Raw genomic sequence first — 115,343 nt, 5'->3', positions numbered from 1 at the left:
GAATGGCATGAGCCAATACTCTCGTTCAGAGCGTAACGCAAACAGCGCTATCGTTGTCGGCATCGACCCAGAGCGTGATTACCCAGGTGACCCACTAGCAGGTATCCGTTTCCAGCGTGAGCTTGAGTCAGGTGCTTATGTTCTTGGTGGTGAAAACTACGATGCGCCAGCGCAGAAGATTGGTGACTTCCTGAAAGGTCGCGATCCTAGTGAGATTGGTGATGTTCAGCCGTCATTCACTCCGGGTATCCACCTAACAGATATCTCTAAAGCGCTACCGGATTTCGCAATCGAAGCGATTCGTGAAGCGATTCCAGCGTTCGACAAGAAGATCAAAGGCTTTGCATCGGACGATGGTCTACTGACAGGCGTAGAGACTCGTACATCTTCACCAGTGTGTATCAAGCGTGGTAAAGACTTCCAGAGTGTTAACCTAAAAGGCTTCTTCCCAGCAGGTGAGGGCGCAGGTTACGCAGGCGGTATCTTGTCGGCAGGTATTGACGGCATCAAGGTTGCGGAAGCGCTATCTAAAGCGATGGTTGAAGACGCAGAAAATGCTTAATTGCTAACACCATGATTTGAAAGGCTCCGCTGCTTGGCATCGGAGCCTTTTTTATTTTCTACCCTTCAAAGAGGATCCGAGCGGCTACACTGAATATTGTTGAGTGTCTTGTTATTAAATAAGGAAGCGTTTTCCTGAGGGGGCAAAATGGCATCTCAGAATATTCAACATTTCTTCCATCCCAGCTCTGGGACAATTAGCTACGTTGTCGCTGATGGCGATACCAATGAAGCGATTATTATAGATCCTGTGGCCGACTATGATCTTGATTTAGATAAAATAAGTTACGAATCGGCACATGAGATTATTTCGCACATTAAGGCGGAGCAACTCCATATCGTCGCTATTTTAGAAACCCACATTCATGCCGACCACCTGTCTGGCTCGTTCTATCTTAGTCAGCACCTAGACGCGCCAATTTACGTCTCTGAAGGGGTGAAAGAAGTCTACGCACAATGGAAAGGCGATCTTTGCCTTAGCGAGCTATACCACTTCGAGCATTTCTTATTGGAGAATGAAGAAATGGACTTCGGCAATTCCCATTTAGAGGTGATGAGTACGCCGGGTCATACACCGTCAGATTTAACGTTTAAAATTGGTGATGCGTTGTTTGTCGGCGATTCATTGTTTTATCACGGTACTGGTCGTGCAGACTTCCCTGGAGGCAGTGCCGAGAAGATGTTTGAGTCAATTCGAAAGCTTTATGAGCTAAAAGACAGTACCGACGTCTATCTGTGCCACAACTACCCAGATAAGGTCGAAAACCTCCATTTTAAAACCACGATTGGTGAAGAAAAACACGACAATGTCATGTTGGATGAGCTCACCACTCGCGCGCAATTTGTCGAAATAAGAGAAGGTCGTGATGGACAGCTCCCGCCGCCAAAATTGCTTAAGCCTGCGCTAGAGTTCAATCTTACCGCGTGTCATTCGCCGCACTAGTTTGAACATAAATTTGCCCCAGTTTGATCAGCTCATTCTGGGGCATTTTTTTGTGTCGCGAGATTGGCCACTGGTGTGAATAATTGCCCTCACTATTGTTCAGGTCTTGCTGACGGTTTAGCGGCTAAGAGCTGTTTAACTAGAAAAATGTTTCGCGTTCTAAATATTTATTTGCAGATGATTTTAGGGTGAGTTGTTTGGGGTTGTTTATTGGTGTGGTTGAGGTTGATTGTTCTTCGTGGGGTTGTGTTTAAGTATTTGATATTAATTAGTTATTTGTGTTCTTGTTATGGCTTATGTATTGGGTTTTTATTTGGATTTTTTGTTGTTTTTCAGAGTTTGTAATTATTAGTGTTAGTGGTTGTTTTGGGGTGTTTTGATCGAATTTATAGATAAATGATTTGAGATCGAAAGGGTTTTGAGGCATTTTATATTTAATTGAACGTTCAATAAAAAAAGAAAAGGAAGTCAAAATGCCCAAGGTTGGCATGCCAGAAATCAGGAAACCTCAGTTGGTTAAAGCGACGATGGCGGTCATCGATCGCGTAGGTTTGCATGCAGCAAGCATCGCTTTGATCAGCAAAGAAGCGGGTGTTTCTACCGGGATCATTAATCACTATTTTGGTGGTAAACATGGTCTGCTTGAAGAAACCATGCGTGAGATTTTGCGTCAGCACTCTGCAACCATTATACAAAGCCTCGCGCGACTGCCGAAAGAGGCCTATCAGCAGCGTATTATTGCCATTGTTGATGGTAACTTTGTTGGATTCCAAGCAGAAAATCAGGTAGCAAAAACTTGGTTAGCGTTCTGGTCATACTCAATGCATGAGCCTCAGCTCAAGCGTTTACAGCGAGTGAATGAAAAGCGCTTGCTCTCCCATCTTAAAATTGAACTCAAAGCCCTTTTTGGTGCCGACCAAGCCGAGGTCATTGCACATGGTATCGCCGCGTTAATTGATGGCATCTGGCTGCGTGGGACGCTCAACCCACAAGGTATTGATGCGGATAAAGCGCGCTTTATCATCAACGATTATCTCGACAAACAACTCACTTTCTACTCAAAAAAATAACGAAAAGTCAGACTTTTAAATGGAAATGAAAACACTTTATATCGATGGCAAAGCGCAACCGGCAACGTCTGGTGAAAGCTTTGTGACATACAACCCTGCAACAGGTGAGCCGCTTGCGGAAGTTGCTCAAGCAAGCCAAAACGACCTAGAACTGGCAGTGGAGTCAGCGAAACAAGGTTTTGCCGTATGGTCAGCAATGAGTCCAACAGAGCGCAGCCGTATTCTACTGAAAGCGGTAGCGCTTCTTCGTCAGCGAAACGACGAACTGGCGGCACTCGAAGTTGCGGATACCGGTAAACCGCTGCAAGAAGCGATTGAAGTTGATATTGCTACGGGCGCTGATGTTATCGAGTATTTCGCCGGCCTAGCTCCTGCGCTACAAGGTGAACAGCAGCCATTGAGTGATAGCCAGTTTTTCTACACTCGTCGTGAGCCGCTAGGGATTTGTGCGGGTATTGGCGCATGGAATTACCCGATTCAGATTGCGATGTGGAAATCAGCGCCAGCACTGGCAGCAGGCAACGTCATGATCTTCAAGCCTTCAGAAGAAACCCCGCTTAGCGCATTAAAACTGGCCGAGATTTTTACTGAAGCTGGCTTACCTGACGGTGTGTTCAATGTCGTTCAAGGCGATCACCGTGTTGGGCAAATGCTAACGGCCCACCCTGATATCGCTAAGGTTTCGTTTACTGGTGAATCTGGTACCGGCAAGTTGGTGATGGCTGACAGTGCGAAAACATTAAAGCAAGTGACGATGGAGCTGGGTGGTAAGTCGCCAATGATTGTGTTTGAAGACGCCAAGCTTGATGACGCTGTCTCTGCCGCTATGGTTGCCAACTTCTACACCCAAGGCGAAGTCTGCACCAATGGCACACGTGTCTTTGTCCATGAATCCCTTTACCCGCAGTTTATTGAACAGCTAAAAGCACGTACTGAAAAGCTGATTGTTGGCGACCCGATGGATATGCAAACTCAAATCGGCGCGCTGATCTCTAAAGAGCATTTAGGCAAGGTTTTAGCGGCTATCGAAAGCGCTAAACAGAGCGGTGCGACGCTGCTTACTGGCGGATATCAAGTGACTGACAACGATCTTGTTACAGGTAACTTTGTTGCTCCAACTGTGTTTGTTGATTGTGATGACAACATGGAACACGTCCAACAAGAGATCTTTGGCCCTGTCATGTCAGTGCTGACTTTTAGCGATGAGCAAGAGGTGATCAAACGTGCCAACAATACCGATTACGGCCTAGCAGCGGGTATCTTTACTCAAAACTTAGCGCGTGCTCACCGCGTGATACATCAGATGCAAGCTGGGATTTGTTGGGTCAACACCTGGGGTGACTCACCAGCAGAGATGCCTGTCGGTGGCTACAAGCATTCGGGTATCGGCCGCGAAAATGGCCCAGAAACCCTACGCCATTACACCCAGACTAAAAGCGTGTTGATCGAGCTTGGCGACTACGCCAGCCCATACGCCTAATATAGATTCTACGGAGAGATAACATGCAACAACGCTACGATTATATTATCGTCGGCGCGGGCTCGGCCGGCTGTGTACTGGCGGATCGTCTGACAGACAGTGGTGAGCACCAAGTGCTGCTGCTAGAAGCTGGTGGTACAGACAAAAGCATTTTTATCCAAATGCCAACGGCTCTTTCCTACCCAATGAATACCGAAAAGTATGCGTGGCAATTTGAAACCGTTGCAGAGCAGGGGCTTGATGGTCGTCAGCTTCATTGCCCACGTGGAAAAGTATTAGGCGGAAGCTCGTCTATTAACGGCATGGTTTATGTTCGTGGCCACGCTTGTGACTTTGACCAATGGGAAGAGCAGGGCGCCAAAGGTTGGAACTACCAATCTTGTCTGCCTTATTTCCGCCGTGCTGAAAGTTGGATTGGTGGAGAAGATAATTACCGTGGTGGCAATGGTCCGGTAGGAACGTGCGGTGGTAACGACATGCAGCGTAACCCGCTTTACCAAGCCTTTATTGATGCTGGTAAAGAAGCAGGCTATCCAGAAACCAAAGATTACAACGGCTATCAGCAAGAAGGCTTTGGCCCGATGCATATGACGGTTGATGGCGGTGTTAGAGCTTCGACTTCTAATGCTTACCTAAGACGAGCTCTAAAACGAGACAACTTAACCTTGGTGAAAGGTGTGGTCGCACGCAAAGTGATCATGGAAGGCAAGACCGCAGTCGGTGTTGAGTTTGAAAAGTCGGGGCGCGTTATCAAGGCGTTTGCCAAGAAAGAAGTGGTGTCGAGCGCGGGGTCAGTCGGCTCGGTGCAATTGCTGCAGCTATCTGGCATTGGTCCAAAGCAGGTGCTTGCCGAAGCGGGCGTTGAACTGGTTCATGATTTGCCGGGCGTTGGCCAAAACCTCCAAGACCATTTAGAGGTTTATTTCCAGTACCACTGTACTCAACCGATTACGCTCAATAGCAAGTTAGGTTTGGTGAGTAAGGGGCTAATTGGCACTGAATGGATCTTAACTCGTAAGGGGTTAGGTGCGACTAATCATTTTGAGTCTTGCGCCTTTATTCGTTCACGCAAAGGACTGAAGTGGCCAAATATCCAATATCACTTCCTACCTGCAGCAATGCGTTATGACGGCCAAGCTGCGTTTGATGGCCATGGCTTCCAAGTTCATGTTGGCCCGAATAAGCCCGAAAGTCGCGGCTCAATAGAGATCACTTCTTCGAATCCAAGCGATAAGCCGCGCATTGAATTTAACTACATTTCAACTGAGCAAGATCGTCAAGATTGGCGCGATTGTATCCGTCTTACTCGTGAAATTTTGATGCAGCCAGCGATGGACAATTTCCGCGGTGAAGAGATTCAGCCGGGGGTTGATGTAACAAGCGATGAAGCGATTGACCAATGGGTTACGGAAAACGTGGAAAGTGCCTACCACCCATCATGTAGCTGCAAAATGGGCGCAGATGATGACCCAATGGCGGTGCTTGATGAAGCGTGTCGCGTACGTGGCGTTGCAGGACTTCGCGTGGTGGACTCTTCGATTTTCCCAACCATTCCAAACGGAAACCTTAACGCACCAACCATTATGGTGGCTGAACGCGCCGCAGACATGATTCTTGGTAAGCCAAGTTTAGAAACCAACGAACAAGCGGTTTGGATTGCTCCAGACTGGCAACAAAAACAGAGAAATACCGCTCCACTCAGAGAGCTGGATTAACTTCCAAAAAGTCAGTAACTATTACAAGGAAAACACCATGTCTATGATGACAAAAACACTTTCGACCATCGCCCTAAGCAGTTTAGCGATGAACGCTTATGCCAACCAATGTGAAACCGTACGTTTTGCTGACGTAGGTTGGACAGACATTACCGCGACGACGGCTGTGACTTCAGAACTACTGAACGGCCTTGGCTATAAAACCAAAACAGATTTGCTGTCTGTACCTGTGACTTACTCATCAATGGCGAACGGTGATATCGATATCTTCCTTGGCAACTGGATGCCAACCATGGAGGGAGATATCGCTAAATACCGTGAAGCTGGCACTGTTGAAACCGTTCGTGCCAACTTAGAAGGCGCGAAGTACACATTGGCAGTACCTAAGTATGTTTACGATGCAGGTGTGAAGAGCTTTGCTGACTTAGCTAAGAATGCCGATAAATTCAAAGACCGCATCTACGGCATTGAGCCGGGCAATGATGGTAACCGCCTGATTCAGTCGATGATCGACAGCGATGCATTTGGTCTGAAAGACTTCAGCCTAGTTGAATCAAGTGAAGCGGGCATGGTGTCGCAAGTATCACGCGCAGTGCGTCGTAACCAATGGATTGTTTATTTAGGTTGGGCACCACACCCAATGAACAGCAACATTGAGATGGCTTACCTAGACGGCGGTGATGACTTCTTTGGTCCGAACTACGGCGGTGCAAATGTTTATACCAACGTACGTAAAGACTATCTAAATGAGTGTCAAAACGTAGGCAACTTGCTTAAAAACCTAGAGTTTAGTCTAGAGATGGAAAACGAGCTGATGGAAGCGATTCTTAACCAGAACGTGAAACCTGCGAAAGCGGCTCAGCAATGGCTAAAAGCGAACCCACAGCAAGTTGAAGCGTGGCTAGATGGAGTGAAAACTCTGAAAGGCGAAGATGCTCAAGGCGCTGTAAGCAACTACATCAACTCTAAAGCTTAACGCGCAATATTTAGGGTGGGCATGATGCCTACCCTTTCTCACACGCTAAAATAATCATTACCACAAAGGCTGTATTGTGAATTTTATTACTGACAACAAAATCCCACTGGGTCAATGGATGGAAGCAGGAGTTGATTGGCTAACCTTCAATGCTGCAGGTCTGTTTGATGCGATCGCGATCTTCTTAGAGACGATCATTCTTTTTGTTGTAGATATTTTTAAGTGGATGCCTCCTGCAATGCCAATCGTTATGACGGCGGCGATTGCTTGGTACTTACACCGTAGTATCCCGCTTGTTCTGTTTGTTATTGGTGCACTGCTTACCATCTTAAACCTTGGCTACTGGCAAGAAATGCTAGAAACCTTTGTTCTGGTTTTCTCAGCGACAACGATTTCTGTATTAATTGGCGTACCTATCGGCATCATGGCGGCTCACCGTCCTTGGTTATACACCTTACTAAGACCCATTTTGGACCTAATGCAGACGGTACCTACGTTTGTTTACCTGATTCCAACGCTAGTCTTGTTTGGTTTAGGCATCGTACCTGGACTGATTTCAACCATCATTTTCGCGATTGCTGCGCCGATTCGTTTGACTTACCTAGGTATCACTAAAGTGCCTGAAGAACTGGTCGAAGCGGGTAAAGCGTTTGGTGCAACGCGTATGAAGCTGCTATTTAAAGTTGAGCTGCCAGCAGCCATGCCAAGCATTATGGCGGGCGTGACTCAGTGCATTATGTTATCGCTTTCTATGGTGGTGATTGCCGCTCTAGTAGGCGCAGATGGCTTAGGTAAACCTGTGGTTCGTGCGTTGAACACAGTAAATATTTCGCAAGGTTTTGAAGCCGGATTGGCTATCGTTCTTGTGGCGATCATTCTCGATCGTCTGTGTAAATCACCAAACCAGAAGGAAGCTTAATCATGGATGCGATTACCATTAAAAACCTCGATGTGGTGTTTGGTGATAAACCACAGCTGGCGCTCGAGCTGCTAGATAACGGCAAAACTCGCCAAGAAATTATTGATGAAACCGCGCAAGTCGTTGGTGTTGATAATGTATCCCTGACTGTCAAAGAAGGTGAAATTTGCGTACTGATGGGCCTATCTGGCTCGGGCAAATCAAGCCTGCTACGCGCGGTAAATGGTCTTAATGAGATTTCACGTGGCGCGTTAGAGCTAAAAGATGGTGACGAGAAAGTCGACCTAGCTAACTGTGACGACGAAACCTTGCGCCGCTTACGTACCCATCGTGTGTCCATGGTGTTCCAAAAGTTTGCCTTAATGCCGTGGTTAACGGTATTGGACAATGTTGCATTCGGCTTAGAGCTGCAAGGTATGGGTAAATCTGAGCGCCAGAGCAAAGCCCGTGAGCAGCTTGAGATGGTTGGTCTGTCAGAGTGGGAATCTAAGTATCCTCATGAGTTATCTGGTGGTATGCAGCAGCGTGTCGGTCTAGCGAGAGCCTTCGCGATGGATACCGATATCTTATTAATGGATGAACCGTTTTCTGCCCTTGATCCGCTCATTCGTACTCAGCTGCAAGATGAATTGATCATGCTGCAAGAGAAGCTCAATAAGACCATTTTGTTTGTTAGCCACGATCTAGATGAAGCGCTAAAAATTGGTAACAATATTGCGATTATGGAATCTGGTCGACTGATTCAACATGGCAAGCCAGAAGAGATCATTCTTACACCAGAAAATGATTATGTGCGTGATTTTGTTGCTCACACTAACCCGCTTAATGTCCTAAAAGGTCGCTCATTGATGCAGCCAGTCAGCGAGTTAACTAAAGAGCAAAGCCAACTGCAGGTATGTACTGCGCAGCCTGTGTGGGTAGAGCAAACCAGTGATCAGCTTCGTTTGGTAGAAAGTGATGAGCTGACATTGATTGAGTGGGACTGTGAAACCAGCCGAATTGAAGATGTTACGAGTTCAACGGTTGTCGTTGCCAGTCCAGATATTGGCATGCGAGAGGCGATTGAATTAAAGCAGCGCAGCGGACAGCCGATCTTATTGGTTGAAGATGGCAATCTGGTGGGAGTGCTTAATGACAGCGAGTTTTATGACGCGCTGCTAGGTAACTATAACGCCCCGCAAGCGGCTTAGAACTGAGCTGGTTGATTGAAAAGGCACCAATTGCTGGTGCCTTTTGTCGTTATAGCTGCGCAGTTATTTCCTCTATCTGCTGCTGCCACTCTTGCTGCATGGCTGGTTTTTGGTGTTTAGGTTTACGTTGCTTATCCGCTTCAAGCAAACTCTCCAGTTCCAACAATCTTTCAAGAAGTTGCTCCTCTGAGTCAGCTTCCACAGTTGGAGAAACTGGGTTCGAAGGCGAACTCGTTGCAGAGGTTGAATCTGCTGATTTTGGTGCTGAATCGGCAATACGCGCGTATACCTCTTCAGCAGAGAGATATTCGGTCAGTGAGCCGTTTTCAACAAACCAGAAGCGGTTACAGCTTTGCTCAATCAGACTACGATCATGACTGACCAGTAAAGCAGCGCCTTCAAACTCTTGTAGAGTTTGAATGAGCTCCTCTTTTCCTTCCATATCGAGGTGGTTGGTCGGTTCGTCAAGAAATAGCATGTGGTAGCGAGCTAAGGTCAAACCGATAAATAGTAGCCTTGCCCGTTCACCACCACTTAAGCTAGCCACTAACTGATCGTGTCGAGCATACTCAAAACCTGCGCTAATGAGTGAGCGTTTGGCAGTCTCACTGCTGATTTCAGCAAAGGATTGCAGCGTGTCACTGATCGTTTGGTTATCGTCGAGCTGCTCTAGTGATTGATCGTAATAACCAAGTCGACAGCGGTCATGGAAAGTCACTGATTTTGAGGTGCAAATATCCGGCATCTCTTTGCTCTGGTAGTGTCGATAGAGCAAGTTAAGCAGTGTAGACTTGCCGCAACCATTACTGCCAAGAACCGCGATTCTGTCGCCACTTTTGACGCGCATTTCTGTCATATCAAACAAATGCAACGCACTATCTGGCGGCGTGACAGAAAAAGGCATGGTTTCCAGCAATCTGTTGGCGGGTAATCGCTCGCCTTGCAGTCGCAGTGCCCAAGGTGTGCCATCGGTCAGCTCGGTTTGCTGTTCTTCTAAGCGTTCTTTACGGGCAAACATAGTCTTGGCTTTACGAGCTAAATCCTCGTTGTCATAGACCTTACCCCAGGTCGCCAGTCGCTTAGCACTCTTTTCTATACGGTCGATCTCTTTTTGCTCGCTCGCATGGCGTAATCGATCGGTTTCATCTTTCTCATCTAATGCCTGCCTTGCTTGTGAGCAAGGTAGGGAGAAGTGATGAAGCGTTTGATCACGCATGACCCAAGTGGTGTTAGTGACTCGATCTAACAAGGTTTGATCGTGAGAAACCAATATAAATGAGCCTTTCCAAGCGGATAAGAACTGCTCTAACCAAAGTAGTGAGGGCAAGTCCAAGTGGTTGCTTGGTTCATCAAGCAAAAGCAGATCTGGCTGGTGGATAATCGCGCGCGCTAGCAAAAGGCGCATTTGCTGACCGCCACTGCAGTTCTCTACGGGCATCTCGCGCTCGCGTATCGAAAAGCCAAGCTCATCCAACAAGAGTTCTGCTCGCCAAATCTCATCATCTGATATGAACTCAGATAACGCAGATAAAACCGAATGGGAGTTGAGAGCCTCAGGTAAATGCTGCTCTACATAGCGCATCAAACAGGTATTGGCTTTGGCTACTGCGCCACTGCTTGGTTCAAACTGACCGGAAAGCAATTTCAGTAACGAACTTTTACCACAGCCGTTATGGCCAATTAATCCAACTTTGTCGCCACGCTGAATGGTGAAAGTAATCGCGTTGAAAAGAGGTTGAGTTGTGAAGTTTAGGGTGACTGCCTGTGCAGTTAAATAAGTACTCATAATGTTCTCAAGAATTTTGGGCGCAAAAGGCCTTTGTCAGAGCTGACAATAATTCTTCGAGCTTGAGGGAAGGTACTCGGGTGACGTATTTCGTCGAAAGGTAATTATTCGCTCAAGTCGAGATTATCGCAGCGCGAAATCTGAAACTCTTGAGCGGTCCTTCATGCCATAAAAGCGTGGGTTGATAGAACACCACAAAGACATAAATTCCTCCTTAAGTTAGTTATAAAGTGTTGCCACTTCGGGTTTATGTGTGATGAAGATTCTAACTTGTAATCGCATAAAGGGTAGGCTGATGACTAAAAAGTGTCTTAGTGATCTCGTTGCCGAGACGCAGAGCCAGTGACAAAACAAAAGGCATCGTCGAAACGATGCCTTAACTAGATGTTAATGAGTGCTAGTGATGAAAGAGGGTTATCCTTCTCCTTCAGAGAGCAAGGCATCAAAGCGCGGGTTGCCATGCATGCCTTCCAAATCCGGTTCGGTATCAATTAAGTCGCGAATCGAAGGGCTGGCATCTATCGCGCGAGTCAGGTCTTCGATCGCTTGTTCTTCGATGCCGAGTCGAGAATAAGCACAAGCTCGTTGGTATAGGGCTGGGCCGTTGGTATCGTCGAGTTCTAACACACGATTACATAAGCTCAGTGCCCAGTGGTACTCTTTGATTTCCATTGCTGCATCCGCCTTGTAGGTCAGCGCTTCGAGATCGCCCGGACGCAGGGTTAAGATTTCATCATACACATCAATACGCTGCTCAGCCGTTGGCATGCTTTGCGCGCGAAGCCAGAGGTTATGGATCTCGTTAATCTTCTCAATTTCTTTGTTGTTTTCACTAATGATGCGCGTTTTACGTTTTAAGTCTCGCTCCAAAGCGCCGAACTTTTTCTGATATTCATCAGCAATCGCATCAAGGCGTTTATCCGCCATCTCTTTGGTATTGGCTTTAAACTCACGCAGAGACTGCCAGCCGACAAAAGCGATCATTGAAGCAACACCTGCGATAATGTAGAAGAAGTAAGTCACTGTCACATTGGCGTAGTTTAATGATTTGTCCGCAACGCTAAGCTCGCGGTCAGTGATTTGAACGATCAACTTACGTTCTAGATCTTGCTGATCTTGGCGAAGCGATTTTAGCTCGTCAAGGATGTAGCGCTCCATCAAAGGACGATCAAGTAAGTCAGACTCTGAGTGTTTGGTCTGTTCAGCATAGACAGGTTGTAGACAAGTGAGAAAGCTGATCAATAGGGCAAGAACTACAGGCATGAGCACATCCATTTAACGCATTGTTTTGTCAATGATTAACATTAGCAAACAGGTGGCGAATTTGGCCAATATTAATATGAATTTTTATGACAACACGTGAGCAGTAGGGTGTAAGTTAATCGTATTCCACCCAAGTACTCACCCTTGCTTCGAGTCAGTGAAGGGGGAGGTGATGTGCTTCACTGTTGATAAAGTAGACAGAACCTAAATTGTCAGCAGGAAGCATGTCGTGAATCAACGTCAAAAACAGCAGCAAGAGTTTGATCAAAGCGAACAAAACTTAATTGTCGGCTCAGAGCAGCAATGCCCCTTGTCACCAGAACAATTAGCGATGACAACAGCGGATTGTGACTATGTGGTCGAAACGTTCGAAAGCGGATTAACCGCGCAGGTTTTTCATATTCGTATCGATGGGCAAGACTACACATTGAAGAAAAAACGACCGCAGGCCAAAGTGCAAAACCTTGATGGTCAGTATTCTTTCCTCAATGAAGTTCAGCGACGCTTCGATTTTCAAACTCAAAAGAATAACCCGAATTCAGCGCCGGATTTTCAGCACATTGTCGAAACGATTTATGCCAATTACCGATTAGGGATTATCGTTTCTGAATGGATTGAAGGTACGCCAATTGTAGAGATTACGGATGATTTGATGGTGGAACTCTTCTCTACATTGCTTGCCTGTGAGCGCATTGGATTATTCGAATGGGATCTGTGTAGTGGCAACCTGTTAGTGAATGAACAAGGCCAACTTAAGCTGTTTGACTTCGGTTACATGTATCGCTTTGAACCGCTGCAACACTTCAATAGTAATGGCTTGAGTGCCCCCCTGTTTGATGCCAGTGAGCGATTTGAAACTCGTTTCCTTTCTGGTTGGCTATTAGAAAAAGAATACTCACAGAAAGAGTCGTTACAGCTCTTCAAAGCGGTGAAGCGACAAGCGTTGAGGATGCTGGAAGACAAACGCGGGTGGCTAGACGCGAATCAAGCTAAACCAGAAGTGATAGAGCGTGTGCAAGCGTCGATAGAAAAGGTAGAAACCGCACTAAGCTCAGATGCCAAGCTAGAACATTTATTTACCCTTGAGATGTTCCGTTCACATGTACTGGATATTGAAGATGACCTTGAGGGTAAGAGCTGTACTTCGACGACAATCAAACGTGTGCAGTTTGTTTTGGCTATGTTAGAGCAACACTATAACTTGCTGCGAGAAGGAGGTGCGTTGTTCTATCAAAACCAAGACAAATCTCAGGCTCAGTTACGAGAAGACTATTTGCGTAAAAAGGCATTGGTGGTTGAGTATCAACTTTGATGTAAAAAAGCACCGCGAATGCGGTGCTTTAAGTTATTGACTTTATCTACGGTTAAATCTTTTCTACGTCCATATTGAACAGAGTAAAACTGTACATGTCGGCATAAAGGTTGATCATCTTGCTAGTTGGTGTTCCTGCGCCATGTCCGGCATCGGTTTCGATACGAATTAGCGTTGGTTTACTCCCCGCCTGCTTAGATTGGAGTTCAGCGGCAAACTTATACGAGTGTGCTGGGACCACACGGTCATCGTGATCACCTGTGGTGATCATTGTCGCCGGGTACTCGACCCCTTTTTTGACATTATGAACAGGGGAGTAGTTCTTCAGGTAGTCAAACATCTCTTTACTTTGTTCGGCAGTACCATAGTCATACGCCCAGCCAGCGCCTGCGGTGAAGGTATGGTAGCGAAGCATATCCAGTACACCAACTGCTGGCAGTGCGACTTTGAACAGCTCAGGACGTTGGGTCATCGCGGCACCGACGAGCAGCCCACCATTAGAGCCACCATTAATTGCCAGTTTGTCTGACGAGGTATAGCCTTTATCAACTAGGAATTCTGCTGCGGCAATGAAATCATCAAACACGTTTTGCTTTTGCATTTGGGTGCCAGCGTTGTGCCACTCTTTGCCATATTCACCGCCACCGCGTAGGTTAGCAACCGCATAGATACCACCTAACTCTAACCATGCTGCGCGGCTTGGGCTAAATGCAGGGGTTAGGCTGATGTTAAATCCACCGTAACCATAGAGAATAGTTGGCGCGCTACCGTTCAGTTTGATGCCTTTTTTATAGGTCAAAATCATTGGTACTTTGGTGCCGTCTTTCGATGTGTAGAACACTTGCTTTGATTCAAACAGATCGGAGTCGAACGGTGCCGCTGATTCGTGATAAACACTGCTATCACCACTTTTAATATTCAGCTTGTAGGTTGTACCTGGCATTTTATAGTTGGTGAAGGTGTAGTAAACGTCTGTTTCGTCATCTTTTCCACTAAAGCCATGTGCACTGCCGATATCTGGAAGCTCGATTTTGCGGATAAACTTGCCGTCCATATCGTATTGTTTCACTTGCGAAGTGGCATCCACCATATATTGAGCGAACATGTTACCGCCAGCTGTCGAGACGCTAAGTACATTGTTGGTTTCAGGAATCACATCTTGCCAGTTTTTTTGCTCAGGGCTGGCGGCATCGACCACAACAACGCGCTTATTTGGAGCGTTTAAGTTGGTTGAAAGATAAAGCTTACTACCGATACTATCGATTACCCATGTATCTGAGTCAGTGTTGTCCAATACAGTCACTAATGGGCTATCTTGTTTGCTCAGATCTTTTACGTAAAGCTTATTACCAGAGGTAGACTCCATTGCGCCAATGATTAGGTACTGGCCGTCTTCCGTTGTGTAACCCGCGACATAGCGATGCTTTTCTTGCTCGTTTCCACCGAATATAAGCTGGTCTTCACTCTGTTTAGTGCCGAGTTTATGGAAGTAGAGTTTGTGTTGATCGGTTTTGGCTGATAGTTCGCTGCCTTCAGGCTTGTCGTAACTTGAGTAGTAGAAGCCTTCGTTATGTAGCCAGCTAATGTCACTGAATTTGACATCAACCAGTGTCTCGCCGATTTGCTGTTTGGTTGCGGCATCAAGCACGATGACTTTACGCCAATCACTACCACCTTCAGAGATACTGTACGCGAAGAGCGAGCCATCTTGCGAGAAACTCGTACCGCCAAGAGAGGTTGTGCCTTCTTCGCTAAAGGTATTTGGGTCTAGGAAAACCTCTGGTTCACCGTCGCCAAGCTGGCGATATAGAACGTCTTGATTTTGTAGACCGTCATTCTTGTAGAAGTAGGTGTATTTCCCCTCTTTAAATGGACTGCCGACTTTCTCGTAGTCCATAAGCTGAGTGAGACGCTGCTCAATTTGGTCCCTATAAGGTATCTGTTCTAGGTAATCAAATGTGACTTTGTTTTGTGCTTCAACCCAGCCAGCGGTGTCGTTGCTGCGATCATCTTCTAGCCAGCGATATGGGTCTTTTACTTGGGTGCCAAAGTATTCGTCCACCACATCGACGGTTTTGGTATTTGGATATTGTATTGTCATCTGCTGTACCTGCTGCTGCGTAGCTTCATCTGCACGCGCGGTTGGAAATCCGCCTAACAGAGAAATGGAGATTGCCAAAGCCAAGGTTTGTAAATACATGGTGTCTCCTTGTGCTTATGTGACTTTATAAATGAGAGTGAGACCCTACTAGACTTGCCTGCTAGAGGCTAATTCAGAGGGGTGGGTATCTAGACCTTGTGAAAAGTGTCTAGATACCTATTTTCTCAAACCTGTTGTCGTTACTTGGCTTGTTGCATTTCTACTAATCCACCTGCGTTGTGCAGATTAGTAAACCCCTGAGCGGTTAAATACTGAAAAGCTTTACCAGAACGATTACCACTGCGACAGTACAATACGATCTGCGAGTCCTTATCTATGTTGGCAAAATGCTTGTCTAACTCAGAGAGCGGGTAGTTTTTCGCATTGTCCAAATGACCATCGGCAAATTCTTGTGGTGTGCGTACATCAACAATCATTGCTCCTTGCTCAATCCATTCCCAGCCAATATCTGCTCGCTCTGTTGCAAAAACAGGCGAGGCCATAAGTGCTGCTGAGGTGAAGAATGCTACGAGCCATTTATTCATGGTTAATTTCCTTATTGGTATGCTGAATAAAGCATAACGATTTAGCGAGCCGTTACCGAGATAAAATTCACATTGCTTTGTCGTAATTGAGATACTCGATGCATAAATCATGAAAGGCTTGGGCTTGGGGCGATATGGTGCGATCGCTCAAGGTGAAAATGCCAATCTGTCTTTCTAACGGTGGGTCGATCAGCGGTATCCAAACCAAGCGAGTTTCATTGGTAGGAAAGGCAAGTTTAGGCAAAGTGGTTACGCCGATCCCGAGCTCCAATACCGAAAACAGTGAAGTAATGTTCTCGACTGAATAAAGCGCTTGTTCACTGAGCGCTCTAGCGGGAGTTGGGTCTAGTAGGGTACAAGTGCCATTGCGAATAAATGGTTGTTCAAGCAATGTTTGCCACTCTATTCCCTCGGGATGTTGAGCAATGGGATTATCTTTCAGGCAAACCACACCAATGGGATCTGAGAGAAGTGAGGTGAAGTTTATCCCGCCTTCATCTAGGTGAGAGGGGTTACCGAGCGCTAAATCCACTTCACCAGAAAGCAGCCTCTCTTCAACCCCTGCGGCGTTATCATCAATTAGGCTCACTTCTACATTGGGGAATTGTTCACTGAATGCGCCCAGTACACTAGGGATAAGTTTGGCCGCCACCGAAGGCACGCTAGCAATTCTTACACGCCCTTGTTGCCCCGCAGCGGCTGCTCTTAAGTCGTTGTCGAGTGCGTTATAGATATTCAGAAACTGGATTATTTTCGGTAAACATATCTCACCAAATGGGGTCAGCTTTGCTTTGTTACCGGCTTCAAATAGCGGCTGTCCGAGGATCTTTTCCAGCTCTTTGATTGATGTCGATAAGGCTGCCTGAGAGCGATTCGCTCGGTGTGACGCTGCTCGAAAACCGCCTTCTTCTACCACCATCACAAAATGCATTAATTGTTGAAGCTTGATACTCATCTGACCACCATTCCAATCCCTTTGTTTCTCTGATGTTATTTAGGGTGATAAAAAAAACTTATCAAATGTAAAAAATTTACCGTTAGATTTATCAAGTGTCAATGTGCATGATTTAACCATCTTGAAACAAAGTCGTTACAAAGGTTGAAAGGCACGTGAATACTCCAACAAAAAAACACCCAGTAAAAACCGCTCTATTTGCTTCTAAAGCACCGCTTGAATGGGCAGTTGTCGGCAATGGCACTTTGTACACGGCGCAAATCCCAATTGATGATACGGGCGCAGTGGTCGAAGGCGGTATTGAAGCGCAAACACGCCAAACTTTTAGCAATCTAGTACACACCTTGGAGTGTGCGGGTGAGTCTCTCGATTCAGTGCTGCAAGTGCTGATTTATGTCACCGACCGCGAATATCTAAAAACGGTTAATGAAGTGTATGCCGAGTACTTTGAAGCGCCATACCCAAACCGCGCCGCTATGGTCGTTGCGGGTCTAGCGCGTGAGGAAATGTTGGTCGAGTTTGTGGTTTATGCCTCAGCAAGCCAGCCAGAGTAATAACAACTAACGATAAGAATCGAAGCTGATTGATGTTGTCAGTCAGAACTGAACAAGGAAAGAGCAATGACTTTTATAAATAACGTTCAAGCAGAAAAGGCCCTATACATTGGTGGTGAGTGGCAAGCGGGTGTCGATACCATCGCCAACATCAACCCATCGGATATCAGTGAAAACCTGGGTAATTTTGCTCAAGCAAGCCAGTCACAGGTAGAGCAAGCGATTCAAGCGGCTAAGCAAGCACAGCCAGAGTGGGAAAAGACCCCTATCGAGCGCAAGCAAGCGGTACTGCAAGCAATTGGTGATGAGCTGATTGCCCGCTGTGATGAGCTTGGCACGCTGCTTTCTCGTGAAGAAGGTAAGCCTTTTGCTGAAGGTCGCGGTGAGATTTATCGCGCAGGTCAGTTCTTTCAATACTTTGCAGCAGAAGTGCTACGTCAAATTGGTGATAACGCAGCGTCTGTCCGTCCAGGAGTCTCCGTTGAAGTGACTCGCGAAGCTGTTGGCGTTATCGCCATTATCTCTCCTTGGAACTTCCCGACAGCGACTGCTGCGTGGAAGATTGCACCAGCGCTGGCCTTTGGTAATAGCGTGGTGTGGAAACCAGCCAATTTAACCCCAGCAAGTGCGGTCGCGCTAACTGAAATCATTCACCGCCAAGGCTTGCCTGCAGGTACGTTCAACCTTGTGTTGGGTAGCGGCTCTCAAGTTGGTAATACTCTAATCAATTCAAAACAGGTCAATGGCGTGAGCTTTACCGGTTCTGTGGATACCGGTCGTAAAGTGGCTGCTGCTACAGCGCCAAACTTTGTCCGTTGCCAACTAGAAATGGGCAGTAAGAACGCGCTAGTGGTTGCCGATGATGCGGATATCCAAATTGCGGTTGAAGCAACAATTGCCGGTTCGTTTTCTGGTGCAGGTCAAAAATGTACCGCGTCTTCTCGTTTAGTGGTTATGGATGGTATTCATGATGCCTACGTTGAAGCGCTGATCAAACGTATGAGCGAGCTAAAAGTGGGTCATGCACTTGAAGAGGGTATCTTCATGGGACCTGTAGTTGACGGTAATCAGCTAGATGCCAACTTTGCGTGGATTGAGAAAGCTCGTCAAAGCGGCGCCGAACTGGCCTTTGGTGGCGAGCGTTTGAACCTTGAGCATGAAGGTTACTACATGTCGCCAACCCTGTTCCTGAATACGCAAAATAGCTGGGAAGTGAACCAAGAAGAAGTATTTGCGCCAATGGCGAGCGTGATTCGAGTCGCTGATCTCGATGAAGCGATTAGCGTGGTTAATGATACTCGCTTTGGCCTGACTGGCGGGATCATCACCCAAAGCCTGCGCAACAGCGCCATCTTCAAACAACAAGCTCAGACAGGGTGTGTGATGGTCAACCTACCAACAGCAGGGACTGACTACCACGTTCCATTTGGTGGGCGTAAAGAATCTAGCTTTGGTCCACGTGAGCAAGGTCAGTATGCGAAAGAGTTCTATACCGTGGTGAAAACTGCTTACCAACGTCCTTACTAACAGGATGAGGGAGCAGAGCCGTTCTGCTCCCGACTCAATAAGAAGCAATGTAAAGGACAGGGAAAGATTAAGGAGTGGTTATGTACCAAGAACGGATTGTGATCGATGGACTGCAGTACTGCAATTGGGATCGTGAGTATTTTCAAACTTTGAAAGCGAGTGGCATCACCGCGGTTCACGCAACGATTGTCTATCACGAAAACGCGCGTGAAACACTGACTCGATTTGCCGAGTGGAACTTACGCTTTGAACAAAACGCCGACCTGATCATGCCAATCTATTCGATGGCTGATGTCGAGACGGCAAAAGCACAGGGCAAAGTAGGGGTCTTCTTTGGCGCGCAAAACTGCTCTCCGATTGATGATGAAATTGGCCTAATTGAAGTCATGCGTCGCCAAGGTCTGCTGATCATGCAGCTGACTTACAACAACCAGAGCTTACTTGCGACGGGCTGCTACGAGCAAAATGACTCAGGTGTGACTCGTTTTGGTAAGCAAGCGATCGAAGAGATGAATCGCGTCGGCATGATTATCGATATGTCCCACAGCGCGGAGCGATCAACACTTGAAGCGATTGATCTCTCTTCTCGTCCTATTTGTATCAGTCATGCCAACCCAACTTTTGCCCATGATGCGCTGCGCAATAAATCCAATACTGTCATTCAGGCGCTTACCCAGCGTGGTGGTTTGATTGGCTTTAGCTTATACCCCTTCCATCTGCCCAATGGCAGCCAATGTAGCCTTGATGATTTTTGCCAAATGGTGGCGAAAACCGCAGACCTATTTGGGGTAGAACATCTTGGTATCGGTAGTGACTTATGCCTTAACCAACCGCAACAAGTGCTGGAATGGATGCGTAATGGCCGTTGGTCAAAAGCGATGGATTACGGTGAAGGCTCAGCAAGCAATTTTGGCTGGCCTGACGCTTTGCCATGGTTCAGTGGCAGCAAGGGGATGGAAAATATCTACAACGGGTTAATTCGCCATGGGTTCAGTGAACCTGAGGCGGGACAAATACTGGGTGGAAATTGGTTTAACTTCCTACAAGAAGGTCTGGAGCCCATTTCATAACCGTGCATTAAGTCATAACAATGCATTACATAACGCCCTAAACATGGAAAAGCCTGCTCATAAAAAAACTACAAAGTAGGTGTTAATTCAACTTTGCTGCGAGTTGTCGGCTGCTGCAAAACAGTTCTGGAGTCAGAGTATGTCTGATCTAACCAATAGCATGAAAGAGACCACGATGAATGTGTCGTCGGGTCAATCGAAAGCAACACAACAATCATCCAACACCAGTGTTGAAAATTCACCGGATAAATTGGGATTAAGTAATCCTGCATTTTGGTATAGCGGTGGTTTTATCGCGCTATTTGTTGCCTTAGCGCTCTACGATGGCGAGTTACTCTCTTCTATCGTTAATGCCGGCTTTGGTTGGTCGGTGGAGGTCTTTGGGCCTTACTGGCAAATCCTACTTCTTCTCACTTTTCTTATTGGTCTTGGATTAGCGGCAGGGCGAACAGGCAAAGTGATTTTAGGTGGCACAACTCAGCCTGAAATGGATGCGTTCCGTTGGATGGCAATTATCTTCTGTACGCTACTGGCTGGTGGCGGGGTGTTCTGGGCGGCGGCAGAGCCGATTGCTCACTATGTCAGCCCACCACCTCTGTATGGCGCGCAAGACAACCCGCAACAAGGGGCGGTCAACGCACTGTCGCAATCCTTTATGCACTGGGGTTTCCTTGCTTGGGCGATTGTCGGCAGTTTAACTTCGATTGTTGTGATGCATCTTCATTATGACAAGGGCTTACCACTGAAACCGCGCATTCTTCTTTATCCTGTATTGGGAGAAAGAGCACTCAAAGGCCATACCGGCGCACTGATTGATGCGTGTTGTATTATCGCGGTTGCGGCGGGCACCATTGGTCCGATTGGCTTCTTAGGCTTGCAGGTTAGCTACGCGTTAAACGCTTTGTTTGATATTCCCGATGGCTTTACTACTCAGCTGATTATCATCCTATTTGCGATTGCTCTTTACACACTTTCTGCGCTGAGTGGCTTAAACCGCGGCATGCAGATGCTGAGTCGCTACAACGTGATCTTAGCTATCGCTCTGATGATTTACATCCTGCTGTTTGGTCCAACTGACTTTATCTTCAATGGCTACATTCAAGGTGTCGGTAGCATGTTAGATAACTTCATTCCAATGGCTACTTACCGCGGTGATGAAGGTTGGTTGAGCTGGTGGACCGTATTCTTCTGGGGTTGGTTCTTAGGTTACGGCCCAATGATGGCTATCTTTATTGCTCGTATCTCACGTGGCCGCAGCATTCGCCAAATCATCTCTACTATCAGTATTGTTGCGCCGTTAACTACCTGCTTCTGGTTCACCATTGTTGGTGGTTCTGGTCTTGCATTTGAAATCGCTGAACCGGGCAGTGTGAGTAAAGCCTTCGAAGGTTTTAACTTACCAGGCGCGCTATTGGCGGTCACTCAACAGTTGCCACTGCCGATGCTGGTTTCGATTTTATTCCTGATTTTAACCACGATTTTCATTGTGACGACAGGTGACTCAATGACCTACACCATCAGTGTGGTGATCAGTGGTGAAACAGAGCCGAATGCAGTTGTCCGTACCTTCTGGGGTGTGGCAATGGGTATCACAGCGTTGATCCTTATCTCATTGGGATCCGGTGGGGTCTCGGCATTACAGTCCTTCATTGTGATTACTGCCGTTCCGGTGTCGCTTATTTTGCTGCCGTCACTTTGGAATGCGCCGCAAATCGCAATCAAGATGGCTAAAGAGCAAGGTCTATAAACAAATCCAATAACGATGAGCTTGTGTAGGACATTCCCCTACACCTGCACAAGCTCCAATTATTCTTACAATAAAAAATAGGTGGTGAGCAAAATGGATGCACATCGTTCTACTTACACTGAAAACCCGCTGCGTGATGCAGCCATCGTCATGGCTCCTGACAGGCTAGGTGCAATGCACCAAAACCGAATCAGCTTTGTGCGCAGTTTGATTCGTAAAATGGCTCAGCAAGAGTGGCAAGTCACTAAGCATGACTGGCAACTATGTCCACGCGGTTTTGGCCATGTTATCTACAAACTGGCGACGCCAAATCACGTCTATCATTTAGTGGTATTTTGTGACGAGATCGCTGACGAAGAGCGCAATGATCGCGTTATTGCTGAAAAATGGGATGTGACGTTTGCCTTAGTAAAGGGCGATGTTGACGTTACGCTACTCGAACAGTTAAGAGCGAATGTGCCGCTACAAGAAGCCGGTCGTAACCCAAATAATGTGTTGGTTTTAGCTCGTGCCAATAAGAGTGTTCGCGTGTTTGAGCATATTGTCAGTGCGTTGGCGAGTGGTGAACAACCAGAGCCTAAAGAGCTGGCTGAAGTGGGCTATATCCTCCGTACCACTGCTGTTTACGGAAACGGCAAATTTGGCATTGCTGATTTTAAGTTGCTGGAAGATAACCCAGACTTCAACCAGTCATTTAGCGCTCAAATGTGCGCGGTTTATATATTGCGTGAATTCAGCCTAGACTGGGTGCACTACTTAGCCGAGCAACAAGGTGGTGACAAAGCGCTTATGTTGCACAAAGGCTTGCAGCGTTACCTTGGAGTGGGCAACGCGACAGGCTTAGGTATGGCACCTTATCTTATTAATCACCCATGTATCGTCGATCAGTGGATGACATCAAGAGAGCGCGCTGTGGCTGAAGTGTTAGCCATGCCTTGTGATATGCAGTTTGAGCAACCTTTGAACGCGTTGTTGGTTAAAGCCATGCGTCACTTAGAGCAGATTATTACCATCAATGAACATCAAGACCATTTGAATCAACAAGCGCTTAGCGATATTGAGCAGTTGATTGAGCGTTTGCCGCAAGTGATGACTTGTGTGCCAAATTGGAGCGCAGTTCTCAAGCAAGCAGAGACCATGAGTTTGGAAGCCCAAGAAATCCTGACTTTATGCTTGCTTGAGCTTTATCCGACGCTAGTGGATAAGTACGAAAATCAAATGAACACCAGTGAAACGCTTGCGATCCCTAGTGGCAAGAAGGTTGAAGAGCTAGTTAGCTTGATGGAGCAAAAATATCAGTGGGCAGTAGAAGCCGATTATTCGCTAAGCGAGAACAACTACTGGTTTTGGTATCGCTCACAAGATAAAGAAGAGCCAAGACTAGGTGTACGCGGTGAGGAAATCGGTGAAGAGAGAGAACTACCATTAGATATTGGCCGACAAGCGAATCGCCTGTACTTGGCATTGACTCAATGCCCGCAAGAGATGAGTGTGGCGGAGTTCTTACTCCAGCATCCACACTATCGTGCGATTACTCGCCGTGTTTGGACGCTAGGTTGCAGAGAAATGGGTGACATCCAAATGAACGTATTGCGCCAAGATGCACTGCCAATGCACCTATTACGCTGCAAACTGGCGGTGTTTGGTGCAACCAAGTTTGATCCTCGCTCTGATCGCTGGGTGCGAGTGACTTTCTTCCAAGGCGCGCCGCTACTCGAAGAGATTAGCGACCCTAACTACTGCGATACGTGGATTTTCCCAATTATGCCAAGTGCGCAAGACGTGGCTCAAAGTGATAATCAGACAATCAATGGAGGGATTGCATCATGATCGTGTCTCACAATGAACTGGTTGCAGCGGTCAACAAAGCCTTCTTGGGTATGCGTCGCCACTGTGGTGAAGCGGATGTGATAGCCAATATGGTCGCTGATCTTCAGATGGTAGGGCTCAATGGAGTTAGGCATTTTAACAATGCCAGCCAGTTTCTTAGCCTAGATTCTGATTGCGCGGTTTCGATTCAGAATCACAAGCCGGGTCGCTTTGATGTTGATTTTCATGGCGGTAGTGTTGCTTGTCATCTTCCAGCTGTGTTGGACTTTGCTTTAGAGAATATGGTTGAATCCAAAGCGGTCACTATCACGCTAAAGCAGTGTCATAACCGCTGGTTAGCATACAGTGAACTGGTGCGATTGGCTGCGAAAGGCATAGCCTGCCGCGCGCAGTGGGTGAATGGAACTAGCCCGAAGCGCGCCTTGTACGTACTTAACCGTGGCTGCGTGGCACCAGAGGTTTTCTTCTCGGATCAGTTAGCAAGCGATCACAGCGATTTCCATTCCATGACCATCGAGCTAGCGACGCAAGACTTTGATGTTACTCAGAGCTCTGAAGGTTACGCGATTCATATTGACAGTGCAGAGCTAAGCCGCGCGCAAAAGAGCTCTTGGGAAGAGGGGATCTTCGTTGAGGACAGTGAGTGGGAAATGCTGAAGCAAACAGCGACCGTGTTCTTAGTTGAAAACAGTGCTCGCTCAATCCAAGGGGCGGGTGAGTTGGTTTAATTGCACTTATTTGTTTGAAGAGGCTACTTTGTGCAGCCTCTTTTTTTATGGCTAGCTTTTAAACCCAACATGGCTCCAAACAGCAGTAGCCCTGCGCCACACAATTGATTGCCCCATTTGGGTTTGTTCCATCAGGTCATCGATACATGGTGCTCACAGAGCCAAGCAGTGTAAGCAGTTTGGAGTCCAACTTCATTGAATGGCTTGCTGAACAAATGAAAAATTGTATTCCAAAGCAATAACATACCGGCATTTTCAGACTATAGTCACTAGAGAACTCTGACTATAGGTGGTGTTATGCAGCAACAGATAGCGATTCAAGATCAGCTCCCTAATAACCATTGTTATGGCTGCGGGAGCGAAAATGAACTGGGCTTACAAATCAGAAGCTATTGGCAATCAGAATCACAGGCGAGCTGTATGTTTACGCCTGCCCATCATCACTGCGCAGGCCCGACCCATTTTCTTAATGGCGGCATCATCTCAACCATCATTGATTGTCATTGCGTGTGTATGGCCATTGCTAAAGGTTATCAGATGCAAGGACAAGAGGTAGGTGAAGGTGAGCCAGTATGGTTTGCTACTGGCAGCCTTAATGTTTCATTCCTAAAGCCTGTCCCTCTCCAACAGAGTGTGCATCTAACCGCCAACATCGTTGAAGCATCAGCGAAGAAGATGGTTGTTGAGTGTGAGCTACATTCGCAGGGTGAGCTTTGCTGCAAAGCCGAAGTGGTGGCGGTAAAAGTGCCGAGTGAGTGGTTTGGAGCAGATTAACCAAGTATGTGGACTTCGGATCAAATCTAGGAAGGGCATCTAACCCGAAGCTCATACAACTGCGGCTTTACTTCAAAGAATGTTCAGACCGAACACACCTTTTACATCAAATAAGACTTGAGCTGTCTTCTCGCGAGAAAGTTGGCTTCCTTTCGATAGGATCTCGATCAGCTGAGCTTTATCATCTAAATACATGGCGCGCTTTTCTCGGATTGGACGCAGCATATCTTGCAAGCACTCTTCGAGGATTTTTTTGGTCGTGCCATCACCCAGACCACCTGCTTGGTAGTGCTCTTTTAACTGAGCGATGTAAGCAGGATCTGAGTGGAACGCATCAAGATATGTGAATACGACATTGCCTTCGATACGACCAGGGTCTTCAACTCGCAAATGGTTAGGGTCGGTATACATGGATTTTACTGCTGCGCTAATCTCCTTTTCTGATGAGCCAAGGTTAATCGCGTTACCCATGCTTTTTGACATCTTGTTTTTACCGTCAGTGCTTGGCAGTCTTGAGGCGTTGCTTAGCAGCGGCTTGCACTCTTTGAGCACTGTTTTACCCGCTAGCGAATTGAGCTTTCTGACGATTTCATTGGTTTGTTCCAGCATAGGCAGTTGGTCATCACCGACAGGAACTAAAGTGGCGTTGAATGCGGTGATATCCGCTGCTTGAGAAATCGGGTAGGTGAGAAATCCTGCGGGTAATGAACGTTGAAAGCCTTTGCTTTGAATTTCACTTCTTACGGTTGGGTTACGTTCCAGTCTAGCGATGGTAACTAAGTTGCTGTAAAACATGGTCAGTTCAGCCAAGGCTGGCAACTGTGATTGCAGACAAATGGTGGTTTGTGAAGGGTCGATCCCCACAGCTAGGTAGTCTGCGACCACATTGAGAATGTTGGATGAGACCTTACTCGTGTTATGTGCGTTATCGGTCAGACCTTGCATGTCTGCAACTAGAATGTTTTGCTCACAAGTGGATTGCAATGCGACTCGCTGCTTTAAAGATCCAACGTAATGACCGAGATGCAAAGGACCAGTTGCACGATCGCCAGTAAGGATAATTTCTTTAGGTTCAGTGTGTTGTTGAGTTTTCATATGTATATCTCCAAGGAAAATAGATCGCTACTGGAGATACAAAAGAGATGACAATCTTAGCTACCTTCCAGCAGCATAAGAATGTAAGAATTCCGCGCCGCTCTAGTTAGAGCGCCACCAGAAGAAGAATAGTGAAGGTGCGGATATATATTTCATTTTTTCAATCTAACAAGAAGCATTTTGGAACACAACACCCGCGATAGAGATTTATTGCCCTGAACTAACCGCAACATGAAAACAATTTTTGCCTGAGTTTTTGGCTTGATAAAGTGCTTCATCAGCACGACGGAAAGCGTCAGCTTTTATGGCACCTTGGTGATGAGCAACCCCACAACTTACGGTAACTGGCCGTTCAAGCCCAAAGTCTTGGTTTGAGATGAGGGTTTGAATCGCTCTCATCCGCTCTTCAATGATCGAATAGTCCGCAACCTCAAACGCAATTAGAAATTCTTCGCCGCCCCATCGCCCAACTTGGCCGACATGCTTGGTTTCCACTTCTAACGTACGTGCGGTTTGAATCAATACTTGATCACCGACATCATGACCATAGTCATCGTTGATCTTCTTGAAGTCATCAATATCGACTATTGCCAGCCATTTCACTTTTTGCGGTTGTTGTAGCAGTGCTTCCATATGACGACGGTTAAAGAGTTGAGTCAACATATCGGTATGAGATAAGGCTTGCAGCTGTCGGTTGGACTCTTTGAGTAGCGCCAATGTTTTTCGGCGTCCTGAGTCATAGAAATAGGCAATCGAAAATAAAAACAGATAGACGATAGACAGGTGAATGAAGCTGATTTTATCAAAGGGAATCGGCGGCCAATTATGCATATCGATCAAACAGATATAGGCGATAATCGCAAAGTTTAACAAGCTAAAGACAGCGCCAACTTTGTAGCCAAGAACAAATATCGCCACCACAGGCGTTAGAAAAGAGAATGCCAATGCAAATTCGCTGTGATCAGACCCAACGATAAATAGCAGGCTTACTGCGGTCATCACTGAAACCATGATGGTCGCCGCGATTTTTACATTACGGCTCTGCCACAACCAAAAATAAGCAAATAAACAAAAGCCGAGGCCAACAGCTTCTATTGATGCGAGCAAAAAGTTAGGAATGAATAGAGTGTTGTAGTAAATAAACAGGCTTAGTACGGAAGACAACACCGTTAAAGAGGCAAAGACAAATACGCTTTCCCTAAACTCTTCTTGAGTACGGTTTACTCCAAGCCATTTCTCTAATCCATTAGTCAGCACAACAGTTCACATCTTCCTTATTTGAGAAGTGGTCAATATACATGACGAGTTATGCAGCGTCACTCATAATGCGAAAATGAACTAAATACCCTGCTAGATATATAAAATTGTTAGAGATCTAAATGATTCCAAATTGGTACACTTATTAAACTAAGCAGGGAGGCGGTGACGATGAAAGTAATGGTTCTAGGAGCGACAGGGGCAACTGGCCGCTTGGTTGTGACTCAATTGCTGGCAACTGAGTGCGAGGTTATTGCACTGGTGAGAAGAACAGATGTATTGGCGGAACACCCACGTTTGAGTCAGATAACCAGCACAGCTTTGTCGGTCGATAGCTCGGAGTTAAAGCAACGACTAGAAGAGTGTGACGCCGCGATTTGCTGCCTTGGCCATAACTTAACGCTAAAAGGGGTTTATGGTGCGCCAAGAATGTTGGTTCGAGATAGCCTTGAACGAATAATTTCTTCACTTTCAAAACAGAGAACAAGGCCATTTAAGATAGCGCTAATGAGTTCAACAGGTGTGCGAAATTCTGCAGTGGATGCGCCACTGGCAACAAAAGAAAAGTCGGTCGTTATGTTGTTGCGCTGGTTACTGCCACCACAGCGTGACAACGAGCGAGCAGCCAAGCTTTTAAGCCGGATTGGTTTGAAGCGTAAGCACTTTGAGTGGACCATGATTCGACCTGATACTTTGATTGATCAATTAGAAACGAGTGATTATCAATGGCACCCAAGCCCAATACGCAGCGCTTTGTTTGATGCCGGGGAAACCAGCCGTATCAATGTTGCTAATGCCCTGTGTCGATTGGTGGTGGAAGATGACCTATGGCAAGAGTGGAAAGGCAAAACGCCAGTGATTTATAACCAATAGTTGATTGTTGTTAGCTATACTCAATTCAGGCTAGGCCATAACAATAATTCTAATCAAATCGTCGTATATTATATTTCACCCAATATAGGCATGATATGAAAATTGCAGTGGTAGGAATCGGGTATGTCGGGCTAGCCAACGCCATTTTATTAGCTCAGCATAATGAGGTGATTCTGCTTGATGTTGATGCAAGCAAAGTCTTGATGGTTAACCAACAGTTATCTCCAATTGAAGACAGTGATATTGAGGTGTTTCTTCGAGAACACTCGTTGCAGCTGACTGCAACGACGGATGAGCAACTGGCATACTGTGATGCCGATTTCATCATTATTGCAGCTCCTACCGACTATGACACAGAGTCTCGTACATTTGACACTCAGATCGTTGATCAAGTCATGGGTAGAGCAATTGATCTTAACCCATCTGCGACTATCGTGATTAAAAGTACCGTCCCAGTTAATTATACCTATCAAGCAAGGGAGCGTTATCTGCATCGCGACATTCTTTTCTCACCGGAATTTCTTCGAGAAGGTAAGGCACTATATGATTGTTTATACCCATCTCGGATCATTGTTGGAGGCCAGTCGCACACTGCCAAAGTATTTGGACAATTGTTATCGCAAGGAGCCAAAGTGGCAGATCCTGTCATTATCTATACCGACTCTTGCGAAGCGGAATCAATAAAGCTGTTTGCCAATACGTTCCTCGCCATGCGCGTGGCTTTTTTCAACGAGTTGGATACCTACGCAGAGATTAATCATCTCAATAGCAGAGATATCATTGAAGGTGTTTGCTACGACCCTAGAATTGGCCAGTACTACAATAATCCGTCGTTTGGATATGGTGGATATTGTCTACCGAAAGACACTAAGCAGTTATACAGCAATTTTGAAGGCATCCCGAATCGAATGATCAGCGGTATTGTTGAATCTAACTCTGTGCGCAAAGATCATATTGTCAATGTTATCTTGTCCCGTCAGCCGAGCGTAGTAGGGGTCTATCGACTCATCACAAAAGTTGGCTCTGATAACTTCCGTTCATCGGCCATACTTGGCGTGATTGATCGACTTAAAGCGAAAGGCATGCGAGTGGTTATCTACGAGCCGAAGTTATCAAAGTCAGTCTTTCATCAGTGTGAGGTTATCCATCAACTTAGTGAATTTAAGCAAGCGGCGAGTATTATTTTAGCCAATCGAATCAGCCAAGACTTAATGGATGTTGTAGATAAAATTTACTCTCGAGATATCTACGGTACTGATTGAAGTCTCTGTAATCATTTAATGTTTTGGCGAATCTTATCTTTACACACTTGTATGATTTGTTCTGTCCACTGGTTTCGTTCACTGATTCTCTGGCTAATGAAGATATGCCTTGCCCAACTTAATAGCGTGTAGGTTTCAATGCATTGTCTTAGATCGTCGCCTGCTAACTGTTGGTAGTGCTCGATAAAGCGATCGATCTGCTTCTGGGCATAATCCCTTTTATTAAAACAACGTAAGCACTGCTCCTCAATATGAGCAATGAAATTGCCAATATCCAGTGCGGGATCGCCGTTACAGCACAGGTCGAGATCGAGAAGATAGAGACGGTTATTATCGATAAGGAGTTGATCATGGTAAAAGTCTCGATGAATGACCATTAATGAAGCCGGTGTCGGCAGGTTGCTAGCAGTGAGTTGGCAATATTCTAGGATGTTGCCAATATCAGTTCTCCTACTTGGCAGTGAACTACCAGCTTGAGTCAAGTAGCGTTCGAGTAAATCTATCTCATGATTGATAGTGTGAGTTCGTTCGATTTTGATGCCACTCGAATGCAGTTTGTAGAGTGCTTGAGCGGCCCGCTCAGCTACGTCAATACCGTCGCTATGACAAAATTTCTCAAGGGATACTTGTCCAGCAACTTTATTTTGGAACCAGATGTGATGCTCACGAGACTTCCCAAGTGGTGTCGGAACCATTATTTCGTCACAGCTGTCTTGGTTAAAGTTTGCTTGGTGTAGAGCGCAATTAATTTGCCATGCATGTTTATCGAAGTGTTTTATTTTTACCTTCCCCAAAATCGATTGTTGCTCTCCGTCGTCACGAGAAAAGGTATATTCAATCAAGGCACGCTTTGTTGGTTTATGTCGAACAACATCAATACTCATGAGATGATCTTCATGCGTTAAGTGGGCAACGCTGTCTCTTAAAATCTGTTCTGCGCTAGGTATCGCAAGTAGCTCACTGGCTGCCGGAAGTGTTTGGAAGAGTTCATCGCAGTGAGTGAGCAATTGATAGTTGGATAAATGTTGCTTGCAGCGTTTTATTAACTGGCAAATAGAAGCTTTCCACTTGGGGAGAGCGTTACGAAATGGGTGGTGGGAGAGCTGTAGTAATCCAATTGCAATAAACAGTTCAATCTCGCTTTGGTCGACATCCTGTTGCTCTCGATAGCCATTTAATAAGGCTTCTTGATATTCTTGCGTTTGATTAGTAGAAAGTGTTCCGAGTATTCGGTCTCTCTCTAGATGAGCGATAAATAGTCCTAGATCATAGCCTGAAAACCAGTAGCAGACATCATCGAAGTCGATCAAACGAATGCCTGAAGATGTGACTAAGACTTGCTTAGCATAAAAATCCCCATGGATAACGCTTTTGACCGATTTATGTAACTTTAATTCAGTGAGTAACTGAGTCACAAGGGGAGCTAACGAGCTCTCCAATTCAGGAACCAAATGAACAATTCCAGAAGCGCAGCGTTTCAGGTCATGAACAAATTCATCAGTATCTTTAGTCACTATCTGTTTGGTCTTAGAGTGTAGATGAAACATACCAAGGTAACGACCGCAGTCATAAAATGGCTGAGAGTTGTTATCTTGGAGATGGTAGTAGTGGGTTAGGTTTTCGCCCTCAATCCAACGGTGCAGTAGCAGATGGTGTTTATTACTGCGCCCGACAGTATCGAGCAATTTCTGAGAGTTGAGTTTATGTCGTCGAGAGAGGTTAGCTAAATGATAACGTTGTTTAGTGTATGCCTTGAGCACTAACGTTTCACCACTGCTCATTCTGAGCTTTGCGACTAAACGCCTTTCGGGCTTGTACTGTAAGAGCTCAATACTGCTGACTTGTGAGGAAGCGAACGTTGGCGAATAAAACACTCGCTTGAGTAACGCTTGCAAAGCGAATGGTTCGAATAATCGCGGGAGGAGTTTGAGTTTGTCATCGAGAGGAAAAGGATAAAGGATTAACAGATGCTCTCTGATGACGAATGGAGTGTTAGATTTCGTTTTGTCGGTGCTTTCTATACGGTTAAGTTTGTCTTGATCTTTATCGGTGTAGGCTTTTACATACCATTGGTTTGAGCCATACTGGCTTTCGACGTGGTACCTAACAATGCAATTGGTTCTTGGTTTGAAGCGCAGATACGTTTTCTTCACCGAGCATATGCCAGCATTTGGTAACTGCTTTTGCAGTAGGCGTAGCATCTCGGTCTCGTTCAATACAATGCGTAACCCCACTATTTCTGGTTCTTGGGCGATCAAACTCAAATCTTCTTGCTGCATTTATCCTCCGAGAGCTTGCTGTTCTGGGGAGTTAAATTGAGCGGCATAAGGTCCACCTAACTTAAGCAGTTCATTGTGAGTGCCTTGTTCAACGATTTTTCCTTGTTGCATATAGATAACATGGTCGCAATGAGCTGCGAAACACATTCGGTGAGTGACAAATAATACCGTTGATTGCTCAGCCAGCTTCATCAATGCGCGACTAACATGCAGTTCAGTTAGCGGGTCCAAGCCAGTTGTCGGTTCATCTAAAATTAAAATTGGGGCTTGCCTTAACGCGGCTCTTGCAATCGAAATCCTCTGTCGTTGTCCTGCGGACAAAGTCACCCCTCTCTCCCCAACGGGAGTATCGTAGCCATTAGGTAAGGAAATAATAAAATCGTGAATTTCAGCTTGCTTAGCCGCATCAATCACTTGTTCCATGCTTACTTCTTGTTGGCCGATGGCAATGTTATTTAGAATGGAGGTTGCGAATAATGCTGTTTCTTGCATCACAACAGAAATTTGCTGACGGACACTCTCAAAGGTGTAATCTCGGATATCTACACCATCTATTGTTACTTCGCCACGCTGTGGGTCATGCAGTCGTAGCAGCAACGCTAGCAAAGTAGACTTTCCGCTTCCAGAAGGGCCGACAATAGCCACCTTTTGACCCTTGGCTATTTTTAAGGAGAGGTTATCGAGATTAGCCACTTGATCATCTAAGTAAGAAAATTGAATCTCGTTAAATTGGATATGTCCTGAAAATGGCGGAGCTTCTTTGGCTTCAGTGTGGTTCTGGACATCTTTTTGTTGTTCAAGGATATCTAACACGCGCTCACCTGCTGCAGAGGCTTTAGCAAGCCTTGCCGTGTATTTGGTGAAATCACGGATTGGACGAAATACGCGTCTTAAGTAATAGATAAAAACCAGCAGTTCACCAAGGCTTAAAGCTCCCTTAATGACAAGGTTAGCTCCATACCACAGTACAAGTGCGGTAGATATTGCCATGAGTATTTCGACACTGCGTTGTAAAGATGCAGCTAGTCTCTTCCCCTGCACTCCTTCTTTCAGGCTTTTATTATTTGCTTGACCAAAGATGGTTGAAAATCGGTCTTCCAAAGTAAGCGCCTGTACAGATTTGATAGCATGAATGGATTCGGAGGCTGTTGCTGCCATTACCCCTTCTCTTTGGCGATTTTTACGTGCCACTTTATGGATTTTTTTGCTTTTGCTGAGCGTGACTAACCATAAAAGGGGCAAGGTGCACAGCGAGACCAAAGCAAGTTGCCAGTTGAGCCACAACATGACTCCGACGATACAAACAAAAATCAGGCTATTTCCGAGTAATGGAACGGCGGCGGTAATTGCGATTTCCTTCATTAGGCCCATGTCGCTGATAATACGAACCACCAGATCACCACTGCGTTGCTGCTGATGGTAAATGGTGGATAGCCCTTGAATATGATTAAACACCTTGCTACGTAGACTTATGATGATGTGATTACCTGCTAATGCCATAAGTACGGTTGTTGTATAGGTCATCAAAGCGCGACACAGAATAATGATGACCAGTGCCCCTGCGAGCACAGCGAAATATGTGGACAGTGGTAGTGAGGAAAGCGATTGTAGGTCGTGATCAGGATTGAACTCTGGCGATGCCAATCTATCGATAATGTACTTTAGAGGCCAAGGCTCAAGTAGGCGAAGTAAGGTCTGGCCGAATAGACAGACAAACGCACCAACAATGAGCCATTTCCTTTGTTTAATGTAAGGCAGTACGTAGTTATAAAAGCGTAGTAAGCTAGGTAAGCTTTGCTTTAGTCCTTTGGGCCTAGCCATGACTTTGCTCCAACGTCAGACCTGACCAGCTTAGAATGCAATCGAGACGCTGTTTCCAGCTATGGTGTGCTCGGGCTTCTTTTTGCGCTGCTTGGCCCCATGCGATAGCGGTAGCGGGATTCATTGCGAGGTATTTCATGGCTTTGATAAGGCCTGTGATGTTTGATGCAGAGCAAGTCATTCCTGTTGTGTGGTCCGTGATGATGTCACTAATTTGCCCAATGTCGCTGCCGATGACAGGTAGACCAGCAGCCATGTATTCATACACCTTAAGCGGTGAAAAATAGAAGTTGATATCATCAGGGTAAGGAGCCACACCCACGTCCATTCGTTGGTACATCGTAGCCATATTAGTCGGTGTGACTAGGCCAGTAATTTCTATACAGTCGATAAGGTTTAGAGATTGTGCTTGGCTTATGAGGGCTTCTTTCATTGGGCCATCACCAACAATTATCAATCGGGTATGAGGTAGTTGTTGGTGTACTGAAGCAAATGCAGTGATTAACCTATCTACACCATGCCAAGGCTTAAGGGTACCGACAAAGCCATATGTGAATATTCTCTTTTGGCTTGAATCTGGAACCGGATTGGATGAGAACCTATCAGTGTTGACGCCATTAGGGAGAACCTTCACTTTACCGCGAGCTTGAGGGTAAGAGTCCACATAGTTGGCTACTTGATCCGATACAGTGAGAATTAAGCTGGCGGCCTCAAAGCACTGCTTAGTGACTTCAATGGCAGCGAGTTCGTCAATCAGACCTCGATATTTTCTCTGCTCTTCTACCAACGGGGCGTTCACTTCTAAGATTGCAGGAATGTGGCGACTGGCCGCATACGACATGCCAGCATGACTCCAAAGTGAGTATCGTTCATAGACAAAGTCATAGGGCTCTGAACATTCTAGCTCCGAAATGGTTGCTAGGTTATCGTGAATATCTAGTTGCTCCCTTAGGGCTCGATCTGGCTGTTTGGCATGTCTTATTCGGTGAATATCAAGATTAGTTAAATCGTTTGGACACTCTCCGCCAATGGATGCCGCATGAAGATCGACATTGATATTCGATTGGAGCAATGCTCGTGTGACCTCCTGGACATGTAATGAGCAGCCTTTACTGCCAAAAATGGGAACTCCTCGGTCAGAACATACGTATGCAGCTTTCATTTCTTCCTCCCAATAGTTAACTCCATCAGCGTTGAAACAGAGCCCGAATCTTTTGCGCATTGTTGTGAATATTGAACTGGCTTTCGATGAGCGAGCGCGCTTTCTGAGACAAAGTGACTCTCAACTGGGACTGGCTCAGTAAGCTGAGCAGTGCTTTAGCCAATGAGTTTGGATTGCGCTGCTCGACCATTAAACCTGTTTGACCATCTAAGATGACTTCAGGGATTCCCGTTACATCCGTCGAAACACAAGGTGTACCGAGTGCCATAGATTCAAGCAGGACGGTTGGCAATCCATCGCGGTTACCATCTTCGCCTACGATGCACGGCGCGGCGAACACGGCAGCTTGGCGTAAGTATTGTTTTACGTTTTCTTGTGGTAATGAACCTTTTAGTGTGACGACATCTTCAACGGCTAAATCGATAATTTGTTGCTGAAGCTCGGCTTTGAGTTCGCCATCTCCAATAATTTCGCATTGAAAGGTGATTCCCTGCTGCTTAAGTTGCTGGCAAGCACTGATTAAGTCGCAGAACCCCTTCTTTTCAACCAGACGACCGACGGCACAAATCTTAGGTTCTCGGGATTCAGGTGAGGAATAGGGAAATTCAGCGAGATCCAGGCCATTGTATATCGTGACCACTTTGTCATTTTGAACCGCCAAATCTTTGGTTAGATAGGCGTAGTTAAAATCACTGACCGTTATAGCGCACTTGGCTTGTTGGAACTTAGTTACTAGGGCGACGAAATCATTATCTTGATGAAATATATCTTTTGCATGAGCGGTAAAAGAGAAGGGAACGCCGGTTATGGCAGAGGTTATTTGCGCCACTGTGGTTGATGTCGTTGCAAAATGCGCATGTAAATGTGTGAGTTGCATACGACTGATGTGCAGCGCAAGTTCGAGAGATTGAAGTACTTCTCTAGCGCTTGCACTGGGGAATTGACCGAGCACATGCCACACCTCAGGGTAACGGCGTGAGACCTTTTTTTGCCTTTCCCAAAATGTACTCGCGCGATCAGCTTTGGCTGGTAGGTAGGTTACGGGCGCTTTGACTCGCGAGATAATATCTTGAAAATGCGCGTCTTGTGGGGGCAACAAGGCGAAGATATGGACACTCAAGCCTGCTTTTTCATGGGCTAAGATTTCATTAACGATAAACGTTTCAGAATAGCGCGGATATCGTTTTACGATATAGGCGACACTCATAGGTTACTCCTCATACTTACTCTGTATTTTCATATCTGTAACCAACGTTGTGCGTAAAATTTCTAGCTCATTTGAAGCAAACGACCATTGAAACTTAAGCGAGCAGATGACGTTCTAATTTTTCCATTCCATGTAGACTAATTTCTTGTGGGAATGGTAATTGTGCTTCCTCAGAGAACAGCTTGTTTTCAATCTTTTTATTGAGTTCTTTGGGAGTAATGTGCTCTGGGTGGAGATATTCGAAAATCTCTAGCTTAGCCAGTTGCTGAGCGCGAATAAGTTGTTCTGCTACGGGAGTGACTCTAGGGACAAGAATCGCTGGTGTTTTTACCGATAGGATTTCGCAAACAGTGTTATAGCCAGCCATGGTCACTACTAAATCTGCAGCAGAGAGGTAGGTCATAAAGTAAGGTGAAAACTCACTTAGCGTTGTATTTGGTAGTGATTGCGCGAGAGATTGTAGATTTTTAATGTCTGCGACATTCATCTCTGGCCCATAGAAAACGATCGAATCAACCTGATCTTTCCACGAGCTTTGATGGCAGGCTAGTAGATAAGTTTCTAATACTAATTTTCCATCATCTCCTCCGCCTGCAGCGGCAACCACGAGCTTGCGGTCGGACTTAGCTAAATGGGCGAGTAACTTACTACTTTGGTGTGACTTTTCTGTACGCTGTAAGTACCCACAAAACTCGGTCATTTTCTCAACGCTTGGTGGGAAGTCATACTGTTGGACCATATCGAATATGCGTTGTTCACCAACGACTAAGACTTGTTCATAATACTTTTCGACTAATTGGTAATATGAGTTCTTACGCCATAATTGTTGGGTGACTTCTGGAGTATCCAATATGTCTCGAAGCAGCAGGACAAGTTTTGGAGGTTTGATTAGTGAGCTAAGAAACGAAAGGGATGGTTTTAGCTCTCCGTTTAAACCTCCGGGCTTTTTATCGACGAGCACTAAATCTGGTTCATAATCAGTGATGACTTGTTGAATGATCTTTGCTCTTGAATCGAGGAGAGCCGAAGCGCTTAAGCAGTCTAATTTTGCTGAGTAAGTACCTGATTTAGAACGCTGCAAGCAAGGCAATTTAATATAGTCAATATTGGATTGAGTGCGAAAAGCGTGCAGCATTGGTGAGCCGGTAATCAATAAAATGTATAGCTCACGGTGGCGACTGACCAGAAAGTTTGCGATAGCAACCATACGACGAATGTTGCCTAAGCCATAGCTATCATGAGAGTAAAACAGCAACTTTTTCATTTCGGATATGGTCCTCAAACTATGGTGTTCAAACAGGTACAGAGGTGGCTGTGATGCGAAATTTAATGACGCTTTCGATATAGTTCTTTAGTTTAGAACTCTCTGAAGTATAGTCGTGAGGTGAGTGAATAGGCGTTAAATGGGCAACTTTTCTTAGCGTATCAGAGAGACCAATAGAGTAAGTGATTGATTGCTATTTGAGTTTTATCATGGCTAGATTTTGAAATGAGTCTGCTGATTTTGAACTGAAAACAATGCCTCAGCATCTGTGAGGCATTGTATAGTGTTATTCGCCCAATGCTTTTTTGGCTAAGCGTTTTGCTGCGTGTTTATGGCGTTCCATCAATTGGTGAATGTCGACGCCAATCACTTCGCCATTCATGACTCGCCAATGTCCGGCAACCATAACTCGGTCGGCTTGTTGAGCCCCACATAACAGTAGCGCCGCCAGCGGGTCATGACTGCCCGAGAAACGAATGTCATCGAGCTTAAACATCGCGATATCGGCTTGTTTACCTGCGGTGAGTTCACCGATGTCATTCCGTCCCATTGCTTGCGCGGAGCCTTTGGTTGCCCAGCGCAGCGCGTCAAAATGAGTCACATTGGCAGAGCCGTATTGCAGACGTTGTAAATACATCGCCATGCGCACTTCGGCTATCATGTTCGAGCCATCGTTTGAAGCACTACCATCGACACCTAAACCTACTTTAACGCCAGCCGCTTCAAGGTCATTGTTCTTACAAATACCAGAGGCCAACATCATGTTTGAGGTTGGGCAGTGACTGATTCCTACTCCGGCTTGGCCTAAGCGTCGGATCTCTTCAGTGTTGAAATGAATGCCGTGTGCCAGCCACGTTCGCTGATTGAGCCAGCCGACATCTTCAAGGTAGTCCACTGGACGTAAGCCAAACTTCTCAACGCAGAAATCTTCTTCATCCAATGTTTCACACAAATGAGTGTGCATCATGACGTTTTCTTGCTTGGCGATAATTGCTGTCTCTTTCATTAAGTCGGTGGTGACAGAGAAAGGCGAGCAGGGCGCAAGGGCGATTTGGGTCATCGCGCCATCGTGGTGCTGGTGGTATTGGCGAATCAGCCTATAGCTATCATCGACAATGGCTTGCTCGGTTTGGATGGTGTGCCTTGGCGGTAGGCCGCCATCATCTTCACCTAAGCTCATTGAACCGCGAGTGAAAATCGCGCGAACGCCAAGCTTTTGCGCTGCTTCAACTTGAAGATCAATCGCATGCTCTAGTCCGTTAGGGAGTAGGTAGTGATGATCAGAGGCGGTGGTACAGCCAGAAAGCATCAACTCAACTAAGGCAAGCTCGGTGGCGACGCTCATCATCTCTTCATCGAGATTGGCCCAAACGGGGTAAAGACTTTTAAGCCAGTGGAAGAGTTCTTTGTTGAGCGCGTCGGGATAGGCGCGGGTTAAGGTCTGATAAAAGTGGTGGTGGGCGTTAATCAGCCCCGGCGTCACGACATGGCGTGATGCATCAACCACGTAATCAATGTGATGGGAGGGTGTCCCATGCTTTGGAATGAGTTCGACAACTTGATTGCCTTTCACCACGACACCGCCTTGGGCGTCTTGCTGGTTTCCAGTGTAAATTGCCAGTGGATTCTTAATCCAGATGGTTTCCATTCATAATAGTCCTTAGCCATCTCAGCCATTTCAGGGGAGAGGGTCTTAAACGTTTTAGTTGAAAGTAAGGCTAGTCATCGCTAGCGGGGTTATTGTGTCAAAGCTCTGTTCTTGGTGACAGGTGGTAACAGAGCTTATGTCTCCTTTTGCGTTATTACTAATCGCTGGTTTTCGCTTCAAGTTTGCTTTGAACGGCTTCAGTTTGCTCTTCGTTATCCGATTTACGGATGATTTTCTCTTCAAATTGGTCTTTGCTTTCCGTTAAGGCTTCGCGCACTTCTTGGTTGCTCGATTTAGGTAACAGTTGGTGCAGAATCACCGTCACAATTGTACCTGTCGTAATGCCTGAGTGGAGGAAGTTAGCGATATCATGAGGTAAGTGTTGCAATAAACGAGGCTCGAATGTCACTGCCAGACCTGATGCTAAACCAACACAGATAACCAAAGCGTTGCGTTTAGTATCTGCTGCCATGATCAGCATGCGAATACCAGCGTAAGCAATCATGCCGAACATGACGAAACCGACACCGCCAAGCACTGGCTTTGGAATGGTTACCGCTATAGCAGCTAATTTAGGGAACAAGCCGCCTAAGATCAGTAGGCCACCTGTTGCTGCCACAACGTATCGGCTTGCAACGCCTGTGATACCGACAATACCGACGTTTTGACTAAAGGAAGCCAGCGGCATTGCGGTAAGAATCGATGACAAGGTGCTGCCAAGACCATCTCCTAACAGACCGCGCTGTAGGTCTTTACCCGAGATTTTCTTATCACAGTTATTCGCTAGAGCCATAAAGTCACCAGTGGCTTCTGCGATTACCACGATGTAAACCAGACTCATACTCACAATGGCACTGGCTTCAAAAGTTAGGCCATATTTGAGTGGTTCTGGCCCACCAACCCATGCGGCTGAGGTAATGTCATCCAGGTTAACCATACCCAGTGACAGCGCGACGATGTAGCCACCGGCAAGACCAATGACAATCGCAGAAGCTGCCACCGCGCCTTTACAGTAGACCGATACCGCAACCACGATACCCAGTGACACAATCGCTAAGAACAGCTTTGGCAAAGTGGCAAAGTTTTCACTCGATGCCGGTGCGTCACCAACCCAGTTCATGGCGACAGGTAATATGGTTAAACCTATCAAGGTGACGACCACGCCGCTGACCACGGTTGGAAAGAGCTTTTTCACTTTGTCCATGTAGAAGCTGGCAAGAATCACGACAAATGAGCCGACCAGCGCAGAGCCCATAATACTGGCGACTCCGCCTTCGCGGCCGATAGCAATCGCAACACCTAAAAAGGCAAAGCTTGAGCCCATTACCACAGGTAAGCGAATCCCGATCGGGCCAAGACCAATACATTGCGCCATGGTGACAATACCAGAGGCCAGCAGTGCAGCATTGATAAGAGAGACGATTTCTTGGTTTGGCAGTCCAATAGAAGCGCCAACGATAAGTGGTACAGCGACAATACCGCCAATTGAGGCAAGCATGTGCTGTAGAGCAAGAAGTAGAGTGATGCCGTGAGGCGGTCTTTGATTGAGTGTATACAGAAGTTTCATTGGTTATACCTCGGAGAGATTTGAGTGGTTTTATCTCTCGTTGACTGGGCAATTGACTTCTACAAACTACGTAGGGTCTCGAATTTTGGGTGTAGAAAACTAGCCTAAACAAGCGTTCAGGCTAGATTTCTTCAAGTTGGAGCGATTAGATGTAGATAAGTTTAGCGACGAAGATAACAGTCAGAATGTACATCGAAATAGATACATCTTTGGTCTTGCCGGTCGCGACTTTTAGTACCGTGTAAGTGATAAAGCCTAGTGCAATACCATTCGCGATTGAGAAGGTTAATGGCATCATCAGTGCAGTGATTGCAGCAGGAGCGCCATTAGTGAAGTCTTTCCAATCGACGTGCTGCATACTGCTCATCATTACGAAGGCAACATAAATTAGTGCACCCGCTGTCGCGTAAGCAGGGATCATGCCTGCTAGTGGCGATAGGAAAATCGCAGCTAAGAATAGCGCAGCAACAACAATGGCTGATAAACCTGTACGAGCACCGGCGGCAACACCTGCAGCACTTTCTACGTAACTGGTTACTGGTGGACAACCGACACACGCGCCAGCAACACTTGAAATTGAGTCTGCTTTTAACGCCCTGCTAAGCCCTTCAATTTTACCCGTTTCTTTGTTCATTAGATGTGCACGCTCTGCAACACCCATCAGTGTACCAGCGGTATCGAACATGTTAACGAATAGGAAGGCTAGGATCACACTGATCATCGAAATGTTGAACGCACCAGCAATGTCCATTGCCATAAAGGTTGGGGCAATGCTTGGTGGCGCTGCGAAGAAGCCATTGTATTGAACCAGACCTAGCATCATGCCAACAACCGTGACACTTAAAATACCGATAAGCACAGCGCCAAACACTTTACGCTCGCTGAGTACCGCAATGATCAAAAACGCGATTGCAGCTAGCATAGCATCAGGCTTAGTGAAGTCACCAAGTGACACTAATGTCGCTGGGTTTTCGACGACGATACCAGCCGTTTTAAGGCCGATTAGACCAAGAAACAGACCAACACCTGCAGTCATCGAGTAGCGTAAGCTGACTGGAATACTCTCAATAATCCACTGGCGGACTTTATAAAAGCTCATCCCGACGAAGAGGATACCTGACAGGAATACCGCGCCTAACGCCACTTCCCAGCTGTAACCCATTTCACTAACTACAGTAAATGAGAAGAACGCGTTTAAGCCCATACCCGGTGCTAGACCGACAGGCCAGTTCGCAAAAAGACCCATGAGTAAACAACCGATCGCGGCACCAATACAGGTTGCGACGAATACCGCACCTGAGTCCATCCCTGATGCAGCCATGATTTGAGGGTTAACGAAAATGATGTAGGCCATTGTAGCGAACGTCGTGATCCCCCCGATCATTTCATTCTTTACGCTGGTTCCATGTGCTTTCAGTTTGAAAAAGCGCTCTAAAAGGCCACCAGATTGACCTTCGTTATTAAGCACTTCTGCTTTGCTTTCGTTCATGTCAGCAAGTCCTTTTGTTTAGGTGTTTCTTCAATTGAATACCACGCTCTAGTGTGCTGCCGGCTCTTTTGGCTCGCGACCTAGACTCCAATTTTCCTGATGAATGTTAAGTTTGACGTTGTTAGAAGTTCTTTTTAGCTGCCGCGGTACGTTGAGAAACTGTATGGAGAAACAAGTAGCGGAACATGATAATGTGCGCCTTCTTCACCAAGACCAAAGCGGATGACCACATCATCTAGGAATGGCACTTCACCCAGGTCGACATCTCTCTTACGGTAATAGTCCGCTACATGGAAAACCAATTGGTATTTGCCTGTTGTGAATGCCTCACCTTCAAGCACTGGCTCGTCTGTACGTCCATCGAAGTTAGTGGTGACCGTTTTGATTTTTGTCACGCTATCGCCTTCGATGCGAAACAACTCAACGAGAATGTCAGCTCCGGGAACGCCATGCATTGTATCCAATACGTGTGTTGTCAATTTACCCATAATCATTAATAGCGCTAAGCGCTCTCCTAATTTTTGAGGTTTCTTATTGTATACAAAGTTGTTCTAACTTTGCATTTGATACCTATATATGTACACAAAATATCCATATAGTAAAGCGCGTTGTTATAAAAATGTTATTATTAAAAGTAGCAAAAAGTGAAATGTGTGACATCAAGCGAATCGAGAAAGATTAAGGCTTATTGGCTAAGTCTATGAAATATAAGGTTGTGTATCGATAAAGTAACTTTAACAACAAAATCTTTACATTAAGATAATTTATTGTATACAATGAATGTATGAAATTAAAAAGACAGCTACGAATTGTCTTGGTTTAAGGAGAGCCTGAATGGATAAGGATTATTCACGAGATCTAATTGGCTATGGGGCGAATCCTCCTCACCCTAAATGGCCTGGTGGAGCTCGTATCGCCGTGTCGTTTGTATTGAATTATGAAGAGGGCGGAGAACGTTGCCTTCTGCATGGGGATGAAGAGTCTGAAGCCTTTCTATCTGAGATTCCAGCCGCACAGCCTATTAAAGGTGAGCGTCACATCAGCATGGAATCTATCTATGAATATGGTAGCCGCGCAGGTGTGTGGCGAGTTTTAAAACTGTTTGATGAGTATGAAATTCCTCTGACTGTTTTTGCTGTAGCGATGGCAATTGAGCGTCACCCAGACGTTGCAAAAGCGATGGTACAAGCCGGCCATGAGATCTGTAGCCATGGTTATCGCTGGATCGATTACCAATATATGGATGAGTCACAAGAGCGTGACCATATGATGAAAGCGATAGAGATCATCAAAGATATCACCGGTGAACGACCTTTAGGCTGGTACACAGGTCGTACTGGCCCGAATACCCGTCGCATTGTTGCTGAAGAAGGTGGCTTTCTTTACGACTCGGATGCCTACGATGATGACTTGCCTTATTGGCACACCGAAACGGGTCAGCCACAGTTGGTGATCCCTTACACCCTGGACGTTAATGACATGCGTTTTGCTACGGTACAAGGCTTTAACTCCGGTGAGCAGTTCTATCAATACCTTAAAGATACCTTCGATACGCTTTATGCCGAAGGTGAAACAGCGCCAAAAATGATGTCAGTCGGTTTGCACTGCCGTTTGATTGGTCGCCCGGGGCGTATCGCCTCACTGAAACGCTTTTTAGATTACGTAAAACAGCACGATGATGTTTGGCTATGTCGCCGTGTTGATATCGCTCGTCACTGGCACGAGAACCACCCATACACACCACAAGAGGAGAAATAATATGACTGAATTTCGTTTTTGCACACCATCACAGATGGCACGTTCGGAATTTGTCTCTCACTTTGGTGATGTGTATGAGCATAGCCCATGGGTAGCAGAATCTGTCTACGATCAAGGGCTTAGCGACCAAGACAATTTAGTTGCGAATTTGCATCTGAGAATGGCGGAAGCGCTGCTGGATGCAGAAAAAGCAAAGCAACTTGCACTTATTAATGCTCACCCTGATTTAGCAGGTCGAGCAGCAATCAATGGTGAACTCACAGCGGCATCGACTGCTGAACAGGCTGGTGCTGGTATTGATCAGTGCAGCGCTGAAGAGTTTAAAAAATTCACTTCGTACAACGACAGTTACAAACAACGCTTCAACTTTCCCTTCATCATGGCAGTGAAAGGGGCCAATCGTTACCAAATTCTTGAGTCGTTCGAGAAGCGATTAGGCAATGATAGTGACACTGAGTTTGCTACTGCGATTCAGGAAATCAACAAGATTGCACTGTTTCGCTTACGAGATATGTAAGTCACGGAGAGGTCGACTATCTCGTTCTAACACCTAACCGGTGTTGATATCCGAAATAAAGGATATGGCGCTCGATAAGAGCTTACTCATTAACCTATTTTTGAATAATTGGAAGGATAAAGGAAATGTCCTTAGACTTTGAACAATACATTAATCTTGCTGACGATAAACTAGGCGCAGAAGCTATCTACGCTACTGACGATTTCTTTGCTGATAAAAGCCGCCTACTGCGCCGTGAAGCGCCAGAGTGGAAAGACGATTTATACGATGATAACGGCAAATGGATGGATGGCTGGGAAAGTCGCCGTAAGCGTGGTGAAGGCTACGACTACTGCGTAATTCGCCTTGGCTTAGCTGGAACGATTGCTGGCGTTGATATCGACACCTCTTTCTTTACGGGTAACTTCCCACCGTCAGCGTCAATCGATGCGTGTTATTCACCAGACGGTGACCCAACGGATGCGACAGAGTGGCAAGAGATCCTGCCATCAATGAGCCTTCAAGGTGACCATCATCATCTAGAAGAAATTGCTAGTGAAGAAGTATTCACTCACTTACGTCTAAATATCTACCCTGATGGTGGTGTGGCACGTCTACGTGTTTACGGTCGCCCGAGTGTGGATTGGGATCGCGTAGACCCACAACAGCAAGTAGACCTTGCAGCGGTTGAAAATGGTGGTCGTGCACTGGCATGTAGTGATGAGCACTACGGCAACAAATCAAACATCCTTGGTCCTGGCCGTGGTGAGAACATGGGTGATGGTTGGGAAACCGCACGTCGCCGTACTCCAGGTAATGACTGGGTGATTGTTGCGCTTGGTAACGCAGGTAACGTTGATCGCGTCGTGGTTGATACCGCGCACTTTAAAGGCAACTTCCCAGACAGCTGTTCAATTCAGGCAGCGTATGTGAAAGGTGGTACAGACGATCAGGTGGCGACGCAAAGCTTGTTCTGGCGTGAACTACTACCCGCGCAAAAACTCAAAGCACACGATATTCATGAGTTCACCTCAGAGGTTAATGACCTAGGTGCAGTGACTCACGTGCGCCTGAATATTTTCCCTGATGGTGGTATTAGCCGTCTGCGTTTGTTTGGCACTAAAGCGAAATAAGCGAGGGGAAGATTATGAGCAATGGAATTCGCCGTTTAGCAATCGAACCCTTAACCAAACAAGCTTTTGCTGAGTTTGGTGATGTGATTGAAGTCGATAACAGTGACTACTTCATGATCAACAATGGCTCGACTCGTCGTTATCACAAGCTGGCCAAGACGGATGTGCAAGATCAAGGTGGTGAAGCCATCATCAGTATCTTTCAAGCAACACCGCTTAGCTACCCGTTAACGATTTCAATGCTAGAACGTCATCCACTAGGGTCACAGGCATTTGTTCCATTGCTTGGTCAACCGTATCTCATTGTTGTTGCTCCCAAAGGAGACAACCCATCACTGCAAAATTGCCGCGCGTTTTATAGCAACGGCCGCCAAGGTGTTAATTACCACAAAGGCGTTTGGCACCACCCAGTACTTGCGTTGATCGATCAAGACCAGTTCCTGATCGTTGACCGAGGTGGAGAGGGGCATAACTGTGATGAAGTCTTCTTTGAAGCCGATTTGGTTTCACTACACTTAGAAGATATTCCGGCGAGTAACAGACAGGAAGTAATGCTCTCTGAGTAGAGTGCTGTAAGAAGGAATTTATTATGGATCCACATATCACGGAGTGGTTGAACTTAGCGATTCGCTGGGTTCACATGATAGTTGGCATCGCATGGATTGGTGCTTCGTTTTACTTTGTTTGGCTAGAAAACAACTTGAATCGTGTCAATCCAAAAACGGGCCTATCGGGCGATCTTTGGGCGATTCACGGTGGTGGTATTTATCACCTAGAGAAGTACAAACTTGCGCCGCCAGAAATGCCAGAACACCTACATTGGTTTAAGTGGGAAGCATATTTCACTTGGATCACCGGTGTACTGCTACTGGGTGTGGTTTACTACCTCAACGCTGAGATTTACTTGATTGCGCCTGGTTCAGGTATGGAGCCGAGCACAGCTATTGCGATTGGTATTGGTGCCTTGGTTGCAGGCTGGTTTATCTACGACCTATTGTGTGACTCGCCATTAGGCAAGACGCCAATGCTATTAGGTGCGGTGCTATTCGTACTGTTAGTAGGCGCAACTTATGGTCTGTCTCAAGTGTTTAGTGGCCGTGGTGCTTACATTCATGTCGGTGCTATTATCGGTACCATCATGGTCGGTAACGTATTCCGAGTGATCATGCCTGCGCAGCGTAACTTGGTCAGTGCGATTGAAGAAGGTCGTGAACCTGATCCAGCGCTACCAGCGAAAGGGTTGCTGCGCTCTCGTCACAACAACTACCTGACGCTACCCGTGCTGTTCATTATGATCAGTAACCACTTCCCAAGCACTTATGGTTCAGAATATAACTGGGCAATTCTTGCTGGCCTTGCGATCTTTAGTATCTTGGTTCGCCACTACTTTAATACTCGCCACGGCAGCCAGAAATTTGCTTGGACGATTCCAGTGGCAGCACTGGGTATGATTACGCTAGCTTTTGTGACCTCACCGTATGCTAACAGACCAGCAGCGCCAGTTGCGAAAGCGCCAGTCGCGGTTGAAACGTCTACTGCGAAATCGACAGAGGCGGTTTCTACGGACAACGTTCAAGCGGCGAATGCCTCTGAGCAACCAGCTGACGGTGGAGTGAACTTTACCATTATTAATCAGGTGATTCAGGAGCGCTGCTCAGTGTGCCATTCAGCGACGCCAACCCACGCGTCTTTTGCTGCTGCGCCGGCTGGAGTGATCTTGGATACCCCACAGGAAATTAAAGCAAATAGCCCACGTATTGCGCAAACTGTGACCACCAAATACATGCCGTTAGGCAACATGACTCAAATGACCGAAGACGAGCGTACGCTTATTGGAGCGTGGGTTGCACAAGGTGCTATGATTAACTAAAGGCCGAAAGAATTTCACTTACTGGTGTAGATTGCCAGTAAGCGAAATATATGCAACGTGGTATTTCCCGTCATTTATCTCATGTGAGATCCCCCGGCCCCTGTTCCGGGGTTTTTTGTGCCTCAAAAGGAGTTTGAAGCTATGCGAACTGCGTTAAGTATTCGACATAAAACGATGTTGGCAACGGTAAGTGCAGTGATTTTAGTGATTGCCGTCTTGATCAGTATTACGGTCAGTCAAGGGCAAAAAATCATTCTGGACAAAACCTACTCACAACAAATGCCCGCCGCATTGGGTGAGATAAGTAACCTAATCAAACTGGAGTTGGAAAAGCCATTGGTGGTGTCTGAAGTGATGTCGCAAATGGCATTACTAAAAGAGTTCACAGAGCAAGACAGCCAACAAGTGATTGACCAACTCAGTACCATTAAACGGGAGTTCAACGCATTAACCGCCTTTTATGTCACAACCATCAATGATACCTATTATGTGCCTAACGGCGTGCTAAAAACCATGTCAAAAAGCTCATCAGACGATGGTTGGTTTTATGGTTTTCTCAGCAGTAACAAAAGCGTTGAGCTCTCGATTGATGTCGATGAAGCGACGGGTATTGCCACCGTATTCGTTAACCAAGTGGTGATGAAAAATGGTCAAAGAATCGGGGTGACGGGTATTGGATTGTCTCTCGAAAGCCTTGGCAAAACGGTGTCTGATTTCTCATTAGGTGAATCGGGTGAGCTGATGCTGGTGGATCGCCAAGGTGTGGTCAAAATCCATTCTGACACCGCTTTTGTGGGCAAGTCTTTAAGTGCGGTTGGGATGGGTTCAGTGACACCTAAGCTTGGATCTCTGTCTGGTCAATCATTTGATATTTACGAAGCGCAGTTCGACCAAACCTCTATGGTAGTTGGTTTAATGGCCCTGCCACAACTGGATTGGGTGCTGATCTCTGTGCAGCAAACGAGCGAGGTGTTAAGTGAAATTAACCACTTTATCGAAACAATGGCTTGGATTGGAGTGTCGGTCGCTTTGCTGTTCATTGTAGTGAGCGCTTACATGACCAATGTACTTCTTAAGCCACTGACAACAACCGCAGATTTACTGTTGGAAATTGGCGGCGGAGGCGGTGATTTAACCCAGCGACTCGATGAAAGCAGGAAAGATGAAGTGGGTAACATCGCTAAAGGTTACAACCAGTTTGTTAGCTACATGGGTAGCGTGCTGCAAGAGATTGAAGCATCGCGCAAAGAGCTTGTGACAAGCATTGATTATATTGATCAGCAAGCGGAAGAGATCAAACAGCAGATTCGAGGTCAGGAACAGAATATTCACCAAGTGGCGACGGCCATCCATGAGATGAGTGCGAGCTCGGAAGAGATTGCCAACAACGCCAACAACACATCAGATAATGTGCAGCAGACGACCTTGGAAGTGAAAAAAGGGCTCGATTCAGTCAGCGATACTTTCAGCCATACCGAAGCGATGAATCAGCAGCTTGATCAAAGTAATCAAAGTATCGAGCAACTGTCGGATGATATTAAGGCGATTGATACGGTACTGGATGTGATCAGTGGGGTGTCAGAGCAAACTAATTTATTGGCGCTCAACGCAGCGATAGAAGCGGCAAGAGCAGGCGATCAAGGCCGAGGTTTTGCTGTGGTAGCGGATGAAGTTCGAACCTTGGCGTCTCGCACTAGTGACTCTGCCAGTGAAATTCGTACCATCATCGAAAACTTACAGAGCTTGAGTAATACCGTGGTGAACGAAGTAGGGCAAAGCCATAAGATAGGCCAAAGCTGCTTAACCGCCGCACAATCATCAGAGCAGCACTTAGCTTCGATTAATCGCATTGTGGAAGATATCCATCAGCTCAGCGCACAAACCGCCACCGCGACCGGAGAGCAATCTCAGGTGATCAATGAAATTGCCCCGCACATTGAAAGCATTGCTGATGTTGCCCGCAGTAACACTGATATGGTGACGCAAACTTCTCAGCGCTGTATCAGCTTAAAAGAAAACGCAGATTCTCTCAGCCAACTGGTGGCGAAGTTTAAGTTCTAGGGGGGAATAGGCAGCGAGCTAGAACAAGGTGTAGTAAGCCGGAGAGTAGCCTCGTTGCATTGCGTCGACCATTCGTAGCAAGTGTGGCAATGCGTGGTGAAAGAACACCTCATAGCCTTCGCAAAGTACGTTGTGGTCTTCCCCTTTTTCCGTTTTTATTAAACGGTTTTTTGGGCATCCGCCCTGACACATTGGTAAGAAGTCACAACGAGTGCATTGTGTAGGTAGTGTGCGTTGTTTAGCTTGACCAAAGTTTAGCTGAGTTTGACTGTTGACCATTTGTTCAAGCGAACGAGAAGAGAGCTCGCCAAGCTTGTAATCGCTATAGCCAAAGTGGTCGCAGCTAAATACTTCACCATTTGATTCGACCATCAGTTGTTGACCGCAAGTGGCGCTGTGATGGCACATTTGACTAGGATGTCCCATCAGGATCATTAAGCAGTTTTCAAAGAACTGCACGTAGACCTTGCCGACGTCTCGCTCACGCCATTCATCAAACACATCACATAGAAATTGTCCCCACTGCTTACCTGTCAGCGTCCAATCTTGATCTGTTCTACGGTCAAGTTCATGATCAATGCATGGCTGGAATTGTAAGTAGCCACTGCCGTGTTCTTTAAGGAACTGATAAATCGTTTTGCCATGTCGATAGGTCTTGTTATTGACGACGGTTAAGGTATTAAATTCGACTTGGTGTTGTTTTAGGTGCTTAATGCCGCGCAGGGTGCGCTCAAAAGAAGAGTTACCTTGTTTATCAATACGTGCAATGTCATTGAGCAGATTAGGCCCGTCAATACTGATGCCGATCATAAACTGATTTTGCTTAAAGAACTCAGCCCAGCGCCCATTAATTAATGTACCGTTTGTTTGCAAAGTATTGATAATCTTTTTGCCTTGATTGTGGCGCTGTTGGAGCTCAATAGCGTGCTGATAAAAGGCTAGCCCGCTGAGCATTGGTTCTCCACCATGCCAGACAAAATCTACTTGTGGGGCACCTTTAGGCTGAGAGTCGATATGATCTTGGATCAGTCGTTCAAGCAGACCTTTATCCATGGTCGGGGCGTTTGGGTCTTCATGTTTCAGGTAGTAACAGTAGTGGCAATCTAAGTTACATTTCCCCCCCCCCTCCGCTTTAATGAACAAGCTGTAAGGTAAAGGCGATGGCATAACAAAGCTCCCAAAGATATGAGTAAACCCACGAAGTGGCATAGGTTAATCAGTATAAAAAATACGATCACTTAAGCCGAATTACATATCCCTATAATTGCTATTAACTCTTTCAATTTTCGTTTGTTAATCGGCGTTGTTATCTTGGTTTTGTTACCAAATTAGACGAAAAAAAACACAACATTGAAGAGGTTTTATGCTGTTAAAACGATCGTTCGCCTTGCTGCCGTTAGCACTGGCGATGACTAGTAGTTACACGGTTCATGCGACTGAAACCGAGCCAAAACTAGTACCATCCGCAGAAGAAGAGCTCGCTTATACCCTAGGTGTTCAAGCGATGATTTACGGCGCAGGTCCGCTGACGGTCTCAATGGTGCGTAATACCTCCACCACGGTTGATAGCCCTATGGACAACGGTATGGCTCCGCTTAACCAAATGGGCAAAACTTATCGCCTGCTTGGGCCTGAAGACCGAATTGTGCCAACGGTTAACAACGATACCTTATACTCTCAGTCACACATCAACTTGGACCAAACGGGTCCTTTGGTTATAGAAATACCTAAAACGGACGACCGTTACTTTATCGTTCAGTTGCTTGATGAGTATTCAGAAGCGGTTGATAACTTGATTGCAGACAATGTCGGAGTAGCGGGCAGTAAAGTGCTGCTAGTCAACAAAGGTTGGCAAGGTGAGGTGCCGAAAGGAATTGATAAAGTTGTTGAATCTCGCACACCTTATGTTTGGTATATCCAACGTACAGCAGTAGCGGGTAAGCAAGATCTTGAAGCGGCTAAGTTGGTACACAAGCAATTTATTAACTACCCGCTATCAGAGTTAGGCCAACAGCATCACGCTGCAGAGCTATAGCATGCTTCTAGTGCAATCCCAGCTCCTCAATTACCGCAAGGCTTAGCTTGGTATGCTGCGATAGATAAAGAGCTACGCGAGAATCCATTGTCAGAAGCGGAGGCGATGGTTGAGCAATTCAAATATATCGGTATTGGTGGTGAGACGCCGTTTGATCCTGAGTCGTTATCGGAAGAGACAAAACGCGGCTTATTACGTGCGCTTGAAACCTCACAAAATATTGTTCAATGGGCTAGCCGTTCTGTAGGGACGAAAAACAATGGTTGGGCGATGATGTATGAAGGTGGTCGCTACGGTAATGACTACTTAAGCCGCGCGACGATCAACTTCAGAGCTGCAGGCTTAAATACCCCAGAGCGAGCGTTGTACCCGAACCGATACACAGACTTTGAAGGTGAACAATTAAATGGTGATTCCGAGTACAGAATGACCATGCCAGCGAACCCGCCCGCGAAAGCATTTTGGTCATTGACTATGTACGATGCTCAGAACCTATTTATGGTCGACAATGCGATTGACCGCTACTCGATCTCTAGCCTGAGAAAAGACGAACTGACTTATAACAAAGATGGTTCGTTAACCGTGTGTATTCAGCATAACAAACCAACAGATACTCAATGTAACTGGTTACCCGCGCCAAAAGATGAATTCTACCCACTTCACTACCTCGCCACGTTATCGTGCGCGGGGTAGTGCTGTTTCTACGAGACAACTTTTCATGAATAAACCTTTATATCTATCTTTGCTTGCGGCAAGTGTATGTTGCACTTTGCAAGTTAACGCGGCTGGAACACTGGTTTCCGAAATGAGCCAGATGTCGGTCAGTACCGCTGGAGCGGGCGGAGCCGTAGTCGCTGAAAATGCCTCAGTCGCTTATAGTAACCCGGCAGGGATGTCATACATCGATCAACCAGCATTATCCGTAAACCTTGCAGCGATGGCGCTGGATATTAACTATTATGACCATACTGATGCTAACCAAAGTGCCGAAGACGCGGGTGGCTACCAACCTTATGGCTCCCTCTATTATGTTCATCCAGTCTCCGAGAAGGTTCGCTTTGGTATGAGTTTGTCTGCTCAAGGCGGCAGCGCTCTCGATTATGGTACCGAGTACGCGGGCAATATGGAGCTTAATGATCTTCGTTTGAGTGTGTTACAGCTTAACCCTAGCTTTTCCTATCAAATCGATTCTCGTTGGTCTGTCGGGGGTGGTCTGCAAATCGATTATGCGACTTATGAGCAAAATCTACTGGTTGACCATGCCCATCTTGAAACAGACTCGTGGACGTTAGGTTACAACCTTGGCGTGATGTGGCAGGTCGATAAAGATAATAGATTTGGCCTGACCTATCGCTCACAAATGGATCATGATCTCACAGGGGAAGTGAATACCGATCCTTTCAGCATTCATATTGCCGGACCACTATATAAAGATATTCCAGCGATGTCGGGCCAAGCAGGAGTGAATGTGCTTAACCCTCGCCAAGTTGAGCTATCAGGTCTCCATCAACTAAACCAACCGTTGAGCTTAGTTTGGAGCCTAGGTTTTGAGCAATGGAGTGAAAACAAAGCTACCCACGTTGAAGTCAATGGTAGCAACGTTAGCCAAATCCCAAGAAGCTTTGAAGATGTCTGGAGTGCGGCGGTAGGAGCAAGATACCAGTTGACGCCAAAACTGCGTGTAGAAGGTGGTTTAGGGTATGCGTCATCCCCGCTTAGTGACCCAAGACTACAATCCCCAGACCTCCCGGTTGATAGCCAACAAAGATACAGTTTGGGCATGAGCTATCAATGGAGTGAGCAAATCAACCTCAATGGTTACTACAGCTTTGTTGACTATGGGAACCCAGAAATTTCGACCAGTAGCATGTCAGGTCATTTTGATAACAGTAACCAGTTCTTTGGTTTGCTGATCAATATGACCTTCTAGTTCGTGTGCGCTGTAAGTGGTAGAGACTAAAAAAAGGGGAGGTGTATTGAACACTTCCCCTTTTGCTTAGTAACATCTACATGCAAAGATGTTCGGTTACTTTTCTTTGACTAGACTATTGTCAGACATACCAATGCCACCTGCTTTTTGGATTGGCGGGAATTGCTTCATCGACTGCTGGAACTGAACAATTTCTTTTTGAATGATAGGCACCGCCCAAGAGCGCTCTTTCATCCACAGGAACCAACCGCGCGTTTCAGGTGTACGCTCATATGGGTCGGCCTTGATATCCATCAGAATCCCCAAAGGCCATGCTTTAGCGGGTTCTACCCATTCAGTCTTGGTTTTTAGGTGAACTTTCCACTTGCCTACACGCACGGCGTTTAGGTCGGTTTCATTGAAGTAGAAGAACGATTTACGTGGACTCTTTTCGCCCTTAGTCAGCATATCGAGTTGGTTGTAGCCATCAAGGTGAGCTTTAAAGCTGGTGCCGTTGATCTTAGTGCCATCAAGTAGTTTCTGCTTAATGTTCTCTTCACCTGCGGCGGCCATCAATGTTGGCACCCAATCTTCCGATGTCATGAATTCACCCGTGTATTCCCCTTCAGGAATATGACCAGGCCAACTTACCAGCATTGGTACGCGGAATGCGCCATCCCAAGTAGTACCTTTCTGGCCTTTAAATTGTGCTGAACCTGCCATTGGCCAGTGATCAAGGTTAATACCATTATCGGCGGTAAACATGATGATGGTATTGTCGGTTAAGCCTTCTTCATCGAGCTTATCGAGGATAACCCCCACTTGGTCATCAAGTTCTTTCAGTGCGTCGAAATATTCGGTGTGGCCACTCGCCCCAAGGTATTCATCTTTGACATGTATTTGCTGGTGCATACGTGATGGGTTGAACCACATAAAGAATGGCTTATCCGGTGACTGCGATTGGTGCTCATCGATCCAGTCAGTGGCAAAGCCCACAAACTCATCATCAATATGCTTCATGCGCTCAATGGTCAGCGGGCCTTTATCTTCAATGCGTTGTTTACCCACTGTACCCCAGCGAGGATCTTTGGTGTCGTCGAATTTGTCGGTGGCAAACGTATGCAGCACATTACGCGGACGGCCAACAAAGTTCGGGTCTTTAGGAAACTCTGGTTGCTCTGGCATTTCCATCACGTTTAGGTGATAGAGGAAGCCAAAAAACTCATCGAAGCCATGACGTGTCAGCAGGAATTTATTGCGATCGCCGATATGGTCCTTACCGACCGCGATAGTCGAGTAACCTTTGTCTTTCAACATTTGCGCTAAGGTTGGTGTTTGGTCTTGGATACCGATATTTGAGCCTGGCTGTCCGACCGTCGTTAACCCGGTCCGAATTGGGTATTGGCCTGTGATAAAGGCAGAACGTCCGGCAGTAGAGCTACCTTGAGCATAGTAGTCGCTCACCATCATTCCGCTTTTAGCTATGCGGTCGATGTTAGGCGTTTCAATAGCACCTAAACCTCGGTGGTAGGCAGAGATGTCCGCAGGACTAACGTCATCAACCATGATGGTCAAGATGTTCGGCTGACCAGAGTCTGCCATAACGTTCATGGAAGCACTCGCTGTAACAGCGAGTGCGAGTAGCGATTTTTTCATAGTAAATTTAAGCCTAAGTTTGGTGGTAAATTGGATTACTGAGCGGTGATTGCTGGGACAGTCCATTTCATATCAAGCACCTCTTTCGATGGGATGTAGAGGCGAGTGATGACGTAAAAGCCTCCTTCAGGTGTCGCTAACCAGTTGCTTTGCTTGTCTTTGCTCGGCTTCTGGTGAGAAAACGTCAGATCGAATGAGCCGTCTTTGTTGGTGCGGATAGCAGAGTGACTATTGAGTGAATATCGTTGCAGCGGGTTTTCAATTAGCATCTTGGTTTTGGCGTCGTAAACCGTCACTGACCAAAATGCGCCGACAGGAGGTGTCTGTTCGAAATGCATTTTGTAGCTATTTTTGCCCTGCAATGGCACCCCATCTGCATCGGTATAGGCGAGTGGGTAAAGGGCTTCAATAGCGCCTTGGCCGCCTAAGTAAGGGTGAGCAATCATCGAACGCAACGCATTATCATCACCAAACTGGTCAAGAACAAACGAGTAGTTCCAACCATCTTTATTGACGATGTTGGCCGGATTACCAATTTGAGCATCAACGATGTTCTGACCATCAATAATGGCTTTAGCGAGAGTATCTTGTGCTTGTGATGACAGCTTTTCACGATCAAAGCCATCTTGCGTTAAGCCTATTTTGGCAAACTGTCCGAGCAGGGCTTGCTGCCTTTCATCGACAGGGTTTGATTTTAGATATTCACCAAGTTCAACGAAAAAACGCAGTGGATCTGACTTCTCACCCGGCTTAGGTGAAAGTGGCGCGATAGGTGACAATTCATCGGTACCCACGTAGACATCGAGCGGAGTCAATTGATAGCTATCTTGGATAGCATGAACTTGAGGGTAATCTTGTTCGCCAAACACTTGCGTGCGGCCCCACAGCCAAACTTTGGTTGTCGGAGCTTGGACGATTTCCAAGTCGTAGGGCAGTTGTGATGGTTTTTTCCAGCCAGGAGGAACGATCAAATACTGGTGAGGTTGAGACCCCGTGGCACGTGTGCCGACATACTTGAATAGGTTGTGCCACATATCGAACATGTCGATGACGTAGTAACGATCGTTGACTTGTGGTACGGAAAGAACGATAGGTCCTTGGTTTAAATCGAGGATCGCACTTGAGTAGAGCGTATCTTGATTGGCGGTTGGCATATCCGTATCGGAGGGGCCAGGCAACTGACGTGCGTGGCCAAATTGATTGAGTGGCGCACGGTAGCTTGTTTCTGATTGTGTTGAAGATATATCGGTATACTGACGAGCAATCTGTTCCATTCGAACCAGAGTCGAACCCCAAAGATAGGCATTAATACCTAGTGCATGAACTTCGGAGTTCAATGCCTGATTGATTTTTTGCTCTACGGAGTTTGCGCTATTTTCTGACGCATAGACTGGAAGATAAGCGGAGCAACTACAAATTAATAATGTACCTGAGACCCATTTCGCTAAAGTGTGCTTCATAAGATTTCTCCTGTTTTAGCACACTGTAACGAAAAATATTTATCCCTGTTTCTATAGTCTGTATTAACAAACGTAATAGAGATGAGAGAGGGATATTTAACTCTATTAATAACCTACTAATTAGAAGTGTTTGCGGTTTCTTCGAGGATTATTTTTAACTGATTATCTAACCAATCAGTAAGAGGGTGGCGACGATGGCGCTGGTGGGTAAATAGCGCAATATGGCGACGACGATCGTTAGGAATAATGTGTTCTGGAAAAGGCATAAAACGATAGTTGTTACCGACTAAACTTAAGAAACGTTTAGGAAGTATTCCAATGTAGTCACTTTGGCTAAGCATATTCAGCATCACATTGAGATCACTGACACGAGCATTGATGATTTTGTCTATCTTGTGCTCATGGATAACTTTCTCAGCTTGTGACATTGCACCACTGACAGGAATTGCACACACGCAAAGCGGATATTCGATGACGCTTTCAACTTGGTTATCTTGAATAGGATGGTCAGCACGCATAAGGAAACCGAAGCGATCTGCACCTAAATCGCGTTGAATTAGGTTCTTATTGGTCTCTATAGGTAGATAAGTAACGCCCCAACTACGGCGATGTGAATCGAGTTTAGATATCGATTCTAGATTCCATTGTTGACACTGTACCGTTAAATTTGGTGCCAACTCAGTAAGACGCTGAACCAAAGGAATACCCAACAATGAGAGTAACGGCGGAGCAAAATAGAGCTCGATTTCCTCTTCTTCAGATTGAATATTCCACTCGGTATTTTCAATATATAACGAGTCTAATTGATCTAGTACATCCGGTAAGGTTTGTAATATCTTTTCACATTTTGGTGTCGGTTCTAAGGTGTTTTTGTCGCGAACGAAAAGGGGATCATCAAATTGTTCCCTAAGTTTGCGCAACATAACACTAATAGTTGGCTGGCTTAAATTAAGTTTTTTTGCTGCTAAGACTGTTTGCTTCTCTTTAGCTAATACAAGCAATACGTGTAAGAGATTATAGTCTTTATTCATTTCAGGTGGCCTCAAATATATCTAAGCGAGATCATTCATTAATTTTTATTTTGGATGTCAGAACTTTGAAAATTATTACTAATGCTAGTAGTGAAAATAACAGACTTATTTGTGATTATTTGTCTTAGATAGATTGCTGGCTAATGAGATTGAGTTGATATAACGCTTTGTTATGAAATTACTCTGTCAGAAAGCATAAGAATATTCAGTTACAAATCGTCGTCTATACTGTGGAAAAGGGTGGTTGTAGTCATCTTGGCTACAACCACATAGTCAACTTTGACGAAAACTGGGTACTTTATGACTAGTTTCTTACGTGCTTTTCTTATGAGTTGCGCTGTTGTGTTAGTCAGCACGGCGCATGCGATCCCTTCCCCTCAAGGTGAGCCCATCTTATGGATTTCGGGCAAAATCTCTCAATCTAATTCGGCGTCAGGTGTAGAGATGGATGAGGCGATGGTGCAAGGATTAGATAAGGGCACCATTCGCACCAATAATCATGTGATAGAGCAGGTCACAGAGTATTCTGGTCCGACGCTAATAAGCCTACTTGATTATGTTGGCGCAACTGGAACTCAGGTTAAAGTAACGGCGTGGGATGAATATGTTGCGACTATCCCTATCGCGGATATCAAAACCTACCAAGTTTTACTGGCGACTCACGAATCAGGTAAGCGAATGACCATCGACGACAAAGGGCCGTTTTTTATTGTTTTCCCGTTTAGCGATCATCCAGAGCTGAAGAATGACTATTACTACAGCTTATCGGTTTGGCAAATAAAGGACATTGTTGTTGAGTAAAGGTATCGAAGGCACAGATGGAGTCGCAGGGCGATTTTTTATCGGCGTTATTTCGGCGCTGTGCTTAGTGCTGATGGCAATGATTATATATTTCTTTTATTCGCTTTCTGAGATACGCAATATTCCCTCTCAGCCTTATGTGACCATCGTCAATAATAACCTAGGAGCAAAAAACAAATTGTTGCTGTTAAAGTCGGCAGCCAACCAATTCGCACTGAACCCAGCTCCCCAAGCGTTAGTGCGACTCAAGGTCAAAGCGAGAGTGTTTAGATCGAGCATTATGCAAGATCTCCGTTCGAAAGAGACTCAAAGGGTTCACAAGCAGTATGGGGACATCAATTCGTTGGCAGAGATTATTGGGGGCATAGAACAGGCGTCAACGATGTTGCAAAAAGTCACTTTGGTGGATGAGCAGGTGTTAAAGTCTGCGACGAAAAATTTGGATGCGGTGTATAAAGATCTAAATGAGTACTTGTCCGGCTTTATAACTGAAGTTCAAAAGCACCAATTGGAATTTAATCGGCACAAAGAAAACCTCTATGATAAGCAGTATGTGAACCTTGCCATCATTCTTGTTTGCTCACTTTTGATGATAGGGGTGATCTCTTGGATGTACCTCAACCAGAGTAAATTGAGTCGCGATCTAAAAGAGCGTTCAATTCGATTGGAAGAAGCCAAACAGCAGGCCGAAGAAAGCGCTCAAGCCAAAGCTCGCTTTCTTGCCAATATGTCACATGAAATGAGAACCCCGCTTAATGCAGTCATAGGGTTGAGCCAAAAAGAGTACTATCAAGAATCGACCAAGCAGACTAAAGAGTTTATCTCGATGATTAATAACTCAGGTCAGCATCTACTGAAATTGATCAACAGTGTGTTGGATCTGAGCAAAATAGAGCAAGGCCAAGTCGCGCTTGAAAAAGAGGAATTTAACTTAAGTGAGCTGATCAACTCGTGTAAGAGTATTTTGGTTGAGGTGAATAAACCAGAAGTGGATGTTTTTTTCCGTTCCGCTCTTGAACAAGATTTCAAACTGTTTGCCGATCGAACCAAACTGCTGCAAGTGATCAATAACCTCAGTTACAACGCTGTAAAATTTACCAGTCATGGCCATGTAGATATTCACTGTGATGTGACCCAAGTTGATGAGCATAGCTATTTGGTAATGACGATTACTGATACCGGTATTGGTATGACCCAAGAACAAATGGCAAAAGTATTTAATGAGTTCACTCAAGCGGATGAATCAATTACTCGCCAGTACGGAGGTACGGGCTTAGGGCTCTCGATCTGTCAATCCTTGGTTGAGCTAATGAACGGGACGATCGCAGTGGATAGTGAGCTTGAAAAAGGTACCTGTTTCACCGTTAGCATACCTGTCGATGTTGTGGAAAAGGTCGAACTTGTTTCAGATCGTACAAGGCAGCAAAAAGTACGGGTTGTTACCTTAAATCCTTATGCGAAGCAGCTTATCACTTCAGATCTCAAATGTTTGAACACGCAGGATGAGCCCGCAACGGTCAAGGTATATTATCAAAGTCGAACTGATGAGTTGGCGACGCCTCTAATCAATCAAGCTGAAGGTCAATCTATCATCTATATTGGCGATGTACATGGTGAACAACCTGAGGTGAGCGATTACATCAAGTTGAATAAACCTTATGACACTTTCTCTCTGCTTCGAACTATGGATATGTTGAGCAACGACTATTGTGAACCGGTATTGGCGAGGGATAACTCGGATTTACAGGGCCTATCAGTTCTTATCGTCGAAGACATGAAAGTGAATCAGATTGTCGCTGAAAAAATGCTATCAGTTTTAAATGTGAGTACCACTTTGGCTTATAACGGCCAGGAGTGTCTGGACACACTTGAGTCTCAACATTTCGATATTATTTTGATGGATATTCAGATGCCGATTATGGATGGTATTGAAGCATTGAAACGAATCAAACAGCAGCACTTAGCCCCGAAGACGGCCATCATCGCGTTGACGGCTAATACCTTTGAAAGTGATGTCAGCTACTACCTAGAGCAAGGATTTGATGATGTGATACCTAAACCTTTCCAACTCGATTGGATGAAGACCATGCTGGAAAAACACAGCGTTAAATCTCTTGCATCTTAAATTTCATCTCTTAAATCACGCCCACTTCTTCGCCACGTCGTCGACTATTTTGTTCAAAAACTCACAATGCGAATGAATGTTTTCATGATTATGAAATGTTTCAGTCGTGATGAGATTTTAATGCTTCAATCCCATGAGATTTTCGTGACAACTTTCGCTGATTTCCATGAAATGAAACCGATTTCAAGTCGGGTGAATAACAGACTTTGTTGCTAATTTACTGATTAAAAGCACATTTATTTGTTGAGTAATTCTTAAGCAGTTTCATGGCTGTTCATTCCAATGGCGGTTGTGAACTAGTCCGATATTTTCAAGCTTTTCATTGCTTATTATTTTTGCCGAAAGATAGCAAACCTAATAAATAATAGGGATATAACATGAAAAGCTTTAAAGTTTTACCGATCACCCTAGCAGTGGCCTCTTCGCTTGCAGCCGCTTCTGTTCTTGCTGACAACACGGATATCTCTGACCTAGAGCAGCGTATCCAAGAGCTGGAATCAAAACTGGTTGAGATCGATTATACCGATGACCAACAACCCGCAGTGTTAACCCCAGAAACAGAAGTACCTTCAGGGATTATCTTCTCTGGTTACGCACGTTATGGTGCGCATTACTCATCTGGCGACAACCGCTATGTTGAAGTGGGCAGCTCTGGCCGTTCACTGGGCCGTCTCGGTAACGAAGCTAACGGCGGTGAAGTGCAGTTAGCGAAAATCTTCCAAGCGGATAACGGCGCTAAATGGGACCTAGTGTTTATGGTCGATGACTGGAGTAACGATCAGTGGGGATCATCGGGTGGTGTAAACTTGAAGAAAATGTATGCCGGTGTGACCAATATTTTTGAAAGCCAACCTGAACTCTATATGTGGGCTGGCCGAGACTTCCATCAACGTCCGCAACAAGGTTTGAACGATTACTTCTGGATGTCTCATGATGGTCAAGGTGCAGGCTTCAATAACTTTAATTTAGGTGGCGCAAAACTGGATATGGGCTTTGTTGGCGCCGTGGATAGTGAAGATGGTGCATTAGGTAACGACTCTGGCCGCTATGCGATTACCTCTAAGTTGCACGGCATTGATCTTGGGATTGGTAACCTAGATCTGTACGCCAACTATGGCTTTGCTTCTGATGAGGCGAACACGGGCACCGATCCAAACGTGAGTGATGAAACGGCGTGGCAAGTGGGTGCAGTCATGGGGCTAGGCGCTTCAAACAAGTTGGTAATGAAATATGCTGACGGTGCGGATAACTCTGTGTTTGAGCTGAAAGGGGATGACTACAAAGTCACTTACGTCAGCTTAGAAGGTGGTTACACGGCGTCAGAACAGTTCATTATTGATTACCTAGTGTCATACAAAAACTTCTCAGGCACAGACACGGATGAGAAGAACGAGTACGCTGGCATCGTTCGTCCACAATACCAATGGGATGACGTTCACTCGACATGGCTAGAAGCGGGTTATGCGATGGAAGACTTTGACGACGGCAGTGAAAAGAACGGTTGGAAAGTGACGCTATCGCAAAACGTTTCGCTAGGTGGCTTGCCTTGGAGTCGTCCAATGCTACGTTTCTACACCACAGTGGGTGATGTTGAAACTAAAGGCCCAAGTACAACAAGCGTAACAGCCGATACGGTCGCTGTGGGTGCAATGTTCGAAGCATGGTGGTAATCCACTCTAGTAAATACTGTCTATTTTTCTGCTAACGGTAAGGCAGTGAAGCCGCTAGCCAGATTATGATTAACTCCAATCATTTGAGCCGCGATTTCGCGGCTCTTTTTTGTTTCTGAAACCAATCAATTCTGTTGCTCCATCGACTCAGTAAATAGCTCGCATTGGTTGTCTATTGACCGTTTCATGAAACAGTTTCATGGCGTCGTTCGAAACTTCCCCCTGCTTCATTGTTTAGTAAATCAGGCCATTTAAGGCATGGTTGAGTGTGATTATTCTCACGCTACTCACTAAGCAAATCATCAATACTAGCTCCATGAAAGCGGTTTCTATTGAAGAAAGCGGTTTTGAATACAGGCAGTAGTCGAGGTGTATAAGTGGCCACAATCAAAGATGTTTCTGAATACGCAGGTGTCTCTCAAGCGACCGTATCACGAGTGATCAACGGTACCAGCCGAGTCAGCCATGATAAGAAGCTCAAAGTGGAAAAAGCGATACAAGTTCTCGGCTATCGCCCAAATGCAATTGCACAAGCGCTGGCTTCTAGCCGTACCGGAAGTATTGGCATCATCGTGCCTGAGCTGGGTGGCCCTTTTTACTCTGGGATTCTACACAGCATTGAGAACAGGCTACGCCGATTAGGCTATCACGTGGTGGTAACGGCGGGTTCTAACACAGAGCAAGGGCAGAGGGAGTCAGTTGAGTTTCTTCTAGGTCGCCGAGTAGATGCAATGATTTTGCATACTCAGCACTTAACTGATGATTACTTAACAGACCTTGAGGCGAAAGGCGTGGCGCTAGTGTTGGTCAATCGATTCGTTCCAGAACTTGCGCAAAATTGCATTGAAATAGACAACGAGTTTGGTGGCCAGTTAGCGACTGAACATTTGTTGCGAATGGGGCATCGTAACATCGCATGTATTACCGGCCCTCTGGATAAATCTGATGCACGGGGGCGTCTGCAAGGTTATCGCAAAGCTTTGGAAGAAGCGGATATCTTGTTCGACGAAGCATTGGTTTCAGAGGCCGGTTTTACCGAGGAATCGGGTGTGAGTGCAATGCGTAAATTACTTAACCGCGATTGTTCATTTACCGCTGTGTTTGCCTGTAACGATCATATGGCATTCGGAGCGTTTGAAGTGCTCAAAGAGGAAGGGATTAGCGTACCCGAACAGGTTTCATTGATGGGGTTCGATGACATCTTGTTCGCGCGCTACATATCGCCACCGTTAAGCACAGTGAACTTCCCCATTGAACAAATGAGTGCTGAAGCCGTTCAACTGGTCATTCAAATACTCAATAAAAACAAGCGAGACGTGAGCTTCAAACTGTCACCAACTTTGGTGCCTAGAAGCTCTGTGAAACAACTCTAAATCCTACAAAATCATTTAAGGACAATAAGATGAAACTAAAAACTTTGACGCTTGCCACTGTTACTGCGCTTGGAGTCGCATCAACAGTCAACGCTGCTAATTCTGAGATTCGCTTTGATGGTTTCCCTGATTTTGACAGCAGCTTGAAAGTGCTGCTTCCTGACTTTGAAAAAGAGACAGGCATTAAGGTTGATTACCTAATGAACAACCACGGGGACCACCATACGAAGCTGACCACCAACTTAGCAACAGGCTCAGGCGCAGGTGACGTCATTGTTGTTGATGTAGAGAAAATTGGTCCGTTTGTAGCATCTGGCGGTTTAGTTAATCTGTCTGAAAACTACGGTGCCGATAAGTACGCAGAGAGTTTTGCGCCTTACGCGTGGGCGCAAGGTAAAGGTGCTGACGGTGATGTATACGGCATGCCTGTCGACCTAGGTCCAGGCGTAATGTACTACCGCACAGACGTGTTTGAAAAAGCCGGTATCGACTTAAATGAAGCAATTAAAGATTGGGATTCGTACATCAAAGCGGGTGAAGAGCTGAAGAAGAAAGATGTCTACCTGATTGCTTCAGCAGCAGATGTAGCGCAAGCGATCATCTTCACGACAGTACCTGAAGGCGAAGGTCTGTACTTCGATAAAGATGGTAACCCAGTGGTCACTTCAGAGCGTTTTGTCCACGCATTTGAAGTTGCAAAAGAGATTCGTGACAAAGGCCTAGATGCACGCATCTTAGCGTGGTCAAACGAATGGTATGAAGGTTTCCGTAACGGCACGTTTGCTACTCAGCTTTCTGGCGCATGGCTACTTGGCCACCTAAACAACTGGATTGCACCAGAGACGGCAGGTAACTGGGGTGTGTCTCACCTACCTGATGGTATCTACGGCAGCTGGGGCGGATCATTCCTATCAATCCCAACCCAATCTAAACACCAAGATGAAGCGTGGAAGCTGATCGAATACATGACAACCAAGCGTGATATTCAGCTTAAGCACTTTGAAACCATCGCTGCATTCCCAGCGAACACAACTACTTATGATGATGATCTATTCCAAGAAGAAGTGGCATTCCTTGGCGGTCAAAAGGCTCGTCTACTGTTTGCTGACGTAGCGAAAAATATCAAGCCAGTTGCACCAGCGAAAGGTGACCACGTGGCACGTTCTATTATTTTAGAGAATGCGCTAATGGAAGTACTGGATGAAGGCAAAGACATCGAAACTGCGCTGAAAGAAGCGGAGCGAATGATCAAACGCCGTACTCGTAATCTTTAATTAGTTCGTTATTTGGTAAGGGAGGAAGGCGAGTTTCGCCTTCCTAACTAGAGGTCGTTACTATGAATCATGCAGCGAGCAAGGTTATGGACACATCCGAGAGCAAAAGCCTTTTTTCTCGTCTGAGTTTGAAAGCGCTTACACCGTATGGATTCCTACTTCCGTTTCTGATTATTTTTTCTGTATTTGGGATTGTCCCGTTACTGTTTTCAATCTTTCTGTCGTTTCATGAGTGGAACCCAGTCGAAGGTTTAGGTGCGATGGATTATGTGGGGTTAGAGAACTACCACATTGCACTGACTGACCCGTGGCTGTGGCGTTCACTGAAAAACACCCTATGGCTAGCGATTACATCTGGCGTCGCTCAGCACTTGGTTGCCTTGCCTGTCGCTTACATTTTGGTGTCAATGAGTGACCGTTTCCGCCATTGGCTGACATCGGCGTACTTCTTGCCGTTTATCACCTCAACGGTGGCGGCATCACTGATCTTCTTCAACATGTACTCGCCGAACTCGGGCATCATCAACCAGACCTTAATCGCACTGGCAGATAGCACCTTGTTTGGTTGGGCGTTTGGCTGGGTGAATGACTTTCAGCCAATCCGCTGGCTAGATGACGCGACTATGGTCAAACCGTCTATCGCCATTATGGTGTTCTGGAAATACACCGGTTTCAACATCGTGTTGTACACCACGGGCTTGATGACCATTCCTAAAGATATTCTTGAAGCCGCACGAATGGATGGTGCCAACGCATGGCGCCGTTTCTGGAGCATCTCATTGCCAATGATTCGTCCGTTTATCTTCTTTGCTGTAACCATGACCATCATCGGTAACTTACAGCTGTTTGAAGAACCGTTCGTTCTGACTCGTGGTACAGGTGGTACAGGTCAATCAGGTCTAACGATTTCAATGTACCTCTACAAAGTGGGTTGGGAGTGGTTAGAAATGGGCACAGCGTCGGCTATCTCTTGGCTGCTCTTTATGCTGATTGCAGGCTGTACTGCGGTGCAATTCTTCTTCTTCGGTAAAAAAGGTTTGGGGGAGCAATAAGATGACCACTCAACACGTAATGTCTCCTCGCTGGCGTCCAAGTGATCGCAGCATCGAAATCTTTACCAAGCTAATGATTGCATTGCTTGCCGTCGTGCTGATTATTTCAGCCATCATGACGGTGTTCCCGTTCCTGTGGTCGGCGCTACTGTCTACTCGTGACCGTACGGAAATCTTTGGCACGGGCATCAGCTTCGCCATTGGTGACAGCTTAGCGATTAACTACGCCAAACTGCTTGAGATCATGCCGTTTTGGCAAGCGATGTTTAACTCCATCTACATTGCTTTTCTAGGCACAACCATCTCGCTGCTGTTCTGTAGCATGGGTGGCTACGCCTTTGCGGTGTACAAGTTCAAGGGCAAAACGTTTCTGTTCGGCATGCTGGTTGGCTCAATGATGATCCCGCCGGTGCTGAGTTTGATCCCTTACTTCATGATCGTGAAGTTCCTAGGCTTGCTCGATAACCATCTCGCGGTATGGCTGCCGTTCACTACGACGCCGTTTGGTATTTTCTTAATGCGTCAGCATGTGGTGGCTTCGATTCCAAAAGAGTTACTGGAAGCGGCAAAACTGGATGGGGCAGGTGAATTTAGAACTTATTGGAGTGTGGTGCTTCCGCTGATGAAACCGGCTCTAGCAACGCTTGCTATCGTTCAATTCGTCTTCTTCTGGAACATGTTTATGCAGCCGTTAGTGGTGCTAACAACCCCAGACAACTATGTGATTACTCAGGCACTGCGTAGTGTGCAAGGCATTCCAAATACTCCTTGGGGAGCGGTAATGCTGGGCACGACTATCTCGATTCTTCCGCTGGTAATTACTTACTTATTCGCTTCAAAACAAATGATTAGTGGCCTGACGTCAGGCGCAGTAAAAGGCTAAAAGGTTTAATAACAATGAATAAATTCCAACTTCCTACAGACTCAAAATTACGTAGCCCAGAATTCTTATTTGGCGTTGCCACTTCTTCTTACCAAATTGAGGGTGGTGCACAGCTTGGCGGTCGTACTCCTTCTATTTGGGATACCTTCTGTAACAAGCCAGGTGCGGTAGACAACATGGACAACGGCGACGTTGCTTGTGACCACTTCCACCTTTGGAAGCAAGATATCGAGATGATCAAAGGTCTTGGCGTGGATGCTTACCGCCTGTCGATGGCGTGGCCTCGCATCGTTCCACAGGATGGTCAGGTTAACGAAGAGGGGCTCAAGTTTTACGAGCAAATCATTGACGAGTGCCATGCCCAAGGCTTGAAAGTGTTCGTGACTCTTTATCACTGGGACTTGCCACAATACCTTGAAGATAAAGGCGGCTGGTTAAATCGTGAAACCGCTTACAAGTTTGAAGAGTACGCTAAGGCCGTGAGTGCTTACTTTGGCGACAAGATTGATTCGTACGCCACCTTGAACGAACCGTTCTGCTCATCTTACTTAGGTTACCGTTGGGGTATGCACGCACCAGGTATTAAAGGTGAGCGTGAGGGCTTCTTGTCAGCGCACCACCTAATGCTGGCTCACGGTTTGGCGATTCCACACATGCGTAAAAACGCACCGAATGCGATGCATGGATGCGTGTTTAATGCGACACCGGCTTACCCACTAACTGACGCAGACATTGGCGCTGCTGAGTACAGCGATGCAGAGGGTTTTCACTGGTTTATGGACCCGGTATTAAAAGGTGAATACCCGCAATTGGTTCTAGATCGCCAAGCGCACAATATGCCAATGATCCTAGAAGGTGACTTAGACATTATTCGCACGGACTTAGACTTCATTGGTGTGAACTTCTACACCCGCTGTGTAGTTCGCTTTGATGAAAATGGTGATATCAAAGATGTGCCTCAGCCTGCTAATGAGCACACCTTCATTGGTTGGGAAATTTACCCACAAGCATTGACTGATCTGCTACTACGCTTACATGACCGTTATGACAACCTACCGCCGCTGTACATTACTGAAAATGGCGCTGCAGGTGAAGATGACTGCATCAACGGTGAAGTGAATGACACCCAGCGTGTTAACTACTTCCAAGCTCACCTAGAGTCAGTTGATAAAGCAATTAAAGCAGGCGTTGACGTACAAGGTTACTTTGCGTGGAGTTTAATGGATAACTTTGAGTGGGCGTATGGTTACAAACAGCGCTTCGGTATTGTTCACGTGGACTACGAAACCCAGCAGCGCACCCTGAAACAAAGTGCAATCGCATACCGCAACATGCTGCTAGAGCGCCGAGAGGAGAACCAGTAATGGCAAAAGTTGAGTTTAAAAACATCAAAAAATCCTATGACGATGTGGAAGTGGTTAAGCACTTCGACTTTACGGTCAACGATGGCGAGTTCGTGGTTTTTCTTGGCCCATCAGGCTGTGGTAAATCGACGACGCTGCGTATGCTTGCTGGCTTAGAGAGCATCACCGCAGGCGAGATTTTCGTTGGCGATAAGCTGATGAACAAAATCGATGCTAAAGACCGTGATTTAGCAATGGTGTTCCAAAGCTATGCCCTTTACCCGCACATGACGGTGTATGAAAACATTGCCTTTGCGCTCAAACTTAAGGGCATGCCAAAAGATCAAATCGATACAGAGGTGCGTAAAGCGGCAAAAATGCTAGAGCTTGACCCGCTGCTTGCTCGTAAACCGAAAGAGCTATCAGGTGGTCAACGCCAACGTGTGGCAATGGGCCGAGCGATGGTGCGCACTCCAAAAGTGTTCCTGTTTGATGAGCCTCTATCGAACCTTGATGCAAAATTGCGTGGCACGATGCGTGAAGAGATCAAACAACTGCACAGAGAGCTTCAAACTACCACGATTTATGTCACGCACGATCAAATCGAAGCGATGACCCTTGCTGACCGCATTGTGATTCTCAAAGATGGTTATGTGGCTCAAGTAGGGACGCCAACTGAAGTGTTCCAACAGCCAGCGAACAAGTTCGTTGCTCAGTTTATCGGTAACCCATCAATGAACATGCTCGATGCTCAGCTGGTGGGCGAAGAGGGCAACTGGCACGTTGAGCTAGGCGACACTCGTATCCCATTGCCAGAGCGCTTCCATGCGCATGCGTCTAAGAACTTGGCTTTGCATTTTGGTGTACGCCCGACTGACATTCATTTGCGTGCTGAACAAGTGGATCATGATCGAGTGCTGCCGTTCCCGGTCAAAATCAAAGACAAGGAACTGCTGGGTGCAAGCATCTTGCTGAAAACCGAGATTGCAGGTCAATCTTTGATGGTTGAAACGCAGGCCGCTGAAGTGGATGTGAATGAGCTGACGCTTTACTTAGATCTGGATGCGATTCATCTATTCGATGCCATGAGCGAGAAATCGCTGGCGACGTTTTAATCGCTTGGGCTAACCTCTAACGAGTAAGCCAGTCTATTTTAGTACTGGCTTACCTTTTGAGATCTCAATTTCTATCAACGTCAGTTGAGCTCCTTAAGGTGGCTTTCTATAGTCGATGTTTCGCTTGTACAATTGGCAGTTTCTATGACGACCAAAAAGAAAAAAAAACCTTCCATCTATGATGTCGCCAAGCTCGCCGGTGTTTCACCTAGCACTGTCTCTCGCTTTCTCAATCGCACCACTTATGTGTCCGATGAAAAAACCAATAACATCGAGAAAGCGATAAAAACACTGGGCTACAAACCCAATTACACCATGAACCAAGGTACCAACACTCGTTCAATGACCATTGGTGTATTGGTGCAAAACCCTGAAAGTCCGCACACGAGTCGTATCCTCAATGATATGGAGAAAGTGTTTAGTGCGCAGGGCTACTCATTGGTGATTGCGACGGGGCACTGGAAAAATAAGCTTGAATCCCATGCGCTAGAATACCTTGCAAAGAGCAATGTCGATGGGGTGATCATTGTGACTGGCAGCCTGACTGAGCAACAAATTCTCGATTACGCGGAGAACATTCCGGTAGTGGCGGTTGGTTATGATGTGATTGGTGACCGAGTGCGCTGCATTAACATCGACAACGTGCTCGGTGGCTATATGGCAACCCTGCATTTACTGCAGCAAGGTCATTTAAACATCGCCCATATTAAAGGCTTGCTTAACCAGCCGGATGCGGTGGCTCGCTTTGTCGGCTATAAAAATGCGCTGCAAGAGTCAGGGATTAAAGTCCAACCTAAGCTCATTAAGCAAGGGGATTTTAGTAGCGAATGCGGCTATGAGTTAACCAAAGAGCTGATTGAGTCAAAAAGCCATTTTAGCGCTATCTTTGCCGCCAATGATCAAACGGCTTATGGGGCCATTAAAGCGTTGCATGACCACGGTTATCGAGTACCTGAAGATGTCTCTGTGGTCGGGTTTGATGACTTGCCAACCTCGTTCTACTTTACTCCAGCATTGACCACCATGCGCCAACCTGTCGAAGAGGTTGGGGTAGTGTGTGCAGAATCGATTCTTAATCTTCTAAGTGGCGAAAGACATGATGTTCGCCTGCCACCGATAGAGTTGATTGTCAGGCAGTCGACCAAGTCGATTTATCGATAAAACTCAATAACAGGCGAGCTGTATCCCTCTACCTGACTTTAAGAATAGTTTACTAAAGTCATAACACCTAGCAGTATAAAAATACTTCCAGACCACCTTGAGAGAAGGTCAACCCAGCGGCTTCTTGCGTTAAATCTATTGTGTAGATGACTAGCCATCAAAACACTTAACAGATCCGCACTGCTAAACATTAAATTCGTAAAGACCCCCAAAATGAGTAATTGAAGCCAAACAGCGATATCTCCTACTTCATTCACAAACTGTGGAAGAAAAGCAAGATAAAAAATTGCGGCTTTTGGATTCAGAACATCTACAATGACACTCTCAATGAAAGTTCTTTTAGGAGACGTAATATTGTTGTCAGAAGAAGTAATCCGTAACTTTTTAGTTAGATAGATACGCTGGAAGCCCAGCCAAACAAGGTAAAGAGCTCCTAACTTTTGAATAGCGGAATAGAGAGAAGGATTAGCTAAGAGTACCGAAGACAAACCTAATACAGCTAAAAGCACATGAAAATACCCTCCTATGTGAAGACCGAAAGCGGCCATAATTCCTACTTTCCTCCCTCCTGACACAGTTTGAGCAATACTATAAAGCATTGCAGGGCCGGGCATAAAAGCATATAACAAGGTAACAACCAAGTAGGTAAACAATTCTGTATTTGAAATCAATGTCCACTCTCCAAGCTATATTTAAAGCCAGAAAATGTTGAAGCTAACTCACTTACTATATTACTCGCTTCCTTTAAATTATAATTACCTTGTAGAACGCCTGCGATTACCTCAGCTAAAACAACAATTTGACTTTGTGTGATCCCTAATCGAGTAATTTCTGTTGCACCAAATCGTATCCCCGATAACAACCCTTTATCCTCAGGGAGTGGGACTGCATTGGCAAAAATCCCAACATCAGCTAAACGATAGCAGGCTGAACGCGCGCCTTCTTCTTGAGTCCATTTCACAACGACTTGATGAGTTTCAGTAAATCCCTTATCAGAACAGAGAATATCTAGTCCATACGCCTGTAAATTACGAGCAAGTTGCCTAGCATTAAGTATTCCCTGCGCCATATATTCAAGGCCATACTCCTTTAATTCTAAGCATGAGACAGTAAGAGCAGCAATTCGATTAAGTTGATGTGAACCAGTTAGCTTTGGGAATATAGTCGTACTAACCGGAGAAGAGAACTTTTCCGAATTCCAACAAATTACTCCTCCCTGAGGGCCACTGAATGTTTTTCCTGTCGATGCAGTATAAATATCAGCTCCAAAAGATAAGGGGTTTGGATACACTCCACCAGCAATCAACCCTGCTTGATGTGAGCCATCAAAAAGTAATATCCCTCCCCAGCGAGAAATAATGTCTTTTATCTCTTTTACAGGGAAAGGAAAAAGGTTAAGACCTGCACCTAAACTAACTACTTTCGGTTGTCTAAACTTCGCCATGTGCTCAAAAGCGTTTAAGTCAATTTCGAGGGTATTCGGGTCAACGGGAAGATCTGAAATTGAGTAGTTCAAGATCCCTGGGGGACCTAAACTATGGTTGCTAGAGTTACCCCCATAAAATGTATTGAGGGTAGACATATCTGATACGTTGAAATGGTTTTTGAGAGCTGCGTAGACAACCGTATTAGCATGAAGCCCTCCTAGAAGCCTAGGGTCTGCATGATTACATTCAAATAACTCTTTAAGTAATACAATGCAAAGTGCTTCTATTTCGTCAGCTTGATCAAGCCCGGTAAAAAAACGGTTATTTCGTCCAATAGAACCGCCTGAGGCTCTAGACCCCAAGTCACAACTTAGTAGTCTCCGAGCTTGTAAACTCATAGGGCCTTCTGCAGCCACAAGGTTTATCCCTGTCTTCACTCTTACAGTGTCGTGCCGTTCTATTAGAGCTCGTAATTTTTGATAGAGCTCTTTAGAAGTTGAACGTCCAAGTAAGGCAGAGGCGTCATTCAGAATATTCATGTCATGCATTTGTTGGTTAATAATCACTTTCTAGCCTCCCTTCTTACGTATAACTGTTACGTGTCTTAGACAGGTCTTTACCTGAAAGCAGTAAACTCGAATGCTTTGTGATATCTAGGTTTGAACCATCAATAAAGTCACCGTCATGTCGAAAAGGATAAATTTCCGTATCCGTTGTCGTAACTCTAAAATTAATAGCAAATCGATCATTAGTAGATGTATTGGGAAGGGATCCATGCATAGTTCTTTCTGTGAAAATAACAAATTCTCCCTTTTTCATGGGGATCGTCACTATATCTTCTTGGCTTTCATCTACACCCAATGTTTTTTTTGCAGGTAGTTTTTCGAGTTTAGCTCGAACATAGGCTTTAACATCCTCGAATGATTTCCCACTAATTTGATAATTTTCAAAAAGCCCACTGGTATCAACGTCCAATACTAGCGTGTAATTATTCGCCCGTTCGACAAGGTCTTCGATTGTTTTACAGTCAATAAATGGGTCATGCCAAAACTCGGATTTAGTCATCGGAACCATGGTTTTAGGATATTGTTTTTTATGTGAACCACGAATGAAGCGCAATGGCGCGCAATCAAGTTCAACATCAGTAAGAGCGACCCAAACAGTTAGATTCCACCAACCATCTCGTCTTTCTTGTTTTGGCTTTAAACTAGGCTTGTGATTACCAATCTCTTCACCATCGAAATCCCCCCACTCTTGGTGCCACCCTGTTCCGTTCTCCCCAGATTTCTTGTGAAAAAATTTTGAACGCCAAAGAGCTAAATCGAGTCCAATTAGAGACTGTAGTGATGAAATCAAAGTTGGATCCGTAATCAACTCTTTAATTTCCGTCGATACTAAATGCCAATCCCGGAAAGAATACCGACCATACAAGGGATGAGGCTCAGGGCTTTGAGCTATCCCCCTGACTTGCGTTAAAACATCTTGAATTAATTCAATATTTGCGAACCTCGGTAAAGGCCCCAAATAGCCATCTCGGTGAAAACACTCAATTTGCTCTCTAGTCAATCCTTTGTTCTTGTCCATTGATTTAGCTGCCTGTTTAAAGAGGGTTCAACCTAGAGTCTTTGTCGAATGACTTAAAATTATTAATTTATAATTTATATGCAGTATTAACCCATTTGAGTGAGGCAAAGAGTGTCTTAGAGATTGGTTGTTCACAGTGACTAGAAAGAACAAAGCGCTTTCCAGTATAGAAAAGCGCTTTGATTAAATGGAGACCGTTGGGTTAACAGACCCTATTGTATTGGTTTAACTAGCGAACTTTTTTTCGTCTATTTGCCCTCTTGAGTCGTAGGCTTTCTCACCATAAATGAAGGTCTCACACACTGTGCGGTCATCGCCTAAGCTCATTAATACAAACAGCTTTTCTTCAAGCGTAGTGGCTTGGTGCATTCTAAAGCGCATCAACTGAGTTGCGTGTAAATCGAGTACAACAAAGTCAGCTTCTTTACCCACTTCCAAGTTACCAATCTTATCCTCTAGGTGAAGCGAACGTGCGCCCCCTAAGGTTGCTAAGAACAGAGATTTTAGCGGGTGAAGTTTCTCTTGTTGCAGCTGCATAATTTTGTACGCTTCACTCATGGTTTGCAGAATCGAGAAGCTGGTACCTGCACCCACATCGGTACCCATGCCGACTCTGACGCCGTGTTCTTCAAGCTTAGGCAGCTTAAACAGACCAGAGCCTAAGAACAGGTTAGAGGTTGGACAGAAAGCGATAGCTGATTCGGTATCGGCCAAGCGCTTACACTCACAATCTGACAAGTGAATACCATGTGCAAAGACAGAACGCTTATGCAGTAGACCGTAGTGGTCATACACATCAAGATACGAATCACGTTCAGGGAACAAATCCAATACCCACTCTATCTCTTTCTTGTTTTCAGAAAGGTGAGTGTGCATGTAAACATCAGGGTATTCTTCAAGCAGCTTACCCACAGTAGCGAGCTGCTCAGGGGTACTGGTTGGCGCGAAGCGCGGTGTTACGGCGTACAATAGTCGATCTCTGTTGTGCCATTTCTCGATCAGCTCTTTTGATGCTTCGTAGCCTGACTCTGGCGTATCGGTGAGGTAGTCTGGCGCATTGCGATCCATTAATACCTTACCCGCAATCATGCGCAGTTTACGTTTTTGCGCCTCTTCGAAGAACACATCGACCGATTCTTTGTGTACGGTACCGAACACCAATGCCGTTGTGGTGCCGTTGCTGGCTAGCTCGTCAAAGAACAGCTTTGCCACTTTATGGGCGTAGACTGGGTTCTTAAAGCGACGTTCTTCAGGGAAGGTATAGTTCTCTAGCCAATCAAGCAGCTGCTCACCGTAAGAGGCGATCATGCCGGTTTGAGGGTAGTGAATATGGGTATCGATAAAGCCTGATGTGATTAGCTTATCTTCGTATTCGGTAATGCTGATGTCTTTCGGTTGGCGAGCAAGAACTTCTTCCGTTTCACCGATATCGACAATATGACCATCTTCAACCACGATGATACCGTCATCGAAGAATTGGTAAGAGTTATCCAGTCCGACATCTTTCGGGTCAGCGATGCTGTGCAAAATGGCTGCACGATAAGCGTTGCGTTGCGTTGTCATTGTTACTTCCTTTTAAAACTCCATTGCTGTGCAATCGAGTTAGGCGATTTTCTCTTCCAATTCGGAATCGCTCTGTTGATTACTTTTACTGTGTGCCGTAGGGCGTTTTTGTTCAAGGGGAATACCCTGATAGTGTGCGATCAGTTCACCTGCAACCGAGACAGCGATCTCTGCTGGGTGTTTTCCATTCACCATGCTGACACCAATCGGGCAAATCATAGTGTCGATTTGTGCATCGGTGTAACCACGCTGCGCTAAACGCATATCGAACTTCTTACGTTTGGTTAGCGAACCAATCATGCCGAAATAGACGCTGTCATCACGGTCAATAATGGCTCTAGCGAGGTCAAAGTCGAGCTGGTGGTTGTGCGTCATCACCAAGTAGTAGCTATTTGGTGGCAAGTCACGAACGTCACCCACTGGATCATCGGTGACGACCTTGGTGACATTACGTGGCAGATCTTCAGGGAAAACGTCATCGCGTTCATCAATCCAAGTGACTCGGAAAGGAAGGGTGGAGACGATATGTAAAAGGGCTTTGGCAACATGACCAGCACCGAACACAACTAGATGCTTTTGCGCGGTGCCAATCGGTTCAAAGCTGAGTGTTGCCATTCCGCCGCAACACTGCCCTAAACGAGCACCAAGATTAAAGCGTTCTACTTTGAGTGAGCGTTCACCCGCGATAAGCATTTCACGCGCCATTTTGGTCGCTACGTGCTCTAGATGACCACCACCAATGGTGGCAATCAGACGGTCACGGGTCACGAGCATTTTGGTTCCGGCATCCCTTGGCACAGAGCCACGGTCTTCCAATACCGTCACCATCACACACGGTTCGCTGTTTTTTTCTAGTTGTGCCAGTTCATGAATCCAATTGTCCTTAAACATATGTCTCTCCTTGAACTATTTATCCTGTCGTCATCCTCGACAACGAGGACTTGTTATCCACGGCTATCCTCAAGACTGAGGACTTTATTTATTGTCATCCTCAAGAGCGAGGGACGAGCGAGTTGGGGATCTCTTTACCATTACGACTGTGTTCAGAGATTCCCTACTCCTTCCTTCGTCAGTCTATGGAATGACGCCTACTAGGCTTTTTCCGCTTTTTCTGGCGCTGTCTGAGGCTGGCTCACTTTAGCTATCGCCATCAGAACGCGCTCTGGTGTCGCAGGGGTATCCAGTTTTGGAATGGCACCATCTACGGCAACAGAGGCAATCGCATCTCTTAGAGCGCTCCACACTGACATTCCGAGCATGAACGGCGGTTCACCCACAGCTTTCGAGTTGAATACCGTATCTTCTGGGTTGGCTCGGTTTTCCAGAAGGTGGGTATGGAACTCAATCGGCATATCCGCAATCGCTGGGATCTTGTAACTTGCAGGGCCGTTGGTCATCAAGCGGCCTTGTTCGTTCCACACTAGCTCTTCAGTGGTTAGCCATCCGACACCTTGTAAGAAGCCGCCTTCAACCTGACCAATATCGATAGCAGGGTTCAGCGAAGCGCCGACATCGTGAAGGATATCTGCACGAAGGATTTTGTACTCACCAGTGAGCGTATCAACGATAACTTCTGAGCAAGAGGCGCCGTAAGCGTAGTAGTAAAACGGACGGCCACGTGCTTTCTCATGATCGTAGTAGATCTTCGGTGTACGGTAGAAGCCTGTGCTTGATAGCGATACTTGGTTGAAGTACGCAAGTTGAACAAAGGACTCAAAGGTCATGATCTCATCACGGATGACAATCATGCCGTTTTTAAATATCACTTCCTCTGGCGAGACTTTGAAGTGGCTTGAAGCAAAGTCAATCAGACGTTGTTTGATCGTCAGAGCGGCATTTTGGGCTGCTTTACCATTGAGGTCGGCGCCCGATGAGGCCGCGGTTGGCGATGTGTTCGGTACTTTGTCGGTATTGGTAGCGGTGATTTGGATACGTTCAACATCAACTTGGAACTCCTGTGCAACGATTTGTGCCACTTTGATATTCAAGCCTTGTCCCATTTCAGTACCACCGTGATTCAAATGAATACTGCCATCGGTGTAGATGTGTACTAGAGCACCTGCTTGGTTTAGGAAAGTCGCCGTGAATGAAATACCAAATTTCACCGGAGTAATCGCCAAACCTTTTTTCAATATAGGGCTTTGCTTGTTGAACTCTGCAATGGCTTTACGACGTGCGTGGTAGTCACTGCTTTGCTCAAGTTGTTCGGTGATCTCTGGTAAGAAGTTATCTTCAACCGTTTGGTAGTAGTGAGTGACATTACGTCCTTCACCACCGTAGTAATTCGCTTTACGTACTTCGAGAGGATCTTTGCCCAGATAGAGCGCGATCTCGTCCATGATGTGCTCAATCGTCATCATGCCTTGTGGGCCACCAAAACCACGGTAAGCGGTATTCGATGCCGTGTTAGTCTTGCAGCGGTGCCCCGTAACAGTCGCATCACCTAGGTAGTAGGCGTTGTCGGAGTGGAACATCGCACGGTCAACAATCGAGCTTGATAAATCTGGCGAGTAACCACAGTTACCTGCAACAATGATCTCAGAGCCTTGAATCACACCATCATCATTAAAACCAATTCTGTATTGGTTGTAGAATGGGTGGCGTTTACCCGTCATGGTCATGTCTTCTGCGCGCGGTAGGCGCATCTTAGTCGGGCGCTTAGTTAGGTGAGCAATCACAGCTGCCATACACGCAGGTGCTGCGGCTTGGGTCTCTTTACCACCAAAACCACCACCCATGCGGCGCATATCAATCACCACTTTGTGCATTGGAACACCAAGCACTTCGGCAACCAGTTTTTGCACTTCAGTCGGGTTCTGAGTCGAGGTGTAAACGATCATGCCGCCATCTTCGGTTGGCATCACGCTGCTCACTTGGGTTTCAAGGTAGAAGTGCTCTTGGCCACCGATATCGATATCGCCCTCAATCACGTGTTTTGCGTTGGCAATCGCTGTTGCTGAGTCACCACGTTTTTGCTGGTGGCTTTCTGTTACGAACAGCTCTTTTTCCAATGCTTCTTTGACATCCAATACTGGTGGTAGTGCTTCGTACTCTACGATGGCCGCTTGCGCCGCTTTACGTGCCGTTTCCATATCGTTAGCAGCAACGGCAATGATTGGCTGGCCGTAGTATTGAACGAGACCATCAGCCAGTAGCGGGTCACCAGGGAAAACCGCACCGATATCCAGTTGACCTGGGATGTCTTCGTGGGTGATCGCAATCTCTACACCTTCGAATTCATAACACGGCGATACATCAAGCTTGGTGATTTTCGCATGGGCATGAGTACTAGTGCGCGCATAGACATGGAGCTGATTTGGGAACTCAAGGCGGTCATCAATGTAGACCGCTTCACCGGTAACCTGTTTTGGGGCGCTGTCGTGTTTTACGCTTTTACCAACGCCAGTTTTAAGATCCTGCTTTACGATGGCGACCATCTCATCATGAGATAGGGTCTGATGGTGTGCGTTAGACATAAGACGTTACCCTTGTTTCAATCTGGTTATTCTGATGATTCTGTTCGATGTAGAAGCGGCGCAGCATGTTGGCTGCCGTCATTGAACGGTACTCTTTGCTGGCACGGAAATCGGACAGAGGCTCAAAGTCATTGTGGATCTCTTTCATCGCGTCATCGATATTGGCTTGATTCCACTCTTTGCCTAGCAATGCATTCTCACAGCGTGTCGCGCGTTTTGGTGTTGCGGCCATGCCACCGAAGGCAATGCGCGCATTTACCACTTTGTTGTCTTCGATCTGGATGTTGAATGCGCCACAAACTGCTGAGATATCATCATCCAGGCGTTTAGATAGTTTGTAAGCGCGGAACGCCTCATTAGCTTTCGGCTTTGGAATGATTACTTGCTCGATAAATTCGCTCTCTTGCTGAGCAGTGACTTTGTAGCTAATGAAGTAATCTTCGATGGGCATTACACGCGATTGCTTGCCACGACGCAGTTTCACTTGAGCGTTGAGCGCAATCAGAAGTGGGGGTGCATCACCGATTGGCGAGGCGTTACCAATGTTGCCGCCTAGCGTACCTTGGTTACGTACTTGTAATGAGGCAAAGCGATGCAGTAATTCACCAAAATCAGCGTAGTGATTCGTTAGTAACTTGTATGCGTCACTGATGGCAACGTTGGCACCAATGTGGAGTGCATCTTCGCTCTCTTCACACACTTTCATGTCTTCAACTTGAGTGACGTTGATTAGTGTTTCGATTTCACGGTGGAACTGAGTCACCTCAAGGGCTAAATCCGTACCGCCAGCCACTAATTTGGCGTTAGGGTGTGAAGAGTAAAGATCAGCCAGCTCGTTAACGCTACGAGGAAGGTACGCGGTTAAGTTGCCATGGCTCAGGCTTGCTGGCTGTTCTTGTAGGGTTTGTAGCCTTGCGATGGTGGTCTTTTCAAGCTCAACGAATTGATCCATCAATGGCTCATTCGATACCAAAGATAACGCAGCATCAACAATCGGGCGGTAACCCGTACAGCGACATAAGTTGCCCGCAAGGGATTCCATTACGTCTTCTTTGTTAGCTGCTGGTTTATTTTTGCTAAGTGCGAACATCGACATAATAAAGCCAGGGGTACAGTAACCACATTGTGAACCGTGGAAATCGACCATTGCTTGCTGGGTAGGGTGCAGCTTGTCTTTATTTTGTAGATCTTCAACAGTAATAAGTTGCTTGCCGTGAAGGCTAGAGACGAACGTCAAACAAGAGTTTACGGAGCGGTATTGAAGCTTTCCGTCGCTCACCTCACCAAGTACCACGGTACAGGCACCACAGTCACCTGAGCCGCAGCCTTCTTTTGTTCCTGTTTTTTGTACTTGTGTTCTCAGGTATTGAAGTACTGTCATATTTGGCGACAGTTCACTCTCTTGTCTGAGTTCTTGATTGAGTAGGAAAGTAATCAAGAGACCTCCTTGTGCATTGACACTATTGTTCCGATTTAATTTTTCTGACCTTTAGGTCAATAATTGGCTAACTTGACCTTAAGGTCAACTTTATTTTCACAAAAATGCAACATCAAAACGGGCGGTTCAGGCAAGGTAATCGCTAGGTTATATTTATAAATTATTGTATTTATTGAACTTAATGTAATCTTTGAGTTAAAAATCTCTACATAAAGATTTTTAATATTGTATTTTATTTTGTGTACAATTCATGTGGGGGACAGAAAAAAGCCCAGCAGAGTGCTGGGCTTGGAATTTTGCGAATGGTTAAAAGCTATCGGTTATTAAGAACATCTGAAAAGACAACATGGAGGTCGTTAGATGCGGCATTACTGTCTAGATTTAGCTTAGAGCGAATATGGTCGAGGTGTTCTTGCATCATATCGACCGCGCGTGTCGTCTCTCCTGACTCAATCGCATCAAGTAGGTTGGAGTGTTCATCAAGAGAACAGTTGGCGTGATTTCCAGTTTCGTACTGGGCAATCAAAAGTGAGGTTTGAGATACCAAGCTACGCTGGAATGCAAGCAAAGGAGCATTGTTGGCCATCTCGGCGAGTTTAATGTGGAACTCTCCGGACAGTCGCAGTCCTTTACCATAATCGTCATTGTCGAATGCTTGGTTTTCTTTCTCGACTAAGCGGCGGCACTCTTCAATCTTGGCGGGCGTTGCATGCTCAACAGCAAGCTCAGTGATTGCTAATTCCATCACTTCGCGTGCCTTGATTATTTGCTTGGCTTCTTCTTTGGTAGGGGCTGCGACCATTGCGCCTCGATTAGGGCGAATACTCACGACCTGCTCCATCGAAAGGCGCAGTAGCGCACGTCGAATAATGGTGCGGCTGACGTTAAATATTTCAGCTAGGGCTTCTTCATTGAGCTTTGTTGCTGGTGGTAGACGTTGTTCAAGAATTGCATCGAAGATGTGGCAGTAGACAACGTCATCTTGTGTTTGACCGGCGACTTTAGTCTTTACGTTTTTAGCCACAGAATTTTTTAGATTTGCCATAGGCGGCGCTCACTCTCAAACCATTTATTTCCCTAATAAAACAATCATACTTCACTTTGTATACATGTGGCTAGCATCGAGCGCCTTTTGCGACTTTGTACGCACACCCCATGGGAAGTTAGATGAAACAAACCGATAACATTTTAGGTTCTCGAAACAAAAAAAACCGCCAGTGGTTGGCGGCTTAGTAATGGGTGAAAGGTTATACCGTGAAGCGATCAACCAGTTCGTACAACTCATTAGCGCGCCCGTTGAGGGCTTGGCTACCAGTACGGTTTTCATTAGCAAGCTCTGCGGACTGATAGCTTTGGTCGGAAATCACCACAATGCGTTGCGAGATCTCCTGTCCGACTTGGCTTTGTTCTTCGGTTGCGGTCGCGATCAGAGAGTTCATATCCATAATGGTACCGATAGATTCTTGGATCTGAACCAGTGCTTGCGCGGCGGCTTTCGCTTCTTCAACGGTGCTTGCACCACGTTTTTGACTCGATTCCATCGCTTTTACTGCATCATCCGACGCCGCCTTGAGCTGTTCGATCATCTGGTGAATTTCACCCGTACTGTCTTGGGTACGACTAGCAAGTTTACGGACTTCATCAGCAACTACCGCAAAGCCTCGACCTTGTTCACCCGCACGGGCTGCCTCAATTGCTGCATTGAGTGCCAGTAGGTTGGTTTGCTCAGCGATGTCTTGTATCACTGCTAGTGAAGAGGAGATATTTTGCACGTCACCTTCAAGGCGAGAAATCACGCCATTCGCTTTCGAAACCTCTTCCGCCAACGCTTCCACTGACTGAACCGAAGAATTGACAATATCTTGGGCTTCTTTCGCGTTGTCGTCTGCTTCCTTCGCTGAGCTGGCCGCTTGGCTAGCGTTATTTGAGATTTCACTAGCCGTGGTGGTCATCTCAGTCATTGCTGTCGCGACTTGCTCGGTTTCTTCACGTTGGCCCGACGCAAGCTCATCAACCTTAGTGGCACGTGATGACATGTTATTAGTTTCATCCACGACCTGTTGGCCGACATCAGTCACATTGCGGATGATGCCTTGTAAGCTGGCAACAAAGGCGTTGAAGTTTTTGCTTAATCGTGAGAATTCTGGCGCTTTAAAGTCTTCCATTCTCGCAGTCAAATCGGCATCACCACTGGCAAATGAACTGATAGATTCATCGAACAGCTCAAGCGGCTTCATAATGGTGCGGTTTACTGCAACAGCAAACACTGCCACTATGGCGGCGGTGATCAAACCGAAAATGATGATTGCTGAGAGCGTGGTTTGCAACGCGCTGGTGGTCGCGTCTTCCATCTCAGTGACAATGGCATCGATATCATCAGTGTAGAAGCCGGTACCTAGGATCAGATCCCATTCAGGGATAAATATAGAGTAGCTGAGTTTAGGTAGGGCGACGCTTCCTCCCGGTTTCGGGAAGTAGTAAGTGGTAAACTCACCTGTTTTAGCATTGCGGATCAGGTCTTGGATAAGGTAGTTACCTTGTTTGTCTTGCAGATTCCAATAGTTATCTCCAATCCCTTTCTCGCTTTGGCCTTGTACTCTACGGATACCTTTAGAGTCATAACCAAAGACATAGCCACTTTCACCATATTCTAACGACATTAATGTAGGGTAAGCTTCCTCAAGGGTTGCTCCACGGTCGAGAAATGGCTTGATTGCCGACTTAGCCAATTGAAGGTAGTTTGTTAACTCTGCCTTCTTCATGTTCATCATATTGGTACGGGTGACTTTAATTTGCTGTTCGTTCAGCTCAATCGTTTTCATGTAGGTAACGCTAAGCATACCCAGAGCAATGACCAGCAGCGGTACTAGTGCCAAAATATAAAGGCGACTGCGAATAGTAAGACTCATACAAACATCCTGTCTTTGTAATTGAGACTTCAGTGCCTAGAGCGAGAACAGTAAATCTGGCTAGAGGGCTGAGTCTAGTTATCGGATTATGATTTTTATAGTTCCAAAGTTTACTTTATAATTTTAGTCAATTTATTAAGATAGGGCTGTGAATCTTGATAGATTTATAAATCTTAATTATTAGACATTAGTACAATAACTTAGCGGCAAGAATTGCTGTCACAACGACTTTTTCCTGTGAGTATTTTGGACCAGCGATAACGATTTCTCGCAAAGTGCAGATAGGCTCGATCGGCAATCGGCTTGATGAGTGACCATCTTAGTGGCGCATAAAGCCAACCTTTACCTACCAGAGACCAAGCTTGGTAAGTGACATCTAGCCCTAACAACAGCTTATTTTTCTCGTCGATGGCATGCAAAATTGTCGATGCTTCATCAGCGTCGATATTGGTGTAGGGCTCGAAAGCGGATGTGTGAATATCGACAATCTGAATATCAGCGTTTTGGTCGAACTGTTTAAGCTTCTCCATCTCTTTAACGCAAAGCGGACAGAAGCCATCATAGAAAATAGTGAGTTTCGTCATAGTTACCTCTCCCCTATAGTTACGAAGAAAGGTAACTTACTGATCAACTTCGGGTTTAGATAAGTAGCTATGCCAGTTTTGTGAAATTGCTTGATATTGAAAAATACAAAAATCTTTGCGCTCAGAAAGATAATCGTTTTCCACCTCATCAAGTAAGTTGGCATGTTGCTCTGGGTTACTGCCGTAGACTAAACAAAGAGTGGAGAAGTATCGTTGTAAGTCAAAGCTGTGTTCATCAATGTACTCACCAAAATCATAGTAATCAGGTCTATCTTCGGACTCAAAAGCAAACATATCAGCAGCACTGACCGCTGCATCGTCACCGTTTTCTATGTACTCAATCATTAATACTGCTGCGAAGTTATCAACCGCATCTTCTTCTTTGCCTAATATCGGTATGTTTTGGTCGGCAATAAAGGCATGCCCCGCTTCATGCAATAGCGTGTGCAGGACAGTATCAATGGCCCCTGACTGAGCTGGCTTGCCATACTTTTCTTGGTACTTGTTTTTTGTGAAGTAGGTAAGTGCTTCGTCATAGAATGAGTAAGGCATTTGAACGACATGTTTCTCAGGATCGTAAAGTGGGCCATCTTCACTGCCATATTCAATGGTCAGTGTTTTCTCGAATGGAAATAAGCTGTCGGACAAATCCACCACAGTTTCATTGACGCCACTTTGCTTGATGGCTTGTTGGGCTTGGGTTTCGACTTTATCGCTCGGTTCGAGGTAACGTATTTGAATATTGTCTGAAGCAAATACCAAGCTAGGGGCAAGCAGTAAGGAGCCAAGCAGTAAGCGAAGAGACATAGATTTACCTTATAGAATTGCTTTTATAAATGGACTAACACAATATTGACACAAAAAAAGCGCCTCGATGGCGCTTTTTTTGTATCGGTCTACTTAGCTCGAATATCAAGCTTTTCGAGTAAAGATGGATAGCCCCAGCCGTTTTCACCTGCGGTAACCTGGTCACCAGTTAGATACTCATACAAGGTTGGTGCGAGTGAACCATTGGCTTCTGAGGTGAGTGGGGTTGGTTTGTTTCCGATTGGTGTTCCCCAGAAACCGATAAAGGCATCTTTTTCTAAATAGCTTTCACCTGCATGGCGGCCTGGAACTTTAGTGTTGTATCCGATGCCTTCTCGTGGGAATAGGTTTATTGTTCCAGCTCTTTCCTCAGCATAGAGCTGTGCCAGTTGAACCACGGAATCAGGTCGTGGCGTAAAGCGGGTTAGGTCGCGCCACTCTTGGGCGTCACACCATGTGTTAGGGTTGTCGATTACTGCTCTGTTAATGCATTTTTCAACCAAGTGAGCAAAGCTATCCAGTTGTTGCTGATTGGGTTTAGGCAGATACGGATTGAGAGATTTGGCCTCTAGCAATGTTACCTTGGAGGTGTCCTTGCCTATATTGCCATAGTAGTAGCGATCGTCGTGTCTGATGATGAGTTCATCGTGTCTGATGTTCTCGCGGTTAGCGATGATACGAGTCTGGCAATGATTGTCATCGCATGCATCGTTGCGCACCACCATGTAATCTAAGCTATCCCCTAAGTAGTTGAGAGATTCCGAGATCACATCGACACTCTCTTTATCTGAGGCGTTGACGGGTTGCCACTTCACTAGCTCGCTATAGATGGGTTGCGTCTTCCAACCTGATTTAGAGTTGAAGAAGTCGAGCATAAAGTTACCGCCCGCAGTGGAGGCGACAACGACATCGGTGCCTTGGTTACTTGGGTAGTTGAGCGCGTTGGTGATCTTCGGTCCTTCCCCTTCATCCGAGGAGATTTTCTTGATCACTAATGGATAACCTAACTTCTCTGCTAGTGGTTCAAAAATGGCTTTTTCAGGGTTTAATGTGTAATAGACTGGTGCTAAACCGTGGTCACCAGCCATACCCCATAAGGTTTGAGCGTAAATACCTGCATCTTTATAGCTTTGTTCAATGCGGGTGATCCAGTAATCAAGTCGGTTAAGTTCGCCTGTCGGCATGATGAGCTCATCACTAAATGGACCGACAAAATGGGCAAAGTGATCAGGCCAAGGGTTATAAACCAAGGTGTAATCTGGCATCCCTTGACCATCAAGCTCACTATAGTTCTCTAGGTCTTGTTCGATCTTCCATTTACGTGTCAGCTTGGTATAAAAATCCCATGCGGGGATGGTTTGGTAAGCTTGGATGTTGTCGATAAGGGATTGACGCTGTTTGGTTAACATGACTTCCACTTTGGCTCGCTCATCCAATTCTTTCAAACAACGCTTCTCACCAAAATCTCGCAGTGTTTCGCCAGCGCCCAAATTGACCAAACTGTCATAGCTGGTGTGAGCATTCCAGTCATATTGAGCGTTGCAGTTAAGTGTTTTTAGGTGCACTAAGCGATCGAACATGGTTTGAACTTGATTCTTTTGCATCAAACGATCGAGCTGTAAGGCATCGTTGCCGAAGAAATAATAGGCTCTATCCTCATGACGGTCGACAAAGTGGAAGTTAGGAATACCTGTGCCTTTTTCTCCGGCGACTTTAGCCCCTGTCTTGATAATCGGTAGGTTTCGCACACTGATAGTTGGTGTTGATGAGATACCAGTCCGTGCAATCGAGTCTTTATGCTCGGCGTATAAGCGTTTAAAAAACGGCAGGTAGTGAGGGTCTTTGTACGGCTGCTCAGATAGGATCTGCATAAAGCGGACATCCTGTTGATGCTCTGGGCTAGATTGTGCCAGTGGAGAGTTAAGCTCTGCCTGAGATTGGTGACGTTGATATGCGTGGGAGATAAAGGGTTTGTTTGGATCAACCAAGCCTTCAATTAAACCTTGCTGCAAACCATCGACGGTAATTTGAACCGCAAAGCGTCGCTCTTGTTGTGACTGAAGGAATTCAATGGCTTGCGATGGCTGATTATCAAAAGCGGTTTGTAGCCAATCATTGAATCGCTGCTGCCTTTCATCTTGATAAACGAACTGACGGTATGCTTTAAGCACGTTCAAGCGAATAAAGTCGATCAGCGTAATGGTCAGTGCTTGTGCTTTATTGTTTGGCTTGGAGGCTAGTTCAGGCGCGCCATCTGTGACGATGGTAAGAAGGGCATGTTTCATCTCTCCCTCTTCCATTCCTGAAGCCGTTTGGTTGAGAATATTGACGACAATCGGTTGGATCTTTGCCACTAACGCAATGTCTTGCTCAGAAGAAGTAAGGTAAGTGTATTGCTCAGGAAGGCGCTCCATATCTTGCCACTCACCAATCTGAACCAAAGCGTCATAAACGGTCACCATGGCCGCCATAAACTCATTGTCGATCTTCAAACCTTCTTGATGGGCTTGATCTTTGGCGTGTTGCTTTTCTTCTGGCTGGTGGTTTTCATTGAGTTGGAATAGGGAATGCTCGAAGCCTTTAAGTGCTTGATCATCATAGACAGTTTGTAAGTAAGCTTTAAATTTATCGCCGCTTTCAATGCCAGTATAGCGATCGTAAAACTGATAGAGAAAATAGCCGAGAGGGATGGAATAACTCGGATCTGCCAATTGGCCCATTACACGAGCTTTAGTGCTACTGTCGAGCGGTAGCGTCAATAAGTAGGTCTCAAGAGTCATACCGCCTATGGTGAACAAGGTCACGTCGCGAGCGAAAGTCGTCGAATAGGTCAGTGATGAGACGATCTGATTCTTCAGAACTTCACTGGAATTAAACAGTCCACCAACAACGGGAGTATTGCCAATATCAGCGTAAATTGAGGGAGATATTGCGCTTGTTAACGCAACCGATAGGGTGGAAGCTTTAAACCAACTCATTGATATTATTCTCATTCATTCCTTTATCTGACTTACATTGTGGCATCAGAAAACGAGAGTGCAAGAGTGGTTAAGTAAGAAGGTTCATATGGTTCTAATAATGAATAGCTAGGCAGGGTGTTCTACCTAGCTAATTGGAACCTGAGTCAAATTGGCCGGTTAGACGACGACAACATTGACGCCAGACGCTTTCAGCGTCTCAAGCACCTCAGGATCTGCATCTGCGTCGGTAATTAAGGTGTCTAGCTGAGTTGCTGTCGCCAATAATTTACCGCCATGCTTACCTATCTTGCTGCTATCAACTAACGCAATAAGCTTTGCGCCATATTCGAGTAGCTTTTTCTCGGCCATGTAGACCAGTAGATCAGAGGTATGGATACCTGCTGGCGTGACGCCTGTACCGGTAAAGAACACAAAACGGCTTTTATGATCGTCGGCTGCTTCTTCATCAGGAGAGATGGTGATCTGACGCTCAGGTAAGTACTGTCCACCCAATATGATGATGCTTTGATGATCTTGAGTGATCAAGCTGTGCGCGAGCGGCATGAAGTTAGTCACAACCTGAACATCTCGGCCTGCCAAGTATTGCCCCATCAAGAAAGTGGTATTACTGCCGCTGACGATCACGCTGTCATGTTCATCGCACAGGTCAACCGCTGCTTTGGCAATACGCTTCTTGGCATCAAGGTTTTCAATATCATATTCACTTGGAATAAAGCTTGATGGCGTATGATGATGCTGGCTGCTTTCACTACTTAATGCTTCAGCACCATTTCTAATCTTCTTTAATTTGCCATCTTCAGCAAGCTTGGTGATATCTCGACGAGCGGTCGATAAAGAGATATCTAACATCGACACATAGTCGTTAGTGGTAATAAAGGTATGACTATCTAAATAGTCGAGTAAGCGTCGGTGACGTTGAGCTTCATTCATCTTGTACTGCATCCTGAATTTATTTTTTGGTTTATTTTGACCGAATTTGACGTTTTGAGCAATTTAAATTTACAAATGACGTTTTGTGAACTTATTTTGACGTTATTTTGTGATCCTTACCAATAAAAACGCCATAAAAAGTCAAATTTGACTTTGCGTGACCGATTTTGACGGTTTATAGTCATTTTGCGTCACGAAGAGTCAAAGGAGGCCAAGGTGAAGTATCAAGCAATCATTATCGATTTAGATGGAACCTTACTAAACGATCACAACCAGATTAGCGTGAACAATGTTGAAGCTATTCAACAAGCGCTAAATGAAGGTTATCAAGTGACGTTGGCAAGTGGGCGACCTCATCAATTGATGCTGCCTTTTGCCAATCAACTCGGTATTACTGCTCCATTGATTTGCTGCAATGGCGCTTACCAATACGATGCAGCGAGTAACGATTACCGCAATGCTCAAGCCTTTAATGCTCACCAACTGAAACAGTTATTAGACACACTCAGCTTAGGTCAGTTTGATTTTACTCTTTATGCTCAAAACGGCATTTACGCGCCACAGGCTTCAAGCCATTTTCAAGGACTTGAGCGTCAGATGAGTCAATTGGGTATTGATGCCCATATGGAAATCATGCCATCGCTGGCTGAGCTGCAACAAGTATGCGGAGACGTATATAAGGTGTTGGTATCGAGTAGTGACAAACAGGCGCTGTGCCAGCTTCGTGACTCATTAACCAATATTCTGCAAGCGGATCTCTCTGCGCCAAATAAGCTCGATATTACTTGCCTTGGTGTGAATAAAGGTCAATCCGCTGCAACTTGGTTAGCTCAGCATAACCTCAACCCAAATCTTACCATCGCGTTTGGTGACGGCGACAACGACATCTCATTGTTTAAAGCCGTTGGTGAACCAGTCGCGATGGCAAACGCTAGCCCAGCACTTCGCGGACTAGCCAATCTCATTATCACAGATAACAACGGTTGCGGCATTGGCCAATATTTACGACTCATCGTTCGTGAAGGTCAGCACACATGCCAACACTCATTTAGCTACTAAGGAAATCTCATGAAAAAAGTAAAAATTGCTGCAGGTTTAGCGCACGTTGATTACGGTCACATGGCTGACATCGTAAAAGAAGTTTCAGATGCAGGCGCAGACTACATTCACTGTGATGCAGCAGATATGCATGACCTAAAAAACATGCAGCTAATGGGTGGCCACCAAATCGTTGAAGGTATTCGTCAATACACAGATAAGCCAATCGAAGTGCACGCTTACTTCAAAGATTGTGACCGCTTGTTTGTAGAAAAAATCGCAGCGGCAGGCGCAGATATGCTGATTCTTCCTGCAGAAAACTTCTTAGGCGCACCACTGGCGTACATGATGAAGTACTGCCGCGACTACAACATGAAGTTTGGTCTAACGGTTGGCTGTTTCACACCAGTTTCTTTCGTTAAAGAAGCGATTTACTACCTTGACCGTCTGCACATTGTTATCCACGGCGTAAACAACGATGAGTGGCTATGGCGTGAGTCTGCAATCGAAATGATTCGCGAAGCTCGTCAGCTTATCAATGAGCGTAACCCTAACTGTGAGCTATGTGTTGATGGCGGTATCCGTAACCACAACCTAGAAGCACTACTGAAAGAAGATATCGATGTGATGGTTGCGTCTACTAACATCTTCGGTCACGAAAAAGGCATCACAGCGGGTGTGCACGACTTCCGCGCTGCGCTAGACCAAGCTGAGAAAAATGTAGCTGCTGAAGCAGTAGTAGAACCGGCTTAATTAAGCGTTAAATGAATTTGGTGCTGGGCTGACAACCCCCTATGTGCTCCGGTCTGGCACCATAACCAAGGATTTTATCATGACACAATTTCAACATTATCAACCGACTAAGCTGACATTCGGCCCGGGTGAAATTCAAAAAATTGGTCAATTGGTCGCGCAATATGGCAAGCGTTGCTTGGTGGTTTCAGAACCGATTTTTGACGCAGTGAAACCTGCCTATGACCGCATCTTTTCTTTGCTGGCAAACGAAGGTATTACGGTTACTCACTTTGATGGTGTCGTACCTAACCCACCAACAACAGTGGTTGAACTAGGTCGACAAGTCGCACAAGCGGCAGAGTGTGATGTGGTGTTAGCCGTCGGCGGTGGTTCATCCATTGATACCGCTAAGATCATTGCTGCAACGATTAATGCAGAAGAGCTTAACTGGGCGCACTGGTTTGCAACTTATGATTCGCCGTTTGGTGATATTGCCAACCTACCAGCACCTGTTGTGCCTTTGATTGCGGTACCGACGACGTCTGGTACGGGTTCTCAAGTCACGCAAGCTGCGGTTATTACTCACGTTGAACAGCACGCCAAGCTGACGTTATTCCATCCAGAGTTTTTTCCAGTAGAAGCAGTGATCGATCCTGAGTTGATGCTGACACTACCACCAAGAATGACGGCAATGACAGGTTTTGACGCTTTTTCACACGCGTTTGAATCATTTACTGGTACTCGTCCATCACCATTTGTCGACCAACTTGCGCTGCAAGCGATGAAGCTGGTGGTGGATAACTTGCCAAAAGTCGTTGCAGATGGCTCGGATATCCAAGGCCGTTGCGACCTTGCGACTGCAGACACATTAGGCGGTATTTCACTGGCGAACGGTGGTGCAGGTGCGCCTCATCCTCTGGGTGAAATATTGGGTAGTCAGAAAACTAATTTGCCACACGGCTTAACACTTGCGGTGGTGTACCCAGCGTATGTTCAGCTTCAGTGGCGCAAACAGCCGCAGCGTTATGCTCAAGTTGCCGAACTGTTTGGTGCCGTGGGAAGCACCGAAGAGAAAGCGCAATCTTTAGCAGGGCACTTAGTCACTTTCCTAAAAGAGATTGGCTTGGAGTCAAACCTCACTCAGGTTGGCGTCAGCAAGCAAGATGTTGAAGCGCTAGAGCCCGCATTTTGCTTCGACCTACCACTGACCTCAGGCGAAGAGATGAAGTCAATTCTTCATGCAAGTTTAGTGTAAAGAAAACAGGAGTTTAGAACATGGAAGGCAAGATCAGAGTAACAAAGCCAAACCTAACCAATGTGGAAAGAGAGGACATTGATTGTGGTCGCTTTAAAGCGCTGATATTTGACTTCGATGGTCTTTTAGTCGATACGGAAAGCTGTATGTTCAGAGCCTGGGAAGCTTTGATGAAGCCATACGGTGTAGATGTTTCGCCTCTCCAGGTTGCTGGACTAGTTGGGAGCTCAGCGCCAGCAACCGCCCTTTACTACCTCTATCGTCACCATTCAGGCTTAAACCATAGCGACACTCAAATCCGTGACCGAGTGTTGGAGTTAGCCTATCAAATGATCGAAACCTTATCTGAGCGAGCAGGTGTTCGAGACTATCTTAATTTTGCTAAACAAAAGCGGCTTAAGCTTGCGTTGGCAACAAGTTCGGAGCGTGAGCATTACTTACCAATCTTACAACGTTTGAATCTAGACCATTACTTTGACTGTTTTACCGGGGCGGAAGAGATTGAAGAAATACGCCGTAAACCTTGCCCTGATGTCTACCTAGCCAGCCTCGAAAAACTGGGAGTTTCTGCCCATCAAGCCATTGCCTTTGAAGATTCCCCACCTGGAATCACAGCGGCTCGATCGGCAGATATTTCTACGGTTGCGGTAACCAACCTATTAACCCGGCATCTGGATGTGTCTCACGCCAATGTGGTGTTGTCGTCTATGAGCCAGTTATCGCTAGCAAATTTAATTGAACGTTTATCGAGATGAAACCATGAACAAATTAGAACAATTGAAAAAGTACACCACAGTTGTCGCCGATACCGGTGACATTGATGCTATTGCTGCTTTCCAACCTCAAGATGCAACCACAAACCCTTCTTTGGTACTCAAAGCGGCAGAAATGCCACAGTATGACCACCTAATTGTCGATGCTATCGCATGGGCAAAACAGCAAAGTGATGACAAGGCGCAGCAGTTAGTTGATGCCAGCGACAAGCTTGCCGTCAACATTGGTGTAGAGATTTTGAAAACCGTTCCGGGCCGTATTTCAACAGAGGTAGACGCGCGTTTATCTTTCGACAAAGAAGCTAGCCTAGTGAAAGCGCGCAAGCTGATTGCTATGTACCAAGAAGCAGGGATTGAGAAAGAGCGCATCTTGATCAAACTGGCATCGACATGGGAAGGCATCCGCGCGGCGGAAGTGTTAGAGCAAGAAGGCATCAACTGTAACCTGACTCTACTGTTTAACTTTGCGCAGGCAAAAGCATGTGCAGAAGCGGGTGCTTACCTTATTTCACCTTTCGTTGGTCGTATCCTTGATTGGTACAAAACCAATACCGATAAGAAAGAGTACTTACCGTTCGAAGACCCAGGTGTGGTCTCGGTTTCAAACATCTACAACTACTACAAAGATCATGGCTACAACACTGTGGTAATGGGCGCGAGTTTCCGTAATGCAGATGAAGTGCTTGCATTGGCGGGCTGTGACCGTTTAACCATTGGTCCTGCGATTCTTGATGAGCTTGCAACTCAGCAAGGCGAAGTTGAGCCAACACTGTTTGCTGAGCGTGATGAAGTGAAAGCGGCACCTCAAGCGATGACAGAAGCCGAGTTCCGCTGGGAAATGAACCAAGACCCAATGGCGACTGAAAAGCTGTCTGAAGGTATCCGTAATTTTGCAGTCGATCAGGGCAAACTTGAAGCCATGATTGAAGCGCGTCTGTAAGGAGTTTGGCTATGATTACTCGTTCTAAACTCGCTGATACAATTCGCGTTCTTAGCATGGACGCCGTGCAAAAAGCCGGTTCTGGTCACCCAGGTGCCCCGATGGGCATGGCAGATATCGCCGAAGTGCTGTGGCGTGACTTTCTAAAACACAATCCAACCGACCCAACTTGGTCTGATCGCGACCGTTTCATTTTGTCCAATGGTCACGGCTCAATGCTGATCTATAGCTTGCTGCACCTTACGGGTTATGACTTAACGATGGAAGACATCAAATCATTCCGTCAGCTTCACGCTAAAACAGCAGGTCACCCAGAGTACGGCTATGCGCCGGGTATCGAAACCACGACAGGGCCGCTAGGTCAGGGCATTACCAATGGTGTTGGTATGGCGCTGGCTGAAAAAGTGTTGGGTGAGCAGTTTAACCGTCCGGGTCATGACATTGTTGACCACTTTACCTATGTATTTATGGGTGATGGCTGCATGATGGAAGGCATTTCTCATGAGGCGTGTTCACTCGCGGGCACACTCGGTTTAGGTAAGCTGGTTGCGTTCTGGGACGACAACGGCATTTCTATTGACGGTGAAGTGGAAGGTTGGTTCTCTGACGATACGCCAAAACGATTTGAAGCGTACGGCTGGCATGTTATCGCTGATGTGGATGGTCATAATGCCGAAGCAATCCGTAAGGCGATTCTAGAAGCGAAAGCAGAGACAGATAAGCCGACATTGATTTGTTGTAAAACCATTATCGGCTTTGGTTCGCCAAATAAATCGGCAAGCCATGATTGCCACGGTGCACCGTTAGGTGAAGATGAAGTGGCATTAGTGCGCGAAAACCTAGGTTGGGATTACGCGCCGTTTGAGGTTCCTGCGGATATCTACGCTGAGTGGGATGGCAAAGACGCGGGCAAAGATGCTCAAGCGCAATGGCAAAACCGCTTTGGTGCCTATCAGCAAGCGTTCCCACAACTCGCAGCAGAATATAAGCGCCGCGTAGAAGGTGAGCTTCCAGAAAACTGGCAGCAAATCAGCCAAGATGTGATCGCAACGCTGCAAGCTAATCCTGCAACAATCGCAACGCGTAAAGCATCACAAAATGCCATTGAAGCATTCGGTGCTCACTTACCCGAATTCTTAGGTGGTTCGGCAGATTTAACACCTTCAAACCTAACTAACTGGTCTGGTTCTAAAGCTATCTCTGCGCAAGATGCGTCAGGTAACTACCTAAGCTATGGCGTACGTGAGTTTGCTATGTCGGCGATGATGAACGGCATTGCATTACACGGCGGTTTTATCCCTTACGGCGGCACCTTCCTGATGTTTATGGAATACGCACGCAATGCACTGCGCATGGCAGCATTGATGAAGCAACGCAGCATCTTTGTTTACACCCATGACTCAATTGGTTTAGGTGAAGACGGTCCAACGCACCAACCTGTAGAGCAAATTGCGTCACTGCGTTTAACGCCAAACATGAGCACATGGCGTCCATGTGACCAAGTGGAAACCGCAGTAGCTTGGAAATCGGCGGTTGAGCGCAAAGATGGCCCAACATCACTGATTTTCTCTCGTCAAAACCTTGTTCAATTCGAACGTGACAGTGCGACATTAAACAACATCGAAAAAGGTGGCTATATCTTGTCGGATTGCGACGGTGAGCTAGAGCTAATTTTGATTGCTACAGGCTCTGAAGTGGCACTGGCAATGCAGGCGAAAGAACAGCTTGCTAACGTTCGCTGCCGTGTCGTCTCTATGCCATCGACAGACCTGTTTGAAGCGCAAACGGCGGAATATCGCGAGCAAGTTCTACCAGCATCGGTTAGCAAACGTATCGCGATTGAAGCGGGTATTGCTGATTACTGGTTTAAATACACAGGCCTTAATGGCGACATCATCGGTATGACGACATTTGGTGAGTCTGCACCAGCAGATCAGCTATTTGAAATGTACGGCTTTACGGTAGAGAACGTCGTCGCGAAAGCACACGCGTTACTGGAGAGGTAATCATGGGCATGGCAAAGCGATTTATCGAAATGGATAGCTCAGACTGCCTGCGTACTAAGGCTGCGAAAGCGGCCTTAGACCAAGTGCTGAGCGTACTAACGCCTTCGTCTGTAATTGGTATTGGTACTGGCGCGACGGTAGAGATATTTATTCAATTGCTTAAACAGAGCGGCGCAGAGTTTTCTCACTGCGTGTCGAGTTCTGAGCGTTCTAGCCAAGCACTTCAACAAGCCGGTTTAAGTGAGCTACCTATCTCTTCTTGCGAGCGCGTTGATGTCTATGTTGATGGTATCGATGAAGGGCTAAGCAGCGGCGAAACCATCAAAGGTGGCGGGGCAGCGTTAGCGCGTGAAAAGGTTCTAGCGACCATGGCGATGAGCTTTATCACTATCGCAGACAGTGGCCGTTTGAAACTGGCTTTAGGGGCTTTCCCACTGCCAATCGAAGTCCTTCCTGCTGCTGAACTGGCGGTAACTCGTGCACTACAAAGCTTGGGTGGAACACCCGTCAAACGTGAAAACTGTGTGACGGATAACGGCAATATCATTCTTGACTGTTCAGGGCTGGATTTAAGTGAACCGTTAGTGCTTGAAACGGCGTTAAACAGCATTCCTGGCGTGGTTGAAAACGGCATTTTTGCCCGTCGCAAAGCGGACTATATGGCGTTTGCTGATGACGGTGGTGTGCACTGGTTAGCACGAAACTGAGACTTAGATAACAACTCTACTTATATCTCTATCAACAACAAATGAATTAGGTTTAAAAGATGACGGAACGCAATTTTTCCACACAAATGTTAGGGTATTTTGATGGCTGTACTGATGAATTACTCAACGACTTATCTGGATTAATTGCCATTCCGTCAGTTCGTGATTTAAGTACTAAATCAGACAACGCACCGTTTGGTCAAGGTATCAGAAACGCTTTTGATTACTTGATTGACTGGGCAAAGCGTGAAGGATTTGAAGTACGTGATCACCAAGGCTATGCGTTGGATATTAGCTACGGTGAAGGTGAAGAAGAAATTGGTATTCTGCACCATGTTGATGTTGTGCCAGCAGGTGATGAAGCAAGTTGGATTACCCACCCATTTGAACTTCATCAGCAAGGAGACCTAGTATTCGGTCGCGGCGTAACGGATAACAAAGGGCCTCTTATGGCTTCGCTATACATCCTCAAGATGTTTAAGCAGCTCAACATACCAATGACACGCAAAATTCGCGTGATTATTGGTGGCGCTGAAGAGACAACTTGGGAATGTGTAGAGCATTATTTCCGCCATCAGCCCCAACCGGCTTTTGGTTTTTCTCCCGATGGCGACTTCCCAATCGTCAATGGAGAAAAAGGTATCTTGTATGCCGAGTTGCAAAAAGAATCCCAACCTTTACGTGACTTAGGAATGTGCCAGATTCATCGAATTGAAAGTGAGCGAGACCGAACTTCAACGTGTCACCACCTTTCAGTTTGGTTTTCAGGCCAACAGGCAGCAAGTGTGGCGCAGCGCTTTGATGGCGTTGCCGACGTAACTCAGCAGAAGGAGTTGTACCACGTTGTATTGACAACGCCGTGGGAGAAATCTCGCAACCCGCATCGCGTCCAAAATTGTATGGACAAGTTTATGGCTGTGATGCGCCATGTTGAAGGGTTAGATGCGAACTCAAAAAGCTTAATCGAGTTGTTAGAGTCATGCTTTGCAGACTCAATCGATGGAGCAAAATTAGGGCTAGCACATATGGACGATGAGATGGGAGGCACCAGTTGCTGCGTCTCTTCAATCAACCTTGATGAACATGGATATAACTTGGATTTTGATTTTCGGTTTCCTAAAGGACTGACCATCGAAGAGACTCGTACCCGACTCCAACACTTATCCCAAAAGTATGGAGTGAGTTTCACCGAGCAGCAGTACTTACCTCTATCTTACCTCTCACCCGAAAGTGACCTTATCCAAGCGATGGGAAAAGCGTATTCCGAAGTTACGGGAATGGAAGCTCAATGTTTTAGCAAAGGTGCAGCATCGTATGCACGGGCGCTAAACAACGGTGTGGCATTCGGACCTACTTTTCCAGGTGATGTGACGAAAGTGCATGAGCCTAACGAACAGCTCAGCCTCGAGTCATTGAGAAAAGCAATAACAATATACGTGAAAGTTCTCATATCACTTCAGGAGTAAATTATGAGAGATAAGGTTCAAGCACTTGCTGGCGGCATGATGGTATCTATCATCGTGTTAGTAATTGCAGGTATTTACATTGGTATTGGTGCAGGCGTTGTAAACCAAATGTCTGCTCAAGACTCTGTTATCTATGCATTCTTCAAACTGATGTTGGATCTCGGTTTGATGGTGATGCGTAACCTACCACCATTCTTTGCCATTGGTTTGGCGTTCGCGCTTTCTAAATCAGAGAAAGGGTGGGCGGCGTTCACTGGCTTCACTATGTTTATGTGTTTCAACGTTGCGATTGGCTCTATTGCCTCATTCAACGGCTGGACACCAGAAACAACCAGCGTGGACTACCTAGTAAACACATTAGGTTACGACAAAGTTGACGCACAAAACTTCAATTCACTATGGGGTGAAAACCTAGGCGTATTCTCATACAACATGGGTATTTTCAGCGGTATCATCGTGGGTTGTTTGACGGCATGGCTACATAACCGTTTCTACAAATTTGAAATGCCATCAATGTTGAGTTTCTTCTCTGGTCCTCGCGCTGTCGTGATCTTCTCTTACATGGCGATCATGCCTGTAGGTTTAGTTGCTTACCACGCATGGCCTCCTATTGCGGGTGGTCTACAGTCAATTACGACTTTGATCACTAGCTCGGGCATCTTTGGTTCATTCCTATTCGGTGTGTTTGATAAAGGTCTACTGCCATTTGGTCTTCATCACCTGATTGCTTTCCCTATCGAGTACACTCGTGTTGGTGGCGTAATGGAAATTGATGGCGTGATTTACGAAGGTGTTCGTAACATCATGAACGGTCAAATGAGCTCACCTGATGCAACGGGCTACATCACCCACAACTTCACTAGTGGTCGTATTCCAATTCAGATCGGTGGCCTAACCGGTGCTGCGTATGCAATGTACGTAACAGCGAAAACTGAAAACCGTAAGAAAGTGGCTGCGCTAATGGTTCCTGCTGTGTTTACTGCAGCGGTTATCGGTATCACAGAGCCTCTAGAGTACACCTTCTTATTTGTTCAGCCATTCCTGTTCTTTGCTGTGCACGTACCGCTAAATGGTCTTGCGTATGTGATTACTGAAATGATGGGCGTGTCTATCCACGGTAACCAGTTACTGTTCATGGTGCCAAACCTGCTACAACCTGAGAAGGTACACGCATGGGCACTGCTATGGATCATTCCACTTTACTTCGTAATTTACTTCTACACCTTTAAGTTCTTCATCTTGAAGTTCGACTCGAAAACTCCGGGTCGTGAGGATGCAGAAGAGGGTGACATTGCGTTGTACAGCAAAGACGATTTCAAGAAAAAGCAGAAACAAAACACCGCTGGTCTACCTGTAGAGATCATCAAGGCGCTCGGCGGCGCGGATAACATTGATAACGTATCTAACTGTGCCACTCGTCTACGCGTCTCTCTGCATGATGACACGCTGACCGCCAGTGACGACTTCTGGAAGAAAGAGCTAAACGCGATCGGCGTGGTGCGTATGCCTAAGGGTATCCAAGTCATCTATGGTGCAAACGTGATCACTATTGCTTCGGGTATCAAAGAAGCCCTAGGCGTGGACTCGTAACACCTCCCCACAAATAAAAAATTACCAATAACAACAAACTCCTCCTGTGGCCAAAAGGTCACAGGCAGGATTCCTTGTGCCCAAAATATGGAAATACAATAATGAAAACCATAACTAAATGTACATTAAGCTTGCTGGCGTTATCGATTTCTGGTGTATTGCACGCAAGTGATACGGCGGCTTCAACTTGGTCTGAGCGCAACCCAATCGTGTTCTGGGGCGACCGCGCTAACGAAGATTGGAGCTATGTCGATAATCTTGATGAGAGCCAGAAAAGCTTCTCTGAAAAGCTAAAACGCCTTGATATTACCGATGATGGCGACTGGAAGGTTTCTTTCGCTGGTAACGTAAAAGTGGCGCTCGATAACCGCTGGAATCATATGTATGACCCAGATATTCGCAAGCATAATGAACTGCGCTCACGCCTACAGTTTTCTACCGATGTGACTTACCAAGATTGGATGCGCGTATTTGGTGAAATTCGTACCAACTACACCAACCTAGACGCGCCAGGTCCAGTGGATGATGCGGGTACGGATTTTCACCAACTTTTCGCTGAATTCAAGCTATTAGATGACGGCGAGCAATTTTTAACTACCCGCCTTGGCCGCCAAGAGATCTATCTAAATGAATGGCAAATGATGAACCGTGAACCAACTCCAGTGCAATCGAGCTGGAACGCGGTCAGCGCTAAATACAGCGTCAGCGGGATCAACTTTGACGCTTACTACGGCGAAGAAGTCTTCCCATTGTTTGACGATGGCAGCTTTAGCGGTAACTGGGACGACAAAACCAACGGCAAAAATTCGACAGGTCTATTTGCTAACTGGCGCACCGACTTTGGCGCGATGCAAGCTTATGTGATGAGTAATCAGCTGACCAACTCTAGCTTTGTAAACGCTCCTGACGGTGATGTCGATATTCAAGTGCTTGGTCTTCATGCTCATGACTTTGTCAGTGAAGGCTTTGGTTACATGGTCGATGGTGTTTACCAGTTTGGTGATCATGCGGGTAAAGACATTTCAGCTTACATGGCTTATGCCGACTTTAACTATAACTGGAAAGCGGATTGGAACTACCGCGTGGGTATGAACCTGCACTACGCATCGGGCTCAGATGCGGACAGTGACAAGGTGAATACCTTCAACTCATTATGGACTGGTGACCCACTCGGTTTTGCCCATGACGGAGCTTACGGTAACGCCATGCAAGTCGGTGGTTACTCTGTGATTGAGTACTCGCCTAAGCAGACCATCATTACTGGTTTCATGTCCACCTGGCGTGCCAATACCGATGATGCAATCTACACCCTTAACCAAGATGTACTGTTTGGTGAAGATTCCGATGAGAAATACGCTTACACCCAGTTCTACCTACAGTTCCATAACTACATTACTGGCAACCTAAAAACAGAAGTGAACACTTATTATGCGCTATCTAGTGATTACACTGATGACGTTGTCGGCCCTGATAGCAAAGATATTGCGCGTGTAGAGTTGGTGCTGATTTACAACTTCTAAATTGTCTGTCCTATTTGATTATGAGAGTCGTGTGACTCAGAAATAATCCTCTGTCTTTTCGCCCAGCCTAATGGTTGGGCGTTTTTTTGTTTTCTATAGTCTAAGATTTCTACTGATTCACGAAAGTATTGAAATTTAATCGTTTGTTAACATGTGTTTACTTTGTTTTGACATGCGATAAGCCCATTCGCTTAACTTAGATAGTGAATGTCGACAGTGAAAGAGTTGCGATATTTACTCCTTTTCCTTTGCCCAACCTTATTTAGGTTGGGTATTTTTTTATACATTGAAAATGGAGTACATTTTTCACTCAAATGAGGATTATAATTAGGGCAGTGAATCGCCTTGTGCTACACTCGCCGCCCTTTTCTGTTTCAACGAGATAATGACCATGAGCCTTAAGAAAGAACTACAAAACCTGAATAACCGTATCGATAACTGCAATCGCAAACTTGATGCTGCAAAAGGCCGTGGTGATGGCGAAATGATCAAGAAGTTTACTGATGAGCTAGACAAGCTAAACAAAAAAGTAAGCTCAATGAAGCACAAGCAACAATACGACATGAACAAAGAGCGTAAAAGCCTGCAAGACATGCCATTTTCTCGTGAAATCACTAAAGCAGAACAGGCTGATATGGGCAAACTGAAAAAATCAGTACGCGGCCTAGTGGTTGTTCACCCAATGACAAAACTGGGTAAAGAGCTAAAACTTCAAGTGATGACAGGTTACGCACCGAAAAAATTCTAATTGTTGGTTAGTACCAATAAACAAAAAGCGCCGATTGGCGCTTTTTTTGATCTGAAACTTCAATAAGCCTTGTTTTAATAAGCGCTATTTTAATAAGTCCTGCTTTCTTCGCTAGCGATCGAGATTGAGTAACTGCGCCAAACACCTTTTGTCTAATATCGGGTGAGGCTCAATACTGGTGATTAAAACAATATCAACGGCGGGAAGCACAGGCATGTCATCGAGCACTTTCAAATCTTGGCTCACACTCATACCACCCAATGCTCCGATCGCCATTTTAGAACGCACGATAGAGCGCAGCGCGGAAGCGGTGTTACAACAAGCCAACAGTTGATGTGAGGTCCCTTGCTTGGTTAGGCTGTCAATCGCGGCTGCGTGATATTGGCAATCACTTTGAAATAACGCAAGAGGGATGGATTTGTATTGTTCGAGTTCGAACTCTGGGTGACTGATCCAAACCCCTTTATCACTGGCGAGAAAATATCCTTCTTCGCTGCCAGCGGCGCGAGTAACAATCGCAGCATCTAACTGACCGTTATCGAGCTTTTCTCTTAGGCTTGGACTTGGCTCACTAAAAACCTGAATAGAGCAAGTAGGCTCTGCCTGCTGTAACACGCGGATGACTTTGGGTAACACTCTCTCATTGTAATCTTCCGGGCAGCCTAAACGTAAAGGACGTTTATTTTCGTATCTCTTCACTTGTTTGAGCGCGTTATTGTGCAAGCTGACTAGCTGCTCTGCGTGTGAGCGCAGCGCGGTGCCGGCTTCACTCAACACAAGGTTTCTACCCTCTTTGACGAACAAACTGACATTGAGCTCATCTTCCAATTTACGCATTTGAGCGCTAAAAGCAGACTGAGTTCGATTAATCTGTTTGGCTGCTCGGGTAAAGCTGCCTGTTTCGATAAATGCCAGAAAGCTACGTAGAGCTTCGATATCCATATCTAATGTGATCCATCGTTTTTGTTGAAGTCTTCCATCAAAACTATCTGTTAGTCCTATAAAAAACAATCAGATATTGTTGCGTATATCTTAACCAGTTATTGCAAACACAGCATGGAGGCATCAATGCAACTCTTTATCGGTAACCAAAACTATTCAAGCTGGTCACTTCGAGCGTGGCTAATATTCTCTCACTATCAGCTAGATGTGGAGATAGTAAAGCTGGGATTAGGAACCAAGCAGTTCTACGATACCTTGGCGACTATCTCACCAACGGCTAAAGTTCCAACCCTGTTGGATAGTGGCGTCACTGTGTGGGATTCACTGGCGATCTTAGAGTACGTCAATGACCAATACCTCAACGGAAAAGCGTGGCCAAGTGACATCAAGCAACGCGCAAAAGCACGCGCAATTGCGGCTGAAATGCATTCTGGCTTTTTCGATTTACGAAATGAGCTTCCGATGAATATTCGCGCTCGCCGAACAATAGCACTCAGCTCAGGTGCCTTGAAAGACATTGCGCGTATTGACGCAATATGGTCGGAGCAAGCCTCTAAATACCCAAATGAGTGGCTGTTTGGAGAGTGGTCGATAGTCGATGCGATGTATGCGCCAGTTGCACTACGCTTTCAGACCTATGGGATTGAGCTATCTGCAGCGGCCAGCGCCTATCAGCAAAAAGTATTATCGAGTGAGTCTTTGCAGCAGTGGTTAGACGAAGCCGCTTTGGAGACAAGCATTGTTGAAGAAGATGAGGCCGGCACAGAAATATAGCGTTTATTGCTGTTAATGGAGCGTTGAACTGCCAATGAAAAAGCCGCCTTTTCGGGCGGCTTTTGCTATTTACTATCGGTGTATCTTGTTTCGTGCGTATGGGTTAACTCATAAACCAGGAGACAAAGATCAAGGCGCCAAACAAGAAAGTGACATTGAGTGCCAAAGTGCCACCGCCTGCAGTATAAGAGGTCTCTAAACACAGGTCAGGGAAATCTGGTCGACGTACCTTTTTCACCATCATTAGTGGCCCCCAAATCGCTAAGAACACTAATACCATTCCTGCGTAGTCGAGCATGCTGACAAACTGGTTTGAGAACAGACTTGCCAAAGCTAGTGGGAGGACAAACGTCAGCAAGTAAGCGGCTGGTTTATTTTTAGTAATCGCATCTTGGTTTTGGTCGTAAAGCGCCATAGAAACACCAAGGAAAGAGGTCACAAGCGCAAGAGCTGAGAATATTGCCACAATCGTCTTGATCATAGATTGCGATTCACTGAAGGCGTTAATCAGCTCTGAGATATTGTGGAAGCGGCTGATCGCGTCTGTGCCTAGGTTGCCGATAATGGCAAATAACCAAATTAGGTAACAGAACAGAGGGATCAGAGAGCCGAGCAAAATCATGTTTCTGATTTCTTTTTGGCTGGCTTCACGGTTGTAGTCAATCAAGGACGGGATCACCACCATAGACGCAAAACTGGTAAAGATAATCGCGCTGTATTTTACGATATCGTTGACCGAGTAATCTGAGTCTTGAGTGATGTAATCGAGATTAATGTTATTGAGCAGCGAGAAAATGACGATAAACAGCATCGCGACCATCATTAAGAATAAGCCACGGTTCAGGCGGTCAATGTGCCCTTTGCCCGCAACCACGATCACACCCATCAATAAGCTAAATAGGGTATAGCAGGTCGTGGTAGAGACCGAGATACCTACATCACTCAGCAGTTTGTTGAGGATGTCACCAATGCCAAGGATGTAAGCAATCGACATACAAACGAGCAGTAGGTAGAACAAGATATTAATGAAGTGCTGACCTGCTTTACCTAGGGTTAGATACGCCACACTGCTCATGCTGTTGCTTTGTTTCGTTTTACTGCAAGCTTCGGCGAGAAGAAGCGCAGAGAAAGTGGTGCCGATAAAGATAAACAGCATTAAAACGGAACTGACGATAAAACCAAATTGGGCCAATACCATGGGGATAGCAAGCATGCCTGCCCCAAGAGCGGTTCCTGCTAAAATCAAGGAACTGCCAAATAACTTCATATTCAAAAGAAAATACCTTACCTAAAAATAATTACAGCTTAAGTTGTAAAAAAATATTTCCACAAGCCTAACAAACTTGAGCTCAAAACGGAGTCAGTTTTTTCTAAGAATTATTGATTTTTTCTAAAATAATTTGCTGGCAATTGCTGAGTGAATGGTTTGTAAGGTTAGGTATTTTTGTGGTGAATGTTGGCTTGGCGGCGGATTGATACAATGAGTGTGCATATTCATATCAGGCGAAGTCGGACGACTTCGCCATCGTTGTTACCGTAATTGACTATCTTTACTGGCTCTACGGTTGTAGGAACTGAATGCTTTCTCGCGTGCATCTTGCTTCTCTTGGCACTCGATACAGTACTCAACACCTGGAAGGATCTTTCTTCTTGCTGCTGGGATCAGTTCGCCGCATTCTAAGCAGTATTCGCTGTCGTTATGTTCGTGGTGAAGGTGCGCACGAGCGCGGTTAATTGCATCAATAACAGTGGCATCGATTTGGTCTTGAACGCCACCATCTTTTGTAAATCCATTCGCCATAATGGTCTCCAAAGTGAATGAATGACTAGGAGAGCATTATCGATTATTAAGCCTGTGTTGATAATAATTAGAATCGTGAATTACTATTACTTAGATGTAATAAAAGCCCTTCGAGAAGGGCTTTGTCATTTGTGGGGTTAACCTAAGATCTTGTTGGATTAACCAAAGATAAAGGTGTATAGGAAGCCTGCACCGATTGCCATACCTAGGATGACGGTAAGGAAAGCTGCAATCATTTGGTTCTTAAAGATAGACTTGAGCAAAATCACCTCGGTTAGACTTGCCCCAGCGCTACCGATGATTAATGCCATCACAGAACCAAGCGCCATACCTTTTTGTACTAATGCAGCACTTAGTGGGATAACCGCTTCAGCGCGAATGTACAATGGAATACCGATGATGGCTGCAACTGGGATCGCGTACCACTTGCCTGCACCAGCATATTCTGCAATCAGTTCTGTTGGGATGAAGCCGTAAATAAATGAACCCATCGCAATACCTAGCATCAAGTATGGGAAAACTTGTTTGAAATCTTTCCATGTTGAATGCCAAATTCTTACCCAGCGGTTTGGCTCGCTCTTTTCTACGATAGTAGCGGTTGCCGCGCCGTCAGAACCGCAGCAGCTAACTTCAACTTTTGGCTCTTCTTTGCTACCACAGCATGAATCTGTGTTCGACGCGCTGGTTTTTGCCATTGCTGGAGCAGGTTCACCGCAGCTAGAAGTCCCACATGATGACTCTTTCTTTGGCGCTGGTTTAGTGTCGCCACAGCTGCTAGTACCACAACTTGACGCTTCTGCTGCTTGGTAAGCTTCTGGTTTTACATAACGTTCAAAGCCCAGCTTTTCTAATGTGTAACCCGCGACTACAGATACGGTCATCGCGACTAAGAAATAGAATAGCGCGACTTTCCAACCAAAGGTGATGACAAACAAACCTATGATAACGGGGTTAAGTAACGGGCTACCAAACAGGAATACCATCATCGGGCCGAATCCAGCTCTTGCACGCAGTAAACCTTTTAAGAAAGGAATGGTTGAGCATGAACAGAAAGGGGTGATTGCACCGAGTAGGGCAGCAACAACGTAACCTTTACCATTGCGTGAGCTTAGGATTGATTGGATCTTTTGCGGTGTTAGAAACTCTTGCAGAACCCCAACGATATAGCTGATCGCGAGAAATAAAATAATCAGTTCAGTGGCAAGAAAGGCAAACATATTGAGCGCCTCAGTTGCCATGGTGACTAACTCGTTGCTTGGGAAACCTGTGTTCATAATGTAACTCCAAATTCGCTAATGAATGAATCTGAGTTGTTCAAATTCATTTCTACTTTTCTCGAATTATAGAAATATAATCATGAAGATCAATATTTATTTCGACAATTGTCGAAATAAAATTCTAAGTGTTTGATTGTTAGGTTAATTACTTTTAAAAATAAGAGAGGAGGTTTAGCTCGTAAAAGAAAAAGCGTGCAACAAGCAAACTTTATAAGGCTATGCGAAAGTGGTGTGCTGTTCTAACCAAGCGTCAATGAGTTGAATATGAAAGTCGATACACGCCACCCCGCAGAAGGCGATGTCGCGCTCGGGCTCACTCATTTGACTCAGAATGGCTTCGATTTCACTTAAAGCAATCATATCTTCATGTAGCTTCAACTCTTTGTATGTCATCAAACGCTGCTGAACCGTGCGTAACGTCTGTTTGGTATCAACAGACAACGGCTCTTTAAGCTGCCACTGCTGGTCGCAGTGGATGGTGATGAGCTTTTGCAAATTGCGAGTTTGAACTTTGCAATTTGCGCTGAGTTGCGCAGGCATTCTGATCCTTAAGTAAACGTTTGGCTAGGTATAGGAGCTTGATTCTATTGGGCTACCCGTTAGGGGTAAATGTAGTGCGGAAAATATGGTCCAGTTATTGCTCGAAATAGGACAAATGAGTCCAGTTGTCTCAAGGAGGGAGCTCATGGATCCTATCATCACAGTGATCATGGAACGACGAAAGCAGGCAGGGCTATCACAAGAGAAGGTCGCCAAACTTGCCGGCATGAGTACTAAAACTTATCAAAGGATAGAAAGAGGAGAGTCAGATCTTAAACTGTCACAATATCGCTCGATTCTACGCTCATTGGGAATGACCCACCTTGATGTTGCCATGGATGAACTATCGATAAGAAAGATCGAATCAGACGATCTTGTGTCTGCCGTACGTTTGCTAGATAAAGAGTCCAAGCTATTGCTGATTCGATTTATCTTACAAGTGTCAAAGTCCTTTCAGAGCAGCTAGCTTTCTAACCATAGTGATTCTCAGCCGTTATTGACTCATTAAGTTTGGCCAGGATTCATTTGCAAAAGTGATATATTTCGATTATTTTGGAAATATATCATTTCTAATGGGGTTTCTTATGGAACTTGAAGTAGTCGCAAAAGCGCTCAAAGAGCTAGGGCATCCTACTCGTCTTTCGATCTACAAGTCGGTGGTTAAGGCGGGATATCAAGGTATTGCCGTAGGGAGCCTACAAGAAGCGCTAGGTATTCCTGGCTCGACGCTTTCTCACCATATTTCTAGTTTGGCATCGGCAGGGCTATTGAGTCAGCGCCGAGAAGGTCGCACACTATTTTGCGTGGCTGAGTATCAATGCCTCGAAGGCGTGATTGGTTTCCTACAAGATGAGTGTTGTGCTGATGAACGCTGTTAATTCCTCTCTTAATTTAGAGCAGGTCTGGGGGCAGTATCAGCAGGGACTCAAGAAATTCTTGCACTCTAAAGTCAGCAACCCTGATGATGTTGATGATTTACAACAAGAAATCCTCATTAAAACACACCAGAGCCTTCACACGATCAAAGATGCAGATAGTGTTAAGTCTTGGCTATTCCAACTGGCCAATCGCACTATTATCGATTTCTATCGCAAGCGTGCTCGCCAGCAACGCGATGGTGACATACAAGCCGAAGATTTATGGTTTGAACAGCAAGAAGACCTGATCGAGCAAGAGATGGCCAAATGTATTCAGCCATTTGTTGATGCTTTGCCACAAGATCAAGCGACCTTACTGTCTGAGGTGGACCTGAAAGGAACTAGTCAAAAGCAACTGGCTGAGAAAGTCGGACTAAGCTACTCGACGCTGAAGTCTCGGGTTCAAAAAGGCCGCGTCGAGCTAAGAAAACTGTTTGAAGAGTGCTGTACTTTGCAATTAGACCAAAACGGCAGTGTTATTGATTGTGAAGTCAAACCTGATGGTTGTGGTAAATGCTGAAAACAGTCTAGAAGATGTCATCTGATCGTCGTCTTTTAAAAAGTCCACTTCTCTTACAGGGGAAGTAAAACAGCCTCGCAAAATAGTGGGGCTTTTTTATGCCTAAAATTTGGTAACCGTGAAAGTTTATCTACACTGATAGAGTCATATATTTATGACTTATAAGGAGAAACTTCATGGTAACAGCGCTATACGCGGCAATTTTGGCAGCTCTGATGATTTGGCTGTCGATTCAAGTGATCAAGCAACGTAGAAAAGCACAGGTGAAATATGCCGATGGCGGTGTCGATGCATTAACCATCGCACGAAGTGCCCATAGCAATGCGGTCGATTATGTGCCGATAACCCTGATATTGATGGCGCTGCTTGAACATAATGGCGCACAGTTCTGGATGATTCACTTATCTGGTATTGCGTTTGTAGTAGGGCGAGTTTTACATGCGAAAGGGATCTTAGCTGACAGACTGAAAGGGCGAGTCTCAGGCATGAAATTAACCTTTGCAGTGATGGCGGCACTGGTTGTGCTCAACATTGTCTACTTACCCTTTGATAGGCTCTGGTGATGAAATTCGCTGCTCCTCCGGCATGGTCACTGGTATTAACAGGACTGATACTCAATGTATTGGCACTGCTGATGTCGAGTATCGTATTGGATCGTTTAAGCGGTGATATTGCCGCATTGTCGGAGCAAAAGGACGACAATATCTATTCGATTCAATTGGCGTGGAACAGCGTAGAAACCTTAGAGCGCAAGCGTGAAATGGTGTTACTTCATCTTAGCCAAAGTGGTGGCAGGCCTATCACAGGTAAGATAGGTGAAATGTTACAAGGTCAGCTAAGTGACTGGGTCAGCGAACCTGTGCCGACAATAGGTCCAGCTACACTGCCTGATGTGATGATGCTGATCAATCAGACTCAGCAGAGTTATCGCAACCAAATCGATGAACATTACCTAAACAATATTTCCCTCAGTGAGAAGATGGTCACTCTGAACGAAAAGATTGCTTGGTTTAAGAATATTGGATTGTTTCTGCAGGTATTTGGCTTATCGTTAATTTTGGCGCGGGACTTAGCTCGAAGACCAGAATAAAGAAAAAGCGATGGTTATTAGCCATCGCTTTTTTGTTGGGCTTACCTAAACAGCCAACGGTAGAGTGGCGTTTTCTCAAGGAGTTTAACCAGTAGGAATGTGCCGATGATAGCGCCAGCGAGCACTGTCATGTCCTTGGCAAATCCAGTGATTTGATAGATGCCAGTGACATTCATCATCACGATAATGATAGGTAAATGGGCGACGTACAAAGGTAAGACGTACTTAGACTGACGAGCTAGCCAACTGCCTTGTCCTAGTGTTGGTTTTGCTAGCAGCCACATAAAACAGCCCGTGCCCCATAGTACAGTACCAAACAAGAAATCGTTGGCATTGAAAGGTTGCTCGTGTTGATTGAGCAGCAAAGCTTCGGTGAAATGCATTGCGAAGCCAAGCAGGGCCAACGTCAATGCTTGTTTCGTCGTTGCTTGAATGTTTTGCTGGCGAATCGTAAAGCCAATCGCAAACAGTAGCGTACTGAAGAATGGACCGTTACGAGTAAATATCGGTGCCCAGAATTCTGTTAAACCTTGGTAACTGCCGGCTAAAACGCCGTAGACGTAAAGCGAAAAGGCAAGCGGGATCAATAGGTCAAGTTTGCCTAGCTTGGCGAGAAGCGCGGTAATTGCGGCAGCGCACATCAAAGCGGGGATAAACCATAAATGAACCAAGCCGCCTTCAAACAAAGTGTTGAGCGGCATTTGCATCAAGTAACCCCAATAGCCTTGACGTTCGGCAAGGTAGCCAGATTCAGCCACTGTGCCTAAATTAAACGGCATGGCTAAGCAGATTATGCTCCAGACGATGAAAACACGAAACAGAGGTGAGATATAACGTTTGAGTGTTTCAATAGGCGCATCAACAAGCTTAGGTTGAATCAAATAACCTGAAATGAGGAAGAACAAGGGTACAGCGAAGCGGGTGGATTGATTAAAAATATACCCAACCCAAGGAACCTCGTTGAATTGCCAATAGCTGAGGAACATCTGGCAGTGCATTGCAATGATCGCCAGTATTGCGACAACTCGGCCGAGCTCAATGCTCGCAATTTTCTTACTTTCCATAACGACAAATAAAATAAATAAAAGTAGGGGAGGTATAACAGCTTTTACTTTCCGCTTTGCCACTAAAAATCAACTTCTTAGTCAGTAAAGATGGCATTTTTCTCAGTTTGAGAGGCACGTCATACAGCAACAATATTTACATTTATACCCTCGACAAATCGCTCTTGGATAAAAGCAATGATTGCAAAAAAGTACGAGTGTGCTAAAAATAGTTATGTTACCAATGAGAGAGCTGTATGAGTAAAGGCAAAGTCACCCGAGAAAACATCTTGAACAAGGCATTCGAGTTAGCCAGTGTTAATGGGTTAGAAAGCCTAACGATTGGTGAATTAGCCAAGCAGTGTGAGATGTCTAAAAGTGGTTTGTTTGCGCACTTTAACTCTAAGGACAACTTACAAATCTCGGTGTTGGAGCATGCTAATCAGATTTTTACTGAGCGAGTGATAGCGCCTGCGAGGTTGAATACTTCAATTTCAATTGAGCAGAAGCTGACGACGTTGCTCGATAACTGGCTAGGTTGGAACCACTCTTTTCAAGGCAGCTGTATGTTCCTTGATGCTTGGAAAGAAACGGGCGCAGAAACGCCGCCAACGCAAGTGGTACTGAAAAAAACCATTGAGACTTGGATTGGTTATTTGACCATTCAAGTGGCAAAAGGGGTAGAGAACGGTGAATTTCGCGCTGACCTCGATCCGAAACAGGCTATCTTCGAATTATACGGCCTGTATTTAAGTGCTCACCTGTTTTACTCCATTCATGGTGAGCAAGCGAGTTATGAGCATTTCTGGCAAGGTGTGAAGCGTCAGATAGCCAGTTGGAAACAATAGAATTTTACTAAGCCAAGCTTGAGTTTGGCTTATTATTTAAATAAAAATAGCACGGTCGTTCGATTTTGTAGTGAGAGCAGATCGAGCCCAAAAGGATAGAACCATGAGTGAGAAGATTTACTTTAATACTTCGCAAAAATTCAGTGTAAAGAAGAGCTTAATTAACTTAACGACTCGACTGCACCACACTATTGCACCAAAGCATGCAGAAAAGACGGCACGCAAACTGTTACTGACTCCGGCTCGGACCAAGCCAAAGAATGCTGAGCCGACAGGTTTGGTCAAAGGAGAGGTTCAATCCAAAGAAGGCACGCTTAAAACCTACGCGCTTGGCTCAGGGCCTGTATGGGTACTGGCCCACGGTTGGTCAGGCAGTGCGAGTCAGTTCTATCCATTGATGCAGCATATCGCTAGCAAAGGCTTTACAGCGCTTGCGTATGATCACCCTGGGCACGGGCAAAGTGGTGGCGTCTATGGCCATATCCCAGCATTTGTGCATGGCTTAGAAGCGATTCTAGACAGCGTCGATGAAGTAGCTGGTTTGGTCGCTCACAGCATGGGTTCTGCGTCATCGATTGAATGTCATCACCAGAAGCTGAGTGGTAAGCCTTTCCTATTGATAGCGCCAGTATTGGATTATCTTGAGAACTTGTTTGGTAGTGTTGCTCGCTCTGGGTATTCGATGAAGCTGTTCAATGCGGTTGTTTCTGAGATTGAAGAGCAGTATCGCTACCCAATCCAATCGGTTGATCCATACAATAAACTCAAACTTCGCACTGCAGCGACTATTATTGTTCATGATGAAGGCGATAAGTTTGCCAAGTTCTCCGTGTCTGAACGTGCGGCGAGTGAAATGGACAAAGTGAAGCTCGTAGCAACTCACGGCCAAGGGCATGGGCGAGTAATGAAGTGCTCGGAAGTCATGCAAAGTTTCGATGAATTGATTGGAAATTAATCGAAATGACAAAGGGAACTTATCTTGATTATTCATTAGGTTAACATTTATAACCATGTTTATGATGTGGTTAACAAATTCGCAATGAAAAATATTTCTTTAGCGAGCTTGTGTGGGATCATTTGCTATGCCACTAGGCCCTCAATAGGAAATATAATAATGAATCGAAATGATAGTGTCCCTTTACCTAATAACACCCGAGAATGGTTCTTTAACCGCAACAGTATGATTATCCTTGCTGATATCGCCCTGTTTGCGGTTATGTACTTCACCCTACCTTTTGACCCTCAAGTTGTCTTGGGGATCTGTATGCTGACTTTTGTCGCTATCTTGTGGCTTACTGAAGCTCTGCACGTCACCGTGACGGCTATCCTAGTGCCAATCATGGCGGTGTTGTTTGGTGTCTTTGATACCCAAACCGCGCTCAATAACTTTGCTAACTCCATTATCTTCCTTTTCCTAGGCGGCTTTGCTCTGGCTGCTGCAATGCACAGACAGGGATTGGATAAAGTTATCGCTGACAAAGTCTTGGTTATCGCGAAAGGCAAGATGAGCGTAGCGGTGTTTATGCTATTTGGCGTCACTGCGGCGTTGTCGATGTGGATCAGTAATACGGCGACGACGGCAATGATGCTACCGCTGGTTTTGGGCGTGCTAAGCAAAGTGAACTCGGAAAGCGGTCACAAAACTTACGTGTTTGTGCTACTGGGTGTTGCTTACAGTGCCAGTATTGGTGGCATTGCAACGATCGTCGGCAGCCCACCTAACGCGATTGCGGCCGCTGAAGTAGGTTTAACCTTTACTGAGTGGATGAGCTTTGGCCTACCAACGGCAATTGTGCTACTCCCTATCGCGATATTAGTGCTGTTCTTTGTCTTGAAACCAAATTTGAGTGGACAATTTGAGCTTAACAATGAAGCGATTGAATGGGATAAAGGTAAAGTCGTCACCTTGGCGATTTTTGCTGCCACAGTCTGCCTTTGGATCTTCAGTAAGCCGATTAATGCGATGCTCGGCGGCTACGCTAAGTTTGATACCGTTGTCGCGCTCGGTGCGATCGTAGCTGTGAACTTTGCGCGAGTCGTGCATTGGAAAGATATTGAGAAAACCGCAGACTGGGGCGTATTACTCCTATTCGGCGGTGGTATCTGTTTAAGTAACGTGCTTAAAGCAACCGGAACCAGTGTATTTCTTGCCAACGCGTTGAGTGAAATGATTGCCCACCTTGGCATCTTCTTCATTATCGCCGTTATTGCTATCTTCGTGGTGTTCTTAACTGAGTTTGCCAGTAACACCGCCAGTGCCGCGCTACTTATCCCCGTATTTGCCAGCGTTGCAGAAGCCTTTGGTATGTCGCCAGTGATCTTATCGGTATTGATTGCTGTGGCCGCTTCTTGTGCCTTCATGCTACCAGTGGCAACACCACCAAATGCGATTGTATTTGGCTCGGGCCACATCAAACAAAGTGAGATGATGCGTGTCGGTATCATCTTGAACCTAGCGTGTATCGGTGCTTTAACGTTTATCGCCCTAACATTCTGGGCGTAGAATCTTAAATCGAACGAATCAAAGCCCTGCTCATTGAGTGGGGCTTTTTAGTTTAACTATGGTCAAAAAGGCTGAGTGTTTTTCACTCATTTCTACAAACATTCGTATCACTACAGATCTAACGCAGTAGATGGATTAAAATAGCTTACTCGAATTTATCTCATTGCATTTAGGAGGCACGATGGAAATCGTTGTCGATAGTCATACTCATACGATTGCCAGCGGGCATGCTTACAGCACCATAATTGAAAATGCACAAGCCTCCAAAGCGAAGGGGCTAAAGCTGCTTTGTACCACCGACCATGCTCCAGAAATGCCCGGTGCTCCCCACTACTGGTTTTTCAACAACCAAAGAGTTTTGCCGCGCTTTCTTCATGAAGTCGGCATTTTGCGCGGCTGCGAAGCGAATACGAAGAACATTGACGGAGAGCTCGATCTTCCTCCTTCATCTTACCAGCACCTAGATTGGGTGATCGCGAGTTTTCATGAGCCCGTTTTTCCACCCTCTACGGAAGCTGAGCACACGCAAGCGTTAATCAATGTGATTAAGAGTGGCAAGGTGGATGTGTTAGGTCACTTAGGTAACCCTAACTATCCATTCGATATTAAAGCCGTGATGGAGTGGGCGAGAGAATACAACGTCGCAATTGAAGTAAACAATACTTCTTTGACGGGAAAAAGCCGTAAAGGAAGCGATATTCATTGCTCGAAAATTGTGGAGATAGGTAAAGAGGTCGGGGTCTTTTTCACCACAGGCTCTGATGCCCACTTTTGTGAAGAGATTGCTCGCCTAGATTTAGCTAAAGCTTTGTTAGAGAAACACAATGTTGATGAAGAAAAAATCATTTCGACATCCACATCTAGGTTTTTGAATTTCTTGCTGCTACGCGGTAAAGAACGCATCGAAGAATTTGAAGAACTCTATTAATTGATTTCCTCATTAATGATCAAAGCCCTAGTGTGCAACGCCACTAGGGCTTTTATATTTTAAATCACGCTCGGTTGAGACAAGACAAATAAAGCCACTAGAGCGAGGCTGCCGCCAAAGCAACGATTGACGATAGCGAGTTTTTTCGGCGATTGGATAAGTTGGTTGAGCATAGTGCCGAAGTAGGCCCAAATCGCCATACCAATGACCCCAGTAATGACCATACCGCAGATTATGATGACTGCTTGCGGCAAATAGTTTTCATTAGGCGAGATAAATTGAGCGAAAACCGTCAGCGACGCGACCCAACTTTTAGGGTTTAGAATCTGAACCAGTACCCCTGAGGCAAAACCAGACTTCTTGACTGTGGTGTTGGTATCCAACGTAGAATTAGCGATACCCCATGCCATGTAGAGTAGGTAGGCTGCCCCTAACCATTTCATCACCGTGTAAAGCTCAGGATAAAGGCTAAACAGCCCCACTAAGCCCACACTTGCCCCGACTAACAAGATGATCACACCAACTGCGCAACCAAGCATAAATGGGATGGTGGCATTGAACCCGTAGCGGCTAGAAAGCCCAAGCAGGGCAATGTTTCCGGCACCAGGAACAATCGATATCGAAACGGCGAATAGCATAAAAGCCGTCATGATTTGAGCACTCATTAACTCTTCCTCAGATAGTTATTATTTTTGATGTGGGATCAGTCTATCGAATCGGCTAGGAATAAAATTGCTAAATGAGTTAAAGTTAAAACAACTTTGAGCAGAGTATTTCCAAATTAAATATGAAACAGAAAGAATCCACTAATAATGTGCTGGATGATACCGATTTAACCATTTTGCGACACATTCAGAATGACGGCCGCATCAGCAACAGTAAGCTGGCCGAAAAGGTTAACTTGAGCGAAACACCTTGCTGGCGCCGTTGGAAGAAAATGGAAGAAGAGGGCTACATTGAAGGTTACCAAGCCAAGCTCAATCGCAAGAAGATGGGTTATCAGGTGTCCGGTTTTACCTTAGTGACATTAGGCAGCCATGAGGTAGAAAATACTGACCCATTTGAAGACTTTGTTGCTGAAGCTGGCTGGATTTTAATGTGTCACTGCATTGCTGGTGGCGCAGATTACATAGTGCAGGTGGTTGCTAAAGATCTGGATGAATACTTCGAACGCATTAGTTCGATGAGACGAGTTAAAGGGGTTAGCTCGATTCAATCTAATGTATCGGTAAAAGAGATCAAAAGTACCTTTCAGTTGCCGTTGGAATGATGTTGTTTCCTTGATGGGGCTATAACTGACAGATTGTCCTAAATTGGTTTTGTCGGGTGGACGACACTTGTTACCAAGTGCCGACTCCCTAAGAACCGTACGTGCAACTTTCACTGCATACGGCTCAAGCCTCTACAAAGGCATCAAATGATACCCAGCAACTTATAAAGCAGTGAGAACTGGTTCAATCCAAGAGTT

97 protein-coding genes and 1 pseudogene (1 of these 98 running past the window's edge) are annotated in these 115,343 nt (G+C 45.8%); 58 read left to right on the top strand and 40 right to left on the bottom strand.

The features are described 5' to 3' along the window. The 8 genes from ELS82_RS11115 to choV form a co-directional block, all read left to right on the top strand. Window positions 1-562: the end of an NAD(P)/FAD-dependent oxidoreductase gene (locus ELS82_RS11115; protein WP_134835549.1), read on the top strand. The gene continues 1,055 nt to the left of window position 1, outside the view; 562 of the gene's 1,617 nt are visible here — the last part of the coding sequence; its start codon lies off the left edge, out of view; it ends in the stop codon at window positions 560-562. Between the two features lie 147 nt (window positions 563-709). After that, window positions 710-1,504: an MBL fold metallo-hydrolase gene (locus ELS82_RS11110; RefSeq protein ID WP_134835548.1), complete on the top strand. Its 795-nt coding sequence runs from the start codon at window positions 710-712 to the stop codon at window positions 1,502-1,504. Window positions 1,505-1,977: 473 nt separating this feature from the next. After that, entirely contained in the window at window positions 1,978-2,574 is a 597-nt protein-coding gene (gene betI / locus ELS82_RS11105; RefSeq protein WP_134835547.1) for a transcriptional regulator BetI, read from the top strand. 19 nt (window positions 2,575-2,593) lie between these two features. Then, window positions 2,594-4,054 carry a betaine-aldehyde dehydrogenase gene (gene betB, locus ELS82_RS11100; protein WP_134835546.1) on the top strand — a complete coding sequence of 487 codons (1,461 nt, stop codon included), beginning with the start codon at window positions 2,594-2,596 and terminating at the stop codon, window positions 4,052-4,054. Between the two features lie 23 nt (window positions 4,055-4,077). Next, window positions 4,078-5,769, top strand: a complete 1,692-nt coding sequence (gene betA, locus ELS82_RS11095; RefSeq protein ID WP_134835545.1) for a choline dehydrogenase — start codon at window positions 4,078-4,080, stop codon at window positions 5,767-5,769. Between the two features lie 37 nt (window positions 5,770-5,806). Beyond that, complete coding sequence (locus tag ELS82_RS11090) at window positions 5,807-6,745, top strand: choline ABC transporter substrate-binding protein (RefSeq protein WP_134835544.1); 939 nt, start codon at window positions 5,807-5,809, stop codon at window positions 6,743-6,745. Window positions 6,746-6,821: 76 nt separating this feature from the next. Next, a complete protein-coding gene (choW, locus tag ELS82_RS11085) occupies window positions 6,822-7,664 on the top strand; it encodes a choline ABC transporter permease subunit (protein ID WP_134835543.1) in 843 nt (280 codons plus the stop codon). 2 nt (window positions 7,665-7,666) lie between these two features. Next, window positions 7,667-8,854 (top strand): choline ABC transporter ATP-binding protein, encoded by a 1,188-nt coding sequence (gene choV, locus ELS82_RS11080; RefSeq protein ID WP_134835542.1) that lies wholly within the window; start codon window positions 7,667-7,669, stop codon window positions 8,852-8,854. Window positions 8,855-8,903: 49 nt separating this feature from the next. Here choV and ELS82_RS11075 read toward each other — a convergent pair whose 3' ends face one another. Both ELS82_RS11075 and ELS82_RS11070 read right to left on the bottom strand, forming a co-directional pair. Continuing rightward, window positions 8,904-10,640, bottom strand: a complete 1,737-nt coding sequence (locus ELS82_RS11075) for an ABC-F family ATP-binding cassette domain-containing protein (protein ID WP_134835541.1) — start codon at window positions 10,638-10,640, stop codon at window positions 8,904-8,906. A gap of 414 nt (window positions 10,641-11,054) precedes the next feature. Continuing rightward, window positions 11,055-11,915 (bottom strand): tetratricopeptide repeat protein, encoded by an 861-nt coding sequence (locus tag ELS82_RS11070; RefSeq protein WP_208733159.1) that lies wholly within the window; start codon window positions 11,913-11,915, stop codon window positions 11,055-11,057. Between the two features lie 217 nt (window positions 11,916-12,132). Here ELS82_RS11070 and ELS82_RS11065 point away from each other — a divergent pair, with 217 nt between their 5' ends. Beyond that, a complete protein-coding gene (locus ELS82_RS11065) occupies window positions 12,133-13,215 on the top strand; it encodes an AarF/UbiB family protein (RefSeq protein ID WP_134835539.1) in 1,083 nt (360 codons plus the stop codon). 52 nt (window positions 13,216-13,267) lie between these two features. Here the strand turns inward: ELS82_RS11065 and ELS82_RS11060 are convergent, their stop codons facing one another. The 3 genes from ELS82_RS11060 to ELS82_RS11050 form a co-directional block, all read right to left on the bottom strand. Continuing rightward, a complete protein-coding gene (locus ELS82_RS11060; RefSeq protein WP_134835538.1) occupies window positions 13,268-15,415 on the bottom strand; it encodes a prolyl oligopeptidase family serine peptidase in 2,148 nt (715 codons plus the stop codon). Between the two features lie 140 nt (window positions 15,416-15,555). Further along, entirely contained in the window at window positions 15,556-15,900 is a 345-nt protein-coding gene (locus tag ELS82_RS11055) for a rhodanese-like domain-containing protein (protein ID WP_134835537.1), read from the bottom strand. Between the two features lie 67 nt (window positions 15,901-15,967). Continuing rightward, window positions 15,968-16,855 (bottom strand): LysR family transcriptional regulator, encoded by an 888-nt coding sequence (locus tag ELS82_RS11050; protein WP_053439469.1) that lies wholly within the window; start codon window positions 16,853-16,855, stop codon window positions 15,968-15,970. Window positions 16,856-17,010: 155 nt separating this feature from the next. On the opposite strand from ELS82_RS11050, the gene ELS82_RS11045 reads away from it, so the two are divergent. From ELS82_RS11045 to ELS82_RS11010, 7 genes are all read left to right on the top strand, one after another. Next, window positions 17,011-17,409 carry a RidA family protein gene (locus tag ELS82_RS11045; RefSeq protein WP_134835536.1) on the top strand — a complete coding sequence of 133 codons (399 nt, stop codon included), beginning with the start codon at window positions 17,011-17,013 and terminating at the stop codon, window positions 17,407-17,409. Between the two features lie 66 nt (window positions 17,410-17,475). Continuing rightward, the gene (locus ELS82_RS11040; RefSeq protein WP_134835535.1) at window positions 17,476-18,936 is read left to right on the top strand and encodes an aldehyde dehydrogenase family protein; all 1,461 of its coding nucleotides are present in this window, start codon (window positions 17,476-17,478) and stop codon (window positions 18,934-18,936) included. Window positions 18,937-19,016: 80 nt separating this feature from the next. Then, the gene (locus tag ELS82_RS11035) at window positions 19,017-20,006 is read left to right on the top strand and encodes a membrane dipeptidase (RefSeq protein ID WP_134835534.1); all 990 of its coding nucleotides are present in this window, start codon (window positions 19,017-19,019) and stop codon (window positions 20,004-20,006) included. Window positions 20,007-20,145: 139 nt separating this feature from the next. After that, window positions 20,146-21,753 carry a BCCT family transporter gene (locus tag ELS82_RS11030; RefSeq protein ID WP_134835533.1) on the top strand — a complete coding sequence of 536 codons (1,608 nt, stop codon included), beginning with the start codon at window positions 20,146-20,148 and terminating at the stop codon, window positions 21,751-21,753. A 93-nt stretch (window positions 21,754-21,846) separates the two neighbouring features. After that, on the top strand, window positions 21,847-23,583 hold the full coding sequence (locus ELS82_RS11025; protein WP_134835532.1) for a hypothetical protein: 1,737 nt from the start codon (window positions 21,847-21,849) through the stop codon (window positions 23,581-23,583). After that, a complete protein-coding gene (locus ELS82_RS11020; RefSeq protein WP_134835531.1) occupies window positions 23,580-24,311 on the top strand; it encodes a DUF3726 domain-containing protein in 732 nt (243 codons plus the stop codon). Before ELS82_RS11025 ends, ELS82_RS11020 begins: the two co-directional genes overlap by 4 nt. A gap of 297 nt (window positions 24,312-24,608) precedes the next feature. Beyond that, window positions 24,609-25,085: a PaaI family thioesterase gene (locus tag ELS82_RS11010; protein ID WP_134835530.1), complete on the top strand. Its 477-nt coding sequence runs from the start codon at window positions 24,609-24,611 to the stop codon at window positions 25,083-25,085. A 72-nt stretch (window positions 25,086-25,157) separates the two neighbouring features. Here ELS82_RS11010 and trpS read toward each other — a convergent pair whose 3' ends face one another. Beyond that, on the bottom strand, window positions 25,158-26,180 hold the full coding sequence (gene trpS, locus ELS82_RS11005; RefSeq protein ID WP_134835529.1) for a tryptophan--tRNA ligase: 1,023 nt from the start codon (window positions 26,178-26,180) through the stop codon (window positions 25,158-25,160). A gap of 207 nt (window positions 26,181-26,387) precedes the next feature. After that, window positions 26,388-27,437 (bottom strand): GGDEF domain-containing protein, encoded by a 1,050-nt coding sequence (locus ELS82_RS11000; RefSeq protein WP_134835528.1) that lies wholly within the window; start codon window positions 27,435-27,437, stop codon window positions 26,388-26,390. Window positions 27,438-27,608: 171 nt separating this feature from the next. On the opposite strand from ELS82_RS11000, the gene ELS82_RS10995 reads away from it, so the two are divergent. Together ELS82_RS10995 and ELS82_RS10990 are read left to right on the top strand one after the other, a co-directional pair. Then, window positions 27,609-28,310 (top strand): NAD(P)-dependent oxidoreductase, encoded by a 702-nt coding sequence (locus ELS82_RS10995; protein WP_134835527.1) that lies wholly within the window; start codon window positions 27,609-27,611, stop codon window positions 28,308-28,310. Window positions 28,311-28,405: 95 nt separating this feature from the next. Next, the gene (locus ELS82_RS10990; RefSeq protein WP_134835526.1) at window positions 28,406-29,572 is read left to right on the top strand and encodes a nucleotide sugar dehydrogenase; all 1,167 of its coding nucleotides are present in this window, start codon (window positions 28,406-28,408) and stop codon (window positions 29,570-29,572) included. An 11-nt stretch (window positions 29,573-29,583) separates the two neighbouring features. Here the strand turns inward: ELS82_RS10990 and ELS82_RS10985 are convergent, their stop codons facing one another. The 9 genes from ELS82_RS10985 to uraH form a co-directional block, all read right to left on the bottom strand. Beyond that, on the bottom strand, window positions 29,584-31,851 hold the full coding sequence (locus ELS82_RS10985) for a phosphotransferase (protein ID WP_134835525.1): 2,268 nt from the start codon (window positions 31,849-31,851) through the stop codon (window positions 29,584-29,586). After that, window positions 31,852-33,672, bottom strand: coding sequence for an ABC transporter ATP-binding protein (locus ELS82_RS10980; protein WP_134835524.1), 1,821 nt, complete (start codon window positions 33,670-33,672; stop codon window positions 31,852-31,854). Next, complete coding sequence (locus ELS82_RS10975) at window positions 33,665-34,834, bottom strand: glycosyltransferase family 4 protein (RefSeq protein ID WP_134835523.1); 1,170 nt, start codon at window positions 34,832-34,834, stop codon at window positions 33,665-33,667. The genes ELS82_RS10980 and ELS82_RS10975 overlap by 8 nt, the downstream gene beginning before the upstream one ends. A 25-nt stretch (window positions 34,835-34,859) precedes the next feature. Beyond that, entirely contained in the window at window positions 34,860-36,041 is a 1,182-nt protein-coding gene (locus ELS82_RS10970) for a glycosyltransferase (protein ID WP_134835522.1), read from the bottom strand. 94 nt (window positions 36,042-36,135) lie between these two features. Beyond that, window positions 36,136-37,305, bottom strand: coding sequence for a glycosyltransferase family protein (locus ELS82_RS10965; protein ID WP_134835521.1), 1,170 nt, complete (start codon window positions 37,303-37,305; stop codon window positions 36,136-36,138). Between the two features lie 286 nt (window positions 37,306-37,591). Further along, window positions 37,592-38,953: an 8-oxoguanine deaminase gene (locus ELS82_RS10960; RefSeq protein WP_134835520.1), complete on the bottom strand. Its 1,362-nt coding sequence runs from the start codon at window positions 38,951-38,953 to the stop codon at window positions 37,592-37,594. A 157-nt stretch (window positions 38,954-39,110) separates the two neighbouring features. Beyond that, window positions 39,111-40,520, bottom strand: a complete 1,410-nt coding sequence (locus ELS82_RS10955; protein ID WP_134835519.1) for a nucleobase:cation symporter-2 family protein — start codon at window positions 40,518-40,520, stop codon at window positions 39,111-39,113. Window positions 40,521-40,665: 145 nt separating this feature from the next. Continuing rightward, window positions 40,666-42,009 carry an NCS2 family permease gene (locus ELS82_RS10950; protein ID WP_134835518.1) on the bottom strand — a complete coding sequence of 448 codons (1,344 nt, stop codon included), beginning with the start codon at window positions 42,007-42,009 and terminating at the stop codon, window positions 40,666-40,668. 134 nt (window positions 42,010-42,143) lie between these two features. Then, the gene (gene uraH / locus ELS82_RS10945; protein ID WP_134835517.1) at window positions 42,144-42,497 is read right to left on the bottom strand and encodes a hydroxyisourate hydrolase; all 354 of its coding nucleotides are present in this window, start codon (window positions 42,495-42,497) and stop codon (window positions 42,144-42,146) included. A 346-nt stretch (window positions 42,498-42,843) separates the two neighbouring features. Between uraH and puuE the strand changes: the two genes are divergently transcribed. The 6 genes from puuE to ELS82_RS10915 all read left to right on the top strand — a co-directional run bounded on the left by puuE (window position 42,844) and on the right by ELS82_RS10915 (window position 49,327). Next, complete coding sequence (gene puuE / locus ELS82_RS10940) at window positions 42,844-43,767, top strand: allantoinase PuuE (RefSeq protein ID WP_134835516.1); 924 nt, start codon at window positions 42,844-42,846, stop codon at window positions 43,765-43,767. Window position 43,768: 1 nt separating this feature from the next. Further along, window positions 43,769-44,284 carry a 2-oxo-4-hydroxy-4-carboxy-5-ureidoimidazoline decarboxylase gene (gene uraD, locus ELS82_RS10935; RefSeq protein WP_134835515.1) on the top strand — a complete coding sequence of 172 codons (516 nt, stop codon included), beginning with the start codon at window positions 43,769-43,771 and terminating at the stop codon, window positions 44,282-44,284. A gap of 125 nt (window positions 44,285-44,409) precedes the next feature. Continuing rightward, a complete protein-coding gene (gene alc, locus ELS82_RS10930) occupies window positions 44,410-45,396 on the top strand; it encodes an allantoicase (RefSeq protein WP_134835514.1) in 987 nt (328 codons plus the stop codon). Window positions 45,397-45,410: 14 nt separating this feature from the next. Next, window positions 45,411-45,962 carry an ureidoglycolate lyase gene (locus ELS82_RS10925; RefSeq protein WP_134835513.1) on the top strand — a complete coding sequence of 184 codons (552 nt, stop codon included), beginning with the start codon at window positions 45,411-45,413 and terminating at the stop codon, window positions 45,960-45,962. Between the two features lie 23 nt (window positions 45,963-45,985). Then, entirely contained in the window at window positions 45,986-47,266 is a 1,281-nt protein-coding gene (locus tag ELS82_RS10920; RefSeq protein WP_134835512.1) for a urate hydroxylase PuuD, read from the top strand. A gap of 141 nt (window positions 47,267-47,407) precedes the next feature. Further along, window positions 47,408-49,327: a methyl-accepting chemotaxis protein gene (locus ELS82_RS10915; protein ID WP_134835511.1), complete on the top strand. Its 1,920-nt coding sequence runs from the start codon at window positions 47,408-47,410 to the stop codon at window positions 49,325-49,327. Window positions 49,328-49,345: 18 nt separating this feature from the next. Here the strand turns inward: ELS82_RS10915 and ELS82_RS10910 are convergent, their stop codons facing one another. Next, complete coding sequence (locus ELS82_RS10910) at window positions 49,346-50,494, bottom strand: anaerobic sulfatase maturase (protein ID WP_134835510.1); 1,149 nt, start codon at window positions 50,492-50,494, stop codon at window positions 49,346-49,348. Window positions 50,495-50,735: 241 nt separating this feature from the next. Here ELS82_RS10910 and ELS82_RS27435 point away from each other — a divergent pair. Both ELS82_RS27435 and ELS82_RS10900 read left to right on the top strand, forming a co-directional pair. Continuing rightward, window positions 50,736-52,016: pseudogene (locus ELS82_RS27435) on the top strand (DUF1254 domain-containing protein); the annotation flags it as partial. A gap of 64 nt (window positions 52,017-52,080) precedes the next feature. Then, entirely contained in the window at window positions 52,081-53,292 is a 1,212-nt protein-coding gene (locus tag ELS82_RS10900; protein WP_134835509.1) for an OmpP1/FadL family transporter, read from the top strand. A 96-nt stretch (window positions 53,293-53,388) separates the two neighbouring features. Here the strand turns inward: ELS82_RS10900 and ELS82_RS10895 are convergent, their stop codons facing one another. The 3 genes from ELS82_RS10895 to ELS82_RS10885 form a co-directional block, all read right to left on the bottom strand. After that, entirely contained in the window at window positions 53,389-54,927 is a 1,539-nt protein-coding gene (locus tag ELS82_RS10895) for a sulfatase-like hydrolase/transferase (RefSeq protein ID WP_134835508.1), read from the bottom strand. 35 nt (window positions 54,928-54,962) lie between these two features. Then, window positions 54,963-56,387 (bottom strand): DUF1254 domain-containing protein, encoded by a 1,425-nt coding sequence (locus tag ELS82_RS10890; protein ID WP_134835507.1) that lies wholly within the window; start codon window positions 56,385-56,387, stop codon window positions 54,963-54,965. A 116-nt stretch (window positions 56,388-56,503) separates the two neighbouring features. After that, window positions 56,504-57,418 (bottom strand): LysR family transcriptional regulator, encoded by a 915-nt coding sequence (locus ELS82_RS10885; RefSeq protein WP_134835506.1) that lies wholly within the window; start codon window positions 57,416-57,418, stop codon window positions 56,504-56,506. Window positions 57,419-57,745: 327 nt separating this feature from the next. On the opposite strand from ELS82_RS10885, the gene ELS82_RS10880 reads away from it, so the two are divergent. The 10 genes from ELS82_RS10880 to ELS82_RS10835 all read left to right on the top strand — a co-directional run bounded on the left by ELS82_RS10880 (window position 57,746) and on the right by ELS82_RS10835 (window position 70,215). After that, on the top strand, window positions 57,746-58,219 hold the full coding sequence (locus ELS82_RS10880; RefSeq protein ID WP_244230777.1) for a putative pterin-binding protein: 474 nt from the start codon (window positions 57,746-57,748) through the stop codon (window positions 58,217-58,219). Beyond that, window positions 58,212-60,344: an ATP-binding protein gene (locus tag ELS82_RS10875; protein ID WP_134835504.1), complete on the top strand. Its 2,133-nt coding sequence runs from the start codon at window positions 58,212-58,214 to the stop codon at window positions 60,342-60,344. The genes ELS82_RS10880 and ELS82_RS10875 overlap by 8 nt, the downstream gene beginning before the upstream one ends. 377 nt (window positions 60,345-60,721) lie before the next feature. After that, window positions 60,722-62,014 (top strand): carbohydrate porin, encoded by a 1,293-nt coding sequence (locus ELS82_RS10870; protein ID WP_134835503.1) that lies wholly within the window; start codon window positions 60,722-60,724, stop codon window positions 62,012-62,014. 377 nt (window positions 62,015-62,391) lie between these two features. Next, a complete protein-coding gene (locus tag ELS82_RS10865) occupies window positions 62,392-63,387 on the top strand; it encodes a LacI family DNA-binding transcriptional regulator (protein WP_134835502.1) in 996 nt (331 codons plus the stop codon). Window positions 63,388-63,416: 29 nt separating this feature from the next. Further along, window positions 63,417-64,661, top strand: coding sequence for an ABC transporter substrate-binding protein (locus ELS82_RS10860; protein ID WP_053439502.1), 1,245 nt, complete (start codon window positions 63,417-63,419; stop codon window positions 64,659-64,661). A 62-nt stretch (window positions 64,662-64,723) separates the two neighbouring features. After that, a complete protein-coding gene (locus ELS82_RS10855) occupies window positions 64,724-65,713 on the top strand; it encodes a carbohydrate ABC transporter permease (RefSeq protein WP_134835501.1) in 990 nt (329 codons plus the stop codon). 1 nt (window position 65,714) lies between these two features. After that, window positions 65,715-66,596: a carbohydrate ABC transporter permease gene (locus ELS82_RS10850; protein WP_134835500.1), complete on the top strand. Its 882-nt coding sequence runs from the start codon at window positions 65,715-65,717 to the stop codon at window positions 66,594-66,596. A gap of 14 nt (window positions 66,597-66,610) precedes the next feature. Beyond that, a complete protein-coding gene (locus ELS82_RS10845) occupies window positions 66,611-67,960 on the top strand; it encodes a GH1 family beta-glucosidase (protein ID WP_134835499.1) in 1,350 nt (449 codons plus the stop codon). Next, entirely contained in the window at window positions 67,960-69,054 is a 1,095-nt protein-coding gene (locus tag ELS82_RS10840; RefSeq protein WP_134835498.1) for an ABC transporter ATP-binding protein, read from the top strand. The genes ELS82_RS10845 and ELS82_RS10840 overlap by 1 nt, the downstream gene beginning before the upstream one ends. 144 nt (window positions 69,055-69,198) lie before the next feature. After that, window positions 69,199-70,215, top strand: coding sequence for a LacI family DNA-binding transcriptional regulator (locus ELS82_RS10835; protein ID WP_134835497.1), 1,017 nt, complete (start codon window positions 69,199-69,201; stop codon window positions 70,213-70,215). A 38-nt stretch (window positions 70,216-70,253) separates the two neighbouring features. On the opposite strand, the gene ELS82_RS10830 is transcribed toward ELS82_RS10835, so the two are convergent. From ELS82_RS10830 to ulaR, 13 genes are all read right to left on the bottom strand, one after another. Then, window positions 70,254-70,886, bottom strand: a complete 633-nt coding sequence (locus ELS82_RS10830; protein WP_134835496.1) for a LysE family translocator — start codon at window positions 70,884-70,886, stop codon at window positions 70,254-70,256. Further along, a complete protein-coding gene (locus ELS82_RS10825; RefSeq protein WP_134835495.1) occupies window positions 70,883-72,208 on the bottom strand; it encodes a serine hydroxymethyltransferase in 1,326 nt (441 codons plus the stop codon). Before ELS82_RS10825 ends, ELS82_RS10830 begins: the two co-directional genes overlap by 4 nt. A 16-nt stretch (window positions 72,209-72,224) precedes the next feature. Beyond that, window positions 72,225-73,226 (bottom strand): phytanoyl-CoA dioxygenase family protein, encoded by a 1,002-nt coding sequence (locus ELS82_RS10820; protein WP_208733157.1) that lies wholly within the window; start codon window positions 73,224-73,226, stop codon window positions 72,225-72,227. A gap of 225 nt (window positions 73,227-73,451) precedes the next feature. After that, window positions 73,452-74,789, bottom strand: coding sequence for a guanine deaminase (guaD, locus tag ELS82_RS10815; protein WP_134835494.1), 1,338 nt, complete (start codon window positions 74,787-74,789; stop codon window positions 73,452-73,454). A 39-nt stretch (window positions 74,790-74,828) separates the two neighbouring features. Further along, the gene (gene xdhC, locus ELS82_RS10810; RefSeq protein WP_126572498.1) at window positions 74,829-75,680 is read right to left on the bottom strand and encodes a xanthine dehydrogenase accessory protein XdhC; all 852 of its coding nucleotides are present in this window, start codon (window positions 75,678-75,680) and stop codon (window positions 74,829-74,831) included. 200 nt (window positions 75,681-75,880) lie between these two features. Further along, on the bottom strand, window positions 75,881-78,265 hold the full coding sequence (xdhB, locus tag ELS82_RS10805) for a xanthine dehydrogenase molybdopterin binding subunit (RefSeq protein WP_134835493.1): 2,385 nt from the start codon (window positions 78,263-78,265) through the stop codon (window positions 75,881-75,883). Next, on the bottom strand, window positions 78,258-79,703 hold the full coding sequence (xdhA, locus tag ELS82_RS10800; RefSeq protein ID WP_134835492.1) for a xanthine dehydrogenase small subunit: 1,446 nt from the start codon (window positions 79,701-79,703) through the stop codon (window positions 78,258-78,260). The genes xdhB and xdhA overlap by 8 nt, the downstream gene beginning before the upstream one ends. 313 nt (window positions 79,704-80,016) lie before the next feature. After that, on the bottom strand, window positions 80,017-80,748 hold the full coding sequence (locus tag ELS82_RS10795; RefSeq protein ID WP_134835491.1) for a GntR family transcriptional regulator: 732 nt from the start codon (window positions 80,746-80,748) through the stop codon (window positions 80,017-80,019). Between the two features lie 202 nt (window positions 80,749-80,950). After that, window positions 80,951-82,612, bottom strand: a complete 1,662-nt coding sequence (locus tag ELS82_RS10790) for a methyl-accepting chemotaxis protein (RefSeq protein ID WP_134835490.1) — start codon at window positions 82,610-82,612, stop codon at window positions 80,951-80,953. A gap of 200 nt (window positions 82,613-82,812) precedes the next feature. Next, entirely contained in the window at window positions 82,813-83,196 is a 384-nt protein-coding gene (locus ELS82_RS10785) for a thiol-disulfide oxidoreductase DCC family protein (protein ID WP_134835489.1), read from the bottom strand. A 36-nt stretch (window positions 83,197-83,232) separates the two neighbouring features. Continuing rightward, a complete protein-coding gene (locus ELS82_RS10780) occupies window positions 83,233-84,003 on the bottom strand; it encodes a DUF4344 domain-containing metallopeptidase (RefSeq protein WP_134835488.1) in 771 nt (256 codons plus the stop codon). A gap of 89 nt (window positions 84,004-84,092) precedes the next feature. Then, window positions 84,093-86,981, bottom strand: coding sequence for an alkaline phosphatase family protein (locus ELS82_RS10775; protein ID WP_134835487.1), 2,889 nt, complete (start codon window positions 86,979-86,981; stop codon window positions 84,093-84,095). A 159-nt stretch (window positions 86,982-87,140) separates the two neighbouring features. Next, window positions 87,141-87,914 carry an HTH-type transcriptional regulator UlaR gene (gene ulaR / locus ELS82_RS10770; protein ID WP_134835486.1) on the bottom strand — a complete coding sequence of 258 codons (774 nt, stop codon included), beginning with the start codon at window positions 87,912-87,914 and terminating at the stop codon, window positions 87,141-87,143. A gap of 216 nt (window positions 87,915-88,130) precedes the next feature. On the opposite strand from ulaR, the gene ELS82_RS10765 reads away from it, so the two are divergent. From ELS82_RS10765 to ELS82_RS10715, 11 genes are all read left to right on the top strand, one after another. After that, window positions 88,131-88,973 (top strand): HAD family hydrolase, encoded by an 843-nt coding sequence (locus ELS82_RS10765; protein WP_134835485.1) that lies wholly within the window; start codon window positions 88,131-88,133, stop codon window positions 88,971-88,973. A gap of 9 nt (window positions 88,974-88,982) precedes the next feature. After that, window positions 88,983-89,705, top strand: coding sequence for a ribulose-phosphate 3-epimerase (locus tag ELS82_RS10760; RefSeq protein WP_134835484.1), 723 nt, complete (start codon window positions 88,983-88,985; stop codon window positions 89,703-89,705). 79 nt (window positions 89,706-89,784) lie between these two features. After that, window positions 89,785-90,942 (top strand): iron-containing alcohol dehydrogenase, encoded by a 1,158-nt coding sequence (locus ELS82_RS10755; RefSeq protein WP_134835483.1) that lies wholly within the window; start codon window positions 89,785-89,787, stop codon window positions 90,940-90,942. A 20-nt stretch (window positions 90,943-90,962) separates the two neighbouring features. Further along, window positions 90,963-91,697, top strand: coding sequence for an HAD family hydrolase (locus ELS82_RS10750; protein WP_134835482.1), 735 nt, complete (start codon window positions 90,963-90,965; stop codon window positions 91,695-91,697). 4 nt (window positions 91,698-91,701) lie between these two features. Next, window positions 91,702-92,655 carry a transaldolase gene (gene tal, locus ELS82_RS10745; RefSeq protein ID WP_134835481.1) on the top strand — a complete coding sequence of 318 codons (954 nt, stop codon included), beginning with the start codon at window positions 91,702-91,704 and terminating at the stop codon, window positions 92,653-92,655. A gap of 11 nt (window positions 92,656-92,666) precedes the next feature. After that, the gene (gene tkt, locus ELS82_RS10740) at window positions 92,667-94,661 is read left to right on the top strand and encodes a transketolase (protein ID WP_134835480.1); all 1,995 of its coding nucleotides are present in this window, start codon (window positions 92,667-92,669) and stop codon (window positions 94,659-94,661) included. A 2-nt stretch (window positions 94,662-94,663) separates the two neighbouring features. After that, entirely contained in the window at window positions 94,664-95,368 is a 705-nt protein-coding gene (rpiA, locus tag ELS82_RS10735) for a ribose-5-phosphate isomerase RpiA (RefSeq protein WP_134835479.1), read from the top strand. 59 nt (window positions 95,369-95,427) lie between these two features. Beyond that, entirely contained in the window at window positions 95,428-96,834 is a 1,407-nt protein-coding gene (locus ELS82_RS10730; RefSeq protein WP_134835478.1) for a Sapep family Mn(2+)-dependent dipeptidase, read from the top strand. A 3-nt stretch (window positions 96,835-96,837) separates the two neighbouring features. Further along, entirely contained in the window at window positions 96,838-98,424 is a 1,587-nt protein-coding gene (locus ELS82_RS10725; RefSeq protein ID WP_134835477.1) for a PTS transporter subunit EIIC, read from the top strand. Window positions 98,425-98,525: 101 nt separating this feature from the next. Continuing rightward, window positions 98,526-99,944: an alginate export family protein gene (locus tag ELS82_RS10720; protein WP_134835476.1), complete on the top strand. Its 1,419-nt coding sequence runs from the start codon at window positions 98,526-98,528 to the stop codon at window positions 99,942-99,944. A gap of 391 nt (window positions 99,945-100,335) precedes the next feature. After that, entirely contained in the window at window positions 100,336-100,692 is a 357-nt protein-coding gene (locus tag ELS82_RS10715; RefSeq protein WP_134835475.1) for a YibL family ribosome-associated protein, read from the top strand. Window positions 100,693-100,803: 111 nt separating this feature from the next. Here ELS82_RS10715 and ELS82_RS10710 read toward each other — a convergent pair whose 3' ends face one another. Next, the gene (locus ELS82_RS10710; protein WP_134835474.1) at window positions 100,804-101,634 is read right to left on the bottom strand and encodes a LysR family transcriptional regulator; all 831 of its coding nucleotides are present in this window, start codon (window positions 101,632-101,634) and stop codon (window positions 100,804-100,806) included. A 126-nt stretch (window positions 101,635-101,760) separates the two neighbouring features. Between ELS82_RS10710 and ELS82_RS10705 the strand changes: the two genes are divergently transcribed. Then, window positions 101,761-102,408 carry a glutathione S-transferase family protein gene (locus ELS82_RS10705; RefSeq protein ID WP_134835473.1) on the top strand — a complete coding sequence of 216 codons (648 nt, stop codon included), beginning with the start codon at window positions 101,761-101,763 and terminating at the stop codon, window positions 102,406-102,408. Window positions 102,409-102,511: 103 nt separating this feature from the next. Here the strand turns inward: ELS82_RS10705 and ELS82_RS10700 are convergent, their stop codons facing one another. The 4 genes from ELS82_RS10700 to ELS82_RS10685 all read right to left on the bottom strand — a co-directional run bounded on the left by ELS82_RS10700 (window position 102,512) and on the right by ELS82_RS10685 (window position 106,026). Further along, window positions 102,512-103,675 carry an amino acid permease gene (locus ELS82_RS10700; protein WP_134835555.1) on the bottom strand — a complete coding sequence of 388 codons (1,164 nt, stop codon included), beginning with the start codon at window positions 103,673-103,675 and terminating at the stop codon, window positions 102,512-102,514. 264 nt (window positions 103,676-103,939) lie between these two features. After that, entirely contained in the window at window positions 103,940-104,209 is a 270-nt protein-coding gene (locus tag ELS82_RS10695; RefSeq protein WP_134835472.1) for a DksA/TraR family C4-type zinc finger protein, read from the bottom strand. 158 nt (window positions 104,210-104,367) lie between these two features. After that, window positions 104,368-105,483, bottom strand: coding sequence for a permease (locus ELS82_RS10690; RefSeq protein ID WP_134835471.1), 1,116 nt, complete (start codon window positions 105,481-105,483; stop codon window positions 104,368-104,370). Between the two features lie 219 nt (window positions 105,484-105,702). Continuing rightward, window positions 105,703-106,026 carry a hypothetical protein gene (locus ELS82_RS10685; protein WP_134835470.1) on the bottom strand — a complete coding sequence of 108 codons (324 nt, stop codon included), beginning with the start codon at window positions 106,024-106,026 and terminating at the stop codon, window positions 105,703-105,705. A gap of 145 nt (window positions 106,027-106,171) precedes the next feature. Between ELS82_RS10685 and ELS82_RS10680 the strand changes: the two genes are divergently transcribed. The 5 genes from ELS82_RS10680 (at window position 106,172) to ELS82_RS10660 (ending at window position 108,553) form a co-directional block, all read left to right on the top strand. Further along, the gene (locus tag ELS82_RS10680; RefSeq protein WP_134835469.1) at window positions 106,172-106,492 is read left to right on the top strand and encodes a helix-turn-helix transcriptional regulator; all 321 of its coding nucleotides are present in this window, start codon (window positions 106,172-106,174) and stop codon (window positions 106,490-106,492) included. A 118-nt stretch (window positions 106,493-106,610) separates the two neighbouring features. Then, window positions 106,611-106,904 (top strand): ArsR/SmtB family transcription factor, encoded by a 294-nt coding sequence (locus ELS82_RS10675; RefSeq protein ID WP_004411272.1) that lies wholly within the window; start codon window positions 106,611-106,613, stop codon window positions 106,902-106,904. Next, a complete protein-coding gene (gene sigZ, locus ELS82_RS10670; protein WP_134835468.1) occupies window positions 106,891-107,463 on the top strand; it encodes an RNA polymerase sigma factor SigZ in 573 nt (190 codons plus the stop codon). Before ELS82_RS10675 ends, sigZ begins: the two co-directional genes overlap by 14 nt. Before the next feature lie 176 nt (window positions 107,464-107,639). Then, window positions 107,640-108,026 (top strand): MAPEG family protein, encoded by a 387-nt coding sequence (locus ELS82_RS10665; RefSeq protein ID WP_134835467.1) that lies wholly within the window; start codon window positions 107,640-107,642, stop codon window positions 108,024-108,026. Continuing rightward, complete coding sequence (locus tag ELS82_RS10660; RefSeq protein ID WP_134835466.1) at window positions 108,026-108,553, top strand: DNA mismatch repair protein; 528 nt, start codon at window positions 108,026-108,028, stop codon at window positions 108,551-108,553. Before ELS82_RS10665 ends, ELS82_RS10660 begins: the two co-directional genes overlap by 1 nt. Before the next feature lie 41 nt (window positions 108,554-108,594). Here ELS82_RS10660 and ELS82_RS10655 read toward each other — a convergent pair whose 3' ends face one another. Beyond that, window positions 108,595-109,617, bottom strand: coding sequence for an acyltransferase (locus ELS82_RS10655; protein WP_134835465.1), 1,023 nt, complete (start codon window positions 109,615-109,617; stop codon window positions 108,595-108,597). Between the two features lie 236 nt (window positions 109,618-109,853). On the opposite strand from ELS82_RS10655, the gene ELS82_RS10650 reads away from it, so the two are divergent. From ELS82_RS10650 to ELS82_RS10635, 4 genes are all read left to right on the top strand, one after another. Further along, the gene (locus tag ELS82_RS10650; RefSeq protein WP_134835464.1) at window positions 109,854-110,444 is read left to right on the top strand and encodes a TetR/AcrR family transcriptional regulator; all 591 of its coding nucleotides are present in this window, start codon (window positions 109,854-109,856) and stop codon (window positions 110,442-110,444) included. A 103-nt stretch (window positions 110,445-110,547) separates the two neighbouring features. Then, window positions 110,548-111,399, top strand: coding sequence for an alpha/beta fold hydrolase (locus tag ELS82_RS10645; protein ID WP_134835463.1), 852 nt, complete (start codon window positions 110,548-110,550; stop codon window positions 111,397-111,399). Window positions 111,400-111,558: 159 nt separating this feature from the next. Beyond that, the gene (locus tag ELS82_RS10640; protein ID WP_134835462.1) at window positions 111,559-112,947 is read left to right on the top strand and encodes an SLC13 family permease; all 1,389 of its coding nucleotides are present in this window, start codon (window positions 111,559-111,561) and stop codon (window positions 112,945-112,947) included. A gap of 181 nt (window positions 112,948-113,128) precedes the next feature. Next, the gene (locus tag ELS82_RS10635; protein WP_134835461.1) at window positions 113,129-113,875 is read left to right on the top strand and encodes a phosphatase; all 747 of its coding nucleotides are present in this window, start codon (window positions 113,129-113,131) and stop codon (window positions 113,873-113,875) included. Between the two features lie 59 nt (window positions 113,876-113,934). Here the strand turns inward: ELS82_RS10635 and ELS82_RS10630 are convergent, their stop codons facing one another. Next, window positions 113,935-114,540 carry a LysE family translocator gene (locus ELS82_RS10630; RefSeq protein WP_134835460.1) on the bottom strand — a complete coding sequence of 202 codons (606 nt, stop codon included), beginning with the start codon at window positions 114,538-114,540 and terminating at the stop codon, window positions 113,935-113,937. A 122-nt stretch (window positions 114,541-114,662) separates the two neighbouring features. Between ELS82_RS10630 and ELS82_RS10625 the strand changes: the two genes are divergently transcribed. Continuing rightward, on the top strand, window positions 114,663-115,145 hold the full coding sequence (locus ELS82_RS10625) for an Lrp/AsnC family transcriptional regulator (protein ID WP_134835459.1): 483 nt from the start codon (window positions 114,663-114,665) through the stop codon (window positions 115,143-115,145). Window positions 115,146-115,343: the final 198 nt, after the last annotated feature.

This window comes from Vibrio ouci (assembly GCF_004551525.1).
Taxonomy (GTDB): domain Bacteria; phylum Pseudomonadota; class Gammaproteobacteria; order Enterobacterales; family Vibrionaceae; genus Vibrio; species Vibrio ouci.
Note: the sequence above shows the minus strand (reverse complement) of the source record. Positions and strands in the feature narration are given on the sequence as shown.

Bases quoted from the DNA above. Each gene is read 5' to 3' on its own strand.
- ELS82_RS10890 (WP_134835507.1), bottom strand. From the start codon at position 56,387: ATGAAGCACACTTTAGCGAAATGGGTCTCAGGTACATTATTAATTTGT.
- ELS82_RS10860 (WP_053439502.1), top strand. From the start codon at position 63,417: ATGAAACTAAAAACTTTGACGCTTGCCACTGTTACTGCGCTTGGAGTC.
- ELS82_RS10915 (WP_134835511.1), top strand. From the start codon at position 47,408: ATGCGAACTGCGTTAAGTATTCGACATAAAACGATGTTGGCAACGGTA.
- ELS82_RS11030 (WP_134835533.1), top strand. From the start codon at position 20,146: ATGTCTGATCTAACCAATAGCATGAAAGAGACCACGATGAATGTGTCG.
- ELS82_RS10755 (WP_134835483.1), top strand. From the start codon at position 89,785: ATGACACAATTTCAACATTATCAACCGACTAAGCTGACATTCGGCCCG.
- ELS82_RS10795 (WP_134835491.1), bottom strand. From the start codon at position 80,748: ATGGCAAATCTAAAAAATTCTGTGGCTAAAAACGTAAAGACTAAAGTC.
- xdhB (WP_134835493.1), bottom strand. From the start codon at position 78,265: ATGTCTAACGCACACCATCAGACCCTATCTCATGATGAGATGGTCGCC.
- ELS82_RS10880 (WP_244230777.1), top strand. From the start codon at position 57,746: ATGAGTTGCGCTGTTGTGTTAGTCAGCACGGCGCATGCGATCCCTTCC.
- ELS82_RS10895 (WP_134835508.1), bottom strand. From the start codon at position 54,927: ATGAAAAAATCGCTACTCGCACTCGCTGTTACAGCGAGTGCTTCCATG.
- ELS82_RS10640 (WP_134835462.1), top strand. From the start codon at position 111,559: ATGAATCGAAATGATAGTGTCCCTTTACCTAATAACACCCGAGAATGG.
- ELS82_RS10695 (WP_134835472.1), bottom strand. From the start codon at position 104,209: ATGGCGAATGGATTTACAAAAGATGGTGGCGTTCAAGACCAAATCGAT.
- ELS82_RS10645 (WP_134835463.1), top strand. From the start codon at position 110,548: ATGAGTGAGAAGATTTACTTTAATACTTCGCAAAAATTCAGTGTAAAG.
- ELS82_RS10785 (WP_134835489.1), bottom strand. From the start codon at position 83,196: ATGACGAAACTCACTATTTTCTATGATGGCTTCTGTCCGCTTTGCGTT.
- trpS (WP_134835529.1), bottom strand. From the start codon at position 26,180: ATGAAAACTCAACAACACACTGAACCTAAAGAAATTATCCTTACTGGC.
- ELS82_RS10995 (WP_134835527.1), top strand. From the start codon at position 27,609: ATGAAAGTAATGGTTCTAGGAGCGACAGGGGCAACTGGCCGCTTGGTT.
- ELS82_RS10720 (WP_134835476.1), top strand. From the start codon at position 98,526: ATGAAAACCATAACTAAATGTACATTAAGCTTGCTGGCGTTATCGATT.
- ELS82_RS10980 (WP_134835524.1), bottom strand. From the start codon at position 33,672: ATGGCTAGGCCCAAAGGACTAAAGCAAAGCTTACCTAGCTTACTACGC.
- ELS82_RS10845 (WP_134835499.1), top strand. From the start codon at position 66,611: ATGAATAAATTCCAACTTCCTACAGACTCAAAATTACGTAGCCCAGAA.
- ELS82_RS10920 (WP_134835512.1), top strand. From the start codon at position 45,986: ATGGATCCACATATCACGGAGTGGTTGAACTTAGCGATTCGCTGGGTT.
- ELS82_RS11035 (WP_134835534.1), top strand. From the start codon at position 19,017: ATGTACCAAGAACGGATTGTGATCGATGGACTGCAGTACTGCAATTGG.
- xdhC (WP_126572498.1), bottom strand. From the start codon at position 75,680: ATGTTTAAGGACAATTGGATTCATGAACTGGCACAACTAGAAAAAAAC.
- ELS82_RS10705 (WP_134835473.1), top strand. From the start codon at position 101,761: ATGCAACTCTTTATCGGTAACCAAAACTATTCAAGCTGGTCACTTCGA.
- ELS82_RS10625 (WP_134835459.1), top strand. From the start codon at position 114,663: ATGAAACAGAAAGAATCCACTAATAATGTGCTGGATGATACCGATTTA.
- ELS82_RS11025 (WP_134835532.1), top strand. From the start codon at position 21,847: ATGGATGCACATCGTTCTACTTACACTGAAAACCCGCTGCGTGATGCA.
- ELS82_RS10710 (WP_134835474.1), bottom strand. From the start codon at position 101,634: ATGGATATCGAAGCTCTACGTAGCTTTCTGGCATTTATCGAAACAGGC.
- ELS82_RS10885 (WP_134835506.1), bottom strand. From the start codon at position 57,418: ATGAATAAAGACTATAATCTCTTACACGTATTGCTTGTATTAGCTAAA.
- tkt (WP_134835480.1), top strand. From the start codon at position 92,667: ATGATTACTCGTTCTAAACTCGCTGATACAATTCGCGTTCTTAGCATG.
- ELS82_RS10925 (WP_134835513.1), top strand. From the start codon at position 45,411: ATGAGCAATGGAATTCGCCGTTTAGCAATCGAACCCTTAACCAAACAA.
- ELS82_RS11060 (WP_134835538.1), bottom strand. From the start codon at position 15,415: ATGTATTTACAAACCTTGGCTTTGGCAATCTCCATTTCTCTGTTAGGC.
- ELS82_RS10675 (WP_004411272.1), top strand. From the start codon at position 106,611: ATGGAACTTGAAGTAGTCGCAAAAGCGCTCAAAGAGCTAGGGCATCCT.
- ELS82_RS10725 (WP_134835477.1), top strand. From the start codon at position 96,838: ATGAGAGATAAGGTTCAAGCACTTGCTGGCGGCATGATGGTATCTATC.
- rpiA (WP_134835479.1), top strand. From the start codon at position 94,664: ATGGGCATGGCAAAGCGATTTATCGAAATGGATAGCTCAGACTGCCTG.
- ELS82_RS10630 (WP_134835460.1), bottom strand. From the start codon at position 114,540: ATGAGTGCTCAAATCATGACGGCTTTTATGCTATTCGCCGTTTCGATA.
- ELS82_RS10990 (WP_134835526.1), top strand. From the start codon at position 28,406: ATGAAAATTGCAGTGGTAGGAATCGGGTATGTCGGGCTAGCCAACGCC.
- ELS82_RS10855 (WP_134835501.1), top strand. From the start codon at position 64,724: ATGAATCATGCAGCGAGCAAGGTTATGGACACATCCGAGAGCAAAAGC.
- ELS82_RS10780 (WP_134835488.1), bottom strand. From the start codon at position 84,003: ATGTCTCTTCGCTTACTGCTTGGCTCCTTACTGCTTGCCCCTAGCTTG.
- ELS82_RS10790 (WP_134835490.1), bottom strand. From the start codon at position 82,612: ATGAGTCTTACTATTCGCAGTCGCCTTTATATTTTGGCACTAGTACCG.
- ELS82_RS11020 (WP_134835531.1), top strand. From the start codon at position 23,580: ATGATCGTGTCTCACAATGAACTGGTTGCAGCGGTCAACAAAGCCTTC.
- ELS82_RS10820 (WP_208733157.1), bottom strand. From the start codon at position 73,226: ATGGACAAGAACAAAGGATTGACTAGAGAGCAAATTGAGTGTTTTCAC.
- uraD (WP_134835515.1), top strand. From the start codon at position 43,769: ATGACTGAATTTCGTTTTTGCACACCATCACAGATGGCACGTTCGGAA.
- ELS82_RS11040 (WP_134835535.1), top strand. From the start codon at position 17,476: ATGACTTTTATAAATAACGTTCAAGCAGAAAAGGCCCTATACATTGGT.
- ELS82_RS11050 (WP_053439469.1), bottom strand. From the start codon at position 16,855: ATGAGTATCAAGCTTCAACAATTAATGCATTTTGTGATGGTGGTAGAA.
- alc (WP_134835514.1), top strand. From the start codon at position 44,410: ATGTCCTTAGACTTTGAACAATACATTAATCTTGCTGACGATAAACTA.
- ELS82_RS11010 (WP_134835530.1), top strand. From the start codon at position 24,609: ATGCAGCAACAGATAGCGATTCAAGATCAGCTCCCTAATAACCATTGT.
- puuE (WP_134835516.1), top strand. From the start codon at position 42,844: ATGGATAAGGATTATTCACGAGATCTAATTGGCTATGGGGCGAATCCT.
- ELS82_RS10685 (WP_134835470.1), bottom strand. From the start codon at position 106,026: ATGCCTGCGCAACTCAGCGCAAATTGCAAAGTTCAAACTCGCAATTTG.
- ELS82_RS10750 (WP_134835482.1), top strand. From the start codon at position 90,963: ATGGAAGGCAAGATCAGAGTAACAAAGCCAAACCTAACCAATGTGGAA.
- ELS82_RS11070 (WP_208733159.1), bottom strand. From the start codon at position 11,915: ATGGATGTGCTCATGCCTGTAGTTCTTGCCCTATTGATCAGCTTTCTC.
- ELS82_RS10760 (WP_134835484.1), top strand. From the start codon at position 88,983: ATGAAAAAAGTAAAAATTGCTGCAGGTTTAGCGCACGTTGATTACGGT.
- ELS82_RS10850 (WP_134835500.1), top strand. From the start codon at position 65,715: ATGACCACTCAACACGTAATGTCTCCTCGCTGGCGTCCAAGTGATCGC.
- ELS82_RS10965 (WP_134835521.1), bottom strand. From the start codon at position 37,305: ATGAAAAAGTTGCTGTTTTACTCTCATGATAGCTATGGCTTAGGCAAC.
- ELS82_RS10775 (WP_134835487.1), bottom strand. From the start codon at position 86,981: ATGAGTTGGTTTAAAGCTTCCACCCTATCGGTTGCGTTAACAAGCGCA.
- ELS82_RS10985 (WP_134835525.1), bottom strand. From the start codon at position 31,851: ATGCAGCAAGAAGATTTGAGTTTGATCGCCCAAGAACCAGAAATAGTG.
- ELS82_RS10970 (WP_134835522.1), bottom strand. From the start codon at position 36,041: ATGAGTGTCGCCTATATCGTAAAACGATATCCGCGCTATTCTGAAACG.
- ELS82_RS10655 (WP_134835465.1), bottom strand. From the start codon at position 109,617: ATGGAAAGTAAGAAAATTGCGAGCATTGAGCTCGGCCGAGTTGTCGCA.
- ELS82_RS11090 (WP_134835544.1), top strand. From the start codon at position 5,807: ATGTCTATGATGACAAAAACACTTTCGACCATCGCCCTAAGCAGTTTA.
- ELS82_RS10950 (WP_134835518.1), bottom strand. From the start codon at position 42,009: ATGAACGAAAGCAAAGCAGAAGTGCTTAATAACGAAGGTCAATCTGGT.
- uraH (WP_134835517.1), bottom strand. From the start codon at position 42,497: ATGGGTAAATTGACAACACACGTATTGGATACAATGCATGGCGTTCCC.
- choV (WP_134835542.1), top strand. From the start codon at position 7,667: ATGGATGCGATTACCATTAAAAACCTCGATGTGGTGTTTGGTGATAAA.
- sigZ (WP_134835468.1), top strand. From the start codon at position 106,891: ATGAACGCTGTTAATTCCTCTCTTAATTTAGAGCAGGTCTGGGGGCAG.
- ELS82_RS10975 (WP_134835523.1), bottom strand. From the start codon at position 34,834: ATGAAAGCTGCATACGTATGTTCTGACCGAGGAGTTCCCATTTTTGGC.
- ELS82_RS10835 (WP_134835497.1), top strand. From the start codon at position 69,199: ATGACGACCAAAAAGAAAAAAAAACCTTCCATCTATGATGTCGCCAAG.
- ELS82_RS10900 (WP_134835509.1), top strand. From the start codon at position 52,081: ATGAATAAACCTTTATATCTATCTTTGCTTGCGGCAAGTGTATGTTGC.
- ELS82_RS10660 (WP_134835466.1), top strand. From the start codon at position 108,026: ATGAAATTCGCTGCTCCTCCGGCATGGTCACTGGTATTAACAGGACTG.
- ELS82_RS10870 (WP_134835503.1), top strand. From the start codon at position 60,722: ATGAAAAGCTTTAAAGTTTTACCGATCACCCTAGCAGTGGCCTCTTCG.
- ELS82_RS10650 (WP_134835464.1), top strand. From the start codon at position 109,854: ATGAGTAAAGGCAAAGTCACCCGAGAAAACATCTTGAACAAGGCATTC.
- ELS82_RS10730 (WP_134835478.1), top strand. From the start codon at position 95,428: ATGACGGAACGCAATTTTTCCACACAAATGTTAGGGTATTTTGATGGC.
- ELS82_RS10665 (WP_134835467.1), top strand. From the start codon at position 107,640: ATGGTAACAGCGCTATACGCGGCAATTTTGGCAGCTCTGATGATTTGG.
- ELS82_RS11110 (WP_134835548.1), top strand. From the start codon at position 710: ATGGCATCTCAGAATATTCAACATTTCTTCCATCCCAGCTCTGGGACA.
- ELS82_RS10690 (WP_134835471.1), bottom strand. From the start codon at position 105,483: ATGAACACAGGTTTCCCAAGCAACGAGTTAGTCACCATGGCAACTGAG.
- ELS82_RS10715 (WP_134835475.1), top strand. From the start codon at position 100,336: ATGAGCCTTAAGAAAGAACTACAAAACCTGAATAACCGTATCGATAAC.
- ELS82_RS11075 (WP_134835541.1), bottom strand. From the start codon at position 10,640: ATGAGTACTTATTTAACTGCACAGGCAGTCACCCTAAACTTCACAACT.
- ELS82_RS10955 (WP_134835519.1), bottom strand. From the start codon at position 40,520: ATGAAACTTCTGTATACACTCAATCAAAGACCGCCTCACGGCATCACT.
- guaD (WP_134835494.1), bottom strand. From the start codon at position 74,789: ATGACAACGCAACGCAACGCTTATCGTGCAGCCATTTTGCACAGCATC.
- ELS82_RS10840 (WP_134835498.1), top strand. From the start codon at position 67,960: ATGGCAAAAGTTGAGTTTAAAAACATCAAAAAATCCTATGACGATGTG.
- betI (WP_134835547.1), top strand. From the start codon at position 1,978: ATGCCCAAGGTTGGCATGCCAGAAATCAGGAAACCTCAGTTGGTTAAA.
- ulaR (WP_134835486.1), bottom strand. From the start codon at position 87,914: ATGAATGAAGCTCAACGTCACCGACGCTTACTCGACTATTTAGATAGT.
- ELS82_RS10700 (WP_134835555.1), bottom strand. From the start codon at position 103,675: ATGAAGTTATTTGGCAGTTCCTTGATTTTAGCAGGAACCGCTCTTGGG.
- betA (WP_134835545.1), top strand. From the start codon at position 4,078: ATGCAACAACGCTACGATTATATTATCGTCGGCGCGGGCTCGGCCGGC.
- ELS82_RS10680 (WP_134835469.1), top strand. From the start codon at position 106,172: ATGGATCCTATCATCACAGTGATCATGGAACGACGAAAGCAGGCAGGG.
- tal (WP_134835481.1), top strand. From the start codon at position 91,702: ATGAACAAATTAGAACAATTGAAAAAGTACACCACAGTTGTCGCCGAT.
- ELS82_RS10960 (WP_134835520.1), bottom strand. From the start codon at position 38,953: ATGGAAACCATCTGGATTAAGAATCCACTGGCAATTTACACTGGAAAC.
- ELS82_RS10635 (WP_134835461.1), top strand. From the start codon at position 113,129: ATGGAAATCGTTGTCGATAGTCATACTCATACGATTGCCAGCGGGCAT.
- ELS82_RS10910 (WP_134835510.1), bottom strand. From the start codon at position 50,494: ATGCCATCGCCTTTACCTTACAGCTTGTTCATTAAAGCGGAGGGGGGG.
- ELS82_RS11055 (WP_134835537.1), bottom strand. From the start codon at position 15,900: ATGAATAAATGGCTCGTAGCATTCTTCACCTCAGCAGCACTTATGGCC.
- betB (WP_134835546.1), top strand. From the start codon at position 2,594: ATGGAAATGAAAACACTTTATATCGATGGCAAAGCGCAACCGGCAACG.